This window comes from Halomonas jincaotanensis (genome assembly GCF_018448785.1).
In the GTDB taxonomy this organism is placed as follows: domain Bacteria; phylum Pseudomonadota; class Gammaproteobacteria; order Pseudomonadales; family Halomonadaceae; genus Halomonas; species Halomonas jincaotanensis.
The window spans coordinates 1-112,775 of record NZ_JAHCLU010000005.1 but is presented as its reverse complement, the minus strand read 5'-3'; the positions used below and the strand labels follow the sequence as shown (position 1 = coordinate 112,775).

At 63.7% G+C, this 112,775-nt stretch carries 108 protein-coding genes (1 of these 108 running past the window's edge); 47 read left to right on the top strand and 61 right to left on the bottom strand.

All coding sequences use genetic code 11. The features are described from left to right. Together KG088_RS06545 and KG088_RS06540 are read left to right on the top strand one after the other, a co-directional pair. On the top strand, positions 1-1,735 hold the 3' portion of the coding sequence (locus KG088_RS06545; protein WP_213824700.1) for an aconitate hydratase. It extends 221 nt beyond the left edge of the window; 1,735 of the gene's 1,956 nt are visible here — the last part of the coding sequence; its start codon lies off the left edge, out of view; its stop codon occupies positions 1,733-1,735. Positions 1,736-1,766: 31 nt separating this feature from the next. Continuing rightward, positions 1,767-2,699: a hydroxymethylglutaryl-CoA lyase gene (locus KG088_RS06540; protein ID WP_213824699.1), complete on the top strand. Its 933-nt coding sequence runs from the start codon at positions 1,767-1,769 to the stop codon at positions 2,697-2,699. A gap of 38 nt (positions 2,700-2,737) precedes the next feature. Here KG088_RS06540 and KG088_RS06535 read toward each other — a convergent pair whose 3' ends face one another. The 3 genes from KG088_RS06535 to KG088_RS06525 form a co-directional block, all read right to left on the bottom strand. Beyond that, the gene (locus KG088_RS06535) at positions 2,738-3,490 is read right to left on the bottom strand and encodes an SDR family NAD(P)-dependent oxidoreductase (RefSeq protein WP_213824698.1); all 753 of its coding nucleotides are present in this window, start codon (positions 3,488-3,490) and stop codon (positions 2,738-2,740) included. A gap of 100 nt (positions 3,491-3,590) precedes the next feature. Then, positions 3,591-4,868, bottom strand: a complete 1,278-nt coding sequence (locus KG088_RS06530; RefSeq protein WP_213824697.1) for a Y-family DNA polymerase — start codon at positions 4,866-4,868, stop codon at positions 3,591-3,593. After that, a complete protein-coding gene (locus tag KG088_RS06525) occupies positions 4,865-5,326 on the bottom strand; it encodes a LexA family protein (protein ID WP_250148104.1) in 462 nt (153 codons plus the stop codon). The genes KG088_RS06530 and KG088_RS06525 overlap by 4 nt, the downstream gene beginning before the upstream one ends. Before the next feature lie 118 nt (positions 5,327-5,444). On the opposite strand from KG088_RS06525, the gene KG088_RS06520 reads away from it, so the two are divergent. Then, positions 5,445-7,424, top strand: a complete 1,980-nt coding sequence (locus KG088_RS06520) for an acyl CoA:acetate/3-ketoacid CoA transferase (RefSeq protein WP_213824696.1) — start codon at positions 5,445-5,447, stop codon at positions 7,422-7,424. Positions 7,425-7,483: 59 nt separating this feature from the next. Beyond that, on the top strand, positions 7,484-8,764 hold the full coding sequence (locus KG088_RS06515) for an MgtC/SapB family protein (RefSeq protein ID WP_213824695.1): 1,281 nt from the start codon (positions 7,484-7,486) through the stop codon (positions 8,762-8,764). A 54-nt stretch (positions 8,765-8,818) separates the two neighbouring features. Here KG088_RS06515 and KG088_RS06510 read toward each other — a convergent pair whose 3' ends face one another. Then, a complete protein-coding gene (locus tag KG088_RS06510) occupies positions 8,819-10,447 on the bottom strand; it encodes a putative bifunctional diguanylate cyclase/phosphodiesterase (RefSeq protein ID WP_250148103.1) in 1,629 nt (542 codons plus the stop codon). A gap of 319 nt (positions 10,448-10,766) precedes the next feature. On the opposite strand from KG088_RS06510, the gene KG088_RS06505 reads away from it, so the two are divergent. From KG088_RS06505 to KG088_RS06490, 4 genes are all read left to right on the top strand, one after another. Then, positions 10,767-12,374: a glucan biosynthesis protein gene (locus tag KG088_RS06505; protein WP_213824693.1), complete on the top strand. Its 1,608-nt coding sequence runs from the start codon at positions 10,767-10,769 to the stop codon at positions 12,372-12,374. Positions 12,375-12,445: 71 nt separating this feature from the next. Beyond that, a complete protein-coding gene (locus KG088_RS06500) occupies positions 12,446-12,832 on the top strand; it encodes a RidA family protein (RefSeq protein ID WP_213824692.1) in 387 nt (128 codons plus the stop codon). Next, positions 12,829-13,719 (top strand): deoxyribonuclease IV, encoded by an 891-nt coding sequence (gene nfo, locus KG088_RS06495; RefSeq protein ID WP_213824691.1) that lies wholly within the window; start codon positions 12,829-12,831, stop codon positions 13,717-13,719. The genes KG088_RS06500 and nfo overlap by 4 nt, the downstream gene beginning before the upstream one ends. 72 nt (positions 13,720-13,791) lie before the next feature. Further along, entirely contained in the window at positions 13,792-14,823 is a 1,032-nt protein-coding gene (locus KG088_RS06490) for a sensor domain-containing diguanylate cyclase (RefSeq protein WP_213824690.1), read from the top strand. A 66-nt stretch (positions 14,824-14,889) separates the two neighbouring features. On the opposite strand, the gene KG088_RS06485 is transcribed toward KG088_RS06490, so the two are convergent. From KG088_RS06485 to KG088_RS06460, 7 genes are all read right to left on the bottom strand, one after another. Further along, positions 14,890-15,111 (bottom strand): hypothetical protein, encoded by a 222-nt coding sequence (locus KG088_RS06485; protein ID WP_213824689.1) that lies wholly within the window; start codon positions 15,109-15,111, stop codon positions 14,890-14,892. Positions 15,112-15,271: 160 nt separating this feature from the next. After that, the gene (locus tag KG088_RS06480) at positions 15,272-16,279 is read right to left on the bottom strand and encodes a zinc-dependent alcohol dehydrogenase family protein (protein WP_213824688.1); all 1,008 of its coding nucleotides are present in this window, start codon (positions 16,277-16,279) and stop codon (positions 15,272-15,274) included. 70 nt (positions 16,280-16,349) lie between these two features. Then, positions 16,350-16,463 (bottom strand): hypothetical protein, encoded by a 114-nt coding sequence (locus KG088_RS20160; protein ID WP_455026567.1) that lies wholly within the window; start codon positions 16,461-16,463, stop codon positions 16,350-16,352. Between the two features lie 107 nt (positions 16,464-16,570). Beyond that, positions 16,571-17,803, bottom strand: coding sequence for a cation:proton antiporter domain-containing protein (locus tag KG088_RS06475; protein WP_213824687.1), 1,233 nt, complete (start codon positions 17,801-17,803; stop codon positions 16,571-16,573). 24 nt (positions 17,804-17,827) lie between these two features. Next, positions 17,828-18,661, bottom strand: coding sequence for an ammonia-dependent NAD(+) synthetase (gene nadE, locus KG088_RS06470; RefSeq protein ID WP_213824686.1), 834 nt, complete (start codon positions 18,659-18,661; stop codon positions 17,828-17,830). A 50-nt stretch (positions 18,662-18,711) separates the two neighbouring features. Further along, a complete protein-coding gene (locus tag KG088_RS06465) occupies positions 18,712-19,218 on the bottom strand; it encodes a CinA family protein (protein WP_213824685.1) in 507 nt (168 codons plus the stop codon). A 147-nt stretch (positions 19,219-19,365) separates the two neighbouring features. Beyond that, positions 19,366-20,559, bottom strand: coding sequence for a M24 family metallopeptidase (locus KG088_RS06460; RefSeq protein ID WP_213824684.1), 1,194 nt, complete (start codon positions 20,557-20,559; stop codon positions 19,366-19,368). A 127-nt stretch (positions 20,560-20,686) separates the two neighbouring features. Here KG088_RS06460 and KG088_RS06455 point away from each other — a divergent pair, with 127 nt between their 5' ends. Beyond that, entirely contained in the window at positions 20,687-21,433 is a 747-nt protein-coding gene (locus tag KG088_RS06455; protein ID WP_213824683.1) for a YebC/PmpR family DNA-binding transcriptional regulator, read from the top strand. A 35-nt stretch (positions 21,434-21,468) separates the two neighbouring features. Here KG088_RS06455 and KG088_RS06450 read toward each other — a convergent pair whose 3' ends face one another. The 3 genes from KG088_RS06450 to KG088_RS06440 all read right to left on the bottom strand — a co-directional run bounded on the left by KG088_RS06450 (position 21,469) and on the right by KG088_RS06440 (position 26,564). Then, positions 21,469-22,305, bottom strand: a complete 837-nt coding sequence (locus tag KG088_RS06450; protein ID WP_213824682.1) for an alpha/beta hydrolase — start codon at positions 22,303-22,305, stop codon at positions 21,469-21,471. Positions 22,306-22,401: 96 nt separating this feature from the next. Beyond that, positions 22,402-25,464 carry an efflux RND transporter permease subunit gene (locus KG088_RS06445; protein ID WP_213824681.1) on the bottom strand — a complete coding sequence of 1,021 codons (3,063 nt, stop codon included), beginning with the start codon at positions 25,462-25,464 and terminating at the stop codon, positions 22,402-22,404. A gap of 2 nt (positions 25,465-25,466) precedes the next feature. Then, entirely contained in the window at positions 25,467-26,564 is a 1,098-nt protein-coding gene (locus tag KG088_RS06440) for an efflux RND transporter periplasmic adaptor subunit (protein WP_213824680.1), read from the bottom strand. Between the two features lie 181 nt (positions 26,565-26,745). On the opposite strand from KG088_RS06440, the gene KG088_RS06435 reads away from it, so the two are divergent. Continuing rightward, positions 26,746-27,348 (top strand): LysE family translocator, encoded by a 603-nt coding sequence (locus tag KG088_RS06435; RefSeq protein ID WP_213824679.1) that lies wholly within the window; start codon positions 26,746-26,748, stop codon positions 27,346-27,348. A gap of 31 nt (positions 27,349-27,379) precedes the next feature. Here the strand turns inward: KG088_RS06435 and KG088_RS06430 are convergent, their stop codons facing one another. Beyond that, on the bottom strand, positions 27,380-28,141 hold the full coding sequence (locus tag KG088_RS06430; RefSeq protein ID WP_213824678.1) for a creatininase family protein: 762 nt from the start codon (positions 28,139-28,141) through the stop codon (positions 27,380-27,382). A gap of 42 nt (positions 28,142-28,183) precedes the next feature. Then, positions 28,184-30,109, bottom strand: a complete 1,926-nt coding sequence (gene ftsH, locus KG088_RS06425) for an ATP-dependent zinc metalloprotease FtsH (RefSeq protein WP_213824677.1) — start codon at positions 30,107-30,109, stop codon at positions 28,184-28,186. A 163-nt stretch (positions 30,110-30,272) separates the two neighbouring features. Here ftsH and KG088_RS06420 point away from each other — a divergent pair, with 163 nt between their 5' ends. Continuing rightward, positions 30,273-31,208: an aldo/keto reductase gene (locus tag KG088_RS06420; protein ID WP_213824676.1), complete on the top strand. Its 936-nt coding sequence runs from the start codon at positions 30,273-30,275 to the stop codon at positions 31,206-31,208. An 11-nt stretch (positions 31,209-31,219) separates the two neighbouring features. Beyond that, positions 31,220-31,888: a DUF6064 family protein gene (locus tag KG088_RS06415; protein WP_213824675.1), complete on the top strand. Its 669-nt coding sequence runs from the start codon at positions 31,220-31,222 to the stop codon at positions 31,886-31,888. Positions 31,889-31,963: 75 nt separating this feature from the next. Here KG088_RS06415 and KG088_RS06410 read toward each other — a convergent pair whose 3' ends face one another. Both KG088_RS06410 and dbpA read right to left on the bottom strand, forming a co-directional pair. Continuing rightward, the gene (locus KG088_RS06410; RefSeq protein WP_213824674.1) at positions 31,964-32,821 is read right to left on the bottom strand and encodes a PA4780 family RIO1-like protein kinase; all 858 of its coding nucleotides are present in this window, start codon (positions 32,819-32,821) and stop codon (positions 31,964-31,966) included. A gap of 62 nt (positions 32,822-32,883) precedes the next feature. Continuing rightward, positions 32,884-34,302 (bottom strand): ATP-dependent RNA helicase DbpA, encoded by a 1,419-nt coding sequence (gene dbpA, locus KG088_RS06405; RefSeq protein WP_213824673.1) that lies wholly within the window; start codon positions 34,300-34,302, stop codon positions 32,884-32,886. Between the two features lie 358 nt (positions 34,303-34,660). On the opposite strand from dbpA, the gene mltF reads away from it, so the two are divergent. Further along, positions 34,661-35,998, top strand: coding sequence for a membrane-bound lytic murein transglycosylase MltF (mltF, locus tag KG088_RS06400; RefSeq protein WP_213824672.1), 1,338 nt, complete (start codon positions 34,661-34,663; stop codon positions 35,996-35,998). A 110-nt stretch (positions 35,999-36,108) separates the two neighbouring features. Here mltF and KG088_RS06395 read toward each other — a convergent pair whose 3' ends face one another. Both KG088_RS06395 and KG088_RS06390 read right to left on the bottom strand, forming a co-directional pair. Beyond that, positions 36,109-36,966: an ion transporter gene (locus tag KG088_RS06395; protein ID WP_213824671.1), complete on the bottom strand. Its 858-nt coding sequence runs from the start codon at positions 36,964-36,966 to the stop codon at positions 36,109-36,111. Positions 36,967-37,112: 146 nt separating this feature from the next. After that, positions 37,113-37,802: a transglycosylase SLT domain-containing protein gene (locus KG088_RS06390; protein ID WP_213824670.1), complete on the bottom strand. Its 690-nt coding sequence runs from the start codon at positions 37,800-37,802 to the stop codon at positions 37,113-37,115. Between the two features lie 225 nt (positions 37,803-38,027). Between KG088_RS06390 and KG088_RS06385 the strand changes: the two genes are divergently transcribed. Next, entirely contained in the window at positions 38,028-38,201 is a 174-nt protein-coding gene (locus tag KG088_RS06385) for a YqaE/Pmp3 family membrane protein (RefSeq protein WP_213824669.1), read from the top strand. 39 nt (positions 38,202-38,240) lie between these two features. On the opposite strand, the gene KG088_RS06380 is transcribed toward KG088_RS06385, so the two are convergent. Together KG088_RS06380 and KG088_RS06375 are read right to left on the bottom strand one after the other, a co-directional pair. Beyond that, complete coding sequence (locus tag KG088_RS06380; RefSeq protein ID WP_213824668.1) at positions 38,241-38,783, bottom strand: DUF421 domain-containing protein; 543 nt, start codon at positions 38,781-38,783, stop codon at positions 38,241-38,243. Between the two features lie 50 nt (positions 38,784-38,833). Next, positions 38,834-39,388 (bottom strand): cytochrome b, encoded by a 555-nt coding sequence (locus KG088_RS06375; RefSeq protein ID WP_213824667.1) that lies wholly within the window; start codon positions 39,386-39,388, stop codon positions 38,834-38,836. A gap of 200 nt (positions 39,389-39,588) precedes the next feature. Between KG088_RS06375 and KG088_RS06370 the strand changes: the two genes are divergently transcribed. The 3 genes from KG088_RS06370 to KG088_RS06360 all read left to right on the top strand — a co-directional run bounded on the left by KG088_RS06370 (position 39,589) and on the right by KG088_RS06360 (position 41,207). Beyond that, the gene (locus KG088_RS06370; RefSeq protein WP_213824666.1) at positions 39,589-39,885 is read left to right on the top strand and encodes a hypothetical protein; all 297 of its coding nucleotides are present in this window, start codon (positions 39,589-39,591) and stop codon (positions 39,883-39,885) included. 381 nt (positions 39,886-40,266) lie between these two features. Further along, a complete protein-coding gene (locus KG088_RS06365) occupies positions 40,267-40,539 on the top strand; it encodes a hypothetical protein (protein ID WP_213824665.1) in 273 nt (90 codons plus the stop codon). Positions 40,540-40,844: 305 nt separating this feature from the next. Further along, positions 40,845-41,207: a septal ring lytic transglycosylase RlpA family protein gene (locus tag KG088_RS06360; RefSeq protein WP_406565594.1), complete on the top strand. Its 363-nt coding sequence runs from the start codon at positions 40,845-40,847 to the stop codon at positions 41,205-41,207. 128 nt (positions 41,208-41,335) lie between these two features. Here KG088_RS06360 and KG088_RS06355 read toward each other — a convergent pair whose 3' ends face one another. Further along, on the bottom strand, positions 41,336-41,890 hold the full coding sequence (locus tag KG088_RS06355; RefSeq protein ID WP_213824663.1) for a YqhA family protein: 555 nt from the start codon (positions 41,888-41,890) through the stop codon (positions 41,336-41,338). Between the two features lie 277 nt (positions 41,891-42,167). On the opposite strand from KG088_RS06355, the gene KG088_RS06350 reads away from it, so the two are divergent. Next, positions 42,168-43,175: an ion transporter gene (locus KG088_RS06350; protein ID WP_213824662.1), complete on the top strand. Its 1,008-nt coding sequence runs from the start codon at positions 42,168-42,170 to the stop codon at positions 43,173-43,175. 28 nt (positions 43,176-43,203) lie between these two features. Beyond that, entirely contained in the window at positions 43,204-44,415 is a 1,212-nt protein-coding gene (locus KG088_RS06345; protein ID WP_213824661.1) for an NAD(P)/FAD-dependent oxidoreductase, read from the top strand. Between the two features lie 158 nt (positions 44,416-44,573). On the opposite strand, the gene yghU is transcribed toward KG088_RS06345, so the two are convergent. Continuing rightward, positions 44,574-45,449, bottom strand: a complete 876-nt coding sequence (gene yghU / locus KG088_RS06340) for a glutathione-dependent disulfide-bond oxidoreductase (RefSeq protein WP_213824660.1) — start codon at positions 45,447-45,449, stop codon at positions 44,574-44,576. 332 nt (positions 45,450-45,781) lie between these two features. Here yghU and katG point away from each other — a divergent pair, with 332 nt between their 5' ends. Continuing rightward, positions 45,782-47,956, top strand: a complete 2,175-nt coding sequence (katG, locus tag KG088_RS06335) for a catalase/peroxidase HPI (protein WP_264759037.1) — start codon at positions 45,782-45,784, stop codon at positions 47,954-47,956. 265 nt (positions 47,957-48,221) lie between these two features. After that, on the top strand, positions 48,222-49,220 hold the full coding sequence (locus KG088_RS06330; RefSeq protein ID WP_213824659.1) for an NADP-dependent oxidoreductase: 999 nt from the start codon (positions 48,222-48,224) through the stop codon (positions 49,218-49,220). Between the two features lie 63 nt (positions 49,221-49,283). Here KG088_RS06330 and KG088_RS19845 read toward each other — a convergent pair whose 3' ends face one another. Beyond that, on the bottom strand, positions 49,284-49,409 hold the full coding sequence (locus KG088_RS19845) for a hypothetical protein (protein ID WP_264759036.1): 126 nt from the start codon (positions 49,407-49,409) through the stop codon (positions 49,284-49,286). A 50-nt stretch (positions 49,410-49,459) separates the two neighbouring features. Next, positions 49,460-50,215, bottom strand: a complete 756-nt coding sequence (locus KG088_RS06325; protein ID WP_213824658.1) for a TIGR01458 family HAD-type hydrolase — start codon at positions 50,213-50,215, stop codon at positions 49,460-49,462. Positions 50,216-50,450: 235 nt separating this feature from the next. Between KG088_RS06325 and KG088_RS06320 the strand changes: the two genes are divergently transcribed. Then, the gene (locus KG088_RS06320) at positions 50,451-51,206 is read left to right on the top strand and encodes a phosphatase PAP2 family protein (protein WP_213824657.1); all 756 of its coding nucleotides are present in this window, start codon (positions 50,451-50,453) and stop codon (positions 51,204-51,206) included. 127 nt (positions 51,207-51,333) lie between these two features. On the opposite strand, the gene KG088_RS06315 is transcribed toward KG088_RS06320, so the two are convergent. Next, complete coding sequence (locus KG088_RS06315) at positions 51,334-52,236, bottom strand: alpha/beta fold hydrolase (RefSeq protein ID WP_213824656.1); 903 nt, start codon at positions 52,234-52,236, stop codon at positions 51,334-51,336. A 351-nt stretch (positions 52,237-52,587) separates the two neighbouring features. Here KG088_RS06315 and KG088_RS06310 point away from each other — a divergent pair, with 351 nt between their 5' ends. Next, positions 52,588-53,349, top strand: coding sequence for an SDR family oxidoreductase (locus KG088_RS06310; RefSeq protein WP_213824655.1), 762 nt, complete (start codon positions 52,588-52,590; stop codon positions 53,347-53,349). Between the two features lie 99 nt (positions 53,350-53,448). Here KG088_RS06310 and KG088_RS06305 read toward each other — a convergent pair whose 3' ends face one another. Continuing rightward, on the bottom strand, positions 53,449-53,727 hold the full coding sequence (locus KG088_RS06305) for an alpha/beta fold hydrolase (RefSeq protein WP_213824654.1): 279 nt from the start codon (positions 53,725-53,727) through the stop codon (positions 53,449-53,451). Positions 53,728-53,836: 109 nt separating this feature from the next. On the opposite strand from KG088_RS06305, the gene KG088_RS06300 reads away from it, so the two are divergent. From KG088_RS06300 to KG088_RS06285, 4 genes are all read left to right on the top strand, one after another. Beyond that, a complete protein-coding gene (locus tag KG088_RS06300; RefSeq protein WP_213824653.1) occupies positions 53,837-54,190 on the top strand; it encodes a Rossmann-fold NAD(P)-binding domain-containing protein in 354 nt (117 codons plus the stop codon). Continuing rightward, on the top strand, positions 54,187-54,486 hold the full coding sequence (locus KG088_RS06295; protein WP_213824652.1) for a hypothetical protein: 300 nt from the start codon (positions 54,187-54,189) through the stop codon (positions 54,484-54,486). Before KG088_RS06300 ends, KG088_RS06295 begins: the two co-directional genes overlap by 4 nt. Before the next feature lie 324 nt (positions 54,487-54,810). Further along, on the top strand, positions 54,811-55,263 hold the full coding sequence (locus KG088_RS06290; RefSeq protein ID WP_250148102.1) for a DUF2231 domain-containing protein: 453 nt from the start codon (positions 54,811-54,813) through the stop codon (positions 55,261-55,263). Continuing rightward, positions 55,260-56,681 (top strand): PQQ-dependent sugar dehydrogenase, encoded by a 1,422-nt coding sequence (locus KG088_RS06285; RefSeq protein WP_213824651.1) that lies wholly within the window; start codon positions 55,260-55,262, stop codon positions 56,679-56,681. Before KG088_RS06290 ends, KG088_RS06285 begins: the two co-directional genes overlap by 4 nt. Before the next feature lie 216 nt (positions 56,682-56,897). Here the strand turns inward: KG088_RS06285 and KG088_RS06280 are convergent, their stop codons facing one another. The 6 genes from KG088_RS06280 to KG088_RS06255 all read right to left on the bottom strand — a co-directional run bounded on the left by KG088_RS06280 (position 56,898) and on the right by KG088_RS06255 (position 60,732). Then, positions 56,898-57,368, bottom strand: a complete 471-nt coding sequence (locus KG088_RS06280; protein WP_213824650.1) for a phosphate-starvation-inducible PsiE family protein — start codon at positions 57,366-57,368, stop codon at positions 56,898-56,900. 263 nt (positions 57,369-57,631) lie between these two features. Further along, positions 57,632-58,060, bottom strand: coding sequence for a VOC family protein (locus KG088_RS06275; RefSeq protein WP_319941392.1), 429 nt, complete (start codon positions 58,058-58,060; stop codon positions 57,632-57,634). Positions 58,061-58,170: 110 nt separating this feature from the next. Beyond that, positions 58,171-59,001 (bottom strand): CPBP family intramembrane glutamic endopeptidase, encoded by an 831-nt coding sequence (locus tag KG088_RS06270; protein ID WP_213824649.1) that lies wholly within the window; start codon positions 58,999-59,001, stop codon positions 58,171-58,173. A gap of 134 nt (positions 59,002-59,135) precedes the next feature. Continuing rightward, a complete protein-coding gene (locus KG088_RS06265) occupies positions 59,136-59,609 on the bottom strand; it encodes a YchJ family protein (RefSeq protein WP_213824648.1) in 474 nt (157 codons plus the stop codon). 89 nt (positions 59,610-59,698) lie between these two features. Continuing rightward, complete coding sequence (locus tag KG088_RS06260; protein ID WP_213824647.1) at positions 59,699-60,217, bottom strand: GNAT family N-acetyltransferase; 519 nt, start codon at positions 60,215-60,217, stop codon at positions 59,699-59,701. 92 nt (positions 60,218-60,309) lie between these two features. After that, positions 60,310-60,732 carry a VOC family protein gene (locus KG088_RS06255; RefSeq protein ID WP_213824646.1) on the bottom strand — a complete coding sequence of 141 codons (423 nt, stop codon included), beginning with the start codon at positions 60,730-60,732 and terminating at the stop codon, positions 60,310-60,312. 208 nt (positions 60,733-60,940) lie between these two features. On the opposite strand from KG088_RS06255, the gene KG088_RS06250 reads away from it, so the two are divergent. Beyond that, a complete protein-coding gene (locus KG088_RS06250) occupies positions 60,941-61,183 on the top strand; it encodes an antitoxin (RefSeq protein ID WP_213824645.1) in 243 nt (80 codons plus the stop codon). Further along, complete coding sequence (locus KG088_RS06245) at positions 61,146-61,592, top strand: type II toxin-antitoxin system VapC family toxin (protein ID WP_250148101.1); 447 nt, start codon at positions 61,146-61,148, stop codon at positions 61,590-61,592. The genes KG088_RS06250 and KG088_RS06245 overlap by 38 nt, the downstream gene beginning before the upstream one ends. Before the next feature lie 15 nt (positions 61,593-61,607). Here KG088_RS06245 and guaA read toward each other — a convergent pair whose 3' ends face one another. Next, a complete protein-coding gene (guaA, locus tag KG088_RS06240) occupies positions 61,608-63,185 on the bottom strand; it encodes a glutamine-hydrolyzing GMP synthase (protein ID WP_213824644.1) in 1,578 nt (525 codons plus the stop codon). An 82-nt stretch (positions 63,186-63,267) separates the two neighbouring features. Further along, the gene (guaB, locus tag KG088_RS06235) at positions 63,268-64,737 is read right to left on the bottom strand and encodes an IMP dehydrogenase (RefSeq protein ID WP_213824643.1); all 1,470 of its coding nucleotides are present in this window, start codon (positions 64,735-64,737) and stop codon (positions 63,268-63,270) included. Positions 64,738-64,971: 234 nt separating this feature from the next. Here guaB and KG088_RS06230 point away from each other — a divergent pair, with 234 nt between their 5' ends. Further along, positions 64,972-65,169 (top strand): CsbD family protein, encoded by a 198-nt coding sequence (locus KG088_RS06230; RefSeq protein WP_213824642.1) that lies wholly within the window; start codon positions 64,972-64,974, stop codon positions 65,167-65,169. Between the two features lie 183 nt (positions 65,170-65,352). Further along, a complete protein-coding gene (gene xseA / locus KG088_RS06225; protein ID WP_213824641.1) occupies positions 65,353-66,696 on the top strand; it encodes an exodeoxyribonuclease VII large subunit in 1,344 nt (447 codons plus the stop codon). A 43-nt stretch (positions 66,697-66,739) separates the two neighbouring features. On the opposite strand, the gene KG088_RS06220 is transcribed toward xseA, so the two are convergent. The 7 genes from KG088_RS06220 to KG088_RS06190 form a co-directional block, all read right to left on the bottom strand. Beyond that, a complete protein-coding gene (locus KG088_RS06220; protein WP_213824640.1) occupies positions 66,740-68,224 on the bottom strand; it encodes a phospholipase D family protein in 1,485 nt (494 codons plus the stop codon). 4 nt (positions 68,225-68,228) lie between these two features. Continuing rightward, positions 68,229-69,578 (bottom strand): two-component system response regulator GlrR, encoded by a 1,350-nt coding sequence (glrR, locus tag KG088_RS06215; RefSeq protein ID WP_213824712.1) that lies wholly within the window; start codon positions 69,576-69,578, stop codon positions 68,229-68,231. Positions 69,579-69,643: 65 nt separating this feature from the next. Next, positions 69,644-70,219 carry a hypothetical protein gene (locus KG088_RS06210; protein WP_213824639.1) on the bottom strand — a complete coding sequence of 192 codons (576 nt, stop codon included), beginning with the start codon at positions 70,217-70,219 and terminating at the stop codon, positions 69,644-69,646. Beyond that, positions 70,219-71,922 carry a sensor histidine kinase gene (locus KG088_RS06205; RefSeq protein WP_250148100.1) on the bottom strand — a complete coding sequence of 568 codons (1,704 nt, stop codon included), beginning with the start codon at positions 71,920-71,922 and terminating at the stop codon, positions 70,219-70,221. Before KG088_RS06205 ends, KG088_RS06210 begins: the two co-directional genes overlap by 1 nt. A gap of 859 nt (positions 71,923-72,781) precedes the next feature. Beyond that, positions 72,782-74,095: an amino-acid N-acetyltransferase gene (argA, locus tag KG088_RS06200; protein ID WP_213824638.1), complete on the bottom strand. Its 1,314-nt coding sequence runs from the start codon at positions 74,093-74,095 to the stop codon at positions 72,782-72,784. 117 nt (positions 74,096-74,212) lie between these two features. Continuing rightward, entirely contained in the window at positions 74,213-75,478 is a 1,266-nt protein-coding gene (locus KG088_RS06195; RefSeq protein ID WP_213824637.1) for an inorganic phosphate transporter, read from the bottom strand. A gap of 59 nt (positions 75,479-75,537) precedes the next feature. Further along, positions 75,538-76,218, bottom strand: coding sequence for a TIGR00153 family protein (locus tag KG088_RS06190; RefSeq protein WP_213824636.1), 681 nt, complete (start codon positions 76,216-76,218; stop codon positions 75,538-75,540). A 104-nt stretch (positions 76,219-76,322) separates the two neighbouring features. Here KG088_RS06190 and KG088_RS06185 point away from each other — a divergent pair, with 104 nt between their 5' ends. Further along, on the top strand, positions 76,323-77,192 hold the full coding sequence (locus KG088_RS06185) for a CYTH domain-containing protein (protein ID WP_213824635.1): 870 nt from the start codon (positions 76,323-76,325) through the stop codon (positions 77,190-77,192). A 33-nt stretch (positions 77,193-77,225) separates the two neighbouring features. After that, positions 77,226-78,137 carry an ion transporter gene (locus tag KG088_RS06180; RefSeq protein WP_213824634.1) on the top strand — a complete coding sequence of 304 codons (912 nt, stop codon included), beginning with the start codon at positions 77,226-77,228 and terminating at the stop codon, positions 78,135-78,137. A 64-nt stretch (positions 78,138-78,201) separates the two neighbouring features. Here KG088_RS06180 and KG088_RS06175 read toward each other — a convergent pair whose 3' ends face one another. Both KG088_RS06175 and KG088_RS06170 read right to left on the bottom strand, forming a co-directional pair. After that, the gene (locus KG088_RS06175) at positions 78,202-78,825 is read right to left on the bottom strand and encodes an L-threonylcarbamoyladenylate synthase (protein WP_213824633.1); all 624 of its coding nucleotides are present in this window, start codon (positions 78,823-78,825) and stop codon (positions 78,202-78,204) included. A gap of 55 nt (positions 78,826-78,880) precedes the next feature. Then, entirely contained in the window at positions 78,881-79,789 is a 909-nt protein-coding gene (locus KG088_RS06170) for a PHP domain-containing protein (protein ID WP_213824632.1), read from the bottom strand. 118 nt (positions 79,790-79,907) lie between these two features. Between KG088_RS06170 and KG088_RS06165 the strand changes: the two genes are divergently transcribed. Further along, the gene (locus KG088_RS06165) at positions 79,908-80,207 is read left to right on the top strand and encodes a YciI family protein (protein WP_213824631.1); all 300 of its coding nucleotides are present in this window, start codon (positions 79,908-79,910) and stop codon (positions 80,205-80,207) included. 203 nt (positions 80,208-80,410) lie between these two features. Beyond that, the gene (mnmC, locus tag KG088_RS06160) at positions 80,411-82,429 is read left to right on the top strand and encodes a bifunctional tRNA (5-methylaminomethyl-2-thiouridine)(34)-methyltransferase MnmD/FAD-dependent 5-carboxymethylaminomethyl-2-thiouridine(34) oxidoreductase MnmC (protein WP_213824630.1); all 2,019 of its coding nucleotides are present in this window, start codon (positions 80,411-80,413) and stop codon (positions 82,427-82,429) included. Here mnmC and KG088_RS06155 read toward each other — a convergent pair. The 13 genes from KG088_RS06155 to ccmA all read right to left on the bottom strand — a co-directional run bounded on the left by KG088_RS06155 (position 82,426) and on the right by ccmA (position 97,279). Continuing rightward, positions 82,426-82,698, bottom strand: a complete 273-nt coding sequence (locus KG088_RS06155; protein ID WP_213824629.1) for a YheU family protein — start codon at positions 82,696-82,698, stop codon at positions 82,426-82,428. The two genes, mnmC and KG088_RS06155, sit on opposite strands and share 4 nt — an antisense overlap. Continuing rightward, positions 82,695-84,755 (bottom strand): NAD-dependent DNA ligase LigA, encoded by a 2,061-nt coding sequence (gene ligA / locus KG088_RS06150; RefSeq protein ID WP_213824628.1) that lies wholly within the window; start codon positions 84,753-84,755, stop codon positions 82,695-82,697. Before ligA ends, KG088_RS06155 begins: the two co-directional genes overlap by 4 nt. 134 nt (positions 84,756-84,889) lie before the next feature. Further along, positions 84,890-86,410 (bottom strand): cell division protein ZipA, encoded by a 1,521-nt coding sequence (zipA, locus tag KG088_RS06145; RefSeq protein WP_213824627.1) that lies wholly within the window; start codon positions 86,408-86,410, stop codon positions 84,890-84,892. Positions 86,411-86,637: 227 nt separating this feature from the next. Beyond that, positions 86,638-90,141, bottom strand: coding sequence for a chromosome segregation protein SMC (gene smc, locus KG088_RS06140; RefSeq protein WP_213824626.1), 3,504 nt, complete (start codon positions 90,139-90,141; stop codon positions 86,638-86,640). A 4-nt stretch (positions 90,142-90,145) separates the two neighbouring features. Next, a complete protein-coding gene (gene ccmI / locus KG088_RS06135) occupies positions 90,146-91,387 on the bottom strand; it encodes a c-type cytochrome biogenesis protein CcmI (RefSeq protein WP_213824625.1) in 1,242 nt (413 codons plus the stop codon). Then, positions 91,384-91,842 (bottom strand): cytochrome c-type biogenesis protein, encoded by a 459-nt coding sequence (locus KG088_RS06130; RefSeq protein WP_213824710.1) that lies wholly within the window; start codon positions 91,840-91,842, stop codon positions 91,384-91,386. The genes ccmI and KG088_RS06130 overlap by 4 nt, the downstream gene beginning before the upstream one ends. Before the next feature lie 29 nt (positions 91,843-91,871). Then, positions 91,872-92,399, bottom strand: coding sequence for a DsbE family thiol:disulfide interchange protein (locus tag KG088_RS06125; protein ID WP_213824624.1), 528 nt, complete (start codon positions 92,397-92,399; stop codon positions 91,872-91,874). Next, positions 92,396-94,399 (bottom strand): heme lyase CcmF/NrfE family subunit, encoded by a 2,004-nt coding sequence (locus KG088_RS06120; protein WP_250148099.1) that lies wholly within the window; start codon positions 94,397-94,399, stop codon positions 92,396-92,398. Before KG088_RS06120 ends, KG088_RS06125 begins: the two co-directional genes overlap by 4 nt. Positions 94,400-94,411: 12 nt before the next feature. After that, the gene (gene ccmE, locus KG088_RS06115; RefSeq protein WP_213824623.1) at positions 94,412-94,927 is read right to left on the bottom strand and encodes a cytochrome c maturation protein CcmE; all 516 of its coding nucleotides are present in this window, start codon (positions 94,925-94,927) and stop codon (positions 94,412-94,414) included. Further along, positions 94,917-95,150: a heme exporter protein CcmD gene (ccmD, locus tag KG088_RS06110; protein ID WP_213824622.1), complete on the bottom strand. Its 234-nt coding sequence runs from the start codon at positions 95,148-95,150 to the stop codon at positions 94,917-94,919. The genes ccmE and ccmD overlap by 11 nt, the downstream gene beginning before the upstream one ends. Continuing rightward, the gene (locus KG088_RS06105; RefSeq protein WP_213824621.1) at positions 95,150-95,890 is read right to left on the bottom strand and encodes a heme ABC transporter permease; all 741 of its coding nucleotides are present in this window, start codon (positions 95,888-95,890) and stop codon (positions 95,150-95,152) included. The genes ccmD and KG088_RS06105 overlap by 1 nt, the downstream gene beginning before the upstream one ends. Before the next feature lie 14 nt (positions 95,891-95,904). Further along, positions 95,905-96,648: a heme exporter protein CcmB gene (gene ccmB, locus KG088_RS06100; protein ID WP_213824708.1), complete on the bottom strand. Its 744-nt coding sequence runs from the start codon at positions 96,646-96,648 to the stop codon at positions 95,905-95,907. Then, on the bottom strand, positions 96,635-97,279 hold the full coding sequence (gene ccmA / locus KG088_RS06095; protein ID WP_213824620.1) for a cytochrome c biogenesis heme-transporting ATPase CcmA: 645 nt from the start codon (positions 97,277-97,279) through the stop codon (positions 96,635-96,637). Before ccmA ends, ccmB begins: the two co-directional genes overlap by 14 nt. Positions 97,280-97,497: 218 nt before the next feature. Between ccmA and KG088_RS06090 the strand changes: the two genes are divergently transcribed. The 11 genes from KG088_RS06090 to KG088_RS06040 all read left to right on the top strand — a co-directional run bounded on the left by KG088_RS06090 (position 97,498) and on the right by KG088_RS06040 (position 107,902). Next, positions 97,498-97,968, top strand: a complete 471-nt coding sequence (locus KG088_RS06090; protein ID WP_213824619.1) for a LexA family protein — start codon at positions 97,498-97,500, stop codon at positions 97,966-97,968. Beyond that, entirely contained in the window at positions 97,968-98,582 is a 615-nt protein-coding gene (locus tag KG088_RS06085) for an IMPACT family protein (protein WP_213824618.1), read from the top strand. Before KG088_RS06090 ends, KG088_RS06085 begins: the two co-directional genes overlap by 1 nt. 194 nt (positions 98,583-98,776) lie before the next feature. Beyond that, positions 98,777-99,349 (top strand): chromate transporter, encoded by a 573-nt coding sequence (locus KG088_RS06080; protein ID WP_406565593.1) that lies wholly within the window; start codon positions 98,777-98,779, stop codon positions 99,347-99,349. Beyond that, entirely contained in the window at positions 99,346-99,876 is a 531-nt protein-coding gene (locus tag KG088_RS06075) for a chromate transporter (RefSeq protein WP_213824617.1), read from the top strand. The genes KG088_RS06080 and KG088_RS06075 overlap by 4 nt, the downstream gene beginning before the upstream one ends. 117 nt (positions 99,877-99,993) lie before the next feature. Further along, positions 99,994-100,968 carry a Bug family tripartite tricarboxylate transporter substrate binding protein gene (locus tag KG088_RS06070; RefSeq protein ID WP_213824616.1) on the top strand — a complete coding sequence of 325 codons (975 nt, stop codon included), beginning with the start codon at positions 99,994-99,996 and terminating at the stop codon, positions 100,966-100,968. Between the two features lie 62 nt (positions 100,969-101,030). Beyond that, a complete protein-coding gene (locus tag KG088_RS06065) occupies positions 101,031-101,501 on the top strand; it encodes a tripartite tricarboxylate transporter TctB family protein (protein WP_213824615.1) in 471 nt (156 codons plus the stop codon). Positions 101,502-101,518: 17 nt separating this feature from the next. Then, positions 101,519-103,027, top strand: coding sequence for a tripartite tricarboxylate transporter permease (locus KG088_RS06060; RefSeq protein WP_213824614.1), 1,509 nt, complete (start codon positions 101,519-101,521; stop codon positions 103,025-103,027). A 78-nt stretch (positions 103,028-103,105) separates the two neighbouring features. Next, entirely contained in the window at positions 103,106-104,713 is a 1,608-nt protein-coding gene (locus tag KG088_RS06055; protein WP_213824613.1) for a gamma-glutamyltransferase family protein, read from the top strand. Positions 104,714-104,802: 89 nt separating this feature from the next. Next, positions 104,803-105,819 (top strand): Bug family tripartite tricarboxylate transporter substrate binding protein, encoded by a 1,017-nt coding sequence (locus KG088_RS06050; RefSeq protein WP_213824612.1) that lies wholly within the window; start codon positions 104,803-104,805, stop codon positions 105,817-105,819. After that, entirely contained in the window at positions 105,816-106,355 is a 540-nt protein-coding gene (locus KG088_RS06045) for a tripartite tricarboxylate transporter TctB family protein (protein WP_213824611.1), read from the top strand. The genes KG088_RS06050 and KG088_RS06045 overlap by 4 nt, the downstream gene beginning before the upstream one ends. A gap of 44 nt (positions 106,356-106,399) precedes the next feature. Next, positions 106,400-107,902: a tripartite tricarboxylate transporter permease gene (locus tag KG088_RS06040; protein ID WP_213824610.1), complete on the top strand. Its 1,503-nt coding sequence runs from the start codon at positions 106,400-106,402 to the stop codon at positions 107,900-107,902. A gap of 6 nt (positions 107,903-107,908) precedes the next feature. Here KG088_RS06040 and KG088_RS06035 read toward each other — a convergent pair whose 3' ends face one another. The 3 genes from KG088_RS06035 to KG088_RS06025 form a co-directional block, all read right to left on the bottom strand. After that, positions 107,909-109,231 carry a sodium ion-translocating decarboxylase subunit beta gene (locus KG088_RS06035; protein ID WP_213824609.1) on the bottom strand — a complete coding sequence of 441 codons (1,323 nt, stop codon included), beginning with the start codon at positions 109,229-109,231 and terminating at the stop codon, positions 107,909-107,911. Between the two features lie 9 nt (positions 109,232-109,240). Next, positions 109,241-111,094, bottom strand: a complete 1,854-nt coding sequence (oadA, locus tag KG088_RS06030; protein WP_213824608.1) for a sodium-extruding oxaloacetate decarboxylase subunit alpha — start codon at positions 111,092-111,094, stop codon at positions 109,241-109,243. 76 nt (positions 111,095-111,170) lie between these two features. Next, positions 111,171-111,425 carry an OadG family protein gene (locus KG088_RS06025; RefSeq protein ID WP_213824607.1) on the bottom strand — a complete coding sequence of 85 codons (255 nt, stop codon included), beginning with the start codon at positions 111,423-111,425 and terminating at the stop codon, positions 111,171-111,173. Between the two features lie 170 nt (positions 111,426-111,595). Between KG088_RS06025 and KG088_RS06020 the strand changes: the two genes are divergently transcribed. Then, complete coding sequence (locus tag KG088_RS06020; protein WP_213824606.1) at positions 111,596-112,567, top strand: tRNA dihydrouridine synthase; 972 nt, start codon at positions 111,596-111,598, stop codon at positions 112,565-112,567. Positions 112,568-112,775: the final 208 nt, after the last annotated feature.

Below are 112,775 nucleotides of genomic sequence, written 5' to 3'. Positions count from 1 at the left end.
CGCCGATGCCCACCTGTTCCTCAAGAGCGCCTGCGAGCGGCTGGGCGTCTGGTACAGCGGCCCCGGCAACGGCATCAGCCATCCGGTGCACATGGAGCGTTTCGGTATCCCCGGCCAGAGCATGGTCGGCTGCGACAGCCATACCACCGCGGCCGGGGCGCTGGGCATGTTGGCCATCGGGGCCGGCGGCATCGAGGTGGCCATGGCCATGGCCGGCCAGCCGCTCTACCTGACCATGCCCGAGATCGTCGGTGTCCGCCTGGAAGGCGAGCTGCCCGACTGGGTCAGCGCCAAGGATATCGTCCTCGAACTGCTGCGCCGTCACGGCGTGGCCGGGGCCAAGAACTGCATCCTCGAGTATTACGGGCCCGGCCTGGCCGAGCTCGACGCCATGGACCGCCACGTGCTGGCCAACATGGGCACCGAGATGGGCGCCACCACCAGTGTCTTCCCCAGCGACGAAGTGACGCGCGACTTCCTGCGCTCGCGCGGCCGTGAGGCCGACTGGCGAGCGCTTTCCGCCGAGCCCGGATGCCGCTACGACCGTGATGAGGTGATCGACCTGTCGACGCTCGAGCCGCTGATCGCTCTGCCCTCCAGCCCCGACAAGGTGGTGCCCGTCAGCGAGGCCGCCGGCCAGCCCCTTCACCAGGCGTATATCGGCTCTTCCGGCAACCCTGGCTATCGCGACATCGCGGTGGTCGCCGAGATCGTCGAGGGCAAGAGCGTGTCCGGCAACGTCTCGCTGGACATCAACCCCTCGACCCGGCGGATTCTCACTGCGCTGATCGACGAGGGCCACCTCGGGGCGCTTGTCGCGGCAGGCGCACGACTCCACCAACCCGGCTGCAACGGCTGTATCGGCATGGGCCAGGCTCCCGCAGCGGGACGCAACAGCCTGCGCACCGTTCCGCGCAACTTCCCCGGGCGCTCCGGCACCCGCGAGGACAGCGTCTTCCTGTGCAGCCCGGAAACCGCGGCAGCCTCCGCGCTCGCGGGCGTGATCACCGATCCGCGCACTCTGGACATGCCCTACCCGCGACCGCGCGAGCCGCAGCAGATGCAGGTCGATGACGCCTGGTTCGTGCCGCCGCTGCCCGCCGAGCAAGCCCGCCAGGTCGATCTTCTGGCGACCGACAATACCCCGCCGTTGCCGCTGCTCGAGCCCTTGCCGGCGACGCTCGAGGTGCCCGTGCTGCTCGAGGTCGGCGACAATATCTCGACCGACGACATCATGCCCGCCGGGGCCCGCGTACTGCCGCTGTGGAGCAACGTGCATGCCTCGGCCGAGCATGTCTTCGAGGCCGTGGATCCTGGCTATGTCGGTCGTGCCCGCGAGCAGGGCGAGGCCGGCCACGCCATCGTCGGCGGCGCCAATTACGGGCAGGGTTCGAGCCGCGAGAACGCCGCCCTGGTTCCACGCCTGCTGGGACTCCAGCTGGTGATCGCCGAGAGCATCGCCCGTATCCACTGGCAAAACCTGCCCTGTTTCGGCGTGCTGCCGCTGACCTTCGCCGACCCTGCCGACCGCACGCGTCTCAGCCAGGGCCGACGGCTACGCATCGAAGGCTGGCGCGAGGCGCTTGCCGCCGGCCGCGACGTCACCGCGACACTGGATAACGGCGAGACGCTCACCCTGCACCACGAGCTCAGTGCCCGTCAGCGCGAGATCCTGTCCGCCGGCGGCGTCATCAACTATCTCTCCCAATCCAGCGATGCTTCCTTCACCTCATGACACTCATCTCAAGGACTCAAGAGGCCGCGATATGAACCTGCTCTCGCCTCCCGACATGGTGGATATCGTCGAAGTGGCCCCCCGCGACGGCTTCCAGTCGATCCGCGAACCTCTACCTACCGCCGAGAAGATTCGTTGCATCCAGGCGCTGATCGATGCCGGCGTCACGCGGATGGAAATCGGCTCCTTCGTCAGCCCCAAGGCAATTCCGCAGATGGCCGATACCGGCGAGCTGGTCGCTGCCTTCGCCGACCGGGCTGCCATGCGCTTCTCGGCCCTGGTGCCCAATCTGCACGGTGCCGAGCTGGCGCTGGACTCCGGCGTTCGCGAGCTGGTGTTCGTGGTTTCGGTCTCCGAGTCGCACAATCAGGGCAATGTGCGGCGCAGCGTGGACGACTCCCTGGCCGATCTCGAGCGCATCGTTGCCCTCATGCAACGGGAGGGTAATACCTATCTGCGGCTCGACCTGGGCACCAGTTTCGACTGCCCTTATGAGGGCACCATCGACTGGCGCCAGGTCGATAGGGTGCTCGCACGCGCCATGGCGATCTGCGGCGATATGCCGATGGAAATCGCGCTGTGCGATACCACCGGCCGCGCCACCCCCTACCAGGTGGCAAAGCACTTCTCCCGCCTGATCGACCATCACGGCCGCGCCGGCATGAAGTGGGCATTCCATGGCCACGACACCTTCGGCATGGGTGTTGCCAATGCGCTGTTCGCACTTCATCACGGCGCCACCGCCATCGATACCGCCTGTGCCGGCCTCGGGGGCTGCCCCTTTGCCCCTGGCGCCACGGGCAATACCGCCACCGAGGACCTGCTGCATGCCCTCGACGGCGGCAAGGTCTATACCGGCATCGACATGGCACGCCTGCTGCTGGCCGCCGACGCCATCGCCGCGCTACCCGGCGGCCAGACCGCCAGCCACCTGCGCCAGGTACCTCGCGAGCGGGCGGCATGATCCGCCACCATCGACGACAGGTAGAACTCGTTGGTGCCTCAGGACTTGCCGGCGGTAAAGCCGCCATCGACCAGCAGGTGGGCCCCGGTGACGAAGCTGGCCTCGTCGCTGGCCAGGAACAGGAAGGCGTTGGCGATCTCCTCCGGGCGGCCCAGGCGGCCGATGGGATGCAGGCCGATCAGCCCCTGCAGCATATCGTCGTCCAGGGCCTCAAGCAGCGGGGTGTCGATATAGCCCGGGCCGATAGCGTTGACCCGCACGCCCTTCGGCGCGGCCTCGATGGCCAGGGTCCGGGTCATGTTGACCACCCCGCCCTTGGCGGCGGTGTAGGCAGCGGTTTGGGACTGGCCGAAGACCCCGAGGATGGAGGCGCAGTTGACGATGCTGCCGCCGCCCTGGCAGTACATTACCCGCAGCGCGGCCCGCGCCACCCGGAAGACGCCGTTGAGGTTGATATCGATGACCTTCAGGTACTCCTCGTCGCTGAGTTCGTCAGAGGGGCAGATGCCGCCGATGCCGGCGTTGTTGAACACCGCCTCCACGCTGCCGAGCTCGGCCGCGGTGTCGGTGAACAGGCGGTCGACTTGGGCAGTGTTGGTGACGTCCACAGCCTGAAAGAGGCAGCGGCCGTCGTACCGGTCATCCAGCTGGGCGGCCTGCGCCTTGCCCTCGCTGTCTTCCAGATCGGCGATGACCACGCTGGCACCTTCCTGCAGGCAGCGCTCCACGCTCGCCAAGCCGATGCCGCTGGCCCCGCCGGTGACGATGATGTTCTTTCCCTGCAGCCGCATGTAAGACTCCTCTGATCACGAATTCAATGGCCCTGCCGGGCCAGTGCGCCTGCAGTGTAGTCAATCGAGGTGATAACTCCCCGCTGTCGCGTCGGTTTTCTCAGCGTGTCTTGACCTTCATCAACTCGTCCCAGCGTGTGGTGTAGCGCGACGAACGCCGCTCGCAACGTAGCGCCCAGGCGCTATTGTCGCGCGGCAAGCAGAAGCGCACGGTATCGCGGCCCATCTCGCGATTGAGCCTGTCCACCGCGGCCATCAAGCGCTGGCTGCGATCGTTTTCGGCCTCGCTCTGCGCGGCGTCGTACAAGGTCAGCTGACGGTGCTGCGCATCAACCAGGTCGAGTAACATGACCCCACACTTCTGATAGCGGTAGCCATCGCGAAAGATCGCACTGAGCCCCCGCCGCGCCACCGCGAGCAGCTCGCGGCTGTCGTCTGATGGCCGTACCAGCGGCACGACTACGCTATTGCGGTACTGGGCCTCGCCGGCCACGAAAGGGTTGGTGCGCACCATGACCATCACCGCGCGTGCCAGATGCCGCTGACGGCGCAGTTTCTCCCCTGCGCGGGCGGCATGCTGGCGCACGGCGGCTTCCAGCTCGTGGCGCTCGCCGGTCAACCGCCCGAAGGAGCGCGACACCATGATGCGCTGCCGCGGTTCGCTCATGTCCTCGAGGACGATAGCGCTATGGCCACGCAGCTCCCAGACGATGCGCTCCAGCACCACGGAAAAGGTGCGGCGAATGAGCTTGGAGTCAGCCTCACGCAGTTGCCAGGCGGTATCGATCCCCATCAGCGCCAGCCGCTCGGAGGTGCGTCGGGCCACACCCCATAGTGCCGCGACGGGCAATCGCTGCAGCAGCGCCCGGGTGGCCGGATCGTCGGCATCCAGTCGGCAGACACCTGCGTAGGCGGCGATCGTCTTGGCGGCGCGATTGGCGACCTTGGCCAGCACGCGCGTCGGCGCCAGGCCCACGCACACCGGGAGGCCGGTATCACGACAGACCATCTCGCGCAGCCGCTGGCCACGCGCTTCAAGCGTCGAGGCATCGAAGCCGACGAAACTCACGAAGCTCTCGTCGATGGAATACACCTCCACGTCCGGCGAGAACTCGGCCAGTATCGCGTTGACGCGTCGACTCATGTCGCCATAGAGCGCGTAGTTGCTGGAGAGCAGCACCGCATGACGACGTATCGCCGGCGGCAACAGGTGCATCGGCGCACCCATGGCGACTCCCAACGCCTTGAGCTCTTGCGAGCGGGCCACCACGCAGCCGTCGTTGTTGGACAACACGCCGACCGGCAGGCCTTCCAGGCGCGGCGCAAAGACGCGCTCGCACGAGACATAGAAGTTGTTGCAATCGACCAGGGCGATCACGAGGCGATCCCCGGCAACTCATGCACGACATGGGTGACCACCCCCCATACCTGGCATTCGCGCCCCTCCAGCGGAATCGGGGCGAAGCGCGGATTGCTCGCCACCAGGCAGGTTCGCTCCTGGCGGCACTCGAGTCGCTTGACGGTAGGCTCACCATCCACGGCAACGACGATCACCCGCCCGGGCAGCGGTTCGAGGCTACGGTCCACCACCAGCAGGTCGCCGTGGTGGATGCCGTCGCCGAGCATGGAGTCGCCCTCGGCACGCACAAAGTAGGTAGAGGCCGGCCGACGGACCACATGGGCGTGCAGGTCGATCTCGACGTCGAGATGATCGTCGGCGGGGCTGGGAAAGCCGGCCCGTACCCGGCAGCCCATCAGTGGCTGGGTAACGCTCGGGTAGGCGACCACGGCGCGGCCGAGTGCCCGTATGGCGGGATCAAGGGGGATCAGCGACATCGGCACCTCCATCAATACTATATAAATAAACAGTATCAGGCATCCCTATCCGTCTGGCAACTCTGGCCAGCGTCCTCCGGCGTGCTAACGTGAGCAGACAACCATCAGGACGCCCACCATGCCGCATCCGACCCATCCGCTGCTCAACCGTCGGCCCTTCACCGAAAAGGGCAAGGTCGTCTCCGCCCGGGAAGCCGTGAACCTGATCCGTGACGGCGACGCCCTGGCCACCGGCGGCTTCGTCGGCATCGGCTTTGCCGAGGGGCTTGCGGTGTCGCTCGAGGAGCGCTTCCTGGAGACCGGCGAGCCCCGCGGCCTGACCCTGATGTATGCCGCCGGCCAGGGCGACGGCAAGACCCGTGGTCTCAACCACTTGGGTCACGAGGGTCTCGTGGCGAAGGTAATCGGCGGCCACTGGGGGCTGGTGCCGGCCCTTCAGAAACTCGCCATTGAGGGACGTATCCAGGCCTGGAACCTGCCGCAGGGAGTGATCTCACACCTGTTCCGCGACATCGCCGCCGGCAAGCCGGGCACCCTGACCCGCGTCGGCCTTGGCACCTTCGTCGACCCGCGCCTGGGCGGCGGCAGGATCAACGACGTCACCACTGATGAGCGCGTGTCGTTGATGCCGATCGATGGCCAGGAGTATCTCTTCTACCGCGCCCTGCCGCTGCAGGTGGCGCTACTGCGCGGCACCACCGCTGACACCCTGGGCAATGTGAGCATGGAGCGCGAGGCCCTGATCCTGGAATCGCTGGCGATCGCCACAGCGGTGCACAACTCCGGGGGCGTGGTGATCGTGCAGGTGGAGCGGCTGGCCGAGCGTGGCACCCTGCACCCCAAGGACGTGAAGATCCCTGGCATTCTGGTGGACTGCGTAGTGGTCTGCGATGACCCGGCCCACCACTGGCAGACCTTCCGCACCGCCTACAACCCGGCCTTCTCCGGGGAGATCCGGGCCCCCATGGCGGCGCCCGAGCCGCTACCGCTCTCGGCCCGCAAGATCATCGCCCGGCGCGCGGCCTTCGAGCTGCGTCCCAATAGCGTGGTCAACCTGGGGATCGGCATGCCCGAGGGCGTCGGCGCGGTGGCAAGCGAGGAGCGCCTGCTCGAGCACCTGACCCTGACCGCTGAGCCCGGGGTGATCGGCGGCCTGCCGGCGGGTGGGCTGGATTTCGGCGCGGCGCTGAATACTCAGGCGATCATCGACCAGCCGGCTCAGTTCGACTTCTACGACGGCGGCGGACTCGACATTGCCTTCCTGGGCATGGCCCAGGTCGACGGTACCGGCAATGTCAATGTCTCTCGCTTCGGCTCGCGGCTGGCCGGCGCCGGCGGCTTCATCAACATCAGCCAGAATGCGCGCAAGGTGGTGTTCATGGGCACCTTCGTGGCCACCAAGGAGGCACTCTCCATCGTCGATGGAAGGCTCGAGGCGCCCCCGGGCGGCCAGGGCAAGTTCGTCGCTGAGGTGGAACACCGCACCTTCAGTGGGACCCTGGCCGCAGCAGACGGCAAGCCGGTCTGCTATGTCACCGAACGGGCGGTGTTCGAGCTCACCCCGGAGGGGCTCACCCTGACCGAGATCGCCCCGGGGGTCGAGCTGGAGCGTGACGTCCTGGCGCTGATGGCCTTCACTCCGCGGATGCCCGAGCCGCCCCGCACCATGGACGCACGCATCTTCCGCGAGGCACCCATGGGACTCGTTGACGAGCTGCTCGACCAGCCGTTATCGCAGCGCTTCAGCCTCGACGAGAGCGAAGATGTGCTCTTCATCAACTTCGAGCACCTGCGGGTCGCCTCCCGAGCGGACATCGACGCCATCGAGCAGGAGGTTGAGCGCCGCCTCGCCCCGCTGGGCCGCCGGGTCCAGGCCATCGTCAACTATGACCACTTCCGCATCGACGATGCCCTGCTCACCCCCTACACCGAGATGGTGCACGGCCTCGAGGAGCGCTTCTACACCAAGGTGACCCGCTACACCACCAGCGGCTTCATGCGTCGCAAGCTCGGCCACGCCCTGGAGGCGCGGGCCGTCCCGCCGCACATCTACGAGAGCGCCGAGGAGGCAAGGGAACACCTCAAGGATCCGGACTGAACTCGTGGACACACCCTGATTACCAGGACCTTCGCACCAGAAGCCGGGACATCATGCCCATGGACGACGTCGCCAGCCAGTTCCTTACCGCCAACGATTCCGCCATCCGCCTTGGTGTGGCGCTGCTGCTGGGCGCTCTGATCGGCATCGAGCGCGGCTGGGTAGCGCGGGAACAGCCGTCCGGCGAGCGCATCGCCGGCATCCGCACCCACGCGCTGGTCGGGCTACTCGGGGGCATCGCCGCCCTGCTCTCGGATGCCGTCACCGAATGGGCCTTCCCGCTCGTCTTCGTGACCGTGGCCGCGATCAGCCTGGTCGCCTGGCGAGCGAAACTGGCGGAGCAGCATGACTACAGCATCACTGGTCTGATGGGCCTGCTGTTGACCTTCTGCTTCGGCGCGGTGGCCGTGGCGATCGACCTGGCCCTGGCCGCCGCCGGCGCGGTGATCACCGCGGCGATCCTCGACAACAAGCACGAGATCCACGGTTTGCTGAACAAGCTGCAGGCCCATGAGCTCGATGCCGGCCTCAAATTGCTGCTGATCAGCGTGGTGATGCTGCCGCTGCTCCCTGACCGCGGCATGGGCCCCGGCGGGGCGCTCAACCCCTACGAGATCTGGTGGATGGTAGTGCTGATCGCCTCGATCTCCTTCGTCGGCTACTTCGCCATGCGCCTGGGCGGTGCCGAGAAGGGCATCCTCTTCACCGGCCTCTTCGCCGGACTCTCTTCCTCCACGGCGCTGACCTTGCACTTTGCGCGGATGTCGCGCCAGAGCCGGGAGGTCGAGGCGATGCTGGCCGCCGGCATCCTGCTGGCCTGCGGCACCATGTTTCCGCGCATCCTGATCTATGCGGCGGTAATCAGTCCCGGGCTGCTGCCCCAGCTACTCTTCCCGATCACGGTGATGGGGGGGATGCTCTACCTGCCGGCGCTGACCCTCTGGCGCCGCCACCGCCAGTCCCTCAGGGTCGACAGCCCGACACCGATCCAGAACCCCCTGGAACTGAGCACGGCGCTGCTGTTCGGCGCCCTGCTGGCGGTGATCATGCTGCTCGGCGAGTGGCTGCGCGGCTGGCTGGGAGAGGCCGGTATCTACCTGCTGGCGGCCTCTTCGGGAGTGGCCGATGTCGACGCCATCACCCTATCGCTGACCCGCATGTCGCTGGAGCGCATCGCCCCGTCCACCGCGGTGCTGGGCATCGTCATCGCCGCCGCGGTCAACAACCTCTTCAAGTCGGGGCTGGCCACCGCCCTCGGTACCCGACAGCTAGGCAAGCGGGTCGCGCTGCCGATGGTCGCCTCGATGGTGGCGGGCCTGGCGCTGGCCTGGCTGGTCTAAACCGGCAAACTCAGACCTGCAGGCGGTCATCGATCAGCCGGCCCAGTGTCACTGCTACGACAGCGGCGGGCCCGATGTCGCCCGGATGCTGAGTTCTTCAGCCGCCACGGGCCGGCCGAAGAAATTGCCTTGAAACGCCAGGCAGCCATGCTCGACCAGCCAGTCGCGCTGGGCCGCCCCTTCGACGCCCTCGGCAATGACTTCCAGTTGCAGGCTGTTCGAGAGCGTGATGGTGCTGGCGACGATGGCAGCGCTGGTATCGTCCTCGAGCAGGTCATGCACGAAGGCCTGGTCGATCTTGAGCTGCGTCAGTGGCAATCGCTTGAGGTAGGAGAGTGAGGAGTAGCCGGTGCCGAAGTCGTCGAGCGAGAAGATCACGCCACGCTCCTTGAGCCGCAGCATCTTCTCGCGCGCGTTATCACGGGCTTCCAAAAGCAGACTCTCGGTGATTTCGAGCTTGAGATGATCGGCCGGCGCCCCGGTACGCTCGAGCACCATCATGACGCGCTCGACGAAGTCCGCTTCACGAAACTGCCGGGGACTGACGTTGACCGAGATCGTCAATGCTGACGTCGATGGGTCGCCGGCCCAGGCAACAAGTTGCGCGCAGGCGGTTTCCAGCACCCAGTCGCCGATGGGAAGAATCAACCGATTCTCCTCGGCCAGGGGAATGAAGACACCGGGCAGCACCATACCTCGCTCGGGATGCTGCCAGCGCAACAGCGCCTCGGCGCCCACCGTCTCGCCGGCGGCATTCACCTGGACCTGATAGTGGAGTCGGAACTCGTCTCGCGGCAGGGCCTGGCGCAGGTCGGTCTCAAGGCGCGCTCGAGCTTGCAGGCGGGCGTGCAGGGTGGGATCGAAGAAGCGCAGGGTGTTGCGGCCGGCCACCTTCGCTTGATACTGCGCCATGTCGGCCTGCTGCAGGACCTCATCGATGGTGATGCCCCGATCGCGGAACAGCGTGATGCCAATACTCCCAGTCACCCTCAGGGCCTCGTCACCCAGCGGAAACGCCGTCTCCAGCACGCCCAGAAGCTTGTAAGCGACCAGGTGCGATACGTGAGCCACCGACTCCTCATCGGGTCCGATACCTTGCAGCAGGACCGCGAACTCGTCACCCCCCAGACGCGCCAGCGAATCGGTGTCACGCAGGACCGCATCGAAAGTGTCGGCGATCTGCCGCAGCAGCTGGTCACCACGAAAATGGCCGCGTGTGTCGTTGATCTGCTTGAAGTTGTCGAGATCGATGATCAGCAAGGCGCCGAGCTGCCCGCTGCGACAGCTGTCCTTGAGCGCAACCTCCAGACGATCGAGCAGCAGGCGTCGATTGGGCAACCCCGTCAGAGGGTCGAAGAATGCCAACCGGCGAATCTCATCTTCCGCGACTTTTCGCTCGGCTATACCGTCGAGCGTTGCCTTATATTGCTGCTGTAGTGTCCGCCGGGCCTGTTCCAGCTCCCTAACACGCTGGCGCAGGTCTTCCTCCAACTGCCTATGATTGAGGTAATAGCGCAGCAACAGGCCGCCAAGCACCGCGATCATCAGCGCCATACCGCCGAGGACCCACACCCGCTGGGACCATACCGCCAACACCGCCGCCAGCAACATCACCACCAGGCAATAGGCGCCGATCGCACGCTGGCGAACCCATCGCTGCTCGACGCCTGCCCCCATGTCCATCGATGCTCGCCCTCGCGTGGTCAGATTGTTGTCATGCCGAATTGGCGCGTGCAGTCTACCTAAACACTTGCATAAATTCTGTTTAATGACGCTAAGGTGACAGAAAAACCGACACCACCGAGCCCTCCCCCACATGAAAAAGAGGCTTCCCTCGAGGAGTAACGCAGGCTCGAATGCCATCGCCTTTTGAGCAGCGCTGGCCAGCCTATTCACCGAGGGGCAATTGAGGCATGTGAATGACGCAAACCTTGCTAAGGTAATATCGGCGCAGGGCCACGAGGCATCCTCACGGATATTGTCATTGTCCAGGAAGACTCAGATGAACAGACGCGACTTCTTGAAGACCACGAGTGTTCTGGGCAGCAGCCTGTTGCCCTTCTCCTCTCTGCTTGCCGCGGTGGAAAATGCCAATCGCACCATCGGCAACAGCGAGTCTTTCAGTTATGCCTGGGTCAAGGGCCTCGCCAGAAATCTCGCGGCGCAGTCGCCCGAGGACGCCGATGCCGAGCTACCCGGGCCACTGCAGGACATGAGCTGGGACGACTATCAGGCCATTCGCTTCGACCGGGATCATGCGCTCTGGTCTGACGAGGAGGCGTCACACTTTCGTGCTCAGCTGTTTCACCTTGGTCTCTATTTCAGGAAGCCGGTCAGGATTCATGAAATCGTCGACGGCGCCGCCCGCGAGATCGCCTACGATCCGGCGCTGTTCGATTACGGTACCTCCGGTATCGAAGGTGACAAACTGCCGGAAGACCTGGGCTTCGCCGGCTTCCGACTTCATCATCATGACGACTGGCAGCGCGATGTCGCCGCCTTCCTCGGTGCCAGCTACTTCCGCGCGGTCGGCAAGTCATTGCAATACGGCATGTCCGCGCGCGGCCTGGCCATCGATACGGCCATGGGCAGACCCGAGGAATTCCCCGATTTCTCTCGGTTCTGGCTAGAGCGCCCGGCGGCGGACAGCGAAGTCGTCAATGTTTATGCGTTGCTCGAATCGCCCAGTATCACCGGCGCCTACCGTTTCGCAATTACCAACACCGACGGCGTCGTCATGGATGTGGATGCGGCCCTCTACCCGCGCAACGCCATCGAACGACTCGGCATCGCCCCGCTGACCAGCATGTACATGGTGGGCGAGAACGACCGTGACGCGAACTGGGACTGGCGGCCCGAGATTCACGATTCCGATGGTCTCTCGCTACATACGGGCGATGGCGAATGGCTGTGGCGCCCGCTGGTCAATCCCCCAGTGCTGCGCTTCAATGCCTACGCCGATCATAATCCGCGCGGCTTCGGCCTGATCCAGCGCGACCGGAATTTCGATCACTATCAGGACGATAGTGTCTTTTACGATCAACGGCCGAGTGTCTGGATCGAGCCCAAGAGCGACTGGGGCGCCGGCTCGATCCAGCTGGTCGAGATTCCGACTCTCGACGAAACCTTCGATAACATCGTCGCCTTCTGGCATCCAAGCGCCGAGGTGGAGCCGGGCAGTGAAATGCTGTTTGGCTATCGCATCTACTGGCGTGGCCGACCACCCGCCGAGCCTTCACTGGCGCGCTGTGTCGCGACCCGAACCGGCCTGGGCGGCGTTGTCGGTCAGATTCGCGAGTATTTCAGCTGGCGGTTCGTGGTCGATTTCCAGGGCGGGCCCTTCCCTTTCGCGGAGGACGCGGATATCTCTGTCGAGCCCGTTATCGAAACATCCGCCGGCCGCATCGAGATCACCTCCGCACGGCCACTGGCATCGATCCAGGGCTACCGGGCGATGTTCGATGTTGTGCCCCCGGATGAGGGTATCGAGCCCATCAACCTGCGGCTCTACCTGAAGGCCGATGGCAAGCCCCTGACCGAAACCTGGATCTACCAATGGACACCGCCACCGTCAGATGAGCGCGACCTGCACAACCCGTCGCATCTGTAGCAAGGCATACCAGGAGGAAACTCTCCTCGAGCGCCACTGTCGCAGCCTGACTTATATCACCAGGAGATTTCATGGCCGACTATGTCAACGACCCTACCCTGCCTGCGCCGCCGTTTCCCGGCAGTCACATGGTGATCGATGATCGTTATGTATTCGTGTCGGGACTGACGGCCTCGGATGTTCAGGATGGTAAAAATGTTATCGGTGATATCAAGGAAGAGACCCGCCGGGTGATGCGAGAGCTAGCGCGCATGCTCGCCCTGATGGAAATAAGCTTCGACGAGGTGCTGCGGGTGGATATCCACCTGGCCGACCTTGGCGACATCGGCGAGATGGATAGCGTCTATGCCGAGTTCTTCGACAGCCGTCGTTACCCCGCTCGTACCTGTACCGAATCGCCCCGCCTGAGCGGTGGCGCTAGCGTGGAAATCACTCTGATGGCCCGGCGGTCGACATGAAGTATCTCGGAGCCCATGTCAGTGCCGCCGGCGGGCCTGATCAGGCCGTGCTGCGCGCCGTCGAGATCGGTGCTGATGCCTTCGCATTGTTCACCAAGAACCAGCGCCAGTGGCAGGCCAAACCGCTCACCGATGAGGCCATTGCCGCCTTCCGCGCAGCCTGCGAGGAGCATGGCTTCGGTAATGGACAGATCCTTCCCCACGACAGCTACCTGATCAACCTCGGTCATCCTGAGGCTGCAGGGCTCAAGAAGTCCCGCGCGGCCTTCCTCGACGAGTTCCAGCGCTGCGAGCAACTCGGGCTCTCGTTGCTCAACTTCCACCCTGGCAGCCACCTGAAGAAGATCAGCGAGGGCGAGTGCCTGAGCCGCATCGCCGACTCCATCGACGAGGTGCTGTCACGCACACAAGGGGTGACAGCGGTGATCGAGAACACCGCCGGCCAGGGCACCAATCTGGGATGGCGCTTCGAGCAACTGGCCGAGATCATCGACCAGGTCGACGACAGGTCGCGGGTCGGTGTGTGTATCGACACCTGCCACGCCTTCGTCGCCGGCTATGACCTGCGCACGCCCGAGGCCTGTACCGCGACGCTGGATGAGTTCGACAACGTGGTCGGCCTTGACTATTTGCGAGGCATGCACCTCAACGATGCCAAGAGCGAATTCGCCAGTCGCGTCGACCGACATCACAGCCTGGGCAAGGGCAACATTGGCCTCGACGCCTTTTCCACCCTGATGCGCGACCCGCGACTCGACGGCATTCCCATGGTGCTGGAAACTATCGAGCCGGCGCTCTGGGCCGAGGAAATTGCCTGGCTGCGTGCCCAAATGAATGACACGACGCCCTTTTCCCGGAACCATCGGCACGATGAAGACAAAAAGTGACGAGCCATCGGCCCTTGCGGTATCGAGGGCGGGGTTGATTCTTGGCATAGACACAGGCAGCGGACAATCTCCATGACTCAGCACAACGACAGCGCCGTGGAACTCGACCCTGTCCTCGCAAAGCTGGCCAACACCATCACCGAAAACGACGGCCTGGAAAATCTTACCCGTCCACTACTGGAGCTCCTCCAGCTGGTGACGGGGTTGGAATCGACCTATCTGACCTCGATCGATTTGGAGCGCAATAATCAGTGCATTATATACTCCCTCAACACGCGTGAAATGCGCATACCGGAGTTACTGACCGTCGATTGGGATGACACGCTGTGCAAGCGGGCGTTGGCGGAAGGTGTTTCCTATACCGATGAGGTAAGCAGCAGATGGGGAGATTCAAAGGCGGCACGCGACCTGGGTATTGCCACTTACCTGAGCGAGCCCATTCGCATGGGAGACGGGGCGCTCTACGGAACGCTCTGCGGTGCCAGCCAGTCCAGGGTGCCACTGAACCCCCAGGCCAAGCAGCTGCTTGGAATGTTTTCACGGCTGATTGGCCAGCAGATCGAACGAGACCTACTGGTATCTCGGCTACGTGCCGAAAATCTTACCTATAGCCAGTATGCTCTGCAGGATCCGCTCACGGGCATCCCCAACCGTCGTGCTCTCCACCAGGAACTCACCCGGGCACTGGCTAATGCCGGCAGAACCGGTCTAAGAGTCCATGTAGCGTTCATCGACCTGGATGGCTTCAAGGCGATCAATGATGAGCACGGCCATGACCTGGGCGATCGTCTCTTGATCGCGATCGCCAGGTCACTTGAATCCGGCATGCGTACCGCCGACTTCGTATCGCGTTACGGCGGAGATGAATTCGTGTTCTTTGGTACCTCGTCACCCGGCCACGACCAAGAAGAACGTGGCACCATCCACCAACGTCTGCGGGACCTCACCTCCGGCTCTTTCTCCCTCGGCACCATCACTCTGCGCTACCAAGGCGCCAGTATCGGCGTTGTCTCGTCCTCAGCGGAAGAAACCGACAGTGACGCCTTGCTGGTCAGGGCCGACGCGGCCATGTATATCGAAAAGCAGAAACGACGCGAAGGCTGATCTGCTCTAGCAGATGAAAAGCCCATTCATCGACTAGCCCCGAGCCGTAGCGGAAGCCAAACAGCGTTAAGACGCCTCGAAAGGCCTCGCCTGCAGATCATCCGGCTCGTGACGCCGGAGAATCTCTTCCGCTTCCGGCTTTGTTTCCTCCGGGACGATCACCTTGACGTGGTTTGCTTCCTTGTCGAGATACACCTTCTCACGGGGAAACCCCTCGGAGACCAGTTCATCGAACGCGTTGATGGCCTTGTCGATGCTGCCATAGGCAGCCGTAACAGTATGACTCATAACATCCTCCACAAGCTGAGCAAGTGAATCGCAACGGCCGGCGCGGCCAGCGACAGCAGAGGAAGAGAGGGACCGCCCTCTCCTCATCTATACAGGTATAGCGGCTCACCCGCCGAGCTCAACAAAAATCCCGCTCGCCGTTGTCCCGGATCATGCTCGCTCAGAATGTCAAGCAAATCTTGCCGAAGTGGCGGCCCGACTCCTGGTGACGAAAGGCGTCGGCGATCTCCTCGAGGGCGAAGCTGCGATCGATGATCGGCTCGAGCCCACCCTCCTCGATGGCGCGGATCATCTGGTGCTGGTGGCGACGGCTGCCGACGATCAGCCCTTGCAGTCGCGCCTGCTTGGCCATCAGCTTGGCGGTGGGTATTTCACCCTCACGGCCGGTGAGCACGCCGATCAGCGAGATATGCCCGCCGATGCGCACCGCATCGATGGATTGCGCCAAGGTACCAGGCCCACCGACCTCGACCACATGATCGACCCCCTGGCCATCGGTCAGGGCCTTCACCTTGCGGCCCCAGTCGGGTTCGGTCCGGTAGTTGATGGTGGACTCGGCGCCCATCGCGGCGAGCCGCTCGAGCTTGGCGTCCGACGAGGACGTGGCAATCACTCGAGCGCCCATCAGCCGGGCGAATTGCAGGGCGAAGATCGAGACACCCCCGGTCCCCAACACCAGCACCATATCACCGGCCTTGAGGCCACCGTCGACAACCAGCGCCCGCCAGGCGGTCAGCCCCGCGGTGGTGAGAGTAGCCGCCTGTTCATGCGAGTATCCCCGCGGCTGATGAGTGAACCAGGTCGTCGGACGGATCACCTGTTCGCGGGCATAGCCATCGACGCCGTCGCCGGGCGTGGTGGCGAAGTTGCCCAGCCGCGCCGGACCTTCCAGCCACGACGGGAAGAAAGTGGAGACCACGGCATCACCCACGGCGAACTCGCTGACCTCCTCGCCCACCGCCTCGACCACCCCGGCGCCATCCGACATGGGGATGCGGCCATTCTCGGTGGGCATCATGCCGGCGACCAAGCCGTAGTCGTGGAAATTGAGCGAGCTCGCATGCAGGCGCACGCGCATTTCGCCGGCTCCCGGCTCACCCGGTGCCTCTGCGTCTTCAAGCATGAGGTTGTCGAGCCCGCCGGGCTGCTTAAGGGTGACGACTTTCATAGGGGGTTCCCGACATTGGGATGCTTTTTGTGGACATGCTTCGGGGTTCGTCTTGAGTCTAGAAAATCGTCTAGAAAATCAACATGAGCAGCCCGATGACCACCAATAAACCGATGAGAAAGATGATGCCGACGGTGCTGGCCAGAAATTTCAACATATCAACAACTCCTTGTAGGTTATCCATGCCGCGCTTCCCGGCAACGGGCGAACCACCCTCAAAATAGGAGCCAAGGCCGGTTTGCACAAGCGAGGCGTTTCACGGTTACCGCCTTCGGCGATACGTCGTCATGCTCACGTCGGGACCTGCGCCGCCTGGCGTCGATAGCGCTTGGCAAAGGGCGCTGCAGTCACGCCATGCACGATGATCGAGACGGCCACGATCAGGCTGCCGACTACCCAGGCCGTGTCGTTTTCGGTTCGCCTGGCAATCATGACGGCATAGAATAATGCCGAGACGCCGACCGGACCGAACCAGCCCATCACCAGCGCAATGCGCTTCTCCCTTACCGGCGGCAGCCAGGGTCGCAACGCCCAGATGACCGGCAAGCGGCGCAGCAGCATGACGAGCAATGCCAGCACGATGCCACTCCAGCCGAGCGCCATCCACTCGGACCAGGGCGCGATCAACCCGAATAGTACGAATACCGGCAGGGTGAAGAACAGGTTGACCGCCTCCTGTACGTTATCCTCCTCGCTGCGCTCCTTGCCGCCCACCACCTGGTCGAATGCCAGGCCGGCCGCAAACACTGCCAGGATGCTGTCGGTTCCCAGCAATTTACCCACGCCCAGCACGAGGACCGTCAGCGCCAAGGTAATGCTGAGAAAAGAGGGTTGATCGAGATGCTCCTTGGCTTCTGCCCATTCCAGGGCGCGCCCGCTGACCCAGCCAAGCAGTACGCCGACGACGATTCCCATGCCCACTTCCCATAGCCACACCGTGACGAACCAGTCCATCCAGGCCGATCCGGTGGGGGCGGTCAGCAGCAGGATGGGCAGCAACACCAGCGGATACGCCAGGCCATCGTTGGCGCCGGACTCGCTGGACAGCAGATGCCTGAACGACTCGGGCAGACTCTCCTTGGCCAGGCTGCCCGTGACAATCGACGAGGCCAGCACCGGGTCCGTGGCGCACACGCTGGCACCGACCAGCATCGCGATCAGCCAGGGTAGCCCGAGTGTCCAGTGGGCCAGCAGCGCGCTGATCAGAAACATCGCCGGCATGCCGATCGCCAGCAACAGGAACAGCGATTGCCAATGTCGCCGGGGAAAGTTCGGCGGCAAGCGCAGCGCGATGCCCATCAGGCTGATGCCAAGCGTCAGGCGGGTGGTCTCCTCGAGCAGCGTATCGACATTGCCCCACGCTGAGGGATTGAGCCACCCGAGCCCATGGGGACTGAGCAGAATGCCCAGCAGGAAGGCCACCAGTGGCGGCGACAACCAGGAGCGATCGAGCGGTCGTGACAGCAAGCCGAGTACGAGGATCAAGGCGCCGACCGTGGCCAGAGCGACGTTGAGTTCCTGCATGCCCGATCCTCCTGCCAAGGTAGCCTATCCCGGCGTGATCGGCAGATGGCGCTTGTGCGTGGTATGGGAATAGACGGAAACGATAATCCGGTAGGTCCGTTCGCTGACCGGCTTGCCTTCCAGGAAATCATCGATCTCCTCATAGCTGACCCCGAAGGCCTCTTCATCGGTCTTCATGGGCGAGAGGGATTCCAGGTCGGCCGTGGGGACCTTGTCGACCAGTTCACTGGGGGCGCCCAGTGCTGCGCCGACCGCGCGCACCTGGCGTTTGCTCAGACCGGTCAGGGGCGCGACGTCGCAGGCGCCGTCACCGTACTTGGTGAAAAACCCCATCAACGCCTCGGCCGCCTGATCCGTGCCGACCACCAACCCACGCCGCGCTCCCGCGACGGCATACTGGGCGATCATGCGCTGCCGGGCCTTGATGTTGCCGAGAATGAAATCCCGATGGGCGGCATCGCGAAACACCAGCCCACCCGCCTCCAGCGCCTCCAGCATCGCGTCGCTGGCGGGCTTGATGTCAGTGCTCAGCACCTCATCGGGCTTGATGAACTGCAGCGCCCGCTGGGCATCGGCCTCGTCCTTCTGTTCCCCGTAGGGCAGGCGCATGGCCACGAACGTCGCCTGCTGCCCCGCATCTCGCGCTTTTTCCACTGCCAACTGAGCCAGCCGACCCGCCACGGTGGAGTCCACGCCGCCGCTGATACCCAGCACCAGGGCCAGCTGGCCTGACGTTTCCAGCTGCGCGCAGAGAAAATCCCGGCACCGCTCGGCTGTCTGCTGAGGCTCGATCCGCCCCTGCACCTGCAAGGCGGCACCGATGTCGCGCTGTTGCTCGGGAGAGGCACGCTTGTCCATCTCGTTCGGCTCCTTGAATGAGAAGGCTGACATTGAATGGAGTCGGTCGATCAAGCCGCCGTGGTATTGCCGCAGGCCAGGCGGTGGTAGTGAGGTATCCGCTCCAGGGCGTAGTGCGCTGCGGCCAGGCGAACCTCGTTGCGCTCCCCATTGAAGCGGCGTGTTTCACAGAAATCGTGCACACGACACCGATGGCGAAAGGCCCAGGCAAAGCAGACCGTCCCGATTGGCGTGTCGTCATCACCCGGATTGGGGCCGGCAACGCCCGTATTGGCGAGTGCCACATCAGCATTGTTGTTGTCCAGCGCCCCGAGCGCCATCTCCCTGGCCACGGCTTCGCTGGTCAGGCCATGCGTGTCGATGGTGTCGAAACTGACGCTTAGATAACGCTTCTTCGCTTCGGGAGAGTAGACCGCCAGACCACAATCGATCGACTGGCCGCTCCCGGGGACGCGAGCCAGCTCAGAAACGATCAATCCCGCCGTGCATGACTCGGCGGTGGCCAGCATCAGTTCTTCTTTAATGAGGTATTGGGTGATGTTGTTCAGCAAGTCCATTGCCGTATCTCCGCGTCCTGACGACGTCTGCACTCTAGCGAATACGTCGAGCACTCCGCCTTAACCTAGACTATTCATGCCCTTTTTGCCCCGATCACCGCGCCAGGGCCTTCAGCATGGCGCGGTGGCTATCATCGTCACCCTCCCTCAGGCGCGCCCCGTCTCGTGCAGCTGCCAATCATTATCGGTCAACGGTTCGCCGCCTTGTGGCGTCACCCGCACGGTGTCGCTCAGGCCGATGCCCCACTGGCCCGGCACGCGCAGGCAGAGAGGTAAATGGAAGACCATGTCGGCTTCGAAGGCGCGATGCTGACCGCGAGCGATATAGCCGGTTCCCTCGACCCAGCTGGGCGGAAACTGCGCGCCCACCGCGTAACCGAACACGCCGGAGAAGAACACCCTGTCGGCATGCGGCGCCAGTGCCCCTTCGGCCGCGCGGGCGGCATCATCGAAGGAGTTGCCGGGACGCATGGCCTGGGTCAGCGCCTCGAACATGGTGCGGCAGACATCGCGCAGCGCCTGCATCTCCGCGCTGGCGCGCCCTGCCACGGCAGTGCGCATCATCGGCGCGGTATAGCGCTGATAGGCCGAGCCGAACTCCAGGAATACCGGCTCATCGGGGGCGATGGCGTTGCGCTTGTGATTGACGTGAATGATGCTGATCCGCCGCCCCGTGGTGACGATGGGCTGCAGGCTCATGAACTCGCTGCCCGCCGCGATCAGCGCCCGGCTGCCCTCCGCTGCGACCTCGTTGTCGGAGATGCCCGGCGCGATGATCGCCATGGCCGCCCGCAGCCCTTGCGAGGTGATCCGGGCACTCTCGCGCAGGCAGTCGAGCTCGGCCGGCGTCTTGACGATGCGGATGCGGTCGAGCAGGTCGCCGCCGTCGTCGCGGAAGCGTCCGGCGCCCAGGCGGGCCTGCAGCTCGCGGATCACCCCATAGCGCAGGCCGGCGCCATAGGTATCCAGGCCGATCGAGCGAAAGGGCGCCAGCACCTGGGTCAACGGCTCGATGACTTCCTCGATGCCTTCCCAGCGATAGCCGAGGATCTCGTCCACCGTGGCGGTCACCACCGCCGGGCCGGTCTCGATCGAGGGAACCTGCAGCACCAGGCGCTCGGCCGAGACCACCAGGCAGATGTAAACCGACACTTCGAAGGTGTGATACCCCGTCAGGTAGAAGATGTCGGCGGGGTCGGTGAGCAGCAACGCCTCAAGCCCCTCACCTTGCATGGCCTGGCGCACCTGCGCGTGGCGCGCGGCGAATTCATCGGCGGCAAAGGGCAGCTCGCTTTCGGCGAGATGCTCGGCCAGGGCATGGCGGTAGGCGTGGTAGTCCATGAAATGACACTCCGGTCAGTGAAGCGAGTCAGTGGGTCATGGCAGTGTAGCCGTGAATTAAGGCTGTTCGCTGCCGGTCCGGTTTCGTAGAATCCCCAACCATATTGATGGCTGACAGGATGACGACATGGGCAGGGCCTTCCAGAACCGCAAGGAATCCATGGCCAAGACGGCCGATGCCAAGACCAAGGTGTACAGCAAGTACGGGCGCGAGATCTACGTTTGCGCCAAACAGGGCGGCACCGACCCCGCCGGCAACCTCTCGCTGCGTGGCCTCATCGATCGGGCCAAGAAGGATCAGGTGCCCAGCCACGTGATCGACAAGGCGCTGGACAAGGCCAGCGGCGTGGGCGGCGAGGATTTTTCCACGGCCCGCTATGAAGGCTTCGGCCCGGGCAATGCGATGGTCATCGTCGAATGCCTGACCGATAACCCCAACCGCACCTTCGGCGATGTACGCGGTTGCTTCACCAAGACCAAGAGCAAGCTTGGCACGCCCGGCAGCGTCAGCCACATGTTCGACCACTGCGCCATTCTCGCCTACGCCGGTGACGACGAGGAAGCCGCCCTGGAAGCGCTGATGGAGGCCGACGTCGACGTCACCGACATCGAGAACGAGGCCGGCCGCATCACCGTCTTTGCTCCCCACACCGAGTACGCCAAGGCCAAGCAGGCGCTGCTCGATGCCTTCGGTGAGCTCGATTTCGAGGTCGATGAAATTCAGTTTGTGCCGCAAACCACCACACCGGTCGAGGGCGAGGACGCAGTGATGTTCGACAAGCTGCTCGACACCCTCAACGACCTCGACGATGTCCAGAACGTCTACCACAACGCCGAAATCGCCGAGTATCCTGCTGGCGCGGCGCGCTTATGAAGCGGTAGACGCTATCCCAGCGATGAGTGACCGGCTTACGGCCGCTTCAGCTGCGCCTCCTCGTTCAGGAAGGCATCGATCCCCGCCGAGTAGTCTGGCTCGCTGTCGAGAAACCCCGTGTTGTGACCACCACGAGTCTCCAGCAGCCGCTTGGGCTCACTGGCCGCCGCGAACACCGCCTGGCCCTCGCCGAAGGGAATGATCTCGTCCTCGCGGCTATGGATCACCAGCAGCGGCGCCTCGATACGCTCGACGTAGGCTTCGTTGTCGTAGCCGAAGCGCACCAGCCAGCGTGCCGGCAGGAAGGGATAGAGACGCTGGGCGAGCTTGGGCACCGAGCGAAACGGCGATTCGAGGATCACCGCGGCCGGCGATGCCTCATCGGCCAGGGAGCTGGCCAGCTCCGCCGCCACCGCCGCCCCCAGTGAGCGGCCGAACAGCACGACTTCGCCGGGGGCGTGACCCGCCTCCATCAGCCAACGCCAGCCGGCGCGGGCATCCAGCGCCGTGCCTGCCTCTGAAGGACTCCCCTCGCTGCGTCCGTAGCCACGATAGTCGAGAATCAGCACAGAAAGTCCCAGCCGGTGGAACTGCCGGATCGACGCCAGCCGGTGGGAGATATTGCCGGCATTACCGTGGAAAAACAGCAGGTTGCCGCGGGACTCGCCCGCCGGTACCCACCAGGCGTCCAGGCTCAGGCCATCCTGGGTCGACAGTGTCACCGGCTCCCAGGCCAGCCCCAGGTCGGTCGGGGTGCCGACATGCTCGTGCCCCATGTGTGGCAGGTAGAGCAACCGGTTCTGGAAGCCCCAGGCCAGCGATACCACCACGACATAGACCAGCACCAGCCCGACAAGAAAACGCACCAGCATGGCGTCACCTCATAGGTTTGGCTGCCCGCTCATCGAGCAGTCCGCGACCACAACGCCGAGATCGCAATCTCGTCCTAACATACCCGACGGGCTGGCTCATGCCTTGTGGCCGAGCTTGCCGCCCAGCACCAGCATGCAGGGCGTCAGCAGCAGCGTCAGGCCCGTCGCAAACACCAGGCCGCCGGCGATAGCACTGGAGAGCTGCGTCCACCACTGAGTCGATGGCGCCCCGATGCCCAGGCTGGGCACGAGGAGATTGACGTTCACCCCCAGCACCATCGGCATCAGCCCCAGCACGGTGGTGATCGCGGTCAAGAGCACCGGGCGCAGGCGCAGGCCGCCCGCCTCCAACGCGGCCTCAAGCGGCGTGAGACCTTCGCCGCGCAACTGGTTATAGGCATCGATCAGCACAATGTTGTTGTTCACCACGATCCCCGCCAAGGCGATGATGCCCATGCCCACCATGACGATGCCGAATGGCTGGCCGTTGACCAGCAACCCCATGAGAACGCCTGCCGTCGAGAAGACGATGGCCGAGAGCACCAGCCCCGCCTGATAGAGGCTATTGAACTGGGTGACCAGTATCAGGCCCATCAGCGCGATGGCGATCAGGAATGCCGTGGAAAGAAAGCGCATGGTCTCCTGCTGGTCCTCCTGCTCGCCGGCTACTCCGACCAGTACGCCGTCGGAGGGTGCCTCCATGGCATCGAGCAGGGCGTTCAGACGCTCGTCTGGCTGGAAACCCTCGGCGATACCGGCCTCCAGGGTGATGGCCCGTCGGCCGTCGATGCGATGCAGCGTGCCCACCTTTGGCGCCGGCGCAAGTTCGGTGAAATGCGCGACTGGTACCTGGCCCCGCGAGGTATTGAGCGACAACCGCCCGAGCTGGCCCAGCGAGCGCCACTCTTCAGGGAGTCGCACGCGAATGTCCACTTCATCGCGGGCCCCGGCGGGACGATAGGTAGCGACCTGCAAGCCGGTGGTCACCAGCTGCACGGCGCTACCCACTGAGGTGACATCGGCGCCCATCCGCGCGGCCGCCTCACGGTCGACATTCAACCGCCACTCGATGCCAGGCAGGCTGCGGTTATCCTCGATATCCACGAACCCGCCCAGGCGTTGCATCTCGGCGCGAATGCGGTCCACCGTCGCCTCGATCTGGGCACCGGAGGCGGCACTGATCTCGAGCTGTATCGGCTTGCCGCCTCCCGGGCCCATGTCCTGCTCGCGGAATTCCAGCTGCACACCGGGCAGATCGCGGGTACGTTCGGCCATCTCGGCCATGATTTGGCTGGCCGGACGGCGCGCCTGCCAATCGATCAGCTGGAACTGCACGGTGCCGATCACATCGTTGCCGAGTTGCTCGTTGGCGACAGCGTAGGAACGCGCGTAAAGCGATTCTACCTCCCGCATGCCGGCCAGCCGCGCCTCCACGCGACGCACCACGGCATCCTTCTCCTCGGCCGAGAAATCGCCACGCGCCCGCACCATCACCTGGGCACTCTCGGGGTCGACCTCGGGGAAAAATTCCACGCCATGGTTGAAGCGCCCGTAGCCGGTAAAGATCAGCCCCATCACCAGGATGGCCATCAGCAGCGTCAGACCCGGCCGCGCCAGCAGGCGCGCCAGCAGCCGGCGGTAGGCCCGACCGCCGGGCGTGACCCAGTCGTCCCGGCCGCCACTCGCGGCCATGCGCCGGGTCACCAGCGCCCCCAGGGTCGGCAGGAAAATCAACGCCATGGCCAGCGACGCCAGCAGGCAAAGGATCACTGTGGCCGGCAGGTATTTCATGAACTCGCCCACCACGCCGGGCCAGAACAGCAGCGGCACGAAGACCGCCAGGGTGGTGGCAGTGGACGCAATCACCGGCCAGCTCATGCGATGGGCCGCATTGAGCCAGGCATCACGCGGCGTCTGCCCTTCGTGCAGGTTGCGGTCGGCCAGCTCGCTGACCACGATGGCCCCGTCGACCAGCATGCCGGCGACCAGGATCAATGCGAAAAGCACCACGATATTCAGCGTGTAACCGACCACCCAGATCAGCAGGATGCCGGTCAGGAAGGCGCCGGGGATGGTCAGCCCCACCATCAACGCGGCGCGCCCGCCCATCACTGCCAGGATCACCACCAGCACCAGCACTACCGCGGTGATCACGTTGTTGAGCAGCTCCGCGAGCATGTCCTCGACCATCTCGGACTGGTCCATGATAGTGGTCACGGAGAGCGTCTCAGGCAGACGCGAGGCGGCCTCCTCCAGCACACCGCGAACGCCCTGGACGGTGGCGATCAGGTTGGCCCCGGCGCGCTTGGAAATCTCCAGCACCAGCGCCGATTCGCCATCGATGCGCGCGAAGCCTTCCGGATCCTTGAAGGTCGGACGAATCCAGGCCACGTCACCGAAGGTCACGACACGATCGCCATCCACCTTGACCGGCATCTTGAGCACGTCATCCAGCGTCTCGATCACGCCGGGGACCTTGACGGCCGTTCGTCCGGCGCCGGTGTCCAGGCTGCCCGCCGCCACCAGGCGGTTGTTGCGGGTGACCAGATTGAACAGCGCATCGAAGTCCACGCCGTAGCTTTCCAGCACCAGCGGGTCGACCACCACTTCCAGCAGCGCCTCGCGCTCGCCGCCGATATCGACCTCGAGCACTTGAGGAATGCCCTCGATAGCCTCCTGAAGCCGGCGCGCCACGGCCAAACGTTCGGCCTCCTCGAGATTACCCGAGAGCCCAAGCGACAGTACCGGGAAGAGCCCCACATTGACCTCGATCACCCTGGGCTCCTCGGCCTCATCGGGCAGCGAGGCGTTGGCGATATCGACCCGCTCGCGCACGTCGGCCAGGGCGCGACGCGGATCGAAACCGGCATCGAACTCCAGCGTCACCGAGGCATGGCCCTCGCTGGACTGCGAGGTCATCTTGCGCACCCCTTCGATGGCCCGCAGTTCCTGCTCCATGGGCCGCACCAAAAGACGTTCACCGTCCTCGGGGCTCACCCCCTCAAGCGCCAGCGCCACGTAGATCATCGGGATGGCGATATCGGGGTTGGCTTCCTTGGGCACCGCCTGCCACGCTGCCAGACCGGCGATCAGCAAGGCCGCCAGCAACAGCAGGGTCGTCCGGGTGCGGTTCAGCGCCGCCTCGATCAGGGTGCGCATGCTCAGCGGGCCTCCGCCGGCTCATCACCGGTGTCGGCCTCCACCGCGGTGACCCGCTCGCCCGCCTCGACGAGCCCACCGCCCAGGGTGATCAGGCGCGCGCTATCGGGCAGCCCGGCCACGCGCGCCGCATCGGCATCGGCCTGGACCAGGTTGACCGGCGAGACCACCACCCGATCCTGTTCGTCGAGATGCTTCACGCTCAGTTGTACCTCGTCATCGAGCACCAGCAGCGCCGGCGACAACCGATGCACGGAGCGCTCGTCGAGAAGAATCGTCAGCGTGGCGCTGGCACCGGCCAACCGGCGGCGCTCAGGATTGTCGAGGGTGGCCTCGACGTAGAAGGTGCGGGTCGCGGGGTCGGCACGACGGGCAATGTGGGTGACTTCGCCCCTCAGCTGTGAGCCGTCGAGCAATTCCACCTCGACGGGCAGGCCGGGAGATAGCGCCGCGACTTCGCCCTGGGCAATCCAGGCGCTGGCGATCAAGCGGCGATCGTCCACCAGGCGGCCGAAGGTCTCACCGACCTGGACCACGTCGCCGATGTCAACGTCCCGCCGATCGAAGACCCCGTCGAAGGGTGCGACGGGCGTCAGCTCGTCCTGAGCGGTGCGCAGCTCGGCAACCGCGGCAGCGGCGGTGCTGACACTCGCCTGCCGGCGCAGGTACTCGGGACGCGACATCAGCTGGCGCTGGCGCAACGATTCAGCGCCATCCAGTTCGGCACGCGCCAGGGTCAGGTCGGCCTCGGCACGGGCCAGCTGCGCCTGAAGGTCATCCGCCGCGAGCCGCACCAGTACCTCGCCTTCTTCAACGGTGGCGCCAAGCGCCACCGGTAGCTCGGCCACTCGGCCCGCTCGGCGGCTACGCAACTCGAGCTCCCGGTCGGCCTCGAGTTGGCCCTGGGTCACCAGTCGGGGCTGGAAGGTGGCTGCCTCGCTATGACGTACCTCGACGCGGGTGGGTCCCTCTTCGCGCGATTCTGCCGCTGGCGGTGCGGTGGTCTGGAACTGCTGCACGTCACCGAGGGCGAGCCACAGCAACAGCGCCAGCATGAGGCCAGCTGCAAACAGGTACGACAAGGGGGGACGACGGGGCATGGAGCCTTCCTGGGAGTGGCATTTCAGGCGATGGCACAACGAACAGCGAGCAGGCGCCTCAGCCTGCGCCACGTGGCGGTCGAAATCTTCGGTCCGGACGTCACAAAAAGCAACCTCAGCGGTTTATGCTAGCAAATCCAGTAAATTGCCCCGACATCCCTTTTGGCAGGAAGACGATTGCATGGAAGCCCTCGCGTTTCTCGGCCCCGCCGCGCTTTATATGATCTCGATGACCATCACGCCGGGACCCAACAACGTAATGCTCACCGCCTCGGGGGCCAACTACGGCTTTCGCCGCACCCTGCCGCACATCTTCGGCATCCTGGGGGGCTGTTTCGTACTGTTTGCGGGTATCGCGCTGGGGCTGGGGCTTCTGTTCGAGCGCTACCCGCTGGTTCAGACGATGCTGCGCATAGTGGGCAGCCTCTACCTGCTGTACCTGGCCTGGCGGATCGCCACCGCCCCACCGCCGGATCTGACCCAGCGCGGTGAGGGACACCCGCTGGCCTTCTGGCAGGCCGCCGCCTTCCAGTTCGCCAACCCCAAGGCCTGGGTGATGGGGCTGGCGCTGATGGCGGGCTTCTTGCCGGAAGGTGGTAACACTCTGGCCAACGCCCTGCTGCTCGCCGGTTTCGCCGAACTGATCGCACTACCCTGCATCGCCTTGTGGGCGGGTTTCGGTATCGCCATCGGTCGCTGGCTCGACACCCCACGCGCCTGGCGCATCTTCAATGCGCTGATGGGCGCGCTCACCGCCGCCTGTGTGATCTTCATTCTCGGCTAGCCCCTCGGGGCTTACCTCTGACTATCGCGGCTCAGGCCTGACCAACGAAGGCGCGATAGGCCTCCCAGGCGTCTTCTACACCCGCTTCCAGAAACCGTGCGCCGTGTTCTTGACGCGACAGCGAGGGGTTCGACCCCATACGACCATCGGGAAAACGCTGTCGAAACACCTCAGCGGTGCACTCGGCACTGCCATAGGGCGCTACCTCGGGGGACATGGCCACTTGTTTCATGGTATCGGCGGCATGCCAGGCCAAGGACACCTCGGAGGCGGTGGCGTGATTACCCTCGGCGTCACCATAGAGCTCGCTGGCAAGCTCACGCCCGCGCCGGCCCGCGAACCAGTTGAACAGGGTGAGGGCCATCTCGCTTTGCGTCGGGTCTTGACCCTCGTTCTGACGGGACAAGCTGCGCTCGCTGTAGACCTCGGCGATAGCCGCCTTGATGGTGGCGATATTGCCGCCGTGGCCGTTGAGAAAGAACACCTGCGTGAACCCGTGGCGGGCCAGCGATTCGATAGTGTCGCGCAGCACCGCGATCAGCGTGCTGGGGCGCAGGCTTATGGTGCCGGGAAAGGCCAGGTGATGCTGGGCCATGCCCAGGTTCTGGGTCGGCCCTACCAGCACGCCGTGACGTTCACCCAGCGCCCAGGCGATCGCCTCCGGACATAGAGCGTCGGTGCCGACCAGACCGTTGGGGCCGTGCTGCTCGGTGGAGCCAATGGGCAGTATGATGCCCCGCGAGTGCTGGAGATAGGTCTCGACCTCTGGCCAGGTGGCATGTTGCAGTCGCATGGGCGTCTCCTTGCTATTGGGTCGAATGATCCACAACGTCCCTCAGGACGATGCGGAGGCCTGGCCATCGAACAGCTCACGGATCGCCCGGGCTTCGAGAGTTTCTTGCTTCTCGAGGGCCGCAGCCAGGGCATCCAGATCGGCACGGTGCGTCTCGAGCAGCTCGCGGCCGTGTGCTTCCAGTTCGGTCAGCAGCCGGTGGATTTCCTCGTCGACCAGGCCCGCCATGGCCTCACTGTGTTCGCGGGCCTGGGCCATTTCCTTGCCCAGAAAGACGTGTTCCTGACTCTGGGCGAACATCACTGGCCCGATGCGCTCGCTCATGCCCCAGCGCGCCACCATCCGACGCGCCAGCTTGGTGGCCTGCTCCAGATCATTCTCCGCCCCGCTCGATACTTCGCCAAAAACGATGGACTCCGCCAGGCGACCACCGAACATCACGGTGATGCGGTCGCGCAGGTAGGACTCACTCTGGTTATAGCGCTCCTCGTCGGGCACCTGGGCGGTCACGCCCAGGGCGCGACCGCGGGGCAGCACCGTTACCTTCTCCAAGGGGTCGGCGTTGGGCAGCAGGTAGGCGAGCAGCGCATGCCCTGACTCGTGATAGGCCACAATATGACGCTCGCGCTCGGAGAGGCCCACATCCTTCGCCTCACCCAGCAAGATTCGGTCACGCGCCGCCGAGAAGCAGGCCCAGTCGACCGTCTCCTGCTCATTGCGACCGGCCTGCAGAGCGGCTTCATTGGCCAGGTTGGCCAGGTCTGCCCCTGAAAAGCCGATGGTGATCTCGGCCAGGCGCTCCAGGTCGGCGTCATCGGCCAGCGGCATCTCGCGGGTGTGCACGCGCAGAATATCGCGGCGCGCCTCACGGTGGGGGTTCTCCAGGGTGACCTTGCGATCAAAGCGGCCGGGACGCAGCAGCGCCGAGTCGAGCACGTCCGGGCGGTTGGTCGCGGCCAGCACGACCACAGACTCTTCCGCCTCGAAGCCATCCATCTCGGCCAGTATCTGGTTCAGTGTCTGCTCACGCTCGTCGTGGCCGCCGCCCATGCCGGCACCGCGCGTCCGGCCGATGGAGTCCAGTTCGTCGATGAAGATCACCGCCGGGGCCTGTTCCTTGGCCTGCTTGAAGAGGTCGCGTACCCGCGACGCCCCCACGCCGACGAACATCTCGATAAACTCCGAGCCGCTAATACTGAAAAAGGGCACCTCAGCCTCGCCGGCCACCGCCTTGGCCATCAGTGTCTTGCCGGTACCGGGCGGCCCCATCATCAGTATGCCACGGGGAATCTTGGCACCCAGCGACTGGAAACGTGCCGGGTCCTTGAGACACTCGACCACCTCGAGAATTTCCTGCTTGGCATTCTCCGAGCCGGCCACGTCGGCAAGGCGTACATGGCTCTGTTCACTGGTGATCTGTCGCGCCTGAGACTTGCCCATGCTGAAGGGCCCACCCTGCGACATCATGCGCTGCTGCATGCGGTTCCAGAACCAGAACAGCAGGCCGAGGATCAGGATCCAGGGTAGCGCGCCGAGCAGTACGCGTTGCCACCAGGGCGGGTCCACCGGCTCGGCGGCCATGCGCACACCATTAGCCTCAAGGCGCTCGAGCAGGCGCTCGCCCTCGACATCCGGTCGGGTTGTCTCGAAGGTTTCGACCTCATCCCCATCCCGGGCGTCGCGGCCGGCGTCGCTGAAGGCCCCTTCCACCGATTGCCCGCGCAGCGTCACCGATTCAACATGTCCCTCGTCCACGGCCTCGAGAAACTCGGAATAGCTGAGCTCGACCTGTACCTGCCGATCGGCTGCATCGAGGTAGTGAAAGAGCAGTACGATCGCCAGCGCGATCCACACGAACTGCAGCCACTGTCGATGCGAAGGCTCGGTGTCTTCGGGATACCACAGGGGGGAGCGCCGGGGCTTCTGCTGAGTCTTGCGCGATGAGGGATCTCGATCGGATCGGCTCATGGTGGCCTCGACGATGAAGGGTATTCCCGAAACATGCCGATACCCACCGTGGATTACAAGCTCGTCCACGCCCTCGGGCGCGATCATGGCGTTGGTGCGAGGTCCGGTCGCTCAAGACAGAACGCACCAGCTACACTGTTCCCTGCGAGCTCAGGAGATACCGATGCCCCGACACCTCCACGCCTTGTCCCGCCGCCGGCTGCTGAAAGGCCTGCTGGGAACGGCCGCCGCCGCCGCCCTGCCACCACTCGATACCCTCGCCGAGACACCGCGCACACTGACGCGAGAGGTGCCCGGTAATGACGAGTCGCTGCCGCTGGTCGGCCTGGGCAGCTGGATTACCTTCAATGTCGGCGACGACCCGGCACTGCTCGAGTCGTGCACCGGCGTGATGGCGGCCTTCTTCGCCGCAGGGGGTCGCCTGATCGACTCCTCGCCGATGTACGGCTCGTCCCAGGCGACGATCGGCCACGGTCTGAGTCAGCTCGGTGCCGTCGACCGCGTCTATGCCGCCGACAAGATCTGGACCTCGAGTCCCGACGATGGCCCGGCGCAGGTCGAGGCCTCTCGCTCTCACTGGGGCGTGCCGCGCTTCGACCTGCTGCAGGTTCACAATCTGGTCGCCTGGGAAGCGAACCTCGACACTCTGCTGGCCATGAAGGAAGCCGGCGAAGTGCGCCGGGTCGGCATCACCACCTCCCATGGCCGCCGCCACGAGAATGTCGAGCGCATCATGCGCGAGGCGCCGCTGGACTTCGTGCAACTCACCTACAATATTGTTGACCGCGAGGCAGAGCAGCGCTTGCTGCCCCTGGCCCGGGAAAAAGGCCTCGGGGTGATCGCCAACCGGCCCTTTCAGCAGAAACGTCTGATCCGACGCCTAGAGGACAAGCCGCTGCCCGAGTGGGCGGGCAAGATCGACGCCGGGACCTGGGCACAGTTCATCCTCAAGTTCATCATTTCTCACCCCGACGTGACCTGCGCCATTCCCGCCACCACCCAGGTCGAGCACGTGCGCGAGAACCTGGCGGCGGCCCGCGAACCGCTGCCCGACGCCGACCTGCGCCGGCACATGGCCGACTACGTGCAGTCGCTCTAGGAGAGCCGCGGATGAGCGAATGGTGGACCTATCGCCTGGGCGATTTCCTGATGTTCTCGCCCCGGGTCTACGAGCGCCTCTTCGTGCTGTACAACCAGGCGCTTTGGCCCGCCCAGCTTCTCGCTCTGGCACTGGGCGGCGCCATTCTTTTCCTGCTGCTGCGCCCCGGTAATACCGGCATGCGCCTGGTCATGGTACTGCTGGGCCTGGCCTGGGTTTTCGTCGCCTGGACCTTCCTCTGGCAGCGCTATGCCCCCGTTAACCTGATGATCCCTTACGTTGCCCCGCTGTTCGTCCTGCAGACCCTGCTGCTGCTCGGCCTGGGCACGCTCAAGAGCAAGCTGAATCTGCCGGCGCACTGGAGTGTGCCAAGGAGCCTAGGTAGCACCCTGTTCGTCTACGCCCTGGCCGTCCACCCCTGGGTCACGGCCTTTCCTACGAGCCGTGGACTGTGGGGCGCCGAAGTCATCGGACTCACGCCCGATCCCCTCGCCATCGCCACCCTGGGGATCGCCGCCATGGCAAACCCGGCATCGAAGGCTTGGCTGCTGATGGTCGTGCCCGCCTTGTGGTGCCTGATCAGCGGGCTCACGCTATTGGCCCTGCAGGCCCCCCTGGCCTGGCTACCTCCGCTGGCCGTGGGCATGGCGCTAGTGGCGCGGTTATGGCCGCGGCGCTAGCGCCATGCCCGCTTGATCGAGCACTCGGTATTGCGCGAATCGAGACGACACTGGCAAGAACTGCGATCGCGGCGGCTACCGGTCGTCCAGGTCTTCCCACGCCGGGGCCTGACGTTGGGCTTCCTCCTCGCGAACGTCGTCGATCACAGTCATCAGCTCGTCGACGTCGGCCGGGGTGTTGTCATGCTCGAAACAGCCGGTCAGCTGGGTGTCCGGGTAGAGCTCGCCGCCTTCATAAAGCGACCAGATCTCCTTGCCGTAGTCGGTATTCAAGAGCTCCGGGGCGAAACGGCCGAAATAGCGGCGCATGTTGTCGACATCGCGCTCGAACATCATCTCGGCGCTATTGTTGCCGGCGGCGTCCACCGCCTGGGGCAGGTCGATGATCACCGGACCTTCCTCGGCAAGCAGCACGTTGAACTCGGAGAGGTCGCCGTGGATCAGGCCGGCACACAGCATGCGCACCACATCGCCGATCACCTTGTCGTAATAGGTCCGGGCCTGCTCGGCTGTCAGGGTCACGTCATCCAGCCGCGGGGCGGTTAAGCCCTCGGCGTCCATGATGATCTCCATCAGCAACACGCCATCGACGAAGCCGTAGGGCTTGGGCACGCGCACATCCGCCGCGGCCAGCCGATACAGCGCATCGACCTCGGAATTCAGCCAGGCCTGCTCCTGCTCCTTCTGGCCGTAGCGGGTCTTCTTGGCCATGGCCCGCGAGCGGCGGCTATTGCGCTCCTTGCGGCCTTCCTGGTACTGGACCGCCTGCTTGAAGCTGCGCTGCTTGGCCTCCTTGAAGACCTTGGCACAGCGTCTCTCACCACCCGAGCGCACCACGTAGACCTGCGCTTCCTTGCCGCTCATCAGTTGGCTCTCGACTTCATCGATCAGGCCGTCATCGACCAGGGGTTGTAATCTCTTGGGTATCTTCATATCACCACGTTGGCATAAAACCGCCCGGCTCGGTATCCCGCGGGCGTCTCACATGTCCGATATCAGCGACTGATTCGCCTGACGCGAAACGAGCGCCCTTTCAACTTGCCCGCACTCAGCCGTTCCAGCGCGACACCTGCCACCTCGCGCTGCACGGCCACGTAGGCGCTGCTGGCGAGCACCTTGATCTTGCCTACCTGGTCGCCACGCAGCCCAGCATCGCCGGTCAAGGCGCCGAGGATATCACCGGGGCGCAACTTCTGCTGCTTGCCGCCGCCCAGCTGCAGCGTCGCCATGGCCGGGGCCGCCGGCTCGCGCTGCAGAACGTCACGCGGCGGCAGCGGCTCGGGCGCCAGCGGCTCGCCGAGCAGGTCGGCAAGCCGTGCCAGGCGGTAGTCGTCCTGCTCGCTGACCAGGGTGGCGGCCACACCGTAGCCGCCGGCCCGGCCGGTGCGCCCGATACGGTGCACGTGAACCTCGATCTCGCGCGCGAGGCGATAATTGAAGACCGCATCCAGGGCGTCGATATCCAACCCACGCGAGGCCACGTCGGTCGCCACCAGGATCGAGGCGCTGCCATTGGCAAAGAGGATCAAAAGACGATCGCGGTCGCGCTGTTCCATATCGCCATGCAGCGCCAGGGCGCTGAAACCGGCGGCTTTCAAGGCTTCTGCGACTTCATCGGTCTCGCGCTTGGTATTGCAGAACACCACACTCGAGGCCGGCTGGAAGTGCAGCAACAGACGCTGCAGAGCGGCGAAACGACCCGCATCGTCCGCCACGCGGTAGAAGTGCTGACGAATGCTGCTCGCATCGGGAGTCTCTTCGACCGTGACCGTTGCGGGGTCGCGCATCACGCCCTCGGCGATCGGGCGGATGCCCTCGGTATAGGTCGCGCTGAACAGCAAGGTTTGTCGACTCGATGGCGTCTCGGCGATGATCGCCTCCATCGTCGCCTGGAAGCCCATGTCGAGCATACGATCGGCTTCGTCCAGCACCAGAACCGTGAGCGCGTCCAGCGTCAGCGAGCCCTTGCGCAGATGCTCCTCGACCCGCCCGGGCGTACCGACAACGATATGCGCGCCATGCTCCAACGACCCTCGTTGCGGGCCCAGCGGGGCGCCACCGCACAGCGTCAGCACCTTGACGTTGGGCAGGGCGCGCGCCAGGCGACGGATCTCGCCGGCCACCTGATCGGCCAGTTCGCGCGTTGGGCAGAGCACCAGCGCCTGCACACGGGGGCTAGCCAGGGTGAGTCGCGACAACAGTCCCAGGCCGAAGGCCGCGGTCTTGCCCGAACCGGTCTTCGCCTGGGCGATCACGTCGCGCCCCGCCAGCAGCAAAGGCAGGCTCTCGGCCTGGATCGGCGTCATGACGCGGTAGCCGAGCGAGTCGAGGTTGGCCAGCAGTTCCGGCGCCAGCGGCAGCGTGGTGAAGGTACCGGCGTCGGAAGCATCGGTTCCGGATGAAGCATCGGGCACGGGGATGGACCTTGAAGGAATAGAAAACGTAACGTGCGATAAGCAGTGGGTGTCGGGAACGAAAATGCGACGAGCGAGCGTCGTCAGATCAAGTGAAAGCCGACTAGCATAGCAGAAACGCTTGACGCGTGCCTTATCAGCGGCGCTGACGAACACGAACCGGCGCTAGACGTCCCTCACGCTTACCGAAACCAGTCACCGGCATGCTACCGCTTTCACGCTTAGCCAACCGGAGACCTTGTTAGGGTGATCTCATCGTCTTCGGGGAGTCGCCGTCGTGAAATCCATGCCGCCGTTTTCATCCCACACCATGACGGGCCACCGCCTCGCTATGTCCCGATTCGCGTCGTTGCCCGCCATGATGCTACTGATCGTATCGATGCTGGTCGCCGGCTGCGATACATCCGAAGAGGCGGCCGTGGTGCCGCTCGACCCGCCAGCAGAGGGCGACTCTCTCAAAGTGGCCACTCGCAACGGCCCAACGACTTATTATCTCGACCGTGATGAGCTGCCGGCGGGGCCGGAACATGATTTGATCAACCGTTTCGCCGCCGCTCACGGTTGGGATGTCGAATGGCGGCTTCACGAGTCCACCGCCGAGGTGCTGGCATCGCTTGAGAGTGGCGAGGTGCAGCTGGCTGCCGCCGGTCTGACGCACCTGCCATCACGCGATGAACGCTTTCAGCGAGGACCAGCCCATACCGATATCATCGAGCAGGTGGTCTGCCATCGCGAGATGCGTCCCCTGCCGCGCCAGTTAGAAGACATGAAGGGTGTCGAGATTGTCGTCACGGCCGATTCCAGCTACGCCGAGAAACTCGCTACCCTGGCCAACGACCACACCGGCATCGACTTTCGAGAGGACCCGCGCGCCACCGAGATCCTGCTCACCGCAGTGGCCGATCAAGAGCTCGAATGCACCATCGCCGACTCCACGATCGTGCAGGTGGTGCGTCGGCATTTTCCGCATCTGGAGATCGCCATGAACCTGGCCAGTGGCGACCAGCTCGGCTGGTACCTGCCACGCGGCCACGGGGCGCTTGCCGAGATGAGCCGCCAATGGATGCAAAGCCCCGAGGGTCAGGATGCCATCGAGACCGTGGAGGCCCGCTACTACGCCTATATCGGTGAGTTCGACTTTGTCGACCTACGAGCCCTCAATCGGCGCATCGATGACCGCCTGCCCCGGTTTCTTGAGCTCTTCCATCAGGCCGAGCAGGCGACCGGCCTGCCGGCCGACCTGCTGGCGTCGCAGGCCTACCAGGAATCGCACTGGGACCCTGAGGCCGTCTCACCGACCGGCGTTCGCGGCATCATGATGCTGACCCAGAACACCGCCGAGTCGCTCGGCGTAACCAACCGCCTGGACCCCGCCGCCTCCATCGACGGCGGCGCGCGTTATCTCGCCGACCGCCACCAACGCCTACCCGACGACATCCCCGAGCCGGACCGTACCTACCTGGCGCTGGCAAGCTACAACATCGGTCGTGGTCACGTGCTCGACGCCCGCGAACTGGCGCGTGAGCTCGGCAAGAACCCCGATGCATGGGAAGACATGAAAGAAGTGCTCCCGCTGAAGGCCGACGAGCGCTATTACCCGCAGACGCGCTACGGCTATGCCCGTGGCTTCGAACCGGTGCACTACGTACAACGCATTCGCAACTACCTCGACGTCATCAGCGCCTCGATCGACTGACGGTATCCTTGCTTCAACCTGGCGGATTGAGTGCCATACTGGCCCTACGGGAAGGGAACGTGCCCATCGTGTCGCGCCATCGACCTACCGGGTGCCGAAGCAGGTGCGGGTCAGTGATCATCCTGAGGTGGGCGCGGCGCCAGACCCTGGACATCTTCGCGCAGCGCGCTCAGCTCGCGGCGAAGAGCGGCCAGCTCCCGGGCGCCCGCTACCTCGGCCTCTTCGCTCTCGGCGTCACGGCCGACGAAGAAAGTCGCGAGTGTCGCCGTCACGTAGCCGAAGACGCCGAAGGCATACAACGAGAGAAAGACACAAAGCACGCGTCCCTCGAAGGTCACCGGCCAGTACTGCGACCCCATGGTGGTCATGATCATGCCGGTCCACCACAGCGCCTCGCCGTAAGTATCCAGCCCGTCGGGCACGTCATTCTCGAAGGCAAACATCCCGGCCGCACCGGCGAACGCGACCAGCACCGTGAGGGCCAGCACATAGCCAAAGCCGCGGCGATGCAGGCTCGCGCCCAGGGCACGCATGCCGCGGTTAAGCGAACTGACGACGCGAAACAGGCGCAACCCACGCCCCACGCGCGCCACACGCAGCAGCCGGACCACGCGAAAGACCCGGAATATACGCAGCGCCGGCACCAGCAGCGAGATGACGGTGAGCCAGTTGCGCTTGAGGTAGGCCCGCTTACGCGGGGCAAGCAGAAGCTCCACACCGAAGTTGAAGATGAACACGATCCATATGAGCGTTCCGATGACCTCGAACGACAGATTCTCGCCCCACACCAGCTCACCGACCAGCAACGCCAGCCACACGAAGGCGAGGATCAGCATCGGCACTTCGAGCCAGTTTTCCAGACGTTGCAGAAGCTCATCGCGCTCTTGTTCCAGCGCCTCCGCGGCGGGAGCCTGAGAGTCGTTCAGGGCTTGTGGGTACTGGCGGTCGTCGCTGTCATCGGTACTCATCGCGCTCCTCGCTGGTCATCCCGCGTTGCGACACATACTGCGCCAGACATTGTGCAAGACGCTGTGCCAGACGTTATGAAAAAAGGGCACAGCGCGGCACAGCCAGTATGACAGAGGAACCAGCGGGTCCCCATCCACGGGGCACCTCATCCGCGACAGAACGGCCAGACCTCATAAAAGCGCCGGCAGCGGAACTCGGCCTCGCAAGACGCCAGCTGCGCTTGATAACGGCTGGCCCGGGAACGCACCTGGCGGGCGGTACGCATCACCTGAGGCTTGCTTCTGAAAGTACCACGCCGATAGCCGCCGGCGCCCTCGTGATACGCCAGGTAGAGATGCTCGGGGTTATGCAGGGAAATCCCCAGCTGCTGCTGGGTACGCGCGTTGTACCAACCGATAAAATCGGTGGCATGTTTCATGTGGGTGCGCCTGGCGAAGAAGCCACCGGCATCGTCCTCGTACTCTCCCCACACCGGGTCCTGGGCCTGAGCGTAGCCGTGCGCCGAGGAAGGCCGAGGGCCAGGGAGAATCCACAGAATACGCGTTCTGGAAGGGCGAACATGGCTGCGAAACGCCGATTCCTGCTGAATGAAGGCCATCTGCGTGGCGATGGGCGTGCCCCATGCCTCCTGGGAATCGCGCGCGTAGTCATACCAGGCCGGCTGTTCGCGAAAGATCTCGCAGACGTTACTCTGGTCCTGGGGCGGCGACGGCGCCAGAATGGCACAGCCGGTGCTCACCAGGCCGAGCACGCCGATCAGCGCCCACTGCCCTGCCCGGCGCAACCGTGTGGTCTTCCTTCGCGGAACGTTTTCGTGATTGATGACTAGCCGCATCTTGTCCTCCCATCAGAGTGTCGTTGACCCACTGTGCCTCCGTGATTCGCTTGCTTACGTTACCGCCGCGACACATTGATGCAATGTCGTCTACTCAGGCATGACGACAGTGCGCAAACGCCAGTCCAGGACGAGAAGGGAAAAGAGAGTGGAAAAACGCACAGACAGGGTGTGAATATGACGTAAAATGGTGAGACTCATCACGATTCATTGAAAGGAGCCGACATGGCATTTACCGCAACAGACCCCATCAAGATGATTTTTGCCGTGCTGCTACCGCCCGTCGGCGTGTTTCTGGAAGTCGGCCTCAAGGGGCACTTCTGGTTGAACATACTGCTGACCCTCTTTGGCTTCATCCCGGGTATCATTCACGCCTTATATGTAATCCTTAAGCACTAGCACGAAGATTAGCGCGCCTGCAGCGGATAGCGTTACCGGTCATGGGGAGTTATCCGTCTGCCCCGTCAGGTGGAGTGTCTCGATGCTCGATCTCCCCGAGCGCTCTCCGCTGAGCGGCAGCACGCTGAACGAACCATCCGTTTCCAGCACGACTGCCTCCACTTCGCCCAGCCCTCGCACACCCGCACTGCGCACCGCTGCAAAGACGTCATCCTCATTGACGCGCTCCTTGAGCAGTGCGGCATGCAGGAACTCGCCGCGATACACCAGCAGCACGGGCTCCCCCGAGACCACGCTGCGAACCCAGTCGACACGCACGCCTGTCCAGGTGACCGCGAACTGCATGCCGATGAGCAGCGCCAGCGCCAGCGCTCCCTGCGTGAGGGTCACGTCCTTGCTCAGCAGGATCGTCGCAAGGGTCGAGCCGAGCGCCACGGTGACCACCCAGTCGAAGGCATTCATCTTCGCCAGCGTTCGCTTGCCCGAGACCCGCAAGGAGAGCACCAGAAAACAGTAGGCCATCACGCCGACGATGCACGTCCGGACGAGACTGGCCCAGCCATCGAAGAACATCGGTTCCATGCCTACCTCGTGTTATCGGAGACCATGACCATGTTCGGTCGTCGCCTGGCCTAGAACAGGCTCATCCGCTTCATGACGCCGTCATGCTTGTAGAGCCAGTGAAACAGTGCACCGGCGATATGCAGCGTCACCAGGCCGAGGATCGTCCAGCCCAGCCAGCCGTGCCACATGAACAATTGCTCGGAGAGCTCGGTGTTCTCGCCGATGAGCCCGGGAAGATGCCAATGGAAGAACTCCACGGGGAAGTCGCCACTTGCGGTAGCCAGCCAACCGAGGATCGGCTGGATCAGCAGCGCCAGATACAGCAAGTGGTGGACGCTGGTGCTCACCACACGCTGAAAGGGCGAGAGTGGTGGCTCATGAAGGGGCACCACGTACATCATGCGCGTCACCACGCGCGCGATCATCAGACCCAACATCATCACCCCGAGGGTCTTGTGCGAGGTGTAGAGAAAATTGGTCAGGGCGTTCCCGAAGCGCTCGACAGCATCCTCGAAACCCAGAAACCCCAGCGTGAGTCCCGTAGGCAAGGAGAACAGCAGCACGACGGCCACCAGCCAGTGGAGCACACGATGAGGATAGGCATAGCGATCCGAATCATTCATATTCTTCTCCCTTGAGGGGCCAAACCAGCCTGTCGCTTTTCATCCTAGTTGATGAAGCCGTTGACATCGCCTTTCGAGGCCAGGGGGCAGCAGCGCCGCGCTATGCCGGTGAGGGAAAGACTGTATGATAGCTTGGCAATATCGACAAATACGGAGCAGACAACACGATCGAACATTCCTAGCCAGCACCGGAGGTTCTCATGAAGGTCTATAAACCTGAGTGGCACTGCACGTTTAGCGTAAACGAAGGGGTGAAGGAATCAGCCAGCTGGAAAGCGCGTATCGCCTGGCGCATGCGGGAAATTGCCGACAAGCTGGAAGGTGGTGGAAGAACGCTCAAGATCGATTGCGACGTCACTCCCGGAGTGAGCCGTCAGGATATCGATACCTGCCTAGGGAAAGGCTTCGAAGTGACCCAGAACCTGCTGACCCAACTCGCCCATCAAGCCGCCTGTGAAGACGTCATGCGTAACGCCAAGGCAGAACTGTTCGAGTAAGCGAGGCAGCCCTGAGAGGGTGAGGTCCCTGCGTCGGAATTGCCGCACTCCATTCCGTTAATCGGGATGGGGTGTTTTCGGTTCTAACGCGGCTGTCTTGACTGAAGCGGCTTCGCTACTGCTCGTGATGGCCGACTAGGTCTTCTTGCGGCTTATCTAAAACGTCATGTTTAGGCCGTCATGGTGCAATAGCCTCATGATGGCAACAGGGAGAGAACAGAGAAAACAGTGAAAGCTGAGAAGACATCTGGCATCACGCTCGAAGCCTCATCTATTATCCTGAAATGACTCTCAAGCGGTCTTGAAACATTCCTGAAACACCCCACTAAAAAACAGGCGGTTTTCCCCACCAGGCTTCTTTGCGATCAAGGAGTCCGTGTCATGGAAGTGTCGGAAGTGTCTTGCGAACTGCGAACAGAATTCATGGAGCAGTTGCTCGAGGCGTCGGGTTCGCCGCCTGTTTTTCTCGAAATCGATGTCTTACTGGGTCAACGGCTGGCAAGGGCCAAGGCGCGACTCGATCGACTGGAACGTGACCTCGTGACGCGTGATTACAGCGCGCTTGCGACCGCGCGCGTGGAGTTCGCGCTGGCCTCTCGGGCGATGGCAGACCATCTGATAGCTTGCGGCCTGACCGAAGATGACAATGACTGACCTAACATAACTAATCTATCGAGGTTGAATCTCCCCCACCATTCCCGCTCATGTCGTCATCGCCGATATGTACATGCCATTTAACTAAGTTGCCGCACGGGGCATGACCGACTATTATTCAACGCAAGAAGATACTTGTTACAGGCAGTGACGACGTCATGATTTGTGGCTCGGGTTCAGCACGTGATGAACCGAGCGCGAACGGGGCCTACCGTCTGCCATGACCTGGCGCCTCATCGATGAACGCGAGGGTCGCGAAATACGATAACCTGAGGTGAGTAATGGTGATACAAGCTCGACGACTCATGATCTGCTGGCTGGCAGGTCTGCTGGTGGCAGGCATGGCCAGCAGCGTCCAGGCTCACGAAAAATCCGTCAAGACCCAAGAAGGGATAGCGTCTTACTACAGCGACCGCTTTCAAGGCAAGACAACCGCTAGCGGCGAACCCTTCGACCAGCAGGAGCTGACTGCCGCACACCCCACGCTGCCGTTCGGCACCAAGGTACTGGTGGTGCGCGAGGATACCGGCAGCAAGGTCGAGGTCGTCATCAATGACCGTGGCCCTTACGCCAAGGGGCGCATCATCGACCTCTCCAAGCGTGCCGCAAAGAAGCTGAAGATGCTCGAGCGCGGCACCGCGCCGGTGATGGTCACCTCCGTACAGTAACCCCTTCACGGTCGTGTGCTCGGTCCCCCTTTTTCCCTGCCGCAGCAGCCATCCTTCATGCCATTCTTCATCCCGCACCGATCGGCACCGTCCCTCGCGGCGCAGCTGTCATCTGCCTTTGGTGGCTATCATTCGCCCTTGTGGGTCAGGCTCATCAGGTAGATCGCTGCTGCCAGCGCCAGCACCGATAGCGCCAGGTAGATCACATCCAAGGGTGTCTGGAATCGAATATCGACCACGGCACGGAAGAACTCGATGATGACCGCCAGGATCACGACCCGAGCAATCTTGTCCTTGAGCTGATCAAACGACTCGACATTGAAGGGATGCCTGGGGGAGTGGTCCTCCGTCTGTTCGATGGGTGATACGAAGAGTCGGTAAACGCCCAGCCCGAACACCAGAAGCACGATGGCGATAAGGTAGATATCCACCGCCATCACGATGTTGGGCACCACCGTTTCGTGGATATTTTCCCCGCTACCCAGGAGATAGTACGCGGCGGCATCGATAAGGATCGCGACAATGTCGAACGTTCCGATGATGAACAGCACCAAGGCCCCCAGCAGGCTAGGAATGACTGCCGCCATAACGAGGAAACGCGAATTCCACAGGAAGCGCTCGAAGCGCTGTTCCAGTTTGCCCTGGGGGCGCGCAGGAGGCGTTGTCTTGTCCTGTTCTGACATTTTCTCTCCCCTTAGTCCGGCAACGTGAGCATCCCCGACATGTTCCCGGAGCGCTCCTATACTTCAGCATGCTTTTTTTCAATCTTGTTCTGCAGCTTACATGCTCTGCAACGTACGTGTTATTCAACTTGCTGGCGAGGCCGTCATGGTCGGCCCCTCCTTGCCGATAGGATGGTAGGGTGAACATAATAAGCAATGGCGCAAGGAGGTTTCGCATGGACAGCATCACCCGGCCACTCGCTGGCGCCCGCTGGATAGCCCCGGATCCGGTGAAACCGTGAACCGGCCTTCCCCAACCGCCCGCTCACTCAGCCCGACTCGGGAACGCCTGCATATCGCCTGGGATCTGCTGATTGTCGCCCTAGTCGTAGCCAATCTCGCGCTGTTGCTGTTCGACAGCCTCTTCCTGCTGCCACCGCTGAACAGCGCCTTCGCGTCGGTGGCACCGGGGCTGCACGACGCCTACGACCAGCATATCCATGCGAACTTCCTCGCCATCGATCTCGCCTTCGTCAGTGTCTTCCTGCTCGACGTGCTGCTCGGTTGGGCCATAGCCATCGCCGAGCGCCGCTATCATCGCTGGTTCTTCTATCCCTTCGTACACTGGTACGACGTGCTGGGATGCATTCCGTTGGGCGGTTTCCGGCTGTTGCGCATCCTGCGTGTCATCTCGCTGCTGCATCGCCTGCAGCGCATGCACTTAATCGACATCCGCCGCTGGCAGCTATATGCCATTTATGCCAAGTACTACGACATCTTGCTGGAAGAGCTCTCCGACCGTATCGCTATCCGCCTACTCGACAGTGTGCAGGATCAGGTGCGCTCCAGCGACTCGCTGTCCAGACAGCTCGTCGGCGACGTGATAATGCCGCGCAAACAGCAGCTGATCGCCGAGGTCTCAGGTCGCCTGGAGGCCATGGCAAGCAACGCCTATGCCACCAACCGTGACGATCTGATGCGCTATGTCAGCGCGCTGGTCGGCCGCACGCTGGCCGACAGCCGCGAGATAAGCCGCCTGAAGCGGCTGCCCCTGGGCAATCAGGTCGCCAAGGGCCTGGATGAAGCGCTCAGCGACCTCGCCTGTCGGCTGGTCCACGAGGCCGTGGAAGGGTTGCGCTCCCCGGAGTTCAATACCCTGGTGGAGCGTCTCACCGAGAGCGGGTTCGATGCCGGGATCAAAGTCGACAAGCACACCGACCGGGTGACCGAGCAGGTGCTGATCGACATGGTCGAGATGCTCAAAGAACAGATTGCCGTCAAGCAGTGGCGCGACAAGTATGACTAGCGTCTCGCCCCCAACCACAGGCACCCCTATGGACCTCAAGAGCGGCTACCCCTTCTGGGCCGTGAAGAATGGGCTGATGCAGGCCTTTCCCCAACTCTGCGAGAACGCCACCTGCGATGTCGCCGTGATCGGCGGTGGCATCACCGGCGCCTTGATCGCCAATGAGCTCGCTCAGCATGGCCATGATGTGGCGGTGATCGAACGGCGGGACATCGGCTGGGGAAGCTCGTCGGCAAGCACCGCCTTGCTGCAATACGAGATCGACGTCCACCTGACCGACCTTGCTGACATCGTGGGCTTGGCCGGCGCCGTCCGAGCCTACCGGGCCTGCGCACAGGCCATCCGAGATATCGAGACACTGGCGAACGAGGTCGGTGATGTGGACTTCGGCAGGCAGCAGAGCCTGTACTACGCCAGCGAAGAAGCTGATGTCGCCAAGCTGCGCAAGGAGTTCGATTTGCGCCGCCACCACGGCTTCGTGGCCGACTGGCTGACACGCGATGACATCAAGGCACGCTTTGGCTTCGACGCCCCCGGTGCAATCCTGACTCACCTGGCGGCGCGCATCGATCCCTACCGGATGACTTACAAACTCTTCGACCGGCTGGTGGCAAGCCGCAGCGCGGTCTACGACCGCACGACGATTGCCGACATCCAGCCCCAAGCGGAGGGCGTGACCCTGACCACCGCCGACGGGGTAACGCTCAAGTGCCGCCATCTGGTCATGGCAGCGGGCTATGAATCCCAGACCTGGCTGACGCAGAAGGTCGCCAAAAACCGGAGCAGCTACGCCTTCATCACCGACCCCATCCATCAAGACGACCTGGGAGCGTTGGCCTCGACCATGATATGGGAGTCGGCGCGCCCTTACCTGTACATGCGCACGACAGGAGACGGCCGACTGATGGTAGGAGGTGAGGACGACGATGTCGATATTCCCGACCATCGCGACCAGCGTGTGGGCAAGAAAGCCCACATCTTGGTGAAACAGGTGGAGACACTCTTCCCCGAGTTATCACTCAACCCCACCTTCTCCTGGGGTGGCACCTTTGCCGAGACCGAGGACGGCCTGCCCTTCTTCGGCCCTCATGCGCAATACGGCCCCCGTGTTCACTTCGCCATGGCTTACGGTGGAAACGGCGTCAGCTACAGCATGGTAGGTGCCGGCCTGCTGCGCGCCCTCATAGAAGGTCGGGAGCACCCACTGGCAGAACTCTTCTCCTTCAATCGCACCGCATGATAGCCCCAGCGACCTCTCGACCCTGTTTCGCAAGATGCTCGGCCAACCACCATCTCAATGCGCTGGGGTTGCATTGCCGGTCTCAGACAGGTCTGGCCCAGCGTCGTTGACGCCAGAGGCGTCCCGGGCGTGATGACTCAAGTAGGATTAATTCAACGTCAGCTTTGAGGTTCGAGCTTGTCCTGCGTCTTGTGCTCGAAATCGCTGGCGTCATGGCGCTCGTGCAACTGTTCCTCGGCTTCGCCGAAGGAGCGATTGACCATGCGCCCGCGCTGCACCGCCGGGCGGGCGTCAATCTGCTTGGCCCAGCGCTGCACGTGCTCGTAGTTCTGCACCTGGAGGAACTCACCGGCGTCATACAGTCGTCCTAGCGCCAGCTGGCCATACCAGGCCCAGTTGGCCATATCGGCGATGGTGTATTCGTCCCCGGCCATGTAGCGATTTTCCGCCAGGCGCCGGTCGAGCACGTCCAGCTGGCGCTTAACCTCCATGGCGAAGCGGTCGATCGGATATTCCAGCTTCTCCGGCGCGTAAGCATAGAAGTGACCGAAACCTCCGCCCAGGAAGGGTCCACTGCCCATCTGCCAGAACAGCCAGTTTAGCGTCTCGGTGCGTGTGGCCGGCTCATGGGGCAGGAACTCATCGAATGTCTCCGCAAGATAGAGCAGGATCGAGCCGGATTCGAATACCCGGATGGGTGGATTGGCGCGGTGGTCCATCAGCGCCGGGATCTTGGAGTTCGGATTGACCTCGACGAAGCCACTGCCGAACTGGTCGCCATCGCCGATCTTGATCAGCCAAGCGTCATACTCGGCGTTCGTGTGCCCCAGCGCCAGCAGCTCCTCGAACATCACCGTGACCTTTACCCCATTGGGCGTGGCCATCGAGTAAAGCTGGAAGGGATGCTTGCCGACCGGCAGCGATTGGTCATGGGTCGGGCCGGCGATGGGACGATTGATGCTGGCAAACTGCCCACCACTCGCCTTTTCCCAGGTCCAGACGGCGGGTGGAGTGTAGTCGTTATCCTGGCTCATTAAGACTCCTGCTGTGATAAAGGCGTTTCGCGCCTCCTTGCACCTTGTAAAGAGACGGCGCGCCTGTATAGGCCCTGTCTGACAAACGGTAGCCTGATAAAGTTTCAAGCGCGAACCTAGCTTCCCGAATCAGGCCACGCTTCACGTTGGAATGACCCTTGATAAAGCCCTTGAGAGAGCCGCGGATATAGAAAAACTGACTATGAGATAAAATCCATAGAAAATATCTATCAAGATGGTGTGAAAAACAACTTTAACCCTTAATTTAGTCTTGCTGTATCTTCGTCCCGCTAAAGTCGACCAGATCATCGCAGTCGCAATGGGAGAAGAAATTGGACGCATACGACGTTAACAACTCAGCCAAATGCCCGGTCATGCACGGCTCCAACACACAGGGGAAAGCGGACGTGCTCGCTTGGTGGCCGGAATCCCTGAACCTGGACATTCTCCACCAGCACGATCACAAGTCCAATCCGTTGGGTGAAGACTTCGACTATCGGGAAGAGGTCAAGAAGCTCGACTACGAAGCGCTTGAAAAGGACATGCACGACCTGATGACCAACAGTCAGGAGTGGTGGCCCGCAGACTGGGGACATTACGGTGGCCTGATGATTCGTCTGGCATGGCACGCGGCGGGCACCTATCGCTTGGCCGACGGCCGTGGTGGCGCCGGTACCGGTAGCCAGCGATTTGCGCCGATCAACTCCTGGCCCGATAACGGCAATCTGGACAAGGCCCGTCGTTTGCTGTGGCCGCTCAAGAAAAAGTACGGCAACAAGGTCAGCTGGGCCGATTTGTTCGTTCTGGCCGGCAACGTTGCCTACGAATCCTTTGGTTTAAAGACTTTCGGCTTCTCCTACGGCCGTGAGGACATCTGGCACCCCGAAAAGGACATCTACTGGGGCGCAGAAAAGGAGTGGCTGGCGCCGTCAGATAGCCGGTATGAGGATGTCGACAAGCCGGACACCATGGAGAACCCGCTGGCCGCAGTGCAGATGGGCTTGATCTACGTCAACCCGGAAGGCGTGAACGGCCATCCCGATCCTCGGAAAACCGCCGAGCAGGTCCGTGTGACCTTTGCCCGCATGGCGATGAATGATGAAGAGACTGCCGCACTGACCGCTGGTGGCCATACCGTCGGCAAGACCCACGGTAATGGCGATGCCGAAGCGCTGGGCCCGGAGCCCGAAGGCGCCGACGTTCACGAACAGGGGCTCGGCTGGCACAACCCGAACCTGCAGGGCAAAGCCACTAACGCCGTGACTTCAGGCCTTGAGGGTGCCTGGACGACGAACCCGACGCAATTCGACATGGGTTATTTCGATCTGCTGTTCGGTTACGAGTGGGAGCTGAAGAAGAGTCCCGCCGGTGCCCAGCAGTGGGAGCCCATCGACATCAAGGAAGAGGACAAGCCGGTCGATACTACCGACCCGTCCATTCGCCGCAATCCGATGATGACCGATGCGGATATGGCCATGAAGGTGGACCCGACATACCGGGCGATCTGCGAGAAGTTCATGGCGGACCCAGAATATTTCAAGGACTGCTTTGCTCGCGCCTGGTTCAAGCTGACTCACCGTGACATGGGGCCAAAAGCCCGTTATATCGGTCCGGATGTTCCCGCCGAGGACCTGATCTGGCAGGATCCCGTGCCGCAGGGTGAGACCAACTACATCGAAGAAGTGGTCAAAGAGAAAATTGCTGAAGCAGGCTTGAGCACCAACGAGCTGGTTTCTACTGCCTGGGATAGTGCCCGCACATACCGTGGTTCAGACATGCGCGGCGGTGCTAACGGTGCCCGTATCCGCCTTGCCCCGCAGAAGAACTGGGAAGGCAATGAGCCGGATCGTCTGGCCAAGGTGCTGAAGGTCTACGAGAAGATCTCTGTCGACACCGGCGCCAGCATGGCGGACGTGATCGTACTGGGTGGGAACCTGGGCATCGAGCAGGCCGCGAAGGCCGCTGGCCACGAGGTTCATGTGCCATTCCAGAAAGGCCGTGGTGATGCGACGGACGAAATGACCGACGCCGAGTCCTTCGAGCCGCTGGAGCCGTTGTCCGATGGCTTCCGCAACTGGCAGAAGAAAGACTACGTGGTCCAGCCGGAAGAAATGCTTCTGGACCGTGCCCAGCTGATGGGTCTGACCGCACCGGAAATGACCGTGCTGATGGGTGGTATGCGGGTGCTTGGCACCAACTATGGTGATACCAAGCATGGCGTGCTCACCGATCGCGTCGGCCAGCTGACCAATGATTTTTTCGTGAATCTGACGGACACGGCAAACGGTTGGGAGCCCAAAGGCAAGAACCTCTACGACATCGTGGATCGCAAGAGTGGTAACACCAAGTTCACCGCAACTCGCGTAGATCTCGTGTTCGGGTCCCACTCCGTCCTGCGTGCTTATGCCGAGGTGTACGCCCAGGATGACAACCAGGAGAAGTTCGTCAAGGACTTCGTCGCCGCCTGGTCCAAGGTGATGAACGCGGATCGCTTCGATCTCGCGTAATCTCGGCCAGCGGGCGTTCGGGGGCTTCCATATCGCGGGGGCGCCCGAGTGTCTGTCATACCGGCAACGCATTGGCGAAGGAGCGGGGCTCAGCCCCCACTCCTTCGCCAATTTTTTTGTCCAACGAGCTGACCGGCGCTGAAGGATGACGACACCTGGCTGATGGGCTGGCTGGCGGTAAGCGCGCGGAGGAAAAACAGGATCAACGAAAGGAAGTCAGACGGCTAAACTGGATAAATTTCCCGACACGCAAAGGAACGACACCATGCAGTCACGCTACTTCACCATCAACGACATCCCCCAGGGCACGCCGCGTCGCGCGCTGTTCGAGCTGCACGAGGCCGAACTGCCCGACCTGGCCGAAGGCGAGGTGCGCATCCGCAATACTTGGCTGTCGGTGGACCCCTACATGCGTGGGCGCATGAGCGGCGTCAAGACCTACATCGATCCCTTCGTTATTGGCGAGCCGCTGGAAGGCGCCGCGGTGGGCGAAGTGATCGAGTCGCGGGATGCGCGCCTGGCCGTGGGCGACGAGGTCCGGCACATGGCCGGCTGGCGGGACATCGCCCAGCTGCCGGGCGATCAGGTGGAGCCGCTGCCGGGCATCGAGGTGCCGGAGCAGGCCTACCTCGGTGTGCTCGGCATGCCGGGCATGACCGCCTGGACGGGCCTGAACCGGATCGCCGAGATGCGCGACGGCGACAACGTGCTGGTCAGCGCCGCCAGCGGCGCGGTGGGCTCATTGGCAGTGCAGCTGGCCAAGGCCCGGGGCGGCACCGTGGTGGGCATCGCCGGGGCGCCCGAGAAGCTCGCGTGGCTGGAGTCCCACGGCATCAAGGGGGTGAGCTACCGCGACAGAGACGCCCAGCAGCTGACCGAGGCACTCAAGACAGCCTGCCCAGAGGGTTTTGATGTCTATTACGAAAACGTCGGCGGCGTCTGTCTGGAAGCCGCCCTCAACACCCTGCGAACCGGCGGTCGCATCGCCGTTTGCGGGATGATCGCTCGCTACAACGCCGAAGGACCCGACCCAGGGCCCAGCAACCTGGCCATGGTGCTGATCCAGCGCCTGCGCATGCAAGGCTTCATTATCTTCGACCACTGGGCGGAGTATCCGCGATTCCTGGAGGAGGTCGGCCCACAGGTCGCCAAGGGCGAACTCGACTACACGGAGACTATCGAGGAAGGCCTCGAGCGCACCCCGGATGCCTTTCTGGCCCTGTTCGAGGGCGCCAACACCGGCAAGATGCTAGTACGACTCTGACCGACGCCGGACTTCGATTGCGGCCTGCCGCCGCTGTCCGGCATGCCGGACAGCAGGACGCCGTCAGCCGCGCGGATCCAGCAAGCCCGCATACCGCACCCCACTCAGCAGGGCCATATCGCGGTGCCAGATGGCAAGGTCCTCGCGGTTGAACTTGGCCAGGCTATCGTGGCCGCAGGCCCTCGCCATCAACGCGCGTCCGCGGGGAATAAGGGAAGCTGTCCCAGATTACCCACGGTTCACGGCGTTCCCAGCAGTGCCTCGACCAGATCGGCCAAGCTCGCCTCACAGCGTGCCTCCGGCGCCCGCGTCTCATCGCCCGGGCGATACTTGCCGGAGCGCACCAGGCACGCCTGCAGGCCGACCGCCGTGGCGGCGGCCACGTCGCACTCCACATCATCGCCCACCATCAGCGCCTCGCCGGGCGCCACCCCAGCCTCCTCGAGCACGGCATGGAAGAAGTCGCCCGAGGGCTTGCCAAGCACCCGCGCCTCGACGCCGGCGGCGTACTCCAGGGCACGCACGAAGGGACCCGCATCCAGATGCAACGTCCCCGCCTGGCGGAAATAGCGGTTGGTGCCCACAGCCAGCAGCGGTGCCCCGTCCAGCAGCAGCCGGAAGGCCTCATCGAGGTGGGCATAGTCCAGGCGCTGCTCGGCATCGCCGAGCACCACGGCATTGGGCTCCCCCCGGGGCAGATCGGCGAACTCCGGCTCGAGCCGCTCGTGGATCAGCAGGTAAGGACAGAGCCGATGGCGCTCGAGATAGCGCCGGATCGCGCCCGGGGCGGTGAACACCTGCGCCGGCTCCGGGGCGAAGCCCAGCTGCTGCAGTTCCTCGCAGACTGCCGCCGAGGTCTTGCGCGAGGTGTTGGTAAGAAAGCGCAGCGCCAGGCCACTCGACTGCAGACGTGCCACCGCCTCCACTGCGCCGGGCAAGGCCTCGCCATCCTCGGTCAACACGCCACTGATATCGAGCAATACCGACTTGAGCATCGTTACGCCCTCCACTGCTACCCTTTAGCACCCCAGTAGCCTAGCGGGCCAGGGTGATTCCACCAAAACCGCCTCCTGCGCCAGGCACGCCGACATCGGTCAAGATATACTAGGCCCGCCAACCGCCGAGCTGAAGTGTCCCATTGGTGCGGATCGCCTATGGTGTGGGGTTGACGCGCTGACCGTGGCAGAGCCACCGGGTGGGCGTAGCGCTTTTCACGGCAAGGGAGTTGCTATGAAACACTACGAAAAGACCAAACAGGTGGGACGCCGAAGCCTTTCCCTGCTGGCTCGGCTAGGCCGCTATGAATTGGCGATACTGCTTTGCGTGTCGGTACTTTCCGGCGGGATCTGGGGGTTTGTCGAGCTGGCCGAGGAAGTCTCCGAGGGTGACACCCAGAGTCTCGATGAGACCCTGCTGCTTTCCCTGCGCAACCCTGCCGATCACACCGATCCACTCGGCCCTGGCTGGGTAGAGGAGCTCGGGCGGGACTTTACCGCGCTCGGTGGCGTAGGCGTGCTGGTGCTGGTCTCGCTGGGTTCCCTGGGCTACCTGCTACTCGCCCGACGCTATCGCGCGGCGCTCTTTGCTTCGGTCGCGGTACCCGGCGGCATATTGCTCAGCACCCTGATGAAGGTGGGCTTTGATCGCCCTCGGCCCGATCTTGTGCCTCATGATTCCCTCGTCTACACCGCAAGTTTTCCCAGTGGCCACGCGATGATGTCTGCCGTGACCTACCTCACCCTCGCCGCCTTGCTCACCCGGGTCCACCCCGAGCTGAGGCTGAAGGCGTACATCCTGGTGGTGGCGATACTGCTCACGCTGCTGGTGGGTATCAGCCGTGTCTATCTCGGGGTCCATTGGCCGACGGATGTGCTTGCCGGCTGGACGGCCGGGGCGGCCTGGGCAGCACTGTGCTGGCTGGCGATGCGCTGGATGCAGCGGCGGGGGCAGGTAGAGACAGAGGAGAGCTGGTCAGGCACCGAATAGCGAGTCCGGCAGGCCGGCTTGACGACCCGACCGTTGGCACGCTCGCTCAGCGACGAACCAACCTCGGCCTGGGTCGACACATTGTCGGCCAGGGTGATGCCAGCACTGATCGGACAACTCCTCTCGCTCAATGCTCGGCCAGGAAATCGAGGATGGCGGCTGTGAACGCCTCGACGGCGTGAATCGGTCCGTCATGGTTGACGTCGGGGATCACCTGCATGTCGGCCTGGGGCAGGCACTGCGCCAGGGCATAGGCGACCGACGCATAGAAGAGGTCGCTCTCCTCACCCTTGAGAATCAAAGTCGGTTGCTCGAGTGTCGTCAGATCCTCGCAGGTGATGGCGGGCGGTGTCATGGCGACCTGAAGCGGCAAGGTACGGGCGTTATCCAGCCAGATGGTGCGCATGTATTCGGGTTCCTGTTCGAAGCCGCCTGGCGCTCGCTGGAACACGGCCTCGATGAACAGTCGGGTGGCCTGTACAACATTGCCGGCCTCCAATGTCTCCCTGGCCGGGCCGTACTTCTCTCCCTCCTCTTCGATGGCGGCCTGGCGTTCCTCCGGCAATTCGGCGACCAGCGAGGGGATAAAGGGCTCATAGTGCATCATACCGCGCACCAGTTCCGGATGCGCCAGCGCCAGTTGCTGGGCGAGCTGACCGCTGTAGGACCAAGTGACCAGATACGCCGGCCCGGCATCCAGCGTCCGGATGAAGGCGGCAAGATCGGCAACATGGGTCTCGTTGGAGAACTGCTCGCCATCGTCTGGCCAGGGTTCGGTGCCAAAATAGCGTTTTGTATAGGTGATGAAGCGGTGCTCGCGGGCGATGGCCTCGCGGTATGGCTCCCAGACCCGGTGGTCGACAAGCGAAGTGGGCACGAACACGACGGGTTTGCCTTCCCCCTCATCGACATAGGGTAGCGTGACACCGTTGACCTCAACCATGGAGCTCTGCTGGGCGCAGACGCCGAAAGCCTGGCCGGCCAGAACAACGGCGGCAGATAGCATGAGTATATTGAACGGTCTGGGCATGGCGGCTCCCACCTTCCATCGGTTATTGGCCATGGACATCGGCCGCCGGACCATCAACCGGGTTAACGATGGCGATGGCTCTGGAATCAGCCTAGACATGATATTGCACCACTCTGAGGAGCGTCGCGAGTTTGGCCTGCCGGCCTCGCCCTCCAAGCACGGGTTGTGGGCCACCCCAGGGATGTCCGTCGGGATCGGTGAAATATGGAACCCCCGCCCCACTGGCCGGCCAGGGGTCGGTGCCGAAATAGCGCTGGGTATGGGCGATGAAGGGGAGTCGCTGGCTACACTACTGACCGGGCCGTGCGCTTTTGTGCGGTGCCATCCCTTTCAGCACAGGAGAGATACCCCATGGAACTCAAGGGAAAGACCATCGTCATCACCGGCGCCGGCCGCGGACTAGGACAGAAGACCGCGGAGATGATCGCCGCCAAGGGCGGCCGCCTGGCCCTGGCGGGGCTCAGCGAGGAGGGTCTGGAAGAGACGGCACGCCTATGCCGCGACGCCGGCGGCGAGGCCCGCGTCTACCTGCTGGACGTCTCCGACGAATCGGCCGTGGAGAGCGTCTTCGCCCGGGTCGTGGAGGACTTCGGCGCCCTGGATGGCGTGGTGAACAACGCCGGCATCACTAAGGACGGACTCCTGGTCGAGGGCAAGGACGGCAAGGTGGAGAAGAAGATGAGCCTGGACGACTGGGATGACGTGCTTCAGGTTGACCTTCGCGGGATCTTCCTCTGCGGACGCGAAGCCGCCGCGCGCATGATTGAGCTGGGCGGGGGCGGCGCAATCGTCAATATCTCCAGCATTTCGCGGGTCGGCAACGTTGGGCAGACCAACTACTCGGCCGCCAAGGCCGGCGTCGCCGCCATGACCGTGACCTGGGCCAAGGAGCTCAGCCGCCATGGCATCCGCGCGGCGGCGATTGCCCCGGGCTTCGCTAATACCCGCATGGTGGCGAAGATGCCCGACAAGGTCCTCGACCAGATCACGGCGCAGGTACCGCTGGGACGGCTAGCCGAGCCGTCGGAGATCGGCCACTCGGTGATCTATGTGCTCGAGAACGACTACTTCAACGGTCGGGTGCTGGAGGTGGACGGCGGGCTCAGGCTCTGAGCGCCTCTGGCCAATGGAACCGTCTCTTGCAGGGCAGTAGCGTGGCCAGACTCAAACCCTCCTGCATTGCAGGTTCCTCACGGTCTATGCCCCTCGCGTTCAATGCTCCGACAGAAAATCGAGAATGGCGGCCGTGAACGGCTCGACGGCGTGAACCGGTCCGTCATGATTGACGCCGGGGATCACCTGCAACTCGGCCTGGGGCTGGCACTGCGCCATGGTGTCGGCGATCGACGCAAAGAAGAGGTCGCTGTGCTCGCCCTTGAGAATCAGGGTCGGTTGCTCGAGGGTCGCTAGATCCTCGCAGGTGATGGCAGGTGGCGTCATGCTCATCTGTGGCGGCACCGTGCGGGCGTTGTCCAGCCAGATGGTGCGCATATACTCGGGTTCCTGCTCGAAAACCGCCTGACTGGGCCTGCGGCTCGACACTGACAGCGCCTTGCGCTTTTGCGCAGCGCGGTCTCTCTCAGCACAGGAGAGAGATCCCATGGAACTCAAGGAAAAGACCATCGTCGTCACCGGCGCCGGCCGAAGACTGGGACAGAAGTCCGCGGAGATGATCGCCGCCAAGGGCGGCCGCCAGGCCCTTGCGGCGATCAGCAAGGAGGGTCTGGAAGAAACGGCACGCCTGTGCCGCGATGCCGGCGGCGATTGCCCCGGGTTAGCAAGGGTGGGCCAGCGCACCGACACGGGTCGCAGGCAAGGATATCTTAAGCCGTCCCTGCGTCTCGATGACTTCATGGCGAGGTTCAGGCGTCGATACCTGCTACCCACAGGAGAAGTTTGCATGAACACGCATCAAGACGAAGGCCAAAATGACAAGGAGTACCAGACGAAATGAAGAATAACCCGATGGACATGATGGCCGCGTGGATGAAGGTCGCCTCTTCCTACAACGAGATGACGCTTTCTGCCGGTGAGGTGATCGCCCGGCGCACAATGTTGATGGCCAGCGGCGCCATGACCTTACCCGAAGCCATGGGCATGGTGATGGAGAAGGCGACGATTTTCGCCACTGCGACCGAGCGAGCGTCAGTGGCGGCGGCCAGCGGTGCCGATCCCGCGCGGATCACGGCGGCGGCGCTCAAGCCATACAGCACCCAGACGCAATCTAATGTTCGCAAGCTGCGCAGCTGAACGGAGCAGACGCCTCCAGCAGCGATCGCTACCAAGGAGACTCGCAACGCATAACCGCCACCCGGAAAAGTCCGTAAATGGCGGTTTTTTTAATACTCTTTTTGATGCGCGCCGAGTATGCCCCCGCATGGCAGGAACACCCGATGGCAGTGTCTCTCTACGAAAAGCGCTGCGGTTGTTCTATGAATCCAGGGTTCAACCAGTAGTAGGGCCGCTTTGGTGAAGACTCCATGCCTAAACTACACTCCAGCCGAATGGACGGGACATCATCTCTAGACTTCACCTCTAAAAGAAGGCTCGGGTCGCCCCGGGAGACGAGTCTTAATGGATCAGCAAAAGGAGCTTGCCTTGACCGCCACAGCCGAACGAACGTATCGACGCGGATTGCATCCGCTTCATGCCGTATTGCTTGCGGGAACCCTTACGCTCTTTCTTGGCGCCACGTTGAGCGACTACGCCTACTTCTCGAGCTACCACATACAATGGGGCACCTTCGCTTCCTGGCTGATTGCCGGCGGTCTCGTTTTTAACGGCCTCGCACTGCTGTTCGCGCTCGTTGGACTCTTTCGGGCCGACGGCCACCGTCGCCTTTCCATCGTTTACTTCTTGCTGCTGTTGGTCACCTGGATAGCAGGCTTCATCAACGCGCTGATCCATGCCAGGGATGCCTGGGGCATGATGCCCAACGGCTTTATTCTCTCGATAGTCGTTACCGTGCTGGCATGCGCGGCGACCTGGATCGGTTTCTCCCGTCCCAGCGCAGGAGATAAGCCATGAAGCTTGCCAGCCTCTACGCCGCTCCCCTCTCGATGCTTCTGGTCGCAGGTGGGGCTAGCGCTCAAGACGCGCAACAATACGGCCCCGATCCAAGCCTTCCAGAGCCGCAGCGAGGGCTGATACCCGATATGACGGTTCCCGAGCCCGCGGAATGGGGCGATCAGCAACCGACAGTGTCCGACGGCTATACGATCACGGCTATCGCCACCGACCTCAAAGTACCGCGGCAAACGCTGGTGCTGCCCAATGGCGACATCCTGGTAGCCGAGGGTAGCGGCGGCGGCGCACCGCCGCTGAAGCCAAAAGACTTCATTGCCGGTGTTATCAAGGCAAGGGGGACCACCTCGGTCGAAAGCGGGGATCGACTGACCCTATTGCGCGATAGCGACGGTGACGGCACCTACGAAGAACAGACGGTGTTCGCCGAAGACCTCAATGCGCCTTACGGCCTTGCGCTGGTCGACGACAATCTCTACGTCGCCAACCAGGATGCGCTGGTGCGATTCGATTACGAGGAAGGCCAGACCCAGGCCAGTGGACCGCCCGAGGAGGTGACGAAACTACCCTCAGAGATCAACCACCATTGGACCAAGGCGCTGACCGCGAGCGCGGATGGACGTTTTCTTTACGTGGGCATCGGCTCCAATAGCAACATCACCGAGCGCGGCATGGCAGCGGAAGTCAACCGGGCCGAGGTGTGGCAGATCGATGCAGAAACCGGTGCGCACAAGCCTTATGCGACCGGCTTGCGTAACCCCACGGCGCTGACGATTCAGCCTGAGACAGACGCGCTATGGGCCGTGGTCAACGAGCGGGACGAGCTCGGACCCAACCTGGTACCCGACTACCTCACCTCCGTTCAGGAAGGTGGCTTCTACGGCTGGCCGTACAGCTATTGGGGGCAGAATGTGGACCCACGCGTTCGCCCGCAGGACCCCAAAAAGGTGGAATCGACGATTGTTCCCGATTACAGCTTAGGCTCGCATGTGGCCCCTCTCGGCCTCGACTTCTCCACGCCAGAAGTGGGCGACGATTTCGCGGAGGGTGTGTTTATCGGCGAGCACGGCAGTTGGAACCGCGCGGACCCCGTGGGCTACAAGGTAGTCTTTGTGCCCTTCAGCAACGGCCAACCTGACGGCGATCCCATCGACTTTGTTTCAGGGTTTCTCACGGATGACAGCAAGACGCGTGGCCGCCCGGTTGGCGTCACCGTGGCCCCGGACGGCGCCGTCATTATCGCCGACGACCTTTCTAACATCGTCTGGCGCGTGACGCCTGATGAGGCGAACACGCAGCGAGAGACGGGTGAGACTGAATCCGACGCGCCTGAGGAGGAATCAACAACGTCTGGAGATGAATCCGCCACGTCCGAGGATGAAGCCGATACGGCGAGCGATGAATTCACCACATCTGCCTGAACGAGTCATGATCTTGTCGGTCGCCAAAGCCCTTCCATGCTGGACCGGACGCTACGGGTTTTCAGGGCTGCTGGGCGCTCTGGGCTATCCTGCTACGCGCGACGCTATCGCGCGGTACTCTTTGTCTCGGTCGCAGTACCCGGCGGCATACTACTCAGCACGTTGATGAAGGTGGGCTATGATCGCCCTCGGCCTAGAGGCTCACGGCTGTGGCGACTACTTGCCGACCAGCCAGTGCGTGACGCCAAGCGCCAGCACTACCGCCGCGATAGCCAGCATCTCTTCCGCGGTAATGGTTTCGATGTCGAGGATGATGACCTTGCGCGCAATGGCCATCAGGGCCGTGGCGATCACCAGGCGGATGGGCAGGATATTGGTGCCGAGGTAAAGCCGAATGTTGATGAAGATCTCCACGGCTATCAACACCACCATGAAGGCTCCGAAGATGACGAAGATATCGCTGACATTGAACAGCATCACCGGCGGGGCCATGAAACGCGTGTAAAGCACGTAAATCACGTCCAGCACGCCCCAGATGATCACCAGCACCATCAGCACCGCCAACACCTTGATGGCAAAGCGGATGACGAGATGCAAACTACGGATCAACGGGTCCTCATGCTCCTTGGGAAGCTCATCATGCATCAGCTGCGGCGGTCGGGCCCCGGTGCTCTTCTCATGCTCCATATGTCTCTCCTGACAAGTTACCCCGAAACGGGCACGCTGTTCTGATGCAAAACAGGGGGAAGGACGCAACTATATGGCGACGAGTGGGGCGACGCTAGCCAGATAAAATGGAGACGCTCATCGGCGATTGACGAACACACCTATGAAGCCTTGTTGGAAGTGTTGGACCCGCTGGGGCTCGAAGTCGTCGTGGGGCGCATGGGCGGCAACCGCCATGGCGATTCATGGCGCTATGGAGGTTTACAGCAACGATGCAAATCACCTCAACCCAGCCAGGTGTTGCCCTGATCATCAATGGGGAAATAGGGATTGTGCGCCACTTCCCAGAGATGGCCGTCGGGGTCGGCGAAATAGCCAGAATAACCGCCCCACGCCGCCTTGCTGGCCGGTTTGACAATACGCCCACCGGCGCGCTGCGCCTCGCTCAGCACGGCGTCGACCTCGGGCTCCGAACAGACATTGTGGGCCAGGCTGATACCGGCGAAGCCGGTGCCGGCATCGGGCACGCCGGCATCTCTCGCCAGGTCGGCGCGGGAAAAGAGCGACAAGATCAGTCCGTTGAGCTGGAAGAAAACCACCTCGTCGTCCACGGCCGACCCCACCTGCCAGCCCAGCCCCGCCTCGTAGAAGCACCGCGCCCGTGCCAGGTCGCTGACGCCCAAGGTGATCAGACTGATGCGTTGTTCCATCATGGGGTCCTCCCGAGCTGTGCCCCATAAGATAGGAGCACCATAGCAGGCGGGCGAGCTTCACCGTCGCAGCACCGCTTCCCCGGCAGAAGGTGATTGCCCGCCGCTTGACATCAGGCACTCATGGGATAGGTGAACAGCAGCAGGTGGGTGAGGCTGAGTCCCCAGTGCACCAGCACTGACCACACCAGCCGCCCCGTCCACAGGTAGATCAGCCCATAGAGCAGCCCGGCACCGGTGGCGACCACCACGAAGGCCACGCCGCCCGCCAGGTGGGCGATCCCGAACAGCACACTTGTCACCAACAGGACGACGACGGTGCCCCGACGCGCCATCAGGTCGCGCTGCAGCACGCCGCGAAACAGCAGTTCCTCGGCCAGGCAGGTATTGAGCAGGTTGGCCACGGCGAAGGCCCAGAACCAGGCGGGCACACCCGGGCGCCAGTCGATCAGCCCCAGCGCCACGGCCAGCCCCATCAACAGCCCCAGGCCGCCCGCTACCAGCGGTGGCATCGCCCAGGGCGGCACGGCCCCGCGTGGTGCCAGGCTGCGCCCGAACAGCGGTAACCAGCCGAGCAGCGACCAGGCCACCAGCACCTTGTCGTGGTTGAAGTAGAGGCCAGTGGGCAGGCTGCCTTCCTTCCATACCAGCTCCTCGGCCAGCGCCAGCCCGGCATAGCCCGGCCAGGCGTGGAGCACCAGACCGGCACTGGCCACCAGCCAGGCGATCCGCGCCGCCTGCGCCCAGGGCGGCAGCCGCTGCGCCAGCATCCACGCGGTCAGGGACACATGGCCTAGCGCCAGCCCCACGAAGAGCCAGGTCGCGTAACCGACGAGCCCCGCCAGCAGCAGCACGGCCACCGCCCCGCCGTAACGCCAGCGCGGCTCGGCGCACAGGCCGAACAGGATCAGGAAGAATGAGTAGCCAATGCCGAAGGTGAGCATGCGCTCTCCCTGCCGTTACCCACGCTCAACCGAGCCGGGTATTGCCCTGCTCATCGATGGGGAAATACGGATGTTACGCCACCTTCCGGAGATGGCCGTCGGGGTCGGCGAAGTCGCCGGAATAGCCGCCCCACTCATGCCGGGCCACAGCAGGCCTTGAACTTGCGCCCGCTGCCGCAGGGACAGGGCGCGTTGCGGCCGGGCTTGAGCCGATGGATGGCAGGGTTGCCATCGAGATAGAACCAGCGCCCCGCCTCGCGCCTGAAGCTTGAGGACTCTTCCAGCACCGACCAGCGTTTGCCCTCGCGGAAGGTGGCGCGGAAATGCACCCATCCCCGCTCGCTCCCTTCACTGCCCTCCTTGCCGCTCTCGAGCACCTCGAGACGCTTCCAGACGGTCGCGGCGTCCGGCTCCAGGCTCGACGGCCGGGTGCTCGGGTGCCAGGTCGTCAGCAGGTAGTCGGGAAGGTCGAGCACAAAGGCGCTGTAGCGCGAGCGCATCAACGCCTCGGGGGTCGGCGCCGGCTCGCCGGCGTGATAGCGCCCGCAGCAGTCGGTGAGCGGACGACCGCTGCCGCAGAGGCAGGCTGTGCGATCCGGCTGTTTCATGCAAGAAAGAACCTCGTGTGGTTGGACCCAGGCGTTCAGGACGCCCGTTGCCGGAAGCACAAGACGGCTCACCGGCCAGCCCCCGCCGATCAGGCCGTTGCCTCGAAGGCCGGATGGAAGGCCACCTCGCCCTGAGGCCGTTCATCGCTCCAATCCAACACCATGACGTATTCCGGCGGTACACCCGGCAGGCTGAGCCCCGACATAGAGCGGAAGCCGAAGCGCTGGTAGTAACCGGGCTCCCCCACCAGCACACAGCCCCGGGCACCGCGCTCGCGCAAGCCCGCCAGGCACGCCTCCATCAGCGCGGAACCAATGCCGCTGCCCTGCCACGCCGGCAGCACCGACACGGGCCCCAGCCCGAACCAGTCCGGCGTGCCGTCCGACAGCGTGACCTTTGAGGCCGCCACATGGCCCACCACCTCGCCATCGCACTCGGCTACCAGCGACACGCTCAGCGCCCCTGCCTCACGCAACGCGCGCAAGATATGCTGCTCGGTATGGCTTGTATGCGGCGCCTCGCGAAAGGCCGCTACAGTGACGGCCTCGATGGCCTGGACGTCGTCGGGCGTTTCAGAGCGAACCGTGGAAAAGGCTTGTGTCAGCATGGCTCGTGTTCCTTTCAACATCGTTCCGATGGCCATACTGTCACACGACAAGGTATGGCTGACATGGAGGCTATCGTCTTCACCGCCTGCACTCATCCAAGCCAGGTATTGCCCTCGCCATCGATGGGGAAATAGGGATTGTGCGCCACTTCCCAGAGATGGCCGTCGAGATCGGCGAAATAGCCGGAATACCCGCCCCACTCCGCCTTTCTGGCCGGCTTGACGATACCTCCGCCGGCGCGCTGCGCCTCGTTCAGCACGGCGTCGACCTCGGGCTCCGAACCGACATTGTGGGCCAGGGTAATGCCGGCGAAGCCACTGCCCGCTTCGGGTATTCCAGCATCCTGCGCCAGGGCGGTGCGTGGATAGAGCGACAGGATCAGCCCATTGAGCTGGAAGAAAACGATTTCGCCCTCCGACAGCCCCACCTTCCATCCCAGCCCCTCCTCATAGAAGCGCCGCGCCCGCGCCAGGTCGCTCACACCCAGGGTGATCAGACTGATGCGCTGCTCCATCACGAACTCCTCCCAGCCAGTACCCTATCGATAAGAACACCATAGCTGGCAGACAAAGTTCAGCGCCACGGAATCAAACCCTTTCAGGCCATGTAACAAAGAATGAGGGACTGTCCATGTGGGATCCCTCAGGCTCTGTCCCTCATTGACTCACCGGATTTTTCAGCATTTGCTTTGACCTATGCCATACAGACCGGAGGATATACGCATGTCAACCTCTGAACGCCATGTACGCCTCTTTCGTAACAGGCGCAATCAGGCACTACGCATACCCCGCGAGTTCGAGTTGGAGGGTGAGGAGGCAATCATCCACAAGGAGGGTGACCGGCTGATCGTGGAGCCGATCCGTAAAGGCAGGCTGCTGGCACTGCTTACCTCTCTGGATCCCTTGACTGAACCCTTCCCCGATATCGATGACGATCTGCCTTCACTGGACGAAGTGCAGCTATGAGTGCATCGCTGGCGTATTTACTGGATACCAATATCCTGTCAGATCTTGTCCGCAATCCCCAAAGCGCAGTTGCAGCACAGATCACCAAGGCAGGAGAGGTACTGGCTGCACTAGCATCATCGTAGCGGCAGAACTCCGCTATGGCGCGATCAAATCAAACTCTGCAAAACTCGCAGAACGCATTGACTTGATCCTCTCGGCACTGGAAATTCTGCCACTGGAACCACCCGCCGACCACCAGTACGCATCATTACGCCATCACCTCAGACGGCAGGGATCACCCATTGGGCCAAATGATCTTCTGATTGCTTCACAAGCTCTCACAAATGACCTTACAGTGATAACCGCCAATGTCAGGGAATTCTCCCGGGTGCCAGGGCTGAAAGTGGAGAACTGGCTAGAGGCATAGTCTGCGACGCCTGCACTACTCCCACTCGATCGTAGCCGGCGGCTTGCTGCTGACGTCGTAGGTCACCCGAGAGACACCGGTGATCTCGTTGATGATGCGGTTGGAGACGGTCTCCAGCAGTTCGTAGGGCAGGTGCGCCCAGCGGGCGGTCATGAAGTCGATGGTTTCCACCGCGCGCAGGGCGATGACCCATTCGTAGCGGCGGGCGTCGCCGACCACACCGACGGAGCGCACCGGCAGGAAGACGGCGAAGGCCTGGCTGGTCTTGTGGTACCAGTCGGCGTTGTGCAGCTCCTCGATAAAGATGGCGTCGGCCTCGCGGAGGATGTCGGCGTACTCCTTCTTGACTTCGCCGAGGATGCGCACGCCGAGGCCCGGCCCCGGGAAGGGGTGGCGGTAGACCATGTCATACGGCAGGCCGAGTTCCAGGCCAAGCTTGCGCACTTCGTCCTTGAACAGCTCGCGCAGCGGTTCGACCAGTCTGAGCTTCATGGTCTCGGGCAGGCCGCCGACGTTGTGGTGCGACTTGATGACGTGCGACTTGCCGGTCTTGCTGGCGGCGGATTCGATCACGTCCGGGTAGATGGTGCCCTGGGCCAGGAAGTCGACGCCATCGATCTTGCCGGCCTCGTCGTCGAACACGTCGATGAAGGTGTTGCCGATGATCTTGCGCTTGGCTTCCGGGTCGGCCTCGCCATCTAGCTTGCCCAGGAACAGCGCTTCGGCGTCGACGCGGATGACCTTCACGCCCATGTGACGGGCGAAGGTTTCCATGACCTGGTCGCCCTCGGCCTTGCGCAGCAGGCCGTTGTCGACGAACACGCAGGTCAGCTGGTCGCCGATGGCCTTGTGCAGCAATGCCGCGACCACCGAGGAATCCACCCCGCCGGAAAGGCCGAGCAGCACGTGACGGTCGCCGACCTGGTCGCGCACGCGGGCCACCTGGTCCTCGATGATCTGCGCCGGGGTCCACAAGCGTTCCGCCTGACAGATGCCCAGCACGAAGTGCTCGAGGATGCGCAGGCCCTGCAGGGTGTGGGTTACCTCGGGGTGGAACTGCACGCCATAGAAGCGCTTGGCTTCCCAGGCCATGGCGGCCACCGGGCAGCTCGGCGTGGAGGCGGTCACGGTGAACTCGCTGGGCACCCGGGCGACCTTGTCGCCGTGGCTCATCCAGACGTCGAGCAGGCTCTTGCCGGTGCCGCGGTCGATATGGTCCGAGATATCCTTGAACAGCGCGGTTTCCTCGTCGACGCGGATCTGCGCGTAGCCGAACTCATGCACCTTGGAGCCCTCGACGCTGCCACCCAGCTGCTCGGCCATGGTCTGCATGCCGTAGCAGATGCCCAGCACCGGCAGGCCCATCTCGAACACGCACTGCGGGGCGCGCGGCGAGTCCAGCTCGGTGACCGATTCCGGCCCGCCTGCGAGGATGATGCCGTTGGGGGCGTACTCGCGGATCTCGGCCTCGGTGATGTCGAAGGCACGGACCTCGGAGTAGACGCCGATCTCGCGTACGCGGCGGGCGATCAGTTGGGTGTACTGGGAGCCGAAGTCGAGGATCAGGATCTTGTGGGCGTGAATGTCGGTCATGAAAGCGTCTCGGTGGGGCGGCAGGCCGGATACAAAAGCGTGCGGCGGGGAGTGCCCCGCCGCGGTCGATCAGTCAATGGGTTCAGCTCGCCCGGTAGTTGGGGGCTTCCTTGGTGATCTGCACGTCGTGGACGTGCGACTCGTTGAAGCCGGCCCCGGTGATCTTCATGAATTCGGGCTTGGTGCGCATTTCCTGGATGTCGCGGCAGCCGGTGTAGCCCATGGAGGCGCGCAGCCCGCCCATCATCTGATGGACGATGGCGCTCATCATGCCCTTGTAGGGCACGCGGCCTTCGATGCCTTCCGGCACCAGCTTCTCGGCGCCCTCGCTCTTGTCCTGGAAGTAGCGGTCGGCGCTGCCCTGAGTCTGGGACATGGCGCCCATCGAGCCCATGCCGCGGTAGGCCTTGTAGGTGCGGCCCTGGTAGAGCTCGACCTCGCCGGGGGCTTCCTCGGTACCGGCCAGCAGGCCGCCGACCATCACCGTGCTGGCGCCGGCGGCGATCGCCTTGGCCAGGTCGCCAGAGAAGCGAATGCCGCCATCGGCGATCAGCGGGATGTCGTAGGGCTTCAGCGCCTCGGCGACGTTGGAGACCGCGGTGATCTGCGGTACGCCGACGCCGGCGACGATGCGCGTGGTGCAGATCGAGCCGGGGCCGATGCCGACCTTGACGGCGTCGGCGCCCGCCTCGGCCAGCGCCTTGGCCGCCTCGGCGGTGGCGATGTTGCCGCCGATCACCTGGATCTGCGGGAAGTGCTCCTTCACCCAGGCGACCCGCTCGATCACGCCGCGCGAGTGGCCGTGGGCGGTGTCGACCACGATCACATCGACGCCGGCCTCGGCCAGCAAGGCGATGCGATCCGGCGTTTCGGGGCCTGTGCCCACCGCGGCGCCGACCAGCAGGCGTCCATCGCTGTCCTTGGCGGCGTGAGGAAAGGTGCGGGCCTTCTCGATATCCTTGAAGGTCACCAGGCCGCGCAGGCGGAAGGCGTCATCGACGATCAGCATCTTCTCGACGCGATGCTCCTGCATCTTGCCCTTGATGACATCCAGCCCGGTGCCCACGGGCACGGTGACGAGCTTCTCACCGGGCGTCATGATATCCGCCACGGTATCGCCGTGGTTGGGCTGGAAGCGCATGTCGCGCTGGGTCACCAGGCCGACCAGGGTCTCGCCTTCCACTACCGGGAACCCGGAGAAGCCATGCTCATCGGCCATGCTCAACAGGTCGGCCAACTTGGCCTTGGGGTTCAAGGTCACCGGGTCCTTGACAATCACGCTCTCGTGCTTCTTGACCTTGCGCACTTCAGCGGCCTGGGCGGCGATGGTCATGCTCTTGTGGATGATACCGATGCCGCCTTCCTGGGCCATGGCGATCGCCAGGCGGGCCTCCGTCACGGTGTCCATCGCCGCCGAGACCAGCGGGATGTTGAGGAAGAGATGACGGGTCAGGCGCGTTCGGAGGCTGACATCGTTGGGCAGTACCTCGGAATAGCCGGGTACGAGCAAGACGTCGTCGAACGTCAGTGCTTCTTGAGCCATACGTAGCATAATCGGCAACACCCAGTGAGCTGGTGGGAGGGAGTGAAAAAGTTAATCCCCCATTATAGCGGCCAAGCATGGGTGGCGTCACGATGGCGGCGCGCTGTGCCTGGAAAATTAGGGCAAACCGGCATTTATCGTCTAAAATTGTGAGAGTAGGCCAAAGGCCATTAGCAGAGTAATGGCTTGCCAGGGGCCTACGCCGTATCATGGCCAATGACCACCAAGGAAAGGAGTGTCGAGATGAACTGGGATCAGATCGAAGGCAAATGGAAGGAAATGAGTGGCAAGGCCCGTTCCAGTTGGGGCGAGATCACCGATGACGAACTCGATCAGATCGGTGGCAAGCGCGAGCAGCTCATAGGCAAGCTGCAGCAGAAATATGGCATGGAACGCGAAAAGGCCGAAAAAGAGGCCGATGACTGGGCCAGCCGTCAATGACCGATTAGGCTCTGTCGAGCCGACCGACTTTTACGCCGAGCCAACTGGCTCGGCGTATTGCGTTGTGGCGACGTGCTTTGCCTGATGAGATGAGCATTGCCTGGTGAATAGCCAAGCCCCGGCTCAGCGAGCCGTCTCGAGCATGATAAAGTAAGCGGCCCCCATCCTACAGGGTGAGCGCCGATGCCCCTTGCCGAAGACAGCATTCTCTCCGTTAGCGACGTCAACCGCCGTGCCAAGCAGACGCTTGAGCGCGATATCGGCGAGCTGTGGGTAGAGGGCGAGCTCTCGGGGGTATCGCGGCCCGGCTCCGGGCATGTCTATTTCACGCTCAAGGATGACCGCGCCCAGTTGCGTTGCGCGCTGTTCCGCACCCGGGCGCGGTTCGTGGCCTCGCCGATGCGCGACGGCGATCGCGTCAAGGTGCGCGGACGGCTGTCGATCTTCGAGCCCCGGGGCGATTACCAGCTGATCGTCGAGGTGGTGCAGGCGGCAGGCCTCGGCGACTTGCTGGCGGCTTTCGAGCGGCTCAAGGCCCGCCTGGCGGACGAGGGGGTATTCGCCAACGCCCGCGCCCTGCCCTACCCGCCGCGCCATCTGCTGGTGCTCACCTCGCCGACCGGGGCGGCCATCCGCGATGTACTGGCCGTGCTTGCGGCGCGCTGGCCGCTCGCCCAGGTAACGCTGATTCCGGTGCCAGTGCAGGGCCGTGAAGCTGCCCCAGTGCTGATCTCGGCGCTGGGCATGCTCAATCGCCAGCAGGCGCTGGACCCGAGCCGCGACGCCCTCCTGATCACCCGCGGCGGTGGCAGCCTGGAGGATCTGTGGGCGTTCAACGACGAGCACCTGGCGCGCGCCATCTTCCATTCGCGGTTGCCGGTGATGTCGGCGGTGGGTCACGAAGTCGACGTGACACTGGCCGACTTCGCCGCCGACGTGCGGGCGCCCACGCCGTCCGCCGCGGCCGAGCAGCTAGTGCCCGACCGCCGCGAGCTTCAGGGTCGCCTGATCACGCTGGCCGCTCGACTGGAGCGCACCCAGCTCGGCCGGCTGGAGCGTGATGCTCAGCGCCTGGACCATCTTCGCGCACGGCTTCGCCATCCCCGCGAAGCGCTCGACCGCCAGCGCGTCCACCTAGACCAGCTGCAGAGCCGGCTAAGGCGCGCCACCCAGGAGCGCCTCGCTACCGAACGCCGCCGCGAGGCGCTCCTAGACAGGCGCCTGACAGCCCACCCGCCGGCGCGGCAACTGGCGCAGGCGACGCAACGATTGGAACGTGCCCGCACCCGCTTAACGCCCGCGATACAGCGCGAACTCACGCGCCATCGCGAACGGTTGGGCGGACTCGCCCGCGAGTTGCAGGCGGTCAGCCCGCTGGCGGTGCTGGGGCGCGGCTACGCGATTCTGGAAGACGAACGGGGCCAGGTGATCCGCCGTTCGCAGGACACCCAGCCCGGGCAGGCGCTGACCGCCCGCCTGGGTGAGGGCCGTTTGAAGCTGGAGGTCAAACGGCGCCTGAAGCGTTGAGCGGCCAGGGGCGATGCTAGGGGGTCAATGCTAGGGGTCGATGCTAATAGCTGGTCAGATTGAAGAAAGTTTGCACCGCATAGACGACGCGCTGCCCTTGGGAGAGCACGTTCTGATACTCATCCTGATCGAGGGTGTAGGCGCCGCCGCGATTGCTCCACAGGGTAGCGAAGTAGGCCTCGACCTCGCGCATTACCTCGGCCTCCGGCGGGCCCCAGATCGTCAGCCCGGCCTCGAGGTTGTAATCGGCGAGGTTGCGCTTCGTGAAGTTGGTCGAGCCGCTGATGATAGTGCTGCGCTCATCCTGCTTGAGCATCATCATCTTCGGGTGGTACTGCTCGTCCCCGACGGCATACCAGCGTACGCGGACCTTACTGTCGGTATCCTCCACCAGTTCCTGGACCACGGGTCGGTTGGGAAGGCCCGTTTTCTTCCTGCCGAATGCGGTCTCGTTGGGGTCGAGGATCATTGACACCTCGACTCCACGGTTGGCCGCGGCGGTGATGGCATTGACCACCTGACGGTCGGCGAGATAGAACATCCCGAGCCAGAGCTCGTTGCCGGGACCGGCCCGCGCCAGGGTGGCGAGCACGTTTTTCTGAGTCTGCCCTTCGGTTGTGTACTGAATGTGCAGCGACCCCCCGTTGGCGGTCTCCTCCGCCTCGACGTCAGGCAGGACGACCCCCGAATCGCCGAGGTCGACCACCGCCTGCTCGGCTTTCAGCATCTCGGCGATGATCGGCCCGGTGACCTCGAAGGCGACGTTCCCGTGAAAGCCGGACTCGGTATGGGCGTTTGCCGAGGCGACCAGGGCAGAGCGCTCGGTCATGTAGACCTTGCGATGGTTGGCCTTGATGTTGAAGAGCTTGAGGTAGGAGCGCAGGGTCATGCGCGGCCCGTCGTCGACGAAGGGGTTTTCCAGCCAGCCCGTGCCTTCCTGGCCGAACCATTGCAGCCCCATACGCCATAGGGTCGAGTAGACGGGGGTCGAATCACGCAAGGGATGTAGATTCGACATCACTACCTCGATGCCCGCCGCCTTCATCGGCTCGAGCCAATCGGCCGGATAGGAGCCGTAGCCGGTGTTGACCGCGTCGGAAATGAAGACGATCGGCATCTCCGGATTGGCCGATTTCTTGGTTATCAATTGCTGCATGAGGTCATCGGCGATCGGTGGATAGTCGACCGATGCGTCGCTGACGCGACCGTCCATGAGGAAGACATCGATGACGATGAAGTCCTCCGCCTCCTCGATCATCTGTTCCAGGCGGGCGAATATCTCCTGATCGACATGGCGGATATCGTTTTCGTGGTGGGTCAGGTCGCGATAGAACTTGACGTCCTCGACGCGGTATTCCTGGCTGGCGTAGGAGATACCGTCCGGCAGTGGCTTGTACTGGTGATAAAGCAACACACCTACATAGGCCAACAGGAACAGCACCAGGTACCAGTGCTTGCGGCGCCACCAGCGCGGCTTGTCGTGACCCCGGGCAGGCGAGCGTCCCGGTGACGCCTCGAGGCGTGCCATTAGGTTAGGCCGACGGCTTGAAGGGGCTGGGCTCTAGGTCGTGTCGCGCCAGCAGCTTGTAGAAGTCGGTGCGGTTGCGCCCGGCGATGCGTGCCGCCTGGGTAACGTTGCCTTCGGTGATCTTGAGCACCTTGATCAGGTAGCTGCGCTCGAAGGCGGCGCGTGCGTCGTTGAAGGTCGGCAGGCCGTTGTCCTCGGCGGCCAGCGCCTGCGCCACCAGCGCCTCGGGAATCATCGGCGAGCTGGTCAGGGCCACGCACTGCTCGACCACGTTGACCAACTGGCGCACGTTGCCCGGCCAGGCGCTGCCGGCCAACAGGTTCAGCGCCTCCGGCGAAAACCCCTTGACGAAGGGCTTGTGACGCTCGGCGGCCTGGGTCACCAGGTACTTGGCCAGCAGCGGTACGTCCTCGGCACGCTCCTTGAGCGGAGGCAGCTTGAGGTTGACGACGTTGAGTCGATAGTAGAGATCCTCGCGAAAATCGCCCTCTTGCATGGCGCGGTCGAGGTCGCGATGGGTTGCCGAGATAAGCCGCACATCAATGGGCACCGAGGTCGTCGAGCCCAGCGGGCGGATCTGGCGCTCCTGCAACGCCCGCAGCAACTTGATCTGCAGCGTCAGCGGCATGTCGCCGATCTCGTCGAGAAACAGCGATCCGCCGTCGGCGGCCTGAAAGAGCCCCTGATGCTCGTTCACCGCCCCGGTGAAGGCGCCCTTGGCATGGCCGAACAACTCGCTTTCCAGCAGCGGTTCGGGCAACGCCCCACAGTTGATGGCCACGAAGGGCTTGTCGGCCCGCGAGCTGGCCTTGTGGATACCGCTCGCCAACAGCTCCTTGCCAGACCCGGAGGGGCCGGTGATCAGCACGCTGACGTCGGACGCGGCGACCATGCGCGCCTGCTCGAGGATTCGCTCCATCTCGGGGCTGCGTGTGATGATCGCCGCGCGCCAGGCATCGTCGCCCTCGGCGGTCGCTCCCGGGGCCTGGTCCAGCGCCTGGTCGATGGTGGCGAACAACTCATCGCGATCCACCGGCTTGGTGAGAAAGCCGAACACGCCTTGGCGCGTAGCGCTGACCGCATCGGGAATCGAGCCATGCGCGGTGAGCAGGATGACCGGCAGTCCCGGCGCCTGGCGCTGCACTTCCCGAAACAGCGCCAGGCCGTCCATTTCGTCCATGCGCAGATCGGTAAGCAACAACTCGGGGCGATCGACGTCGAGGGTCTTGAGGGCCTGCCGGCCGCTTTCGGCCGTGGTCACTCGGTAACCACGGCTTTCCAGACGCATGCCGAGCAGCTTGAGGAGACTGACGTCGTCGTCCACCAACAGAATATGCGGATGACTGTCGGCCATCCGGCTGCCCTGGGCACGCGCTCGATTGTCGAGGACACGTGGCGCCTGCATGGAGGTTGCGTGTTTCACGGCGTTGTCTCCCGATCATCGATCTGCTGTCGAAGGTTGATATTGTGCTCAATGGCGGTCAGCGCCTCGAGCTTCTCGTCTAGGGTGGCGTTTTCTTCTTCCAGCGCCGCGATCTCCTCACGGGAGCTGGCGAGACGCCCACTCATGGCCCTCCTGCCCTCCAGTTCATTGAGCCAGTAACGCAGCAGTGGCTGCAACTCGACGGGGGCGGCATGAAGGTCCGCCTTGTAAAGCTCCGAGGCGCGTTCCCATTCACTCTCGCTGCCCCAGGTGAGCGCGACCGCCCTGGCCAGTCGACGCTCGGTGGTCTCGGCCTCAAGGCGCGTCAGCATGTCGTCGCGCCACTCCCGGTCGCCGCGCTGGGAGGCCAGACCGAAAGCGATCCAGTCGGACAGCAGACAGGGAGCATCGTCGAAGTTAGGCAAAAGCGCCTTGCAGCCGGTCGCGACAGGCTGGACGGACTCGGTGTCGTTCTGCCGGCCAAAAGGCTCGTCGGCAATCAATTCACAACCGGCCAGCAAGAGGGCCATCAGACAGACCAGCAGCGGGCCGATTCGCCAATGTCGTTGCATTATCGTGGTTTCCTGGCAGTGAGATGAGTAGGCCCCGCCCCGAGCCGTGGTTCGTGGCGACCCTCTTCGTTGGCTCGGGGCGCATTGATATTGGTCTCATTGAAATGGGGCTCTATTTTTAAGGGCGCTTTATTGAAGGGCGCTTTTTTGAAGAGATCTTTTTCATAGGGCGCAGCGGTGTAGATTTCGTCGTCATAGGTCGTGTTTTCAAGCGACCCATCCGCGGTGGGTAACGCGCTGGTCAGCCTCGGTAGGGTCAAACGGAAGCACACGTCGAAGCGCGAATCATCCACTAGCGCCAGGCTGCCGTGATGCAGGCGAGCGCAGTCGGCGGCCACCGAGAGGCCGATGCCGGATCCCTTGAGCGGGCCCCTGCGACGAATACGACCCTGATAGAATGCCTCGAATAGCCGCTCACGATCCTCACCGACAATCGTCTCACCACTATTGGCCACCTCGATGATCAAGTCATCATGTCGACGGTGGGCACGTATCTCCAGCCAGCCGCCGTCTTCCCCATAGGCAATGGCATTGGATATCAGGTTGTCGAGGATACAGATAAGGGCGGTGCGATCGGCCTGCCACTCGAGGGGGGCATCGAAGCAGGTAACACGCATGCCCTTGTTGTCCAGGGCCAGGCGATGCTTGGCGAGCACCTCCTTGATCACGGTGGCAATGTCCAGATGCTCAGGCTCGATGGCACGATTGTGTTGCAGGAGGTTGTAGTCGAGAAGCTGTTCGATCAGACGCTGCAATTCACTCCCGCTGGCGTCGATCAGGTCGAGAATCTCGCGTTGGCGGGGGGTGAGCTCGCCGGCCACCCCATCGGCAAGCAGCGAAGAGCCCTCGCGCACGCTGGCCAGCGGCGTCTTGAGTTCATGGGACATGTGGCGCAAGAACTGCTGTTTCTGCTCCTCGAGCTCCTCGAGTCGCGAGGCCAACCAGTCGAGTCGTCGGTCTAGCTGGACCAGCTCCGCGGGGCCCTGAATACGAGTCATCGCCCGGTGGTTTTTGCCACTGCCCAAGCCCAGGATACGTCGCTCGAGCTGGCGCACCGGACGGATGATCAGCCAGGAGAAGTAGAGCATCAGGATCAGGCTGGCAGAAACCATCGCAGCGGTCTGCAGCCATAGTCGGTTCTGCACGTTCATCGCACGCTCGCGGATCGCCTCGATGCGCAGGTCGATCTGGTCGTTGGTGGCTTGGCGCATGGCGTCGGTGTTCTGGGAAAATGGGTAGAAGGCCACCAGACGCTCACGGAAGTCCTCGATGGGCAGTAGCGGTAGGCGAGCCAATTCATCCAGCTGAGCATCGAGCGCCGCTACCTCCGGGTTATTGGGTAGCAGCTCGCGATGCCGGGCCAACAGCGTCTCGTATTCATCCAGTCGTTCGTAGTAGATATCCAGTAGGCTCTCTTGCTCCAGGACGGCATACTGGCGAGCACCGCGTTCTATCTCCAGCGCCAAGGCGCTGAGTGTTCGCGCACGGCGCGTCTCTTCGACAGCCTGGCGAGCGCTCACGTCCGCTAGTCGTGACAGCTCGGTGAGCGCCTGGCCGGCCTGGAACATCAGTATGGCAAGCGGCAACATCACCACGAGAAAGGCGAGTAGCACGAGCTGCAGCAGCGAGCGAGGGCGCCAGCGGCGGGAAACCCGAGAGATCATGACCAGCATTCTTTGCAGGGGGGTGAAAGGTACTGCCATCGTCTTCCCCAAAGAATAACAGAGTTCCGCTGGTCAGCCTTACTCGTACAGCCCGCATCGCCTTCGTCGGCGTAAAACATAAAAAAGGCCGGCATAGCCGGCCCAATACGCAGGGAACTGAAGGGGTATGGAGAGGAGAAAGTCCCGTTGCCTGATCAACCGGGTCTATCCACAATCCAGATGGGCCGGGGCCCACGAAGCCATACGAATGTCATGTGCCACCAGGGGCTGACCTCCACATGCGGGTGGCGAACCATCGCGTGGCGCGCCGCCCTGCTTCGTTCCTGACATCGTCGCCCCCGACATCGTCGGCAGCGCCGGTGCTCAATTCGATCCCTCCGAAGAGGGATGAGGCATCCTTGCCTAGGCCTCCTTGCCCGTTCGGGTCACGTCCTTGCCTATTTGGCGAACCCGTCTCATCGCAACCTTAAGTCATACATCGCTTTGAGCAAACGCTGATCGTTTCAGGGTTCAGGTGCACAGGGCAGTGTTGACCCGAACGTCCTTGGCGATCAAAAGCAGCTTGAGCCGTGACAAACCGCTTCTGTTGCTCACCTATCTATTTGCCAACGCCGTGCCAGAAACGATCTATTCGCTTAATTTTCAGAAAGTTGAAATGCACATAAGCGTAAGGAGCGATACGCCTGGATGCCAAAATCGACGAAACATCGTCTTGTCAGGCGCTGATTTGTCTTTTTTTAGAGACACGCATTACCGCTAAACTAAAAACCCCTTCAATGACAATGTATTAAGGTGTATGCATTTGGCGACAGTGCTGACGGACCCGATGTCATGTGGCAACGACCATCAAGGGAACAAGAAGCAACGACGAATGTGACAACACCATGACAGGCGCCGCTTAGCCGAGCGGCTTGACGAGAATCTTCGATTTGCGGGCGTAGCTGTAGGTGTCGCGTTTCAGGGGCGGCAGGTCGGCGATATCGGCCAGACCAAAGCCGTGCTCGAAGAACCAATGCGCCGTATGGGTGGTCAAGGCAAACAGGGCCGAGAGACCCAACCGCCGGGCGCGACGCTCGATCTCGGCCAACAGCAGTTCGCCGCGCGCGCCGCCGCGATAGTCGTCGTGCACCGCCACGCAGGCGAGTTCGGCCATCTCGGCGTCTGCAAAGGCATGCAGGGCCGCGCAGCCGATGATCATGCCATCGCGCTCGATCACCAGGTAATCGTCGATCTCGTGTTCGAGACGCTCGCGGGAGCGTGGCACCAGCATGCCACAGCGCTCCAGCGGGTCGAGTAGCTCGAGCAGGCCGCCGATGTCACCAAGCTCGGCGGGGCGCAGCTGCTCGTAGCGATGCTGGGTGATCATGGTGCCCACCCCATCACGGGTGAACAGCTCGCCGAGCAGCGCATCATGGTCATGCCAAGAGAGCAGATGGGTGCGCCCCACGCCATGCCGTGCCGCGGCGCAGGCGGCGCGTAGATGCCGCGCCGTTTCATCCGCGGTTTCCGCCTGGCTCAGCAAGGGCTCGGCTTCGGCGGGGGTGAGTTGGCGCTGCATCTGACCGCTCTGGTCGAACAGGCCGCTGGCCTCGCCTAGTAGAATGAGCTTGTCGGCGGATAGTGCCACAGCGGCGTGCTGGGCGACCTCGGCAGCATCAAGGTCGAACACCTCCCCCGTGCTGGAAAAGCCCAGCGGCGGCAGCACCACCAGTGAGCCCTTCTCGAGCAGCCCCTGGATAACGCGCGAGCGCACACGGCGTACTTCGCCGCTGTGATGAAAGTCGACACCCTCGCGCACGCCCAGGGGCTTGGCCATCACCAAGTTGCCGGAAATCGCCGTCAGCTCCATGCCGTGCAGCGGCGTGTTGGGCAGCCCCAGCGACAACCGCGCTTCCAGCCACATGCGTTGTTCGGCGGCAATGCGCTCGACGACATCCATGATCGGCGGATCGGCGACCCAACGCCCCTGATGCCGCTCGGGCACAATACCCGCCTCGTCGAGTGCCTGGCGGACTTGGGGACGAATACCGAACACCACAACCAGGTGCACGCCGAGGGTGTGCAGTAGCGCCAGGTCCTGGATCAGCTGCTCGCCACGCCCACGCGCCATCGCTTCACCCTCGATAAGGATGACGAAGGTTCGGCCCCGGTGAGCGTTGATGTAGGGCGAGGAATTGCGGAACCAGTCGACGAAGGGAAAACGTGTGTCCAAGGCCGCACTCCGGCAGCAGATGATCGGGATTGAGCAAGCCCCGATGATAGCAGAGCCAACAAAACGGCGGCACCACCGCCGTGATGCCGCCGCCCTCGTGACGGGCCTGGCGCCGGACTAGCCGAATATGCCCTTGAAAGTGAAGAAAAAGAGGATAGCGAGGCCGGCGCCGGCCGGCAGGGTGATCAGCCACGACATGGCGATGGTGCCGATGACCCGCAGGTTGAGCGCCGCCATGCCGCGGGCCAGGCCCACGCCCAGCACTGCCCCGACCAGGGTATGGGTGGTGGAGATCGGCAGGCCGGTGCCCGAGGCCAGAACCACGGTCGTGGCGGCCGCCAATGTGGCGGCGAAGCCGCGGCTCGGGGTCAGTTCGGTGATGCCGGTGCCCACGGTGGCGATCACCTTGTGGCCGTAGGTGACCAGGCCGACGACGATGCCGCCGCCGCCCAGCACCAGCACCCACCAGGGCACCAGGGCCGCCCCCTCGATCTCGCCACCGGTCTGGACCACGCTGATCACCGCCGCCAGCGGGCCGACGGCGTTGGCCACGTCGTTGGAGCCATGGGCAAAGGCCATGGCGCAGGCCGTGAAGATCATCAGCACGCCGAAGATGCGCTCCACCCCGGAGAAGCCGAACTGGTCGGACTGGCGGCTCGAGGCCTTGACGCGACGCCCCATGACCGCGCCGATCCCGGCTACCGCCAAGCCGGCGAGGAGAGAGAGCAGCAGGCTAGAGCCGAAGCCGAGGTCCAGGCCGACGTGCTTGAGGCCCTTGGTGAGGGTCACCATGGTCACCGCGAAGCCGACCAGGAAGACGTACATGGGTACGTAGCGCTTGGCGGCGCTGAAGGGGTCGCGGGCCTCGAAGATCAAGTGCTGCACCGACTTGAAGAGGGTGAAGGCGATGGTGCCGGCCAGCAGCGGCGAGACCACCCAGCTGGCGGCGATCTTGCCCACGCTTGCCCAGTCCACCGCGCCGGCGCCCAGGCCCGCCACCGCGAAGCCGACGATGGCACCGACGATGGAATGGGTCGTGGAGACCGGCCAGCCCTTCATGGAGGCGACCAGCAGCCAGGTCGCCGCCGCCAGCAGGGCCGCGAGCATGCCGTAGACCAGCAGTTGGGGATCCTCCTGCAGCAGCTCGGGGTCGATGATGCCCTTGCGGATGGTGTTGGTGACCTCGCCGCCGGCCAGCCAGGCGCCGAGGAACTCGAAGATCACGGCGATGATGATCGCCTGCTTGATGGTGATCGCCCGGGAACCGACCGAGGTGCCCATGGCATTGGCGACGTCGTTGGCGCCGACGCCCCAGGCCATGAAGAAACCGAAGAGACAAGCCAGGATGATGAAGGTGTCGCCGTGCTGCGCAATGATCGACATAAGGGAGGAGTCCCAGGTGGCGGTCGAATGGAGTAAGCGGAGAGGGCTGCCGGTGTGGCTTAGCTGGCCGTCATGATCTGCAGACGACTGCCAACGCGTTCGGCACGGTCGGAGACTTCGCCGACCCAGTCGATGATCTTGTAGAGGAAGATGACGTCCACCGGTGGCAAGTCGCTTTCCAGCTCGAATAGCTGGCGGCGGATGGCAACCTGCTGGTGATCGGCCTGATTCTCGAGGACGTGCAGTTCGCGGATAAGCTTCTGCATCACTTGCGTGACGTTGCGTCCAAAGCCTGACTCCAGCAGGTCCTTGAGCTCTTCCAGGGCCTGGCGCGACTGGGCCACGCAGGCCACCGAGGTACGCATGTAGTCGCGCATCGGCTGGGCCAGCGGTTGCGGCATTTGCATGCGCCGACCGAGCATGATGCCGGTGATATCGCGCACCTTGTTGGCGATCTTGTCCTGTACGCTGATCAGGTCGAGAAGATCGGTACGCGAGACCGGCAGGAAGATAGTATTGGGCAGGTTAAGGCGAAGCTCGGTCTTGAGCTCGTCGGCCTCGTGCTCGAGTCGCGTGATGCTCTCGCGACACTCGGCGGCAGCATCCCAGTCACCCGCCAGCGTCGCCTCGAAGAAGGGCAACAGATGGTTGGCACATTCGTGGGTCTTGACGATGTGCGCCAGCAGCGGCTGGAATGGCGAGCGGCCGAACATCGCGGAAAACGGGTTGGTAGTCGCCATGGCGACGCCTCCATTTGAGGAAATGGCGGCGCCAGTATAGAGACCCACCACCGTCACGTCATGAAAAAGTCATCAAAAATTCATCGTAGCGAGGTGGCAAGTTAATGAACCAGGAAATCGAGTTGAAGCTGGCCCTGGCGGAGAGCGGGCCCGCCCAACTGCGCGATCACCCGCGGCTGGCGGGCATCACGCCAAGCGTTGCGACGCTGGGTAACACTTATTTCGACACCCCGGGGGCAGAGCTGGAAGCGGCACGCATGGCGCTGCGCCTGCGGCGCGATGGCGACCGGCTGCGCCAGACTCTCAAGACCCGCGGCCAGGGCGGCGGCGGGCTGTCTACCCGCGGCGAATGGGAGTGGGAGGTGGCAGGGCCCGGTCTCGACCTCAACGGCCTGGCCGCACTGCCGCCTCTGGCCGACTTTTCGGAGGCGCAGCTGGCTCGCCTGGCGCCGCGCTTCGCGACCGACTTCCGCCGCGAGACCTGGCAATTGGAAGACGCGGAGAGCCACATCGAGCTGGCCCTCGACCTCGGCGAGATTCACGCCGGTGAAAGGCGCGTGGCCATCCGTGAAATGGAACTGGAAATCAAGCGCGGCGAGCCAGGCCGCCTGTGGGCTCTGGCCGAGGCGCTGACAGACCGCGTGGGCTTGCGGCCCGCCGACACCAGCAAGGCTGCCCGCGGTAATGCCCTGCTGACCGGAGAGTGGCGGCTACCGGAGGGCGGGCAACAAGCCAGCGCCTGGCTGCACCGTGCGGTGGTGGCCCTGGACGCCTACACCGATACCCACGAGCTGACCTGGCGCGAGGCGGCTCGCCACGCTTTTCAGCAGTTAGCCGAACTCGACGGCGGCCGCTATCGTCGCGAAATCGCCCCCCTTATCGCCGATCTGCACGCTCCCGACTGGCCGACCCCAGCCTTCGGCCGAGCGGCGCTGCAGCTGACCCGACGGTTGCCCGCCGATGTGACGCTTTGACTCGAAACCCTTCGTAACGCCAGAGAGGCGCCCATGATCGAACCCTTCAAACCCGCCGCCGAAGGCGCTCGTACTCGCATCTTTCAGGTGATCTTCGAATCGGACACGCCGCTCGCCAAGGGCTTCGATATCGCCCTGATCGTGATGATACTTACCAGTGTGCTGGTGGTGATGCTCGACAGCGTAGCTGCCTATCGAGTCGAGTACGGCGAGCTCTTCTATTGGCTGGAGTGGGGTTTCACGTTCGCCTTTACCCTCGAGCTGGCCGCCCGTCTGTACTGTCTCGACAAACCCTTTAAGTACCTACGCAGCTTCTACGGCGTTATCGATGTGATCGCCATCCTGCCTACCTGGCTGATACTGCTCGTACCCGGCGCCCAATCGCTGGTGATCGTTCGCCTGCTGCGGGTGCTGCGGATCTTCCGGATCCTGCGTCTCATGCAGTTCGTCGGTGAAGGGCGGCTGCTGGTCGATGCCCTGAAGAATAGTGTGCACCAGATTTTTCTTTTCTTGTTCACCGTATTCATGCTGGTCAACATCTTCGCCGCGCTGGTTTTCATGATCGAGCCCGCCGAGGCCGGCTTTTCCAGCATTCCCACGGCGGTGTACTGGGCCATCGTTACCCTGACCACGGTGGGCTACGGCGACATTGTGCCGGTAACGCCTCTCGGCCAGGCGATTTCGGTGCTCGTAATGCTGATCGGCTACTCGATCATCGCCGTGCCGACCGGGGTCTTCTCGGCCGAGGTGATTCGCTCGATCCGTGCCGACCGCTATTCCGACGAGGCCTGCCCTGGCTGCGGCCACGACCGTCATGAGCGGCGCGCCAAGTACTGCCTGCTGTGCGGCACCTGGCTTGACGAGACGACGCCCGACCCCAGAGCACCGGCCGAAGACGCTGAAGAGAGCCAGGACAAGACGCGCGGAAATGACAACGGGGCCTGAACCCCGTTGTGAAACGTTGTAATGGCAATGCTGTGTCGAAAATGAAACGGTGCCGGGAAAGCGGCTAGATACGGAAGGGCTCGGTGTCGCCACGGCCTTCGCGGAGGATCTTCGGCGGCAACTCACGCAGGTCGATCACACTGGTGGGTTCTAAATGACACGCCCCGCCGTCGATGATCAGGTCCAGATGCGCGCCGTAGCGCTCGCGGATCTTCTCGGCATCGGTCATCGGCAAGGTGTCACCGACAGGAATCAGGGTCACGCTCATCAGCGGCTCGCCGAGTTCGGCGAGCAGCGCGTGGGTGATGCGATGATCGGGCACCCGAACGCCGATGGAGCGTCGCTTGGGATGCAGCAGCAACCGCGGCACCTCGTTGGTGGCTTGGAGGATGAAGGTATAGGCGCCCGGTGTGCGCGCCTTAAGCAGCCGAAAGACGTCGTTATCCACCTTGGCGTAGGTGCCGATCTGCGATAGATCGGAGCAGATCAGGGTGAAGTTGTGCTTGTCGTCCAGCGAGCGCAGCCACTTGATCTTCTCAATGGCTTTCTTATCGCCCAGATGGCAACCCAGCGCATAGCCGGAATCGGTGGGATAGGCAATGACACCCCCGTTGCGAATGATCTGGACGGCCTGATCGATCAAGCGCTTCTGCGGATTATCGGGATGGATCTGGAAGAACTGGCTCATGCAAGCTCCGGTGATATGGTCGTGATGGTGTTCTCGTTCATTCTCGCGACTACCCTCAGGCTACGGCGGCAACCATCAAATCGGCCAGACGCGGATGGGTCCAGACCGGCGGTGTCGCGGTACGCGGCACGGGGCTCATGCTGCCCGGGGCCAAGTGTCCGCCCGGGAAGTGGAAGTCACTACCGAGCGACGCATAGAGGCCGCGCTCCTGCAATTGGCGTGACAGGTCGCGAGTGACATCGGCGTTCTGGAACCCACTGATCAGCTCGGCCGCCTGCCCCCCGGCGTCGTGAAAGGTATCCAGCAAGAGGCCGCGCTTGCGGCGGGTCAGCCCGTAGCGCAAGGGGTGGGCCAGCACCGCCACCCCACCGGCATCGAGAATCCAGCCCACCGCCGTGGCGATCTCCGGCCACAGCGCCTTGACGTCGCCGGCCTTGCCGTCGCCCAGGTGCTTCTTGAACGCCGTGGCCACGTCGGGTACTAGCCCCGCCGCCACCAGGGCCCGGGCGAAATCCGGCCGCCCCAGCGGCCGCTCCGACCCCGCTTGCTCGCGGGCCCGTGCCAGCGCGTCGACCAGGCCGACTTTCTCCAGCTTAAGCGCGATACGCGCGGCGCGCTTGTGGCGCGCGATTGCCTGCGACGCGAGTCCCGCGACCAGGCTGCCCCTGGCACCGTGTGGCAGGAGCGCGACGATGTGAACATTGTGGCCCTGCCAGCGGGTAGAGAGTTCGGCGCCCGGCAGCAGGAAAATTCCCTCGCGCTCAGCGGCTTCACTCGCCTCGGCAACACCATCAAGCGTATCGTGGTCGGTCAGCGCCATATGCGTGAGGCCACGTGTCTTGCACAGGGCCACGACGTCGGCAGGCGGCAGGGTGCCATCCGAGGCTGTGGAATGCATGTGCAGGTCAATGGTCAGCAAGGCAGAGTCGCCCTCGAAAGACCCGGGAAGTTCATTCATTGGCATGACGCCGGCGGGTGACTTTGTCAGAATATCCTTTCATGTTGCTTGTCCGGCTGACCGCGGTCAATGCCGTAACCACCGCCACTCGCGGCGCGAGCCGCTCAAATAGGAAGTTTCAGCGATGCTCTATGCGATCATCAGCGACGATGTAAAAGATAGCCTGGAACGGCGCCTGGCCGCCCGCCCTGACCACCTGGCCCGCCTGGAAGCCCTGCGCGACGAGGGCCGCGTGGTACTGGCTGGCCCCCATCCCGCCATCGACAGTGACAACCCCGGTGAGGCAGGCTTCTCCGGCAGCCTGGTGGTGGCCGAATTCGACAGCCTGGACGAGGCGCAGGCCTGGGCCGATGCCGATCCCTTCGTGATCGCCGGTGTCTATAGCCGCGTCAGTGTGAAGCCCTTCAAGAAGGTCTTCCCATAAGGAACTCTTTCCATAAGAACGTTTTCCGCAACGGCGAATCTTTCCACAGCCGCTTACCCACCGTCTCTGTGGATAACTCTGTTGAAACGCCGCGGACGCCTTTCCCCAACCGGGATGGGATGGCCCTGCGGCGTGATTGATCATTAATTGATCGCTCGAAAGTTGACCATCCAAACCACACCCGGACCCCTGCGGAGCCTGCCGTGTCCCCCGCAACTGACCTGCCGCCGCTCAGCGCCCTGTCGCCCGCCCGGCTGGACTGGCGCCGCGACGACAGCGGCCAGGAAACGCCCCACTCCATGGCCTTCGACGACGGCTACTTCTCGCGTCACGACGCGCGCCTCGAGACCGAGCACGTATTCATCGCCGCCAACCGCCTGCCCGAGCGTTTCGCCGCCTGGCAGAAAGCGCGTCCATTCGTCATCGGCGAGTCGGGATTCGGGACCGGGCTCAACATGCTCGTCGCCTGGGCATGCTTCTCGGCCCATGCCCCACCCCATGCGCGGCTGCATCTGGTTTCCACCGAGAAGTATCCGCTCACCCGCCCGGACCTGGCCCGGGCCCTTGCTGTCTGGCCCGACCTCGCCGAGCGCGCCGCACGCCTGATCGCCCAATGGCCCGAGCCGGTCGCCGGCGTGCATCGCCTGTGGCTCGACGCACGGGTGACGCTGGATTTGCATCTCGGCGATACCACCCAGCGGCTCGAGCGGCTCGACGGCCGGGTCGATGCCTGGTTCCTGGACGGCTTCGCGCCTACCAAGAATCCAGCCATGTGGCACCCGGCGCTGTTCGCCGCCTTGGCGGCCCGTTCACGCCCTGGGGCGACCTTCGCCACCTTCAGCTGCGCCGGGGTGGTCAAGCGCGGACTCGCCGCGGCCGGCTTCACCTGGCGCAAGGTGCCGGGGATCGGGCGCAAGAGCGAGATGCTGGCCGGCGAGATAGCTTGTCCCCCCCAAGACCGGCGCCGCGACCCAACGCCCTGGTACACGCCACCCGCCTCGCCCGTGCCGCGCCATGTCGCGGTGATCGGGGCCGGGATCGCCGGCGCCAGCGTCGCTGCGACCCTGGCCCGGCGCGGCATACGCGTCACCTTGCTGGACCGACAGGCGCCCGGCACCAGTGGCTCCGGCAATGCCCAGGGCGCGCTCTATGTGAAACCGGCGGCACAGACCAACCTACAGAGCCGGTTCTATCTGGCCGGGCTGCTCCATAGCCGTCGCTGGCTCGAGGTCCTCGACCCCAAACAAGACCTCTGGTGCCCTTCGGGCGTGCTGCAACTGTCCACCAGCGATAAGGAACGCAAGCGCCAGGCGAGCTTCCTGGCCCGGCACTCTCTGCCCAAGAGTGTGGTAAGTGGAGTGGATGCCGCCAACGCCAGCACACTGGCGAACATCCCGATCACCGATGGTGGGCTCGACTACCCGCTGGCGGGCTGGGTGCGCCCCGCCGCGCTCTGTGAACGCCTGACCGCCACCCCCGGCGTGACGCTACGCCGGGCCGAGGTCACGAGACTGGAGGGAAACCCGGAAGGCTGGATGCTATGGCTGGCGGATGGCGAGCACATGCTCGCCGATCAGGTGGTCATCGCCACCGCCACGCAGGCCAATAACTTCCCCCAGACGGCGACGCTGCCACTGCAGCCGGTGCGCGGCCAGATCAGCCAGCTAAAACTTCCCGAGGGGGCGCCGACGCTGTCGCGGGTGATCTGCGCCGGCGGTTATGTCACGCCGGCACTGGACGGCGTACTGACGTTTGGCGCCAGCTTCCACCCCAACCAGACGGATACCGAGGTACGCGAGGGGGACCATGCCGCCAACCTGGCCGAACTCCAGCGTAGCTTGCCGACATTCGTCGCGGCCCTGCGCGAGGCGGGGGCAGAGCTTGAGGCTGGCCAGCTCACCGGGCGAGCCGCCCTGCGCGCCGCCAGCCCCGATAAATCCCCCTACGCCGGGCCGGTGCCTGACGCCGCGGCCTGGCGGGAAGATTATGCCCTGCTGGCCAAGGACGCCACGCGGGTCGCCGAGATACCCGGTCGCCATCATCGCGGCCTGTGGATCAGTACCGCGCACGGCTCGCGTGGTCTCGCCAGCGCCCCGCTCTGCGCCGAGCTGATCGCCTCAAGGATCTGCGACGAGCCCATGCCTTTGGAGCAGCCACTCGTGGATCACCTGCATCCGGGGCGGCGAATCATCCGTGACCTAGTACAGAGCAAGTCGGGCTAGCCTTCTTCCTCGTCGTCGGCCAGGTCGCGGCCGAAGCTGCGCCACTGGGCCAGGGTTATCACCTCGGTGGTTTCGGTCTGCAGGTCGTGGGCGATCAGTAGCTCGCCGCGTTCGAGCTGCGACTTGAGCTGCCCAACCCAACCTCGCATGCCCTCGCCGGTGTCGGTGGTGTCATAGCCCTGGCGGGTGACGAAGGCTTCCAGCAGGGCGTCGAGTGTCTCGCCCGGCAACATGCGGTACGGCACCTCGATAAAGCGTCCGTCGTTCATGACGTTTCCTCCTCACCCGTCGAGTTTGTGCGTTCCCAGGCCGCCAATCGCGTCAGGAAGGAGGCCTCATCGATCACCTCGACCCCCAGCTGGCCGGCCTTCTCGAGCTTGCTGCCGGCGGCCTCGCCGGCTACCACGCAGGCGGTCTTCTTCGAGACGCTGCCCGCCACCTTGGCACCCAGCGCCTGCAGGCGCGCCTTGCCCTCGTCGCGAGTCATGCCGTCGAGCGTGCCGGTGAGCACCCAGGTCTGCCCGGCCAGCGGCTGTGGGCGCTCGGCGATGGTCTCCTCCTGCCAGGTCAAGCCACAGGCGAGCAACGCCTCGATGGTCTCGCAGTTATGCGGCTGGCGAAAAAACGTATGCACGTGGGCGGCGACGATCGGCCCGACGTCCTCGACGGCCTCCAGCGCGTCGATGGGCGCTTCCATCAGCGCCTCCAGGTTACCGAAGTGACGAGCCAGGTTGGCGGCGGTCGCCTCGCCCACCTCGCGGATGCCCAGGGCGAAGATGAAACGCGCCAGCGTGGTCTGCTTGGCGCTTTCCAGCGCGGCCACCAGTTTTTCGGAGGACTTTTTCGCCATGCGCGGAAGCGTAGCGAGGCGCTCGGCCTCGAGCCGGAAGAGATCGGCCGGGGTGTTCACCCAGTCGAGCTCGACGAGTTGGTCGATGAGCTTTTCTCCCAGGCCGTCGATATCCAGCGCCCGCCGCGAGGCAAAATGCTTGAGCGCCTCCTTGCGCTGCGCCGGGCAATACAGCCCACCGGAGCAACGCGCCACGGCCTCGCCGTCCAACCGTTCGATCTCGGCATCGCAGATCGGGCAGCGCGTCGGAAAGACGATCTCCCGGGCATCGGCCGGGCGCTGGTCCTCCAGCACGCGCACTACCTTGGGGATGACGTCGCCGGCGCGGCGGATGGCCACCATATCGCCGATCATTACCCCCAGACGCACGATCTCGTCGGCATTGTGCAGCGTGGCGTTGGAGACGGTGACGCCGGCTACCGAGACGGGGGCCAGGCGCGCCACCGGGGTGATCGCGCCGGTGCGTCCGACCTGGAACTCGACGTCATCGAGGCGGGTGGTCGCCTCCTGGGCGGGAAACTTGAAGGCGATGGCCCAACGCGGTGCCCGAGCGACGAAGCCTAGCTCACGCTGTAGTCGCAGATCGTCGACCTTGATGACCGCGCCGTCGATATCGTAGCCGAGGCTTTCGCGCTTCTCGCCCAGGCGTCGGCAGTAATCGATCACCCCCTCGGCGCCCTCGACCACCTCGAGCGCTGCGTTGGTGCGAAAGCCCAGCCGGGCCAGACGGGCCATCAACTGGCTGTGGGTCATTTCCTCCGGCGCCGGCTCGAGGCGCGCGACCTGGTAGGCGTTGAACTGCAGGGGGCGGGTCTTGGTGATCTGCGGGTCCAGCTGGCGCAGACTGCCCGCAGCGGCGTTACGCGGGTTGGCAAACACCTTGCCGCCCTCCTCACGGGCGAGTTGATTCAGCGCCTCGAAGCCGTCGTGGCTCATGATCACTTCACCACGCACTTCGAGTAGCTCAGGATACGCGTCACCGCGCAGCTTCAGGGGAATGGAGCGCAAGGTGCGCACATTGGAAGTGACGCCCTCCCCGGTGCGCCCATCGCCCCGCGTGGCACCGCTCAAAAGCCGCCCCTGCTCATAGACCAGCGATACCGCGGTGCCGTCCAGCTTGGGCTCGCAGCAGAAAGCCAGCCGTTCGGCGTCGATTTCCAGCCGCTCAGCCACCCGATTGACGAAGGCGGCGAGCTCCGCTTCGTCGAAGGTATTGTCTAGGGACAGCATGGGTACGGCATGCTGCACCCTGGGGAAGCCGGCATCCGGCGTCGCCCCGACGCGCTGGGTGGGAGAATCCGGCGTCACCAGTTCCGGATGCCGCGTTTCGATATCCTGGAGCCGGCGAAGCCGGCGATCGTACTCGGCATCGGTGAGTTGCGGTTCGTCGAGTACGTAGTAACGATAGTTGGCGTCGTCGAGCTCGGCGCGCAACTGCGCGACCTCATCGAGGATCTTCGGGTCGGTCTGGGTCATGAGGGGATCGTTTCTCGGACAGTAGCAGGGGCTCGAAGCCAGCATGACCCCCTAGCTTACCAAAGCAACAACCCCCGACGGGAATCCATCGGGGGTTGTTTTACGGCTTCGAAGTCAAGCTTACAGTTGATTGGCTAGTTCGCCTGGTAGCGGTTGAGACGGTTGCGGCGCTCGAACTCCTGCACCCGCTGGCGGGCGAAACCCACGGTCTGCGCCGTCATCACGCTGTGGTTCTCGTCCTTGAGCTCGCCACCCAGGTGGCGAACGATCACCATGGCGGTCTCAACCATGGCTTCGAAAGCCCCCGCGGTATCGCTGGCGCCAGGTAACGGCATCAACAACGTCACCCCGGTGGTCCGGAAATCACCCATGGACTCGATAGGAAAAGTGCCCGGCTTGAGCACGTTAACCATCGAGAATTGAAGCTGGCTTTCCGGCTCCTCGGTCTCGAAGCGATGGAAGATACCCATGTCGCGGCTGTAGCGAAGCCCGCAGGTCAGCATCAGGTCGAGCAACGCTGTGCCGGAGAAGCCCTGCTCGTCGCGTGACATGACAGTGATGACGATGATCTCTTCGGCGTGACTCAGGGCATGACGAGCTTGCTCGGCGCTGACGTCGTGACGCAGGGCCTTCTCGAGCACCGGATGAGCACGCACGACTTCACCGTCTGCGCCGGCATCGCTCGCCACACCGGCGTCATCGACTTGGGCGACTCGATCGGCCTCGTGACGACGCCGTTCGGCTTCCCGCAAGGACGTGTCTTCAGTGGCTTGCTCCTGAGCCTGGCGGTGCAGCTCGGCATCGCGAGCAGCCGTTTGGCTCCTTTCCTCTTCACGACGCGCCTTGTTGAGCCGCTTGCTTTCCCGACGATCTGCCAGCCCCTTCTGGAAGGAAGTGAACGACCGCTGCATGCTGGCACCCACACGCCTGGAACCACTCCTGAAGGAATCGCTGACACCATCGAGATCCACCAGACGGTAGCGCTCGGCATCCTGGCTGTCGTCATGATCGTCGGGCTCGGCTGCCAGCCGGTTATCGGCGGCGTTCGTGGCGAAAGCATCCTGGTCGTCGTCCAACGCGGAAAGGATGGGCTCACGACGCGTGTCATCATGCCTGGTGCTCTCAACGCCGTCCTGATGAGGCGTGTCGATAGCGTCATCTCGAACCGATTGCCGCGCCGGCTCGCTTGCCGAGGAAGACGCCGACGCCCTGCTTAGCGTCTCGGCAGGCTTGGGCGCCATGCCGGCATTTTGCGGCTGGGAAACCTCACGACGAGGCGCCTCACCTGATGTCGAGGGCGGCGGTGATTGACGGGACATCGAGTGACGGGAACCCGCGTCAGCGCGAGATTCACCGAAGCCGGCCAAGACGCTAGAGCCGCCGCCTGGATGCTCCTGGCGCTGCAACTTGGGCTTGCCCTTGACCCCGCCCGTTTCCGCGGGCCGGACGACACGCGCCCCGCCGTTGGGCAGTTCCCAATTGATTTCAGCAGCCCGAGCCGCCTCTTCAGGATCAAGACTCGCGTCTTTCGCGTCGTCCGGGACCTCGTCGAGACGAGGGATTCGACGCTGTCGCTGCAGGCGACGCACACCATCGATCACGATGAGGGTCACCAGCGCCAATCCCAGAATGATCAGCCATTCTCTAAGTTCCATGGATCGTCATGCCTTTTGCTAAGGCGCCATGCCTGATGGTAGTTCGTCAACAGCATAGCGCGACTGCCAAAAAAAGGGCTAATTTTTTTATTTGTCAAGCTGAAAAACTTAGTAACCTAACTCGACGCCGCCCTGTGCAATCGCCCTTCGCTCATCCCTAATATTTCCGTGCAATGCAGCAATTTTACCTTCCTTGTTACCCTGTTTACCATCGACGTTCAAGCTAGTCAGGCTTCAGCCAGTGCCGCAGCCTCCTCGACGCCGACCGCCACTAGGCGTGAAACCCCCGGCTCCTGCATAGTGACGCCCATCAGCCGTTCCGAGGCCTCCATGGCAATCTTGTTATGCGTAATATAAATAAACTGTACCGTCTCGGACATCTCTTTCACCAGCTTTGCATAGCGCCCGACATTGGCATCGTCGAGCGGTGCATCCACCTCATCGAGCATACAGAAGGGCGCCGGATTGAGCTGGAAGATGGCAAAGACCAACGATAACGCAGTCAATGCCTTTTCGCCCCCGGAGAGCAGATGAATGGTGCTGTTCTTCTTGCCGGGAGGGCGTGCCATGATCGCCACCCCCGTCTCCAGCAAATCATCGCCCGTCAAGGTCAACCATGCGGTTCCCCCACCGAAGACTCTGGGAAAAAGCGCCTGAAGACCGGTATTGACGCGTTCGAAGGTATCACGAAACCGCGTGCGCGTTTCCTGGTCGATGCGGCGTATCGCTCGGTCGAGCGTCTCCAGTGCCTCGCTCAACTCGTTATGCTGCGCTTCAAGATAGTCACGCCGCTCGGCCTGCTGATCGTACTCCTCAATCGCCGCCAGGTTGATCGCCCCTAACCGGCGGATTCTTTCACCGAGCGCCTCGAGCCGCTCCTGCCAGGCGGCGTCGGTCGCTTCGGAATCCAGCGATTCGGTAAGCGCCACCGCATCGTGGCCCAACTCGCGCAGCTGCTCGTCCTGGGTGTCGGCCTTGAGCGCCAACGCCTGGACCTGCATGCGCCCTCCCTGAAGGCGTTCGCGAATGCCTTCGAGGCTACGCTCATGACCCTGCCGGGCCTGTTCATCCTCGCGCAGCCGCTCGACCAGCTCGGCGGCCCGGCTGCGCACGGCATTGAGTGAACTCTCCTCACGCTCGCGACGATCCAGAAGTTCATCGAGACGCTCGTGCCGCTCCTCCTCCGGCTCGCGCAAGCCCTCGCGCTCCTCTTCGAGATCGGCGACGCGTTGCTCCAGACGCTCGCGTGTTTCACCAGCACGACCCTGCTGTTCTGCGAGGCCGGCACGCTCGGTGATCAATCGCTGCTCGTTTAGCGCGAGCTGCTGGGCCTGCTCGGTCAGCGGGCGCTGACGGCTGCGCAGCGCCATCAGGCGTTCGCGCGCCTCACGGCGTTCGTGCTCGAGGCGCTCGCGCGTCTGCGCCCCGTCTTCCAGCCGCGCCATGGCCTGCTGCCAGAGGTTTCGCTCCTCTTCCTGCGTCAGTAACGTCTCTTCACGTGACTCGGCTAGGACAGCGAGTTCCTCGGCGAGTTCGGCCGAGCGACCCTCAATATGCTCGAGCCGGCTGAAAAGGCTACTATCCTGCACTGCCAGCTGCTGGCGTGTCTGGTCCAGCTCACGCTCTGCCATGCGGCACGCTTCCAGATTGGTGTCGGCCTGCTCGATGCGCAGGGTCGATGCTTCCAGGTGACCCTGCTGCTCGGCCAGGCGCGTTTCGCAACGCGCAAGCGACTCTCTGACCTCGCCTTCACGACGGCGGCTGACCAGCAAGCCGTCGAGCCCATCGCCCTGACCACGATGGCGCACCCAGTCGCCCCCCACCCAGAGCCCATCGGCGGTCATCAAGCTCTTACCAGACCCCAGATGTGCACGCCTTTCCCAGGCGATATCCCGCGAATCTACGCACTGGATATCGGCCAGCCACTGGCCGGCTGCCCCGGCGCCCTGGACACGAGCGGCGAGGCTGTCGGCCGGCGCCGGCGGTTGCACGTCCTCGAGCAGGCCGAGCTCGCCGGGGGCGGCGTCGAGCGCGGCATATCCCGAAGAGAGAGACGCGTCGAGCGACGTCATGCGGGCGCGCAACCAGGGCGCGAGCACCCAGGACACCGCATCTTCCCAGCCGGCGTCGACCGCAAGACTTTCGCCCAGACGCGGTGTTGTCTCCAGGCGATGCTCGGCCAGGTGGGCATCCATCGCCTCGTCATGATTGGTCAGCGCCGCCTCGATCAGCGCCTCCAACGAGGCCAGCTCGCCCTGCAGGGTACTTCGGCGCTGGCGCTCTTCTTCGAGCTCGGCCTCGGTGAGGCGGACCTGTTCGCGGGCCTCGTCGCGGTTCGCTTGCAGCTCGTCGCGGCGGGCTTCCTGGGCCTCCCGCTGCCGGTCCAGTTCGGCGACGCGCTCGGCCAGTTCACGGCGCTGCTCGCTGAGCAGGGCGATGTCGGGCAGTTCTTCATGTTGCTGGCGGCGGCGACGCTCGTCGGCATCGAGGCGCTCCAGGCGGCCCTCGATCTCGCGCAGGCGGTCCTGACGGCGTTCGGCTTCGCGGCTGGCCTCGCGCCACTGCTCGCTGAAGGCTTCCCAGGCGGCGTCGGCATCCTCGGCGAATGGCTCGGCGTCTTCGAGGGCCGCTTCCAGCTCGGCGAGCTGCTCGGCGATCTCTTCCCGCTCGGGCGCCAGGGTTTCGAGGCGCGCCTCCAATGCCGCCAGGCGTGCGCCGTCGTCCTCGCCCAGGCGCGCCAGCTCGGTCAGCTCCCGGTGGGTACTCTCCAGGTCGCGGGCGAGCTGGGCATCACGCGTACGTGCATGTTCGAGGTCCTGTTCGAGGCGCGCAATAGCCGTAGTAGTCTCGAAGAATCGCGACTGCTGGGCATCAAGTTCGCCCGCCAGGCGGTCGTGATCGGCGCGCGCCAGTTCGAGGCGTGTCTCGCACTGTCGAAGCCCCAGCACCTCGCGCTCGACGGCGGTCTCCAGCTCGCGCACGCGGCGTTCTTCCTCGGTCTGGCTGGCGCGCAGGGCGCGGGCGCGCAGCAGCGCCAGTTCACCCTTCACCCGGTGCTCTTCCTGCTTGAGGCTCTGGTAGCGGCGGGCGGCCTCGGCCTGGCGCCACAGGCGCTCGAGCTGCTTGTCGAGTTCCTCGCGGATATCTTCCAGGCGCTCGAGGTTCTCGCGGGTGCGGCGCATGCGATTCTCGGTCTCGCGGCGCCGCTCCTTGTACTTGGAGATGCCGGCCGCCTCCTCGAGGGTCGCGCGCAGCTCCTCGGGGCGCGCCTCGATCAACCGCGAGATCATGCCCTGGCCGATGAGGGCGTAGGAGCGCGGCCCCAGGCCGGTGCCCAGGAACAGGTCGGCGATATCGCGACGCCGGCACTTCTGGCCGTTGAAGAAATAGCTGGACTGCGCGTCACGCGTGACCTGGCGCTTGACCGCGATCTCGGCGTACTGGGCGTAGACGCCGCCCATGGCGCCGTCGCGGTTGTCGAAGTTCAGCTCGATGGAAGCCTGGCCGACCGGCTTGCGCGCGGTGGAGCCGTTGAAGATGACGTCGGTCATCGACTCGCCGCGCAGCGTCTTGGCCGAGGATTCGCCCATCACCCAGCGCAGGGCGTCGATGATGTTCGACTTGCCACAGCCGTTGGGCCCGACGATGGCGGTCATGTTGCCATCGAAGGGTACCGTCACGGGGTCGACGAAGGACTTGAAGCCGGCCAAGCGAATCGAGGTCAGCCGCATGGGATCACTCGACGACCCGGTCGACGGTCAGCTCGACGGGCTCATCGAGGCTACCGACCGTCACGCCCTCGAGGCTGCCGAAGAGATCACCGGGCTGCGGAGATGCCTGACCGCTCGGCGAGACCCGCACGATCAGGCGCGCCTCGCTCACCTGAGACAGGGTTGTCTCCGGTGACATCGACCGGCTATCGTCGAGCACCACGCTGGTCGGCAGGTCGCCGACGCGCAGCTGGGCCACGGCCAGCGGTGGCAGCTCCCCCGCCATATCACGGGCTACGACGAAGACGCGGGTTTCGTCCTCGGCACGGGACGCGAGGCCGGGGTCGAGACTGACGCGCACCCGAATACCCGGTCCCTCGGTGGCGGCCTCCTCGGCATCTTCCGGCGTCACGCCCATTCGCTGCTGGGCGACGCGGATACCTTCGCGCAGGGCATCGGCGCTGCCCGGGTCGTTCATACCGGCGATGGCGCGCCGCCAGTGCTCGATGGCCCGGGCGAAGTCGCCGCCGTCGAAGGCCGCGATGCCGAGCATGCCGAGTACCGTGGGCTGGCCTGAATCCTTCTCGAGCGCCTCGTCGACCAGAGCCTGCACCTCGTCGGTCATGTCACGACCGGACGCGAAGAAGCGGATCTGCGCCAGCTCCGCCAGCAGTGACGGCTCGCGCCCTTCCAGCTCGATCAGCCGTTCCAGCGAGGCTGTGGCCGCCTCGATGCGCCCGGTGTCACGGTAGAGCGGAAACAGCGCTTTCCACACATTAGGGTTGTCCGCCTGACGCTCGGCCTGGCTCTCGAGGCGCTCGATCATCATTGCCGGCGAACCATCGGGATCGTTGATCACGGCCTGCTGGGCGGCGTAAAGGGCAAGGTCATCCTCGGCGCCTTCCTGCTGATACCAGATCACGCTGACCAAGACCATGGCCACCATGAGGATCGGCACTATGAGGCGACCGGCGCCGGCGGCGCGCAGCGGGCGGCGCGCCTGGTGTTCGGTGTCCTCAAGCAGGCTTCGCTCGAGCTCAAGACGATCCTCCTCGAGACGAGCGTCGTCGATGTCGCCCCGCTCGCGGGCAGCCTGCAGCGAAGCCAGGCGGCGCCGATAGATCGCCAGGTTCTGATCGGTACTGCGATCATTGGCTTCGAAGTCACGCTGAGCGGCATGCACAAGCGCGGCACGGCGCAGCGGCGCGACGAGCAGCCACAGGGCGGGCAGCAACAGGATGGCGAAGGCTAGCCAGAGCAGGGTCATTCGGTCCTCTCGCGATTGATAAGGGCGTCGAGACGGGCGCGCTCCTCGGCGGACAGGTCACGCGCTGAGGCGTGACGACGGGCACGCACGATCAGGGTTACTACCAGCAGGCCGAGCAGCACCAGGGCGACAGGCAGCCCCCACAGCAACAGCGTGCGCCCCTCGAGGCGGGGATTGTAGAGCACGTAGTCGCCGAAGCGCTCGACCATGAAATCGATGATCTCCTTGTCCGAACGGCCGTCCTGCAGCTGCGTATAGACTCGCTCGCGCATGTCGCCGGCAATCGGCGATTCGGAGTCGTCGATGGCCTGATTCTCGCACTTCGGACAGCGCAGCGTCGCGGTCAGGTCGCGGTAACGCTGTTCGGTGACCGGGTCGCTGAACTCCCGGACTTCCGAGGCGGCAAGGCCCGGTGTCGGCAGTAGCAGGGCCAGCACGAAAGCCAGGCTCGACATGAAACCTAGCCACAGCATGAGGCGTCGGGTCAGCGCCATTTTTCTACCTCCGGCAGTATGGTCTCGCGCACGTCCACCGGCGTGATGTAGCCGGTGTGGTGATAACGGATGATGCCGTCACGGTCGACCAGGAAAGTTTCCGGGGCACCGTAGACACCGAGATCGAAGCCCAGCGTGCCTTCCGGGTCGAAGATGTTGATCTCGAAGGGATTGCCGTAGGTATCGAGGAAATCGCGGCCCTTGTCGCGGGTGTCCTTGTAGTCGACCCCCACCAGACGCACGCCCCGCTCGGCGAGGTCGAGCAGCTGGGGCATTTCCTGCTTGCAGGTCGGGCACCACTCCCCCCAGACATTGACCAGGGTGACCTCGCCCTCGAGCAGCGACTCGTCCACGACTTGGTCGGGATCCCCGAGAGTGGCGAGCTCGAAGGCCGGAAATTCTCGGGCCATCAGGGCCGAATCACGCTCGAACGGATTGATCGACAGCCCCAGGTAGAGAAAACTCCCCAGCACCAGAAAACCAACCAGTGGCAACAGCAGCAGCAAGCGACGCGTCATGCCGTAGCCTCCCGGGCGCGGGCCGCCGGCGCGCTTTTCGAATCGCGGACAGCGGCGGCTCGACGGTAGCGCTTGTCGACCACGGCCATGATGCCACCGGCGGCCATGAGCAGCGCCCCCAGCCACAGCCAGCGCACGAAGGGCTTGTACTGGAGACGCATGGCCCAGCTGTCGCCTTCCAGCTCCTCGCCCATGGCCACATAGAGGTCGCGGAACAGTCCCGGGCTCAGCGCTACCTGGGTCATCGGCATGCCGCGCGCGATATACAGCCGCTTCTCGGGCTCCATGACGAATTCGCGTCGACTATCGCCGCGTTTCACTTCGATCAGCGCCGTATCGGCCAGGTAGTTGGGGCCGCGACGGCTGGCCAGTTCGGTCATGGTGAAGGTGTAGCCGGCGACCTGGGCGCTGTCGCCGACACCCATGCGCACGTTGCGCTCGATGGCGTAGTTGGATACCACCGTGACCCCGATGATGGTCACTGCCACTCCCAGGTGACCGAGCACCATGCCCCAGTAGGCCAATGACAATCGCTTGACACCGGCCAGACGCCCCGCGGAATGGCGCGACTTGGTCCAGAGGTCGCGCGCCATCGGCAGCACGATCCAAAGCGCCACGACCAGCCCCAGCGACACCTTGAGGTTCCACTCGCCGCCGTAGGCCAGCGGTGCGGCCATGCCGATCAGCAAGGCGGCGAGCCCCGCCAGCCAGCTGCGCTTGAAGAGATCGCGGCCGTCCATGCGCTTCCAGCGCGACAGCGGGCCGAGGCCCATGAAGAGGCACAGCAGCACGGTGAGCGGCACGAAGAGCGCATTGAAGTAGGGCGGGCCCACGCTGATCTTGCCCAGGTTCAAGGCATCGAGCAGCAGCGGGTAAACCGTGCCGAGCAGGACAGTGACGGTGATGATTATCAGCAGGATATTGTTGATCAGCAGCAAGGCATCGCGAGACAGCCAGTTGAAGCCCACCTGGTGGCTGACTCGGGGTGCTCGCAACGCGAACAGCAGCAGCGACAAGCCGACGGTGATCCCCAGCAAGACCAGGATGAACAAGCCACGCGCAGGGTCATTAGCGAAGGCGTGTACCGAGGTCAACACGCCCGAACGCACCAGGAAGGTGCCCATCAGCGACAGCGAGAAGGTGGAGATCGCCAGCAGCACCGTCCAGCTCTTGAAGGAGCCCCGCTTCTCGGTGACGGCCAGCGAGTGGATCAGCGCCGTGCCTGCCAGCCAGGGCAGAAGAGAGGCGTTTTCCACCGGGTCCCAGAACCACCAGCCGCCCCAGCCGAGCTCGTAATAGGCCCACCAGCTGCCCAGGGCGATGCCCACGGTGAGAAACGCCCAGGCGATGTTGGTCCAGGGCCGCGCCCAGCGCGTCCAGGCAGAGTCCAGGCGCCCACCCAGCAGGGCTGCGATGGCAAAGGCGAAGACCACCGAGAAGCCAACGTAGCCCATGTAGAGCATCGGCGGATGCACGATCAACCCGAAGTCCTGTAGCAGCGGATTGAGATCGGCGCCGTCGTCAGGGAGATTGGGCAGCAGCCGCTCGAAGGGGTTGGAGGTGATCAGCACGAACGCCAGGAAGCCGACACTGACCAGCCCCATGACGCCCAGCACCCGGGCCAGCATGTCGCGGGGCAGTTCCCGCGAGAAGTGGCTGACGGCGAAGGTCCAGCCCGCCAGGATCAGGCTCCAGAGCAGCACCGACCCCTCGTGGTTGCCCCAGACCGCGCTGGCCTTGTAATACCAGGGCAACAGCGAATTGGAGTTGTTGGCGACATTGGCCACGCTGAAGTCGTCGAGCAGGTAACTGGCGGTCAGGCAAAGGTAGGCGATGGCCAGGAACAGGAACTGGCCGGTGGCCATGGGGCGTGCATAGGCCATCCACAACGGACGGCGTGTGGCCGCCCCGGCCAGGGGCATCACTCCCTGCACCAGCGCCATCAACAGGGCGATGATCAGGGCGAAGTGACCGATTTCCGGGATCAACAAGGTCTGCATGGGCACTCCGAATCAGTTCGTCTGGCGCGAGTCGTCATCGCCTGCCTGGGCTTCCATTCGCTTGGCGACCTCGGCGGCCTTGGCCTGGTAGTCCTCGGGCGAGTAGCCAGCCTCCTCTAGCGCCTGGGCGACCTCCGGCGGCATGTAATTCTCGTCGTGGCGGGCCAGGACTTCATCGGCCCGGATCCAGCCCTCGGAGGTAAGCTCGCCGACCACCACCACGCCCTGCCCCTCGCGGAAAAGGTCGGGCAGGATGCCGCTGTAACGCACCTCCACGTCGTCGACGTAATCGGTGACGGTGAAGGCCACGTCCAGCGTCTCGGTATCGCGCGAGACCGACCCTTCCTTGACCATGCCACCGGCTCGCAGAGTACGCTCGAAAGGCGCATCACCGGCCGCGATCTGCACGGGGCTGAAGAAGAGATTGATGTTGGCGCGCAGCGCAAAGAGCGTCAGGCCCACGGCAATCGCCGCCAGGGACACCAGCCCCAGGATCACGAAGAGTTTTTGTCGGCGCTTAGGTGTCATCGATGTCTCCAACCCTTGAAGGGGAACGGGGTGTCCTGCCCTGGGCGGCGTGATGCCGCTCGCGGCGGCTGCGGCGCTGCAGTTGGCGTATCAGCTGGCGACGTTCGTGGCGTGCGTGCCACACACTGCCCACCAGCAGCGCTAGTGTCATCGCCCAGGCGCTCCAGACATAGGGCGCGTGACCGCCCATGGCAAGAAAGTCGGTCAGTGACGAGAAGGCCATCAGCCCCCCTCCCCGGCCAGCTCACGCACCCAGCGCTTGGTCGATTCGCGGCGCAGGATCTCGCTGCGGGTCCGCGTCAGCGTCAGTGCAATGAAGAAGCAATAAAAGCCCAGCACCATGATCAACAGCGGCATCCACATCTCCATAGGCATGGCGGGGCGCGAGGTCACGCTGAACGTCGCCGGCTGGTGCAGGGTGTACCACCAGTCCACCGAGTACTTGATGATCGGGATATTGATCACGCCCACCATGGCCAGCACGGACGCCGCCCGGGAGGCACTGTCGCGGCTGGAAAAGGCCCCGCGCAGGGCGATCACCCCGACGTACAGGAACAGCAGGATCAGCATCGAGGTCAAGCGCGCGTCCCACATCCACCAGGTCCCCCAGGTGGGCACGCCCCACACGGCGCCGGAGAACAGCGCGATGAAGGTCATGGCCGCCCCCAGGGGCGCCATCATGGCCGCGGCCATGTCGGCGATCTTGATCTTCCAGACCAGGAAGATCAGTCCCGACACCGCCATGGCCACGAAGATCGACTGGGCCAGGAAAGCCGCCGGCACGTGCACGTAGATGATCCGGAAACTGTTGCCCTGCTGGTAATCCGCCGGCGCGAAGGCCAGCCCCCAGATGCTGCCGACCGCGATCAACAGCGCCGCCGCCGCCCAGAACCAGGGCAGCAGCCGAGCGCTGATGGTATAGAACCACTTGGGCGATCCCAACTTGTGAATAAAGGCCCACATGCCGCGTTAATTCCTCATCCGTTGATACTGATGCGCAGCGACGCCGCGATCGCCCAGGGCGCGAACATCAGGGCCACCGCAAGCAGGGCGCCGAGTATGGCCAGGTGCGCCGTGATTCCGTCCCCCAGAATGGCCGCCTGGACGGCGCCGGCCCCGAAGATCAGCACCGGAATGTAAAGCGGCAATACCAGCAGCGAGAGCAGAACGCCACCCCGGGAAAGCCCCACGGTTAGGGCCGCACCGATGGCGCCGATCAGGCTCAGGCTGGCACTGCCGAGTGCCAACGACAACGCCAGGACCAGATAGCTGCCGGCCGGCAGCGACAGCATGATGCCGAGTACCGGCGCCATCAGGGCGAGTGGCAGCCCCGTCAGTAGCCAGTGCACCGCCACCTTGGCCAGCGCCAGCGCCGCGAGCGGCTGGGGCGAGAGCAACAGCTGCTCCAGGCTGCCGTCGTCGTAATCGCCGCGGAACAGGCTATCGAGTGATAGCAACGCCGCCAACAGAGCCGCCACCCAGAGCAGGCCTGGGGCGATGGTGGACAGCAGTTCCGGATCGGGCGAGATACCAATCGGAAACAGCGTAATCACCAGCGCGAAGAACACCAGCGGGTTGAAAACCTCGCCACACCGCCGCATCAGCAGTGTCAAGTCACGCTTGAAGGTGGCATGCAATGCGACCCTCAGCCCACCGCGAGGTTCCCGGTGCGACGGCGTGGCGGGCCCGGCCTTGCCCACCGACGCCTCAGTGCCGGACATGCGCATTGCCGGCTCCGAGCCGCACATGACGCAGGACGGGCGTCGCCCTCAGCGCGTGGTGAGTGGTGACCAGCACAGCGCCGCCATCGTGCGCATGCGCCTCGAGCCGCGTTTCGAGCTCGGCCACGCCCTCGCGGTCGATGGCGGTAAACGGCTCATCGAGCACCCACAGCGGTCGCGGCGTCAGTTCCAGGCGCGCCAGCGCCACGCGGCGCTGCTGCCCGGCGGAGAGTTGGCCGGTGGGCAGGTCCTCGAAGCCGGCAAGTCCCACGCCCTCGAGTGCTGCCAGTCTGTCGGCTTCACTGTCGGGGTCCCCGGCCATGGCCTGGTACCAGGCAAGATTTTCCAAGGGGGTCAGGGTCGCCTTGACGCCGGCCGCATGACCAAGATAAAGCAGGCTCGAGAGAAAGGCGTCGCGTGCCTGGTGCATCGGCGCCTCGTTCCAGAAGAGCTCGCCCTGATAGTCCGCCAGTTGACCCGACAGGATCTTCAGCAGCGTGGTCTTGCCACTGCCATTGGGGCCCTCGATGCGCACGATTTCACCGGCCACGATATCCAGATCGAGATCCTCGAACAGCCAGCGATCATCGCGTTCACAGGCCAGCCCTCGGGCTTGCAGACGCAGGGTCAAGGCACTCTCCGGGAATGGGGTATTTCGGCCGAAACTTTACACGCAAAGGGCTTTCGCTACCAGTCGCGGCGCTGCGTCAGCCAGTCGCAGTTGACGTGTGTCAAGTCGGCGTTGACACAGCGTGCCTTGCCAGGTCTGCGCCAGCTGATAGGCTCATGTAACACTGTACGAATCGACAGCTTTCATCTCGCGGGTCCGCAGACAGGAGTAGTCACGACATGCCGAAAGTCAGATCGCAGTTCCTGCAACGCCGGCTCAATCAGCCGTCTTCCATGGCTTGGGAAATTATCGAGGGCAACGATCTCGTCGAGATCCCGCTGCTTGGGCAAGTCTCGGCAGGCCTGCCTATCGACGCATGTCCTGATGTCGGCAGTCTGCAGGTGCCCTCACGCATGGTGCGCCGTAACACCTATGCCCTGCGCGTTCGCGGCGACTCGATGATCGACTGCAATATTTTCGACGGGGATGTCATCATCATCGAGCGCAGCGAGAGCGCGGAAAATGGCGAGACTGCTGTAGTGATGATCAACAATCAGGAAGTGACCCTGAAGAAGCTCTATATCGAGAAATCCGGCGTTCGCCTGCAGCCGGCCAACGAAGGCATGGCGCCGATCTATCTGAAGAATGACGATATCCAGGTACTCGGCCTGGTAATGGGCGTGGCGCGACAGGCGGAACTGGCCGCCTGATGCGCTACCTCGTGCCTGACCTGTCGCCCGGCGCCTGGCACTCAAGCGAGTTCGAGGTGGAAAGGAGCCGCTTCATCGCCTGGGTATGCCGAGCGCCTGACAGTCCTGCCTTCGAGGCCCTGCTTGCGACCGCACGCCAGCGGCATTCGAGCGCCAGCCACCATTGCAGTGCTTTCATTGTCGGCCCGCCCGGCGAGCAGAATGCCATCGGTTTTTCCGATGATGGGGAGCCCGGGGGCACCGCCGGCCGGCCGATATTCCAGGTCCTTGAAGGTGCAGGGCTAGGCCAGGTGGGCTGTGTCGTCATCCGCTATTTCGGCGGCACCAAGCTGGGCACCGGCGGCCTGGCCCGGGCTTACGCCAGGGCTGCAACGATGGCGCTCGACACACTACCCAGTCACGAACTCGTCGAACGCGCTTCGCTGCATATCAGGGTCGATTTCGCCGGCGAGGCCGAGGCGCGCGCCTGGCTGACCGAACAGGCTGTGCCAGTTACACAGGCGGATTATCGCGCCGACGGCGTCTTGCTCACTCTCGGCTGGCCCACGGACACGCCAGTTGACCTGAGCCCCCTTGAGACACGGCTTCGGGGGCGTATTACGCTGTTGAGGTGACATGTTAGCTCCCCTTGCAGACTCATTAGCACGACTTATGTTCCGCTGCCTCGAGATGACAAACTTTCATGGCGAGTTGACGTATCTTTCACCGCTAAACTATATTCCATGCTCAATAATCGATTTTTATTACAAAGACAATCCATGACAATCATTTCAATTGTGCTCGATGTCATCGCCGACAGGCCGACGCCATGACCGCTGGCAAAAGCATGCATCTGAGTGCTCTGTTCTGGGCGTTCACGCGCATCGGCCTGCTGGGTTTCGGCGGTGGACCGGCCATGATCCCCTTGATCCAACAGGAAGTGGTCAAGCGGCATGCCTGGCTCGATGACGACGAATTCGCCGATATCCTGGCCATCGGCAACACCCTGCCCGGACCCATTGCCACCAAGATGCCCGGCTACATCGGCTATCGAGTGGCAGGGATCGTCGGCTGCGCGATCGCCGTGCTCGCCGTGATCCTGCCGATGATCGTGGCCATGGTAGTGATGCTCACTATTTTTTCTCGTTACCAGGACGTCGCCTGGATTCGAGGCATGGGACAGGCGGTCGTGCCGGTGGTCATGATCATGATGGCCCAGTTGACGCTAGACTTCTGGAACAAGTCGCGCCTGGCTCTGGGATGGATCGTTAGTCTGATTATGGCCAGCGTGGCCGGCGTGCTGATCTACTTCCTCGGCATCCATCCCGGGTGGATCATCGGTGGGCTGCTGGCGGCTGCCCTGCTGCGTCCCACCTCACCAGGCAAAGAGGCCAGTCGATGATCTACTGGGAGCTGTTTCTCGCTTTCTTCATCCCCAACATCATCGGCTACGGTGGCGGTCCGGCGATCATTCCGCTGATCGAGGCCGAGGTCGTCGGCCGCTACGGCTGGATGGGCGCTCAGCAATTCGCGGAAACCCTGGCGTTGGGCAACGCCCTGCCCAGCCCCATCGCGACGAAGATGGCCGGTTATGTCGGCTACGACGTGGCGGGCGCCGGTGGCGCCCTGGTGGCCGTCTTCGCCACCGTTGTGCCTTCGCTGCTGTTGATGCTCGGTGCCCTGGGCCTGCTGTACCGCCATCGCGACTCGCCGCGTGTGAAACGCATGAGCCAATGGGTTCGCCCAGTGATCGCGATGATGATGGCTTGGCTGACCTGGAGCTTTTTCAGCGAGGGGCTCGACAGCGCCGGCTGGCTGCACACCGTGCTGATCGGCGCCGCGGCCGCCATCGCGCTACTGCGCTTCAGGACACATCCGGCCTTCGTCGTGATGGCCGCGCTGATCTATGGAGGTCTCTTCCTGGGCTGACACAACCGTCTCATCACCACCGCAACACAATAACAACAGCAATCCGCAACACGCGCTCACCCCGCTCCCGACGAGCGGTAATCACCATACGACTCACAACAGCAAAGGTGCTACTTCATGATGCGCTCAAGACTGACCCTCACTATTGCCGCCATCGGCCTGGCCTCAAGCGTTGCCTTGACCGCCACCGCGCAGGCCGACTACCCGGAACAGGATATCCGCATGGTCATCCCCTACGGCCCGGGCGGCGCGACCGACATCATCTTCCGACTGATTTCCAAGGAAGCCGAGAAACACCTTGGTGAAGCCATCGTGCCCGTCAACATGGCCGGTGCCGGCGCGACGCTCGGCTCGAGAAACGTCAAGGATGCCGACCCCGATGGCTACACCCTGCTGGGTAGCCACGACACCATCGCGCTCTCCAAGCTGGCCGGCACCGTGGATTATTCCTATGACGCCTTCGAGCCGATCGCCCTGCTGACCCAGACCATCAACATCCCGACCGCACACGCCAACCATCCGGTACAGAGCGCCGACGAGATCGCCGACTATGTCAGCGAGAACCCTGGAGATGTACGCTTCAGCATGATCCCGAGCTCAACCGATCACTTCTTCTGGGTGCAGTTCTTCGACGCCGCGGGCATCGACATGGCGGATGTGCGACTGGTCGGCTATCCGGATACCGGCGAGCAGGTATCGGCCCTGATGGCCGAGGAAGTCGACTTCGCGATGTTCAACCTGCCTTCCGGCGGCGCGTATTACGAGGACGGCACCTTCCGCCCGCTGGCCGTCGCCCATCCCGAACGGCTGGACAGCCATCCCGACGTTGCCACCCTGCGCGAACAGGGTATCGAGATGGATCACTCGACCAGCCGAGGTATCTTCGCGCCCAAGGGCACGCCTGAGGAGATTCAGGCCACCATCGCCGATGCCTACGGCAAGGCACTGGAGAACGAGGAGATCAGCAGCCGCATCGAGAACGAATTCGGCTCGGTGGTGCGCTTCCTGGCCGGCGACGACTATCTCGAATTTCTCGACGAGAACGAGGCCGCGCTGACCGCCGCCGCCGAGAATATCGACTTCCAGAACTGATGTGGTGATTCCCTGCCGACCTCGTGCGTGACGGTCGGCAGGTGTCTCCCGAGAGACCTATCATGCTGATGCTTACCAAGGATCGTGCCCTGGCGCTTGCCATGATGCTCATGGCCGGCATCCTGCTGGTGGAATCCGGCGACATTCCCCCACCGACCAGTTGGCAGCCCTATGGCTCGGCGCTGTTTCCGCGAATCCTGCTGGTCTTGATCGTCGCGCTCTCGCTGCTGATCCTGATTCGCTCGCTGCTGGCCGGCGCCAGACCGGCCGACACTCCCCGCCGCTCCTTCCCGCAATGGCTCGCCCATAACCGGTCCGTTCTGGGCCTGTTTCTGTTGTTTGGCCTTTATGCCGCCCTGCTGCCGCTGGTGGGCTATATCGCAGCGACGCTGGGCTTTCTGGTTCTCGCCTTTGCCCTGCTGCTGGGCATCAATACTCGCCGCAAGTGGATCATCAACCTTACCGTGAGCGGCATTCTCGTGCCGCTGGTGTACGTGATCTTCCGTTACGGCCTCAATGTCTGGCTACCCTGACGCACTCGGAGCGAACCATGGCTGACTTCTTTCTTCAGGCACTCGGTCAAGTCGGCAGCCCCATGGTCCTGGCGCTGATCACGATCGGAGTGCTGTTCGGCATCATCGGTGGCTGCATACCGGGTTTCACTGTGACCATGGCAATTCTGGTGGTCTTCCCGTTCACCTTCGCCATGGACCCGATCAGCGGCGTCTCGCTGATGGTCGGCGTCTTCGTCGGCGGCTATTCGGGCGGGCTCGTCTCGGGGATCATGCTGGGCATACCCGGCACGCCCTCCTCGATCACCACCGTCTATGATGGTTATCCCATGGCCCAGAAGGGCGAGCCAGGCCGGGCACTGGGCATCGGCGTGGCTGCGTCTTTCATCGGCACCCTGATCAGTGTGGCGGTGCTGGTCTTCTTCGGCCCGTTGATCGCCAGCTACAGCATGAAATTCCGCCCCTGGGAGATCACCTCGCTGATCGTCTTCGCCCTGACGCTCGTGGCGGGCTTGTCCAACGGGGCCATGCTCAAGGGCCTTCTGGCGGCTGCTCTGGGGCTGTTGATCACCACCGTCGGCTACGATCGCAACAGCAACCTGCGATTCGACTTCGACCTCCCGGTACTCGGCTCCGGCTTCGAGATCCTGCCGGTGATGATCGGCATTTTCGCCTTCTCGCAGTTGATGGGGAACCTAGAGAAGCTGCGCGACGACAAGAGCGACATCAAGGACGTCAACACCAACGTCGCGATCCCCTACCGACAGATCCTGGTGGATATGTCGCGCCAAAAGATCAACACCGTGCGCTCGTCACTGATCGGCAGCCTGGTGGGCGCGCTTCCCGGGACCGGCGGGACCGTCGCCAACTTCATCAGCTACGATCAGGCAAAGAAGATGTCGCGCCACCCCGAGCGCTTCGGCACCGGCACACCCGACGGCATCGTCGCGTCTGAAGCCTCGAACAGCGCGGTCGCTGGTGGCGCCTTCGTACCCACCCTGGCGCTGGGCATTCCAGGTGACCTACCGATGGCGATCATGATGGGGGTGCTGATCCTGCACGGCATTACCCCGGGTCCGCTGATGTTCGAGCAGAACCCGGTGCTTGTCGGAGCCATCTACGCCAGCTTGCTGATCGGTGCTGTGGTCATGGTGCTCAGCCAGCTGCTTCTGGTGCGCTGGTTTGCCAAGATCTCGCTGATTCCCCAGCAGGTGCTGGTGCCCGTGGTGCTGATGCTGTGTGCCGTTGGCGCCTTCGCGCTGAACAACAATCTCTTCGATGTCTGGGTACTGTTCATCTTCGGCATCCTGGGATACCTGCTCTGGAAGGCCGAGGTGCCACTCACCCCGCTGATCCTCGGCGTGGTGCTGGGCGACAACATGGAGCGCCAGCTGTTTCGCGCCCTGGAACTCGACAGCAGCTGGCTGACTTTCCTAACCCGACCGCTATCGGCGCTGTTTCTTGCGCTGGCGGTGGTGTCGCTGCTCTTCTCGCTGTACCAGAACCGCAAGATTCGCCTCCATGCCCTCGAGACAAAAGGCGAATGACGCCTGAACCCTATTTCCGTTTAAAACCTATTTCCGCTTGAAACCTATTGACGTTTAAACCCTACCAGGAGCCAGCGCATGCAGCATGATGCCCTCTATTATCCGAGCCCTTCGCGGCGCATGGCCAGTTTCGGCCGCCGTGGCATGATCGCCACCTCCCAGCCGCTGGCCGCCCAGGTGGGCATGCGCATCCTCCAGCAGGGAGGCAATGCCGTAGATGCGGCCATCGCCTCGGCCGCCGCGCTCACTGTTGTCGAACCGACGTCCAACGGGATTGGCAGCGATGTCTTCGCGATCGTCTGGATGAACGGCAAGCTTCATGGCCTCAACGCCAGTGGCCCGGCGCCGGCCGGCGCTACTATCGAGGCTGTAAAGGCGCTCGGGCATGAGCGCATGCCCAAGCACGGCCTGATTCCGGTGACCGTTCCGGGCGCTCCCGCCGCCTGGTCGGCGCTGTCGAAGCGTTTCGGCAAGCTGCCCTTTGCCGAGCTGCTGGCTCCCGCCATCGAGCTAGCCGAGCAGGGTTATCCGGTTTCGCCGATTGTGCATCAGATGTGGGAGGAGGCCTTTCACAGCTACAGCGCCTACGACGAGGCCGCCTTCACGCCGTGGCTCGACACCTTCGCCCCCGACGGCCATGCCCCGAGGCCAGGCGAGCTCTGGTCATCGCCGGGTCACGCCAGCACGCTACGCGCCATTGCCGAAACGCAGGGCCAGGCGTTTTACTCGGGGGAGCTGGCCGACAAGCTCGATGCGTTCTCGCGCGAGCATGGCGGTTTGCTGCGCAAGGAGGACCTGGCACGCTTCGAGCCCGAGTGGGTCGAGCCGATCGGCACTCGCTATCGCGGCCACGACATCTGGGAGATCCCGCCCAACGGCAGTGGCATGATCGCGCTTCAGGCGCTCGGCATGCTCGAGCAAATGGGCGATGAGGTCCGCGACCCGGTCGAGACGCTGCATCGCCGCATCGAGGCCACCAAGCTCGCCTATGTCGATGGGCTCGAACACATCACCGAACGTGATCAAATGAAACCCAGCGTCGAGCAGATGCTGGCGGACGACTACCTGGCCTCGCGCACCAAGCTGATTGGCGAGCGCGCGCTGGACCCGCTCCACGGCAACCCCATCAAGGGCGGCACGGTGTATCTCGCCACGGCGGATGGCGACGGCAACATGGTCTCGCTCATCCAGAGCAACTTCGCGGGATTCGGCTCGGGCATCGTCGTGCCGGGCACCGGCATCAGCCTGCAGAACCGCGGTTGGTCGTTCTCCCTCGACCCCGAGCACGCCAATGCCCTAGCGCCGGGCAAGCGCACCTACCACACGATCATCCCCGGCTTCATTACACGCAACGGTGAGGCTGTCGGCCCGTTCGGTGTCATGGGCGGTTTCATGCAACCCCAGGGACACGTCCAGGTCGTCACCGCCATGCTCGACGATCATCTCAATCCCCAGGCGGCGCTGGATGTGCCACGCTGGAAGTGGACCGAGGGACGCACCGTGGAAGTCGAACCGCACTTCCCCGACCACCTCGCCCAGGCGCTGGCCCGTCGCGGCCACAAGATCGTCAAGGCGGCCGACCCGATCAGCTTCGGCCGGGGCCAGATTATCCTGCGCGACAGTGAGACCGGCGTCTTGAGCGGCGGTACCGAGCCGCGTACCGATGGTGCGGTCATTCCCTGGTAGGTCATTCCTCGATAGTCGCCGTAGCCCGACTCATTCCCGACAGGCTCGCCTAAAGGGAAAGCAAGTGAAGTATCACAACAAGGAGCATCATGATGATGATCGATCTCGACAATACTCTTCACAAAAATGCGCAATCGTTGAAGCCGCTGAACTGGAAAGCCCTGGCAGGTGGCTTGATGGGCACCTGCCTGCTGCTTGGCAGCGTCTCGGCCACGGCACAAAGCAGCGACTATCCGGAAAAGCCGGTCGAATTCATCGTTCCCTGGTCGCCCGGTGGCGGCAGCGACACCTTGATGCGCATCGTTTCCAACCACATCGAGTCGCACCTCGGCCAGCCGATGCCCATCATCAACATGCCTGGCGTCAGCGGCACGGTAGGGCTGGCCGACCTGGCCGACAGAAATGCAGACGGTTATACGGTGGGGCAGGTTCACGATGGCTTCCTGGTCTCCCACCATACTGGCCTGACGCAGAACAACTGGGACGACTATGAACCCATCGCCTCGGTGACCGCCTCGCCACAGTACGTCACGGTAAATGCCGATCGCGACTGGGACACCTTCGAGGATTTCGTCGATTACGCTCGTGAGAACCCCGGAGAAATTCGCTTCGGTGTCACCCTGGGCGGCGTACCGCACCTCCACGCTGCCATGATCGAGGAAGCCGAGGATATCGCCTTTCGCTATGTCGGCTTTGAAGGCACCGGCGAGCGTATCCGTGCGCTGGTTGGTGGCCATATCGACGCGGCGATGGGCGACATCGCTTCCAGCAACCAGTTCGTGGAGAACGGTGACTTGAAATTCCTGGCCGTTGGACATACCGAACGCATGAAACAGACGCCCGATGTTCCGACCTTTCAGGAGCTGGGTTACGACAACCTGAACCTGTCCATTCTACGCGGCCTGATCGCCCCGGCGGGCACTCCCCCCGAGCGTATCGAGATCCTGGCGGATGCCCTGGAGGCAATGACCGATGACGAGGACTTCGTGACCAGCGTCAACAATGCCGGTGCCGAGGTCCAGTTCATGGGGCCGGACGAGTATCGCTCGCATCTTGAAGAACTCGATGGGACAGTCGAGCGTCTTGCGGAAAACCTCAAGCAATGAACGATGCAACTCGCCAAGCCCGGTCGCCTAGCGACCGGGCTCGCCAGGAGGAAACCCGTGCCAAGGCCATGGGCCATATCGTGCTCAACGTTACCCTGGCGGTACTGTTCATCTTCTTGTTCCTGCGCGCCGGTTCCCTGCCCTCATCCATGTGGGAGCCTCTGGGGTCGGGCAGCTTTCCCCGCATGGTGCTGGCCGCTCTGGTGGTCTTCAACGGTCTGATCATTGCCACCGAGGTCCGCCACTTCATCGCCATGCCGGCTTTGCCCGCGAAGGCACTGACCGGCTGGTGTTACCAACATCGGCTGGCCTTCGGGGTACTGGGTCTGTTCACCCTCTTCATCCTTGCAGTACCGATCCTTGGCTTTCGCTGGTCAAGCCTGCCCTTTCTCATCGCCTGTCAGTTTCTGCTGGGCGCTCGCCATTTTCGCGGCATTCTCATTGCCATCGCAGTGGCATTAGTGATGTCGTTCGGCATCGAAGCGCTGTTCCGCGATGTCTTCACCATCTCCCTGCCACGCGGGTTGTGGAACTAAACCACGACTCATGACGGCATAGTCGACCCAGGAGCCAGACCACCATGGAAGCCTTCTTGTCCGGGGTAGATCAACTGTTCAATCTGCCGACCCTGCTGACAATGTTGGTGGGGGTGATCGCGGGTGTCATCGCCGCGGCGATCCCCGGCTTCACCATTACCATGGCCATTGTGTTGACGTTGCCCCTGACGTTCACCATGCCGCCGCTTCAGGGGGTCGCGACGATGCTGGCCGTCTACATCGGCGGCTACACGGGCGGGATGATCAGCGCCGCCCTGCTGGGGATACCCGGGACGCCATCGGCCGTGGCGACGACCTTCGATGCCTTTCCCATGGCCCGCAAGGGAGAACCCGGACGCGCCCTGGCCCTGGGTGTCTGGGCCTCCTTCTTCGGCACGCTGATCAGCTCGATCGTGCTGATCATTGCCGCCCCACCCCTGGCTATGATCGCCGTCAAGCTGGGCGCCTGGGAGTACTTCTCGCTGGTGATCTTTGCGCTCACCATCGTGGCAAGCCTGGTGGGGAGCTCGATGATACGGGGTCTCATGGCGGGCACGCTGGGGCTGCTGATTGCCACCATCGGCGCCGATCCGCTGATGGGCGTGACGCGATTCACCTTCGACATTCCGGTGCTATCGGCGGGTATTCCTTTCCTCGTGGTGCTGATCGGCATCTTCGCCGTCAGCCAATTGCTTCAGGAGGTCGAGAACCCAGAGCAGATCAAGCAGGGCAAGGCATTGATTTCCTCGAACATCGACTTCCATCCCCTCGCGGTCCTGCGCGAGGTGGTGATGCAGCCGATCAATCTCCTGCGCTCGTCGCTGGTAGGGGTCTTCATCGGTGCGGTGCCCGGGGCGGGCGGCAGCATCGCCAACCTACTGGCCTACGACCAGGCCAAGAAGGGCTCCCGCACCCCCGAGGCGTTCGGTGAAGGTTGCAGCGAGGGGGTCGTGGCCTCGGAATCGGGAAATTCCGCCACCTCGGGCGGCGGCCTGATCCCGCTGATCGCGTTGGGGATTCCCGGCAGCGCCGTGGATGCCGTGCTGATGGCGTCGCTCATGGTGCACGGTATCGGTATCGGACCCCGGCTGATCCTCGACCATGCCGACACCGTCTACGGGATGTTCATGGCGATGTTCCTGGCCAGCGCCATGATGCTGGTCGTGTGCCTGCTCAGCATGCGCCTGTTTCTCAAGGTCACGAACGTGCCCAAATCGATCATCGTCCCAGTGGTGCTAACGTGCTGCGTGGTCGGTGCGTTCACGCTGAACAACCGCGTCACCGACATCTACTTGCTGCTCGGTATCGGCATCTTCGGCTATGTACTCACCAAACTCGATTATCCCCTGGCCCCGCTAGTGCTGGGTGTGATACTGGGGCCTATCGCCGAAACCAACCTGCGCCGGGCGCTGATGACCAACGAGGACTGGACGCTGTTCTTCACGCGCCCGGTGTCGCTGATGCTGTTGGTACTGGCCGGCGTATCGATCATCATGGCCATACGCTACCGAATAAAACACCAGCGTCGGACGACCGCCCTCGAATAGCCTGGGCTATCCCAGGTACTTGATCATCACCCCGGCGGCCACCGCCGAGCCGATCACACCGGCGACGTTGGGACCCATGGCGTGCATCAGCAGGAAGTTGTGGGGGTTGGACTCCAGCCCCACCTTGTTGGCCACCCGTGCCGCCATGGGCACCGCCGACACGCCCGCGGCCCCGATCAGCGGGTTGATCGGCATCTTGCTCATCACGTTCATCAGCTTGGCCATCAGCACCCCGGCCGCGGTGCCGATGCCGAAGGCCACCATGCCCAGCCCCAGGATGCCCAGGGTCTCCAGGGCCAGGAAGCTGTCGGCCATCAGCTTGGAGCCCACCGAGAGCCCCAGGAAAATGGTCACGATGTTGATCAGCGCGTTCTGGGCGGTGTCGGAGAGCCGCTCGACCACGCCGCACTCGCGCATCAGGTTGCCGAAGCAGAACATCCCCAGCAGCGGTGCGGCATCCGGCAGGAAGAAGGCCACCAGCAGCAGGATCGCGATCGGGAAGACCACCTTCTCGAGCTTCGACACCGGACGTAGCTGGGTCATGGTGATCTCGCGCTCCCGCTTGGAGGTCAACAGCTTCATGATCGGCGGCTGGATCAGCGGGACCAGCGCCATGTAGGCATAGGCAGCCACGGCGATGGCGCCCAGCAGCTCCGGGGCCAGCACGCTCGACACATAGATCGAGGTGGGGCCGTCGGCGCCACCGATGATGCCGATGGCGGCGGCCTGATTGAGCGAGAAGTCCATCCAGCCCATCGCCGACATGCCCACCGCACCGAGCAGGGTGGCGAAGATGCCGAACTGCGCTGCCGCGCCCAGGAACAGGGTGCGGGGATTGGCCAGCAGCGGGCCGAAGTCGGTCATCGCCCCCACGCCCATGAAGATCACCAGCGGGGCGATGCCCGAGGCGATGGCCACGGTGTAGAAGCGATAAAGCATGCCGTCGCCGTAGCCAACGCCGACCGCCACGTCGCGGGCGGCCCGCAGCGCCTCCGGCGCGGCACCCTCATGGGCCAGCCCTTTCAGGGTCTCGCGCCACGTCTCGGCGCCTGCTGAGGGCTCAAGGCTCGCCCCCAGCGCGACCCCGAGCTGCTGTAGCACGGCGGGTCTGGCCACCTCGATCGCCTGATCCAGCGCCGACAATGCCAGCCCCGCCTCGGGGATGTTGGCGAGTATCCCGCCGAAGCCGATCGGCACCAGCAGCAGCGGCTCGAATTTCTTGGCGATGGCCAGGTACAGCAGCACCAGCCCGACCACGATCATGACGAGCTGGCCCAGGCTCAGGTTGTAGAGCCCCGAGCCATACCAGAGGGTCAACAAATTGTCCATACGACGCCCCTAGAGCACGACCAGCGGGTCACCGACAGCCACGCTGTCGCCTTCGCTGACCTGGATGGCGGATACGGTGCCGGCACGCTTCGACCTGACCTCGGTTTCCATCTTCATGGCCTCGAGAATGATCACTACATCACCCGCGGCGACGCTGTCCCCCGGCTTGACGTTGATCTTGAAGATGTTGCCGGCCAACGGCGCGGTGATGGCCTCGCCCGACGATTCATCCTGTGCCGGCGCCGCCTTGGGCGGCTCTCCGTCCTGCTCGGCGACCTCACCGATCTCGCCGCCTTCGGCGACCTCGACAACGTACTGCTTGCCATTGACGGTAACGGTGTAGGTCTCGGGGCCATCCGGCGCCGCGCCCTGGGTCGACGGTGCCTTGGCCTCGCTTTTCGCGGGCAGCTGGGCACCTGCCTCCGGAGTTTCTTTCTCAGGGGGCTCTTGCCCAGGAGCCTGGGGCGCGGGTTCGAAGGCCTCGGGGTTGTCGCGGTGCTTGAGGAACTTCAGGCCGATCTGCGGGAACAGCGCATAGGTCAGCACGTCATCGATCTCGCGCTCGCCCTCGGCCAGGCGGATGCCCTCGGCCTTGGCCTTGTCCTTGAGTTCGGCTGTGAGCCGGTCCATCTCCGGCTCGAGCCGGTCGGCCGGACGACAGGTGATCGGCTCGCCGCCCTCCAGCACGCGCGCCTGCAGTTCTTCGTTGAAGGGCGCCGGCGCGGCGCCGTACTCGCCCTTGAGCAGCGCCTGGACCTCCTTGGAGATCGACTGGTAGCGCTCGCCCATCATCACGTTCATCACCGCCTGGGTGCCGACGATCTGCGAGGTCGGGGTGACCAGCGGGATGAAGCCCAGATCTTCACGTACCTTGGGAATTTCCTTGAGCACGTGGTCGAGCTTGTCACCGGCGCCCTGCTCCTTGAGCTGACCTTCCATGTTGGTGAGCATGCCGCCCGGCACCTGGGCGATCAGGATGCGCGAGTCGATACCCCTGAGCGAGCCCTCGAAGGCGGCGTATTTCTTGCGCACTTCACGGAAGTAGGCGGCGATCTCCTCTAGCAGCTCGAGGTCCAGCCCGGTGTCGCGCTCGGTCCCCTGCAGGATCGCGACCACCGACTCGGTGGGACTGTGGCCATAGGTCATCGACATCGACGAGATGGCGGTGTCGACGTTGTCGATGCCCGCCTCGGCGGCCTTGAGCGCGGTGGCGGTGGACAGGCCTGTGGTGGCATGGCAATGCAAGTGGAGGGGAATGTCCACGGCGGCCTTGAGCTTGGTGACCAGCTCATAGGCATCGTAGGGCTTGAGCAGGCCAGCCATGTCCTTGATCGCCAGGGAGTCGGCACCCATGGCGGCGATGGTCTTGCCTAGCTCGACCCAGCCGTCCAGGGTGTGCACCGGACTCACGGTATAGGAGAGCGTGCCCTGGGCATGCCCCTCGACCTGTCTGACCGCTTGAATGGCCCCTTCGAGGTTGCGCGGGTCGTTCATGGCATCGAAAATGCGGAACACGTCGATGCCGTTGGTCTTCGCGCGCTCGACGAAGCGGTCGACCACGTCATCGGCGTAGTGGCGATAACCAAGCAGGTTCTGGCCACGCAACAACATCTGCTGGGGCGTGTTGGGCATGACCGCCTTGAGGGCTCGCAGGCGCTCCCAGGGATCCTCACCTAGATAGCGGATGCAGGCGTCGAAGGTCGCTCCACCCCAGGATTCAATCGACCAGAAACCGACCTTGTCGAGTGTCTCGGCAATCGGCAACATGTCGTCCAGACGCATCCGTGTGGCAAACAGCGATTGGTGGGCATCACGCAGTACCACATCAGTAATGCCAACCGGGTGGCGAGTCGAGTCTGTCATAGCGTTGACCTTGTCGTTATGGATGAGCCATCACGCGGTGAGGCAGGCAAAGAAACGTTGGCTTGCGGTGACGCCTTCAGCGACGATGACGGCGGCGATAGCGATGCACGGCGGCGGTGATGGCGACCATCACGTCATCTTCCTGGCTTGCCGGGGCGCCGGTCTGGCCAGGTATCGGCGCCTCGGGCGTAACCGGCTCGGGGAAAAAGCGACCGATGGCCTTGGACATCAATGTGGTAATGGCCACCAATAACGTAAGAAAAACAAAAACGAACCCCATGCCGAGGCCCATCAAGGAAATTCCTTCTTGGAATAGCTGCGTGTCCTGCATGGAGACATTCTCCTCATCTTTGCGTCGAAAGCCCGCATGATTGGCTATCAGCAGGCTTTTAGGCGCTTCGGGGCGTCTTTCCCACCTCACCAGAAACACACGACCATGGCGGCATGATGAAAAATAGCGTGGTTAATTTACTACATAACGGCCGCATTGGGCTAGCGCCTATGGAAGGGGTCATTGACGCCACGACCCGTGACCTACTCACTCGCCTTCCTGGATTCGACTGGGCGGTGACGGAGTTCACACGCGTTGTCGACGCATGCCTGCCCTCGCGCGTCTTTTACAAGCACTGCCCCGAGCTCAATGGCACCCGGGTCGCTACCCCATCGGGTGTACCGGTATCCCTTCAACTACTAGGCTCGGACCCCGCCGCACTGGCGGCCAACGCCCGCCAGGCGCTACGGCTCGGCGCCACGCAACTCGATCTCAATTTCGGCTGCCCGGCCAAGACAGTCAACCGTCATGATGGTGGCGCTTCGCTACTGCGCGACCCCGAGCGCGTCCATGCCGTCGTCAACGCTGTCCATGGCGCCGTGAGCGACAAGATTCCCGTAACCGCCAAGATCCGCCTGGGCTTTGCCGACCGACGCCTGGCACTGGAATGCGCGCTGGCCGCCGAAAGTGGCGGCGCCTCGCAGCTAGTCGTCCACGGGCGGACCCGCGAGGAGGGCTATCGGCCGCCCGCCCACTGGGAATGGGTCGGACGCATTCGACAGCGCCTGACGATTCCAGTCGTCTGCAACGGCGACATCTGGACCCTGGAAGACTACTGGAAGGCCCGCACGCTCTCGGGCTGCCAGGATGTCATGCTCGGGCGCGGCGCCCTGGCCGACCCTTGGCTGGCGATGCGAATTCGCCATTGGCAAGCCACTGGCGAGCGGCTCGCCGACACCTCATGGCAGTCACGCGCCACCCTACTCGCCGAATTTGCTGCATTGCAGCGTAGCACACTTCGCGATCGGGTTGTCACCTCCCTCGTCAAGCAGTGGCTAGGCCAGATGCGCCTCCACCACGCCGAATCGGCCAGACGTTTTCACTCCCTCAAGCGCTTGACGGACCTGGACGCCCTACTAGACGGACTCAGCGCACCTGACCCCAACCCCGTGGCACTCGACCGTCAGCACGAGCCTGCCTGACGACGCGGCGAGGCGAACCAGATCAGGCATTTGCGAGGCATTGGGGTAGACATACAGGCAGGCGCAAAAAAAGAGACGCCCATCGCGTTGCGACGGCGCCTCAAACGATCGCTGGGCCCACGCGCGAGCTACAGCGCGTCGGCCCAGCCAGTTTACGTGCCAACGAAAACAAGAAACCCGCCCTCCCAAGGAGGACGGGTCGGAATCT

Excerpts from the sequence above, each read along its gene's own strand:
- KG088_RS06195 (WP_213824637.1), bottom strand. The coding sequence starts at position 75,478 with ATGTCGATCATTGCGCAGCACGGCGACACCTTCATCATCCTGGCTTGT.
- nfo (WP_213824691.1), top strand. The coding sequence starts at position 12,829 with ATGAAGTATCTCGGAGCCCATGTCAGTGCCGCCGGCGGGCCTGATCAG.
- KG088_RS06450 (WP_213824682.1), bottom strand. The coding sequence starts at position 22,305 with ATGCTGGTGCGTTTTCTTGTCGGGCTGGTGCTGGTCTATGTCGTGGTG.
- KG088_RS06230 (WP_213824642.1), top strand. The coding sequence starts at position 64,972 with ATGAACTGGGATCAGATCGAAGGCAAATGGAAGGAAATGAGTGGCAAG.
- KG088_RS06535 (WP_213824698.1), bottom strand. The coding sequence starts at position 3,490 with ATGCGGCTGCAGGGAAAGAACATCATCGTCACCGGCGGGGCCAGCGGC.
- KG088_RS06360 (WP_406565594.1), top strand. The coding sequence starts at position 40,845 with ATGATCTGCTGGCTGGCAGGTCTGCTGGTGGCAGGCATGGCCAGCAGC.
- KG088_RS06515 (WP_213824695.1), top strand. The coding sequence starts at position 7,484 with ATGGACGACGTCGCCAGCCAGTTCCTTACCGCCAACGATTCCGCCATC.
- KG088_RS06040 (WP_213824610.1), top strand. The coding sequence starts at position 106,400 with ATGGAAGCCTTCTTGTCCGGGGTAGATCAACTGTTCAATCTGCCGACC.
- KG088_RS06165 (WP_213824631.1), top strand. The coding sequence starts at position 79,908 with ATGCTCTATGCGATCATCAGCGACGATGTAAAAGATAGCCTGGAACGG.
- KG088_RS06120 (WP_250148099.1), bottom strand. The coding sequence starts at position 94,399 with ATGCAGACCTTGTTGATCCCGGAAATCGGTCACTTCGCCCTGATCATC.
- KG088_RS06050 (WP_213824612.1), top strand. The coding sequence starts at position 104,803 with ATGATGATGATCGATCTCGACAATACTCTTCACAAAAATGCGCAATCG.
- KG088_RS06385 (WP_213824669.1), top strand. The coding sequence starts at position 38,028 with ATGGCATTTACCGCAACAGACCCCATCAAGATGATTTTTGCCGTGCTG.
- KG088_RS06205 (WP_250148100.1), bottom strand. The coding sequence starts at position 71,922 with ATGGCAGTACCTTTCACCCCCCTGCAAAGAATGCTGGTCATGATCTCT.
- KG088_RS06295 (WP_213824652.1), top strand. The coding sequence starts at position 54,187 with ATGAAGAATAACCCGATGGACATGATGGCCGCGTGGATGAAGGTCGCC.
- KG088_RS06475 (WP_213824687.1), bottom strand. The coding sequence starts at position 17,803 with ATGCAGGAACTCAACGTCGCTCTGGCCACGGTCGGCGCCTTGATCCTC.
- KG088_RS06440 (WP_213824680.1), bottom strand. The coding sequence starts at position 26,564 with ATGCCCCGTCGTCCCCCCTTGTCGTACCTGTTTGCAGCTGGCCTCATG.
- ccmD (WP_213824622.1), bottom strand. The coding sequence starts at position 95,150 with ATGGCCTTCTCGTCACTGACCGACTTTCTTGCCATGGGCGGTCACGCG.
- guaB (WP_213824643.1), bottom strand. The coding sequence starts at position 64,737 with ATGCTACGTATGGCTCAAGAAGCACTGACGTTCGACGACGTCTTGCTC.
- KG088_RS06020 (WP_213824606.1), top strand. The coding sequence starts at position 111,596 with ATGGAAGGGGTCATTGACGCCACGACCCGTGACCTACTCACTCGCCTT.
- KG088_RS06080 (WP_406565593.1), top strand. The coding sequence starts at position 98,777 with ATGACCGCTGGCAAAAGCATGCATCTGAGTGCTCTGTTCTGGGCGTTC.
- ligA (WP_213824628.1), bottom strand. The coding sequence starts at position 84,755 with ATGACCCAGACCGACCCGAAGATCCTCGATGAGGTCGCGCAGTTGCGC.
- KG088_RS06505 (WP_213824693.1), top strand. The coding sequence starts at position 10,767 with ATGAACAGACGCGACTTCTTGAAGACCACGAGTGTTCTGGGCAGCAGC.
- KG088_RS06275 (WP_319941392.1), bottom strand. The coding sequence starts at position 58,060 with ATGATGGAACAACGCATCAGTCTGATCACCTTGGGCGTCAGCGACCTG.
- KG088_RS06485 (WP_213824689.1), bottom strand. The coding sequence starts at position 15,111 with ATGAGTCATACTGTTACGGCTGCCTATGGCAGCATCGACAAGGCCATC.
- guaA (WP_213824644.1), bottom strand. The coding sequence starts at position 63,185 with ATGACCGACATTCACGCCCACAAGATCCTGATCCTCGACTTCGGCTCC.
- KG088_RS06155 (WP_213824629.1), bottom strand. The coding sequence starts at position 82,698 with ATGAACGACGGACGCTTTATCGAGGTGCCGTACCGCATGTTGCCGGGC.
- KG088_RS06510 (WP_250148103.1), bottom strand. The coding sequence starts at position 10,447 with ATGGACATGGGGGCAGGCGTCGAGCAGCGATGGGTTCGCCAGCGTGCG.
- KG088_RS06255 (WP_213824646.1), bottom strand. The coding sequence starts at position 60,732 with ATGGAGCAGCGCATCAGTCTGATCACCCTGGGTGTGAGCGACCTGGCG.
- KG088_RS06085 (WP_213824618.1), top strand. The coding sequence starts at position 97,968 with ATGCGCTACCTCGTGCCTGACCTGTCGCCCGGCGCCTGGCACTCAAGC.
- KG088_RS06210 (WP_213824639.1), bottom strand. The coding sequence starts at position 70,219 with ATGCAACGACATTGGCGAATCGGCCCGCTGCTGGTCTGTCTGATGGCC.
- KG088_RS06390 (WP_213824670.1), bottom strand. The coding sequence starts at position 37,802 with ATGCGGCTAGTCATCAATCACGAAAACGTTCCGCGAAGGAAGACCACA.
- KG088_RS06380 (WP_213824668.1), bottom strand. The coding sequence starts at position 38,783 with ATGGAACCGATGTTCTTCGATGGCTGGGCCAGTCTCGTCCGGACGTGC.
- KG088_RS06265 (WP_213824648.1), bottom strand. The coding sequence starts at position 59,609 with ATGAAACAGCCGGATCGCACAGCCTGCCTCTGCGGCAGCGGTCGTCCG.
- KG088_RS06460 (WP_213824684.1), bottom strand. The coding sequence starts at position 20,559 with ATGGACTACCACGCCTACCGCCATGCCCTGGCCGAGCATCTCGCCGAA.
- KG088_RS06300 (WP_213824653.1), top strand. The coding sequence starts at position 53,837 with ATGGAACTCAAGGAAAAGACCATCGTCGTCACCGGCGCCGGCCGAAGA.
- KG088_RS06365 (WP_213824665.1), top strand. The coding sequence starts at position 40,267 with ATGGAAGTGTCGGAAGTGTCTTGCGAACTGCGAACAGAATTCATGGAG.
- KG088_RS06285 (WP_213824651.1), top strand. The coding sequence starts at position 55,260 with ATGAAGCTTGCCAGCCTCTACGCCGCTCCCCTCTCGATGCTTCTGGTC.
- ftsH (WP_213824677.1), bottom strand. The coding sequence starts at position 30,109 with ATGAGCCGATCCGATCGAGATCCCTCATCGCGCAAGACTCAGCAGAAG.
- mltF (WP_213824672.1), top strand. The coding sequence starts at position 34,661 with ATGATGCTACTGATCGTATCGATGCTGGTCGCCGGCTGCGATACATCC.
- KG088_RS06370 (WP_213824666.1), top strand. The coding sequence starts at position 39,589 with ATGAAGGTCTATAAACCTGAGTGGCACTGCACGTTTAGCGTAAACGAA.
- ccmE (WP_213824623.1), bottom strand. The coding sequence starts at position 94,927 with ATGACACCTAAGCGCCGACAAAAACTCTTCGTGATCCTGGGGCTGGTG.
- KG088_RS06435 (WP_213824679.1), top strand. The coding sequence starts at position 26,746 with ATGGAAGCCCTCGCGTTTCTCGGCCCCGCCGCGCTTTATATGATCTCG.
- xseA (WP_213824641.1), top strand. The coding sequence starts at position 65,353 with ATGCCCCTTGCCGAAGACAGCATTCTCTCCGTTAGCGACGTCAACCGC.
- KG088_RS06190 (WP_213824636.1), bottom strand. The coding sequence starts at position 76,218 with ATGGCGACTACCAACCCGTTTTCCGCGATGTTCGGCCGCTCGCCATTC.
- KG088_RS20160 (WP_455026567.1), bottom strand. The coding sequence starts at position 16,463 with ATGGATAACCTACAAGGAGTTGTTGATATGTTGAAATTTCTGGCCAGC.
- KG088_RS06315 (WP_213824656.1), bottom strand. The coding sequence starts at position 52,236 with ATGCCCAGACCGTTCAATATACTCATGCTATCTGCCGCCGTTGTTCTG.
- KG088_RS06035 (WP_213824609.1), bottom strand. The coding sequence starts at position 109,231 with ATGGACAATTTGTTGACCCTCTGGTATGGCTCGGGGCTCTACAACCTG.
- KG088_RS06330 (WP_213824659.1), top strand. The coding sequence starts at position 48,222 with ATGCAGTCACGCTACTTCACCATCAACGACATCCCCCAGGGCACGCCG.
- KG088_RS06490 (WP_213824690.1), top strand. The coding sequence starts at position 13,792 with ATGACTCAGCACAACGACAGCGCCGTGGAACTCGACCCTGTCCTCGCA.
- glrR (WP_213824712.1), bottom strand. The coding sequence starts at position 69,578 with ATGGCCGACAGTCATCCGCATATTCTGTTGGTGGACGACGACGTCAGT.
- KG088_RS06070 (WP_213824616.1), top strand. The coding sequence starts at position 99,994 with ATGATGCGCTCAAGACTGACCCTCACTATTGCCGCCATCGGCCTGGCC.
- KG088_RS06520 (WP_213824696.1), top strand. The coding sequence starts at position 5,445 with ATGCCGCATCCGACCCATCCGCTGCTCAACCGTCGGCCCTTCACCGAA.
- smc (WP_213824626.1), bottom strand. The coding sequence starts at position 90,141 with ATGCGGCTGACCTCGATTCGCTTGGCCGGCTTCAAGTCCTTCGTCGAC.
- KG088_RS06055 (WP_213824613.1), top strand. The coding sequence starts at position 103,106 with ATGCAGCATGATGCCCTCTATTATCCGAGCCCTTCGCGGCGCATGGCC.
- KG088_RS06540 (WP_213824699.1), top strand. The coding sequence starts at position 1,767 with ATGAACCTGCTCTCGCCTCCCGACATGGTGGATATCGTCGAAGTGGCC.
- KG088_RS06320 (WP_213824657.1), top strand. The coding sequence starts at position 50,451 with ATGAAACACTACGAAAAGACCAAACAGGTGGGACGCCGAAGCCTTTCC.
- KG088_RS06060 (WP_213824614.1), top strand. The coding sequence starts at position 101,519 with ATGGCTGACTTCTTTCTTCAGGCACTCGGTCAAGTCGGCAGCCCCATG.
- KG088_RS06355 (WP_213824663.1), bottom strand. The coding sequence starts at position 41,890 with ATGTCAGAACAGGACAAGACAACGCCTCCTGCGCGCCCCCAGGGCAAA.
- KG088_RS06245 (WP_250148101.1), top strand. The coding sequence starts at position 61,146 with ATGACGATCTGCCTTCACTGGACGAAGTGCAGCTATGAGTGCATCGCT.
- KG088_RS06220 (WP_213824640.1), bottom strand. The coding sequence starts at position 68,224 with ATGGCACGCCTCGAGGCGTCACCGGGACGCTCGCCTGCCCGGGGTCAC.
- KG088_RS06065 (WP_213824615.1), top strand. The coding sequence starts at position 101,031 with ATGCTGATGCTTACCAAGGATCGTGCCCTGGCGCTTGCCATGATGCTC.
- KG088_RS06175 (WP_213824633.1), bottom strand. The coding sequence starts at position 78,825 with ATGAGCCAGTTCTTCCAGATCCATCCCGATAATCCGCAGAAGCGCTTG.
- KG088_RS06325 (WP_213824658.1), bottom strand. The coding sequence starts at position 50,215 with ATGCTCAAGTCGGTATTGCTCGATATCAGTGGCGTGTTGACCGAGGAT.
- KG088_RS06410 (WP_213824674.1), bottom strand. The coding sequence starts at position 32,821 with ATGAAGATACCCAAGAGATTACAACCCCTGGTCGATGACGGCCTGATC.
- KG088_RS06525 (WP_250148104.1), bottom strand. The coding sequence starts at position 5,326 with ATGTCGCTGATCCCCCTTGATCCCGCCATACGGGCACTCGGCCGCGCC.
- KG088_RS06090 (WP_213824619.1), top strand. The coding sequence starts at position 97,498 with ATGCCGAAAGTCAGATCGCAGTTCCTGCAACGCCGGCTCAATCAGCCG.
- KG088_RS06045 (WP_213824611.1), top strand. The coding sequence starts at position 105,816 with ATGAACGATGCAACTCGCCAAGCCCGGTCGCCTAGCGACCGGGCTCGC.
- KG088_RS06480 (WP_213824688.1), bottom strand. The coding sequence starts at position 16,279 with ATGAAAGTCGTCACCCTTAAGCAGCCCGGCGGGCTCGACAACCTCATG.
- KG088_RS06455 (WP_213824683.1), top strand. The coding sequence starts at position 20,687 with ATGGGCAGGGCCTTCCAGAACCGCAAGGAATCCATGGCCAAGACGGCC.
- ccmB (WP_213824708.1), bottom strand. The coding sequence starts at position 96,648 with ATGTCCGGCACTGAGGCGTCGGTGGGCAAGGCCGGGCCCGCCACGCCG.
- KG088_RS06375 (WP_213824667.1), bottom strand. The coding sequence starts at position 39,388 with ATGAATGATTCGGATCGCTATGCCTATCCTCATCGTGTGCTCCACTGG.
- KG088_RS06105 (WP_213824621.1), bottom strand. The coding sequence starts at position 95,890 with ATGTGGGCCTTTATTCACAAGTTGGGATCGCCCAAGTGGTTCTATACC.
- KG088_RS06465 (WP_213824685.1), bottom strand. The coding sequence starts at position 19,218 with ATGGACTTGCTGAACAACATCACCCAATACCTCATTAAAGAAGAACTG.
- oadA (WP_213824608.1), bottom strand. The coding sequence starts at position 111,094 with ATGACAGACTCGACTCGCCACCCGGTTGGCATTACTGATGTGGTACTG.
- KG088_RS06250 (WP_213824645.1), top strand. The coding sequence starts at position 60,941 with ATGTCAACCTCTGAACGCCATGTACGCCTCTTTCGTAACAGGCGCAAT.
- KG088_RS06395 (WP_213824671.1), bottom strand. The coding sequence starts at position 36,966 with ATGAGTACCGATGACAGCGACGACCGCCAGTACCCACAAGCCCTGAAC.
- KG088_RS06415 (WP_213824675.1), top strand. The coding sequence starts at position 31,220 with ATGAGCGAATGGTGGACCTATCGCCTGGGCGATTTCCTGATGTTCTCG.
- KG088_RS06025 (WP_213824607.1), bottom strand. The coding sequence starts at position 111,425 with ATGCAGGACACGCAGCTATTCCAAGAAGGAATTTCCTTGATGGGCCTC.
- KG088_RS06430 (WP_213824678.1), bottom strand. The coding sequence starts at position 28,141 with ATGCGACTGCAACATGCCACCTGGCCAGAGGTCGAGACCTATCTCCAG.
- KG088_RS06310 (WP_213824655.1), top strand. The coding sequence starts at position 52,588 with ATGGAACTCAAGGGAAAGACCATCGTCATCACCGGCGCCGGCCGCGGA.
- KG088_RS06075 (WP_213824617.1), top strand. The coding sequence starts at position 99,346 with ATGATCTACTGGGAGCTGTTTCTCGCTTTCTTCATCCCCAACATCATC.
- KG088_RS06130 (WP_213824710.1), bottom strand. The coding sequence starts at position 91,842 with ATGTCGAGCCTGGCTTTCGTGCTGGCCCTGCTACTGCCGACACCGGGC.
- KG088_RS06420 (WP_213824676.1), top strand. The coding sequence starts at position 30,273 with ATGCCCCGACACCTCCACGCCTTGTCCCGCCGCCGGCTGCTGAAAGGC.
- KG088_RS06270 (WP_213824649.1), bottom strand. The coding sequence starts at position 59,001 with ATGCTCACCTTCGGCATTGGCTACTCATTCTTCCTGATCCTGTTCGGC.
- KG088_RS06445 (WP_213824681.1), bottom strand. The coding sequence starts at position 25,464 with ATGCGCACCCTGATCGAGGCGGCGCTGAACCGCACCCGGACGACCCTG.
- nadE (WP_213824686.1), bottom strand. The coding sequence starts at position 18,661 with ATGGACAAGCGTGCCTCTCCCGAGCAACAGCGCGACATCGGTGCCGCC.
- KG088_RS06185 (WP_213824635.1), top strand. The coding sequence starts at position 76,323 with ATGAACCAGGAAATCGAGTTGAAGCTGGCCCTGGCGGAGAGCGGGCCC.
- KG088_RS19845 (WP_264759036.1), bottom strand. The coding sequence starts at position 49,409 with ATGGCGAGGGCCTGCGGCCACGATAGCCTGGCCAAGTTCAACCGCGAG.
- KG088_RS06305 (WP_213824654.1), bottom strand. The coding sequence starts at position 53,727 with ATGCGCACCATCTGGCTGGACAACGCCCGCACGGTGCCGCCACAGATG.
- KG088_RS06125 (WP_213824624.1), bottom strand. The coding sequence starts at position 92,399 with ATGACGCGTCGCTTGCTGCTGCTGTTGCCACTGGTTGGTTTTCTGGTG.
- KG088_RS06500 (WP_213824692.1), top strand. The coding sequence starts at position 12,446 with ATGGCCGACTATGTCAACGACCCTACCCTGCCTGCGCCGCCGTTTCCC.
- zipA (WP_213824627.1), bottom strand. The coding sequence starts at position 86,410 with ATGGAACTTAGAGAATGGCTGATCATTCTGGGATTGGCGCTGGTGACC.
- KG088_RS06280 (WP_213824650.1), bottom strand. The coding sequence starts at position 57,368 with ATGGAGCATGAGAAGAGCACCGGGGCCCGACCGCCGCAGCTGATGCAT.
- KG088_RS06170 (WP_213824632.1), bottom strand. The coding sequence starts at position 79,789 with ATGCCAATGAATGAACTTCCCGGGTCTTTCGAGGGCGACTCTGCCTTG.
- ccmI (WP_213824625.1), bottom strand. The coding sequence starts at position 91,387 with ATGACCCTGCTCTGGCTAGCCTTCGCCATCCTGTTGCTGCCCGCCCTG.
- KG088_RS06180 (WP_213824634.1), top strand. The coding sequence starts at position 77,226 with ATGATCGAACCCTTCAAACCCGCCGCCGAAGGCGCTCGTACTCGCATC.
- KG088_RS06260 (WP_213824647.1), bottom strand. The coding sequence starts at position 60,217 with ATGCTGACACAAGCCTTTTCCACGGTTCGCTCTGAAACGCCCGACGAC.
- yghU (WP_213824660.1), bottom strand. The coding sequence starts at position 45,449 with ATGAGCCAGGATAACGACTACACTCCACCCGCCGTCTGGACCTGGGAA.
- KG088_RS06345 (WP_213824661.1), top strand. The coding sequence starts at position 43,204 with ATGGACCTCAAGAGCGGCTACCCCTTCTGGGCCGTGAAGAATGGGCTG.
- KG088_RS06290 (WP_250148102.1), top strand. The coding sequence starts at position 54,811 with ATGGATCAGCAAAAGGAGCTTGCCTTGACCGCCACAGCCGAACGAACG.